This window comes from Nocardia sp. NBC_00508, assembly GCF_036346875.1.
Classification (GTDB): domain Bacteria; phylum Actinomycetota; class Actinomycetes; order Mycobacteriales; family Mycobacteriaceae; genus Nocardia.
Genome location: NZ_CP107852.1, coordinates 917958 through 1032952, shown reverse-complemented (window position 1 = coordinate 1032952; position 114995 = coordinate 917958). Strand labels below are relative to the sequence as shown.

At 67.0% G+C, this 114995-nt stretch carries 104 protein-coding genes, 3 rRNA genes and 2 pseudogenes (1 of these 109 only partly in view); 74 read left to right on the top strand and 35 right to left on the bottom strand.

All coding sequences use genetic code 11. The features are described 5' to 3' along the window. Positions 1-18: 18 nt before the first annotated feature. Both rffA and OHA40_RS04480 read right to left on the bottom strand, forming a co-directional pair. Entirely contained in the window at positions 19-1158 is a 1140-nt protein-coding gene (gene rffA, locus OHA40_RS04485; RefSeq protein ID WP_330231801.1) for a dTDP-4-amino-4,6-dideoxygalactose transaminase, read from the bottom strand. Continuing rightward, positions 1148-2248 (bottom strand): glycosyltransferase family 2 protein, encoded by a 1101-nt coding sequence (locus OHA40_RS04480; protein WP_330231800.1) that lies wholly within the window; start codon positions 2246-2248, stop codon positions 1148-1150. Before OHA40_RS04480 ends, rffA begins: the two co-directional genes overlap by 11 nt. Positions 2249-2517: 269 nt before the next feature. On the opposite strand from OHA40_RS04480, the gene OHA40_RS04475 reads away from it, so the two are divergent. The 6 genes from OHA40_RS04475 to OHA40_RS04450 all read left to right on the top strand — a co-directional run bounded on the left by OHA40_RS04475 (position 2518) and on the right by OHA40_RS04450 (position 9115). Next, entirely contained in the window at positions 2518-4689 is a 2172-nt protein-coding gene (locus OHA40_RS04475; RefSeq protein WP_330234041.1) for a hypothetical protein, read from the top strand. After that, positions 4686-5183, top strand: a complete 498-nt coding sequence (locus OHA40_RS04470; RefSeq protein WP_330231799.1) for a GtrA family protein — start codon at positions 4686-4688, stop codon at positions 5181-5183. The genes OHA40_RS04475 and OHA40_RS04470 overlap by 4 nt, the downstream gene beginning before the upstream one ends. A 121-nt stretch (positions 5184-5304) precedes the next feature. Next, positions 5305-7560: a hypothetical protein gene (locus tag OHA40_RS04465; protein ID WP_330231798.1), complete on the top strand. Its 2256-nt coding sequence runs from the start codon at positions 5305-5307 to the stop codon at positions 7558-7560. Next, positions 7557-8138, top strand: coding sequence for a GtrA family protein (locus tag OHA40_RS04460; protein ID WP_330231797.1), 582 nt, complete (start codon positions 7557-7559; stop codon positions 8136-8138). The genes OHA40_RS04465 and OHA40_RS04460 overlap by 4 nt, the downstream gene beginning before the upstream one ends. Before the next feature lie 10 nt (positions 8139-8148). Next, complete coding sequence (locus OHA40_RS04455) at positions 8149-8382, top strand: Trm112 family protein (RefSeq protein WP_330231796.1); 234 nt, start codon at positions 8149-8151, stop codon at positions 8380-8382. 298 nt (positions 8383-8680) lie between these two features. Beyond that, the gene (locus tag OHA40_RS04450; protein ID WP_330231795.1) at positions 8681-9115 is read left to right on the top strand and encodes a L,D-transpeptidase; all 435 of its coding nucleotides are present in this window, start codon (positions 8681-8683) and stop codon (positions 9113-9115) included. 22 nt (positions 9116-9137) lie between these two features. On the opposite strand, the gene OHA40_RS04445 is transcribed toward OHA40_RS04450, so the two are convergent. The 4 genes from OHA40_RS04445 to OHA40_RS04430 all read right to left on the bottom strand — a co-directional run bounded on the left by OHA40_RS04445 (position 9138) and on the right by OHA40_RS04430 (position 12908). Continuing rightward, entirely contained in the window at positions 9138-9776 is a 639-nt protein-coding gene (locus OHA40_RS04445; protein WP_330231794.1) for a TetR/AcrR family transcriptional regulator, read from the bottom strand. Next, positions 9773-10567, bottom strand: coding sequence for an ABC transporter permease (locus OHA40_RS04440; RefSeq protein WP_330231793.1), 795 nt, complete (start codon positions 10565-10567; stop codon positions 9773-9775). Before OHA40_RS04440 ends, OHA40_RS04445 begins: the two co-directional genes overlap by 4 nt. After that, a complete protein-coding gene (locus OHA40_RS04435) occupies positions 10564-11295 on the bottom strand; it encodes an ABC transporter ATP-binding protein (RefSeq protein ID WP_330231792.1) in 732 nt (243 codons plus the stop codon). Before OHA40_RS04435 ends, OHA40_RS04440 begins: the two co-directional genes overlap by 4 nt. A gap of 89 nt (positions 11296-11384) precedes the next feature. Beyond that, a complete protein-coding gene (locus OHA40_RS04430) occupies positions 11385-12908 on the bottom strand; it encodes a multicopper oxidase family protein (protein WP_330231791.1) in 1524 nt (507 codons plus the stop codon). Positions 12909-13331: 423 nt separating this feature from the next. Between OHA40_RS04430 and OHA40_RS04425 the strand changes: the two genes are divergently transcribed. The 12 genes and pseudogenes from OHA40_RS04425 (at position 13332) to recN (ending at position 28505) form a co-directional block, all read left to right on the top strand. After that, the gene (locus OHA40_RS04425) at positions 13332-13508 is read left to right on the top strand and encodes a low temperature requirement protein A (protein ID WP_330231790.1); all 177 of its coding nucleotides are present in this window, start codon (positions 13332-13334) and stop codon (positions 13506-13508) included. 122 nt (positions 13509-13630) lie between these two features. Further along, complete coding sequence (locus tag OHA40_RS04420) at positions 13631-14263, top strand: DNA-3-methyladenine glycosylase (protein ID WP_330231789.1); 633 nt, start codon at positions 13631-13633, stop codon at positions 14261-14263. A gap of 112 nt (positions 14264-14375) precedes the next feature. Next, on the top strand, positions 14376-15665 hold the full coding sequence (gene tyrS / locus OHA40_RS04415) for a tyrosine--tRNA ligase (protein ID WP_330231788.1): 1290 nt from the start codon (positions 14376-14378) through the stop codon (positions 15663-15665). A 532-nt stretch (positions 15666-16197) separates the two neighbouring features. After that, positions 16198-17716 (top strand): 16S ribosomal RNA (locus tag OHA40_RS04410). A 331-nt stretch (positions 17717-18047) separates the two neighbouring features. Beyond that, positions 18048-21163: ribosomal RNA gene (locus tag OHA40_RS04405) — 23S ribosomal RNA — on the top strand. Positions 21164-21311: 148 nt separating this feature from the next. Next, positions 21312-21428: ribosomal RNA gene (rrf, locus tag OHA40_RS04400) — 5S ribosomal RNA — on the top strand. The 16S, 23S and 5S rRNA genes sit together here, the layout of an rRNA operon. A 934-nt stretch (positions 21429-22362) precedes the next feature. Further along, positions 22363-23157 (top strand): annotated as a pseudogene (locus OHA40_RS04395) (tetratricopeptide repeat protein); the annotation flags it as partial. Between the two features lie 594 nt (positions 23158-23751). Further along, complete coding sequence (locus tag OHA40_RS04390; RefSeq protein WP_330231787.1) at positions 23752-24642, top strand: HAD-IIA family hydrolase; 891 nt, start codon at positions 23752-23754, stop codon at positions 24640-24642. 13 nt (positions 24643-24655) lie between these two features. After that, the gene (locus OHA40_RS04385; RefSeq protein WP_330231786.1) at positions 24656-24964 is read left to right on the top strand and encodes a hypothetical protein; all 309 of its coding nucleotides are present in this window, start codon (positions 24656-24658) and stop codon (positions 24962-24964) included. Between the two features lies 1 nt (position 24965). Continuing rightward, the gene (locus OHA40_RS04380; protein ID WP_330231785.1) at positions 24966-25787 is read left to right on the top strand and encodes a TlyA family RNA methyltransferase; all 822 of its coding nucleotides are present in this window, start codon (positions 24966-24968) and stop codon (positions 25785-25787) included. Beyond that, a complete protein-coding gene (locus OHA40_RS04375; RefSeq protein WP_330231784.1) occupies positions 25784-26743 on the top strand; it encodes an NAD kinase in 960 nt (319 codons plus the stop codon). The genes OHA40_RS04380 and OHA40_RS04375 overlap by 4 nt, the downstream gene beginning before the upstream one ends. Continuing rightward, positions 26721-28505 (top strand): DNA repair protein RecN, encoded by a 1785-nt coding sequence (gene recN / locus OHA40_RS04370; RefSeq protein ID WP_330231783.1) that lies wholly within the window; start codon positions 26721-26723, stop codon positions 28503-28505. Before OHA40_RS04375 ends, recN begins: the two co-directional genes overlap by 23 nt. Positions 28506-28514: 9 nt before the next feature. On the opposite strand, the gene OHA40_RS04365 is transcribed toward recN, so the two are convergent. After that, positions 28515-28937 (bottom strand): SRPBCC family protein, encoded by a 423-nt coding sequence (locus OHA40_RS04365; protein ID WP_330231782.1) that lies wholly within the window; start codon positions 28935-28937, stop codon positions 28515-28517. A 481-nt stretch (positions 28938-29418) separates the two neighbouring features. Between OHA40_RS04365 and steA the strand changes: the two genes are divergently transcribed. From steA to OHA40_RS04295, 14 genes are all read left to right on the top strand, one after another. Then, positions 29419-30630 (top strand): putative cytokinetic ring protein SteA, encoded by a 1212-nt coding sequence (gene steA / locus OHA40_RS04360; protein ID WP_330231781.1) that lies wholly within the window; start codon positions 29419-29421, stop codon positions 30628-30630. Positions 30631-30643: 13 nt separating this feature from the next. Beyond that, positions 30644-31588 carry a copper transporter gene (locus tag OHA40_RS04355; RefSeq protein WP_330231780.1) on the top strand — a complete coding sequence of 315 codons (945 nt, stop codon included), beginning with the start codon at positions 30644-30646 and terminating at the stop codon, positions 31586-31588. A 220-nt stretch (positions 31589-31808) separates the two neighbouring features. After that, positions 31809-33530: a CTP synthase gene (locus OHA40_RS04350; RefSeq protein ID WP_330231779.1), complete on the top strand. Its 1722-nt coding sequence runs from the start codon at positions 31809-31811 to the stop codon at positions 33528-33530. A gap of 75 nt (positions 33531-33605) precedes the next feature. Beyond that, a complete protein-coding gene (locus OHA40_RS04345; RefSeq protein ID WP_330231778.1) occupies positions 33606-34319 on the top strand; it encodes an NUDIX hydrolase in 714 nt (237 codons plus the stop codon). A 6-nt stretch (positions 34320-34325) separates the two neighbouring features. Continuing rightward, entirely contained in the window at positions 34326-35279 is a 954-nt protein-coding gene (xerD, locus tag OHA40_RS04340) for a site-specific tyrosine recombinase XerD (RefSeq protein WP_330231777.1), read from the top strand. A 514-nt stretch (positions 35280-35793) separates the two neighbouring features. Next, entirely contained in the window at positions 35794-36714 is a 921-nt protein-coding gene (locus tag OHA40_RS04335) for a ParA family protein (RefSeq protein WP_442944025.1), read from the top strand. Between the two features lie 665 nt (positions 36715-37379). Then, complete coding sequence (locus OHA40_RS04330; protein ID WP_330234039.1) at positions 37380-38246, top strand: segregation and condensation protein A; 867 nt, start codon at positions 37380-37382, stop codon at positions 38244-38246. Between the two features lie 37 nt (positions 38247-38283). Further along, positions 38284-38940, top strand: coding sequence for an SMC-Scp complex subunit ScpB (gene scpB / locus OHA40_RS04325; protein ID WP_330231776.1), 657 nt, complete (start codon positions 38284-38286; stop codon positions 38938-38940). Positions 38941-38949: 9 nt separating this feature from the next. Beyond that, the gene (locus tag OHA40_RS04320; RefSeq protein WP_330231775.1) at positions 38950-40023 is read left to right on the top strand and encodes a pseudouridine synthase; all 1074 of its coding nucleotides are present in this window, start codon (positions 38950-38952) and stop codon (positions 40021-40023) included. Positions 40024-40058: 35 nt separating this feature from the next. Beyond that, positions 40059-40766, top strand: a complete 708-nt coding sequence (gene cmk, locus OHA40_RS04315) for a (d)CMP kinase (RefSeq protein WP_330234038.1) — start codon at positions 40059-40061, stop codon at positions 40764-40766. Further along, positions 40763-42181, top strand: coding sequence for a ribosome biogenesis GTPase Der (der, locus tag OHA40_RS04310; protein ID WP_330231774.1), 1419 nt, complete (start codon positions 40763-40765; stop codon positions 42179-42181). The genes cmk and der overlap by 4 nt, the downstream gene beginning before the upstream one ends. 48 nt (positions 42182-42229) lie before the next feature. Then, positions 42230-42532, top strand: a complete 303-nt coding sequence (locus OHA40_RS04305) for a helix-turn-helix domain-containing protein (protein ID WP_330231773.1) — start codon at positions 42230-42232, stop codon at positions 42530-42532. Between the two features lie 17 nt (positions 42533-42549). Next, on the top strand, positions 42550-42903 hold the full coding sequence (locus OHA40_RS04300) for a DUF3703 domain-containing protein (RefSeq protein WP_330231772.1): 354 nt from the start codon (positions 42550-42552) through the stop codon (positions 42901-42903). A gap of 175 nt (positions 42904-43078) precedes the next feature. Beyond that, positions 43079-43837: an acyl-[acyl-carrier-protein] thioesterase gene (locus OHA40_RS04295; RefSeq protein WP_330231771.1), complete on the top strand. Its 759-nt coding sequence runs from the start codon at positions 43079-43081 to the stop codon at positions 43835-43837. Between the two features lie 72 nt (positions 43838-43909). Here OHA40_RS04295 and OHA40_RS04290 read toward each other — a convergent pair whose 3' ends face one another. Then, complete coding sequence (locus OHA40_RS04290; protein ID WP_442943921.1) at positions 43910-45397, bottom strand: mannitol dehydrogenase family protein; 1488 nt, start codon at positions 45395-45397, stop codon at positions 43910-43912. A gap of 331 nt (positions 45398-45728) precedes the next feature. Here OHA40_RS04290 and OHA40_RS04285 point away from each other — a divergent pair, with 331 nt between their 5' ends. The 3 genes from OHA40_RS04285 to OHA40_RS04275 are packed head-to-tail and all read left to right on the top strand — an operon-like array spanning position 45729 to position 47468. Then, on the top strand, positions 45729-46208 hold the full coding sequence (locus OHA40_RS04285) for a Dps family protein (protein WP_330231770.1): 480 nt from the start codon (positions 45729-45731) through the stop codon (positions 46206-46208). Further along, positions 46208-46648 carry an anti-sigma factor gene (locus OHA40_RS04280; RefSeq protein WP_330231769.1) on the top strand — a complete coding sequence of 147 codons (441 nt, stop codon included), beginning with the start codon at positions 46208-46210 and terminating at the stop codon, positions 46646-46648. Before OHA40_RS04285 ends, OHA40_RS04280 begins: the two co-directional genes overlap by 1 nt. Further along, on the top strand, positions 46638-47468 hold the full coding sequence (locus OHA40_RS04275) for an RNA polymerase sigma factor SigF (protein WP_330231768.1): 831 nt from the start codon (positions 46638-46640) through the stop codon (positions 47466-47468). Before OHA40_RS04280 ends, OHA40_RS04275 begins: the two co-directional genes overlap by 11 nt. Before the next feature lie 7 nt (positions 47469-47475). Here OHA40_RS04275 and OHA40_RS04270 read toward each other — a convergent pair whose 3' ends face one another. Further along, positions 47476-47709 carry a hypothetical protein gene (locus tag OHA40_RS04270; protein ID WP_330231767.1) on the bottom strand — a complete coding sequence of 78 codons (234 nt, stop codon included), beginning with the start codon at positions 47707-47709 and terminating at the stop codon, positions 47476-47478. 294 nt (positions 47710-48003) lie between these two features. On the opposite strand from OHA40_RS04270, the gene OHA40_RS04265 reads away from it, so the two are divergent. Continuing rightward, positions 48004-50118, top strand: a complete 2115-nt coding sequence (locus OHA40_RS04265; RefSeq protein WP_442944024.1) for an AMP-binding protein — start codon at positions 48004-48006, stop codon at positions 50116-50118. An 85-nt stretch (positions 50119-50203) separates the two neighbouring features. Here OHA40_RS04265 and OHA40_RS04260 read toward each other — a convergent pair whose 3' ends face one another. Both OHA40_RS04260 and OHA40_RS04255 read right to left on the bottom strand, forming a co-directional pair. Further along, entirely contained in the window at positions 50204-51571 is a 1368-nt protein-coding gene (locus OHA40_RS04260; protein ID WP_330231766.1) for a WS/DGAT/MGAT family O-acyltransferase, read from the bottom strand. Positions 51572-51765: 194 nt separating this feature from the next. Then, entirely contained in the window at positions 51766-52416 is a 651-nt protein-coding gene (locus OHA40_RS04255; protein WP_330231765.1) for a DUF6968 family protein, read from the bottom strand. Positions 52417-52655: 239 nt separating this feature from the next. Here OHA40_RS04255 and OHA40_RS04250 point away from each other — a divergent pair, with 239 nt between their 5' ends. Continuing rightward, positions 52656-53168, top strand: a complete 513-nt coding sequence (locus OHA40_RS04250; RefSeq protein ID WP_330231764.1) for a hypothetical protein — start codon at positions 52656-52658, stop codon at positions 53166-53168. 51 nt (positions 53169-53219) lie between these two features. On the opposite strand, the gene OHA40_RS04245 is transcribed toward OHA40_RS04250, so the two are convergent. From OHA40_RS04245 to aztA, 3 genes are all read right to left on the bottom strand, one after another. Further along, complete coding sequence (locus OHA40_RS04245; RefSeq protein ID WP_330231763.1) at positions 53220-53981, bottom strand: hypothetical protein; 762 nt, start codon at positions 53979-53981, stop codon at positions 53220-53222. A 257-nt stretch (positions 53982-54238) separates the two neighbouring features. Further along, positions 54239-54610 (bottom strand): helix-turn-helix domain-containing protein, encoded by a 372-nt coding sequence (locus tag OHA40_RS04240; RefSeq protein ID WP_330234035.1) that lies wholly within the window; start codon positions 54608-54610, stop codon positions 54239-54241. Between the two features lie 192 nt (positions 54611-54802). Further along, a complete protein-coding gene (aztA, locus tag OHA40_RS04235; RefSeq protein WP_330231762.1) occupies positions 54803-55489 on the bottom strand; it encodes a zinc ABC transporter ATP-binding protein AztA in 687 nt (228 codons plus the stop codon). Positions 55490-55546: 57 nt separating this feature from the next. Between aztA and aztB the strand changes: the two genes are divergently transcribed. The 4 genes from aztB (at position 55547) to OHA40_RS04215 (ending at position 61727) form a co-directional block, all read left to right on the top strand. Continuing rightward, complete coding sequence (aztB, locus tag OHA40_RS04230; RefSeq protein WP_330231761.1) at positions 55547-57556, top strand: zinc ABC transporter permease AztB; 2010 nt, start codon at positions 55547-55549, stop codon at positions 57554-57556. Next, positions 57553-58470 carry a zinc ABC transporter substrate-binding protein AztC gene (aztC, locus tag OHA40_RS04225; protein WP_330231760.1) on the top strand — a complete coding sequence of 306 codons (918 nt, stop codon included), beginning with the start codon at positions 57553-57555 and terminating at the stop codon, positions 58468-58470. The genes aztB and aztC overlap by 4 nt, the downstream gene beginning before the upstream one ends. Before the next feature lie 24 nt (positions 58471-58494). Next, on the top strand, positions 58495-59667 hold the full coding sequence (aztD, locus tag OHA40_RS04220) for a zinc metallochaperone AztD (RefSeq protein WP_330231759.1): 1173 nt from the start codon (positions 58495-58497) through the stop codon (positions 59665-59667). Positions 59668-59876: 209 nt separating this feature from the next. After that, entirely contained in the window at positions 59877-61727 is a 1851-nt protein-coding gene (locus tag OHA40_RS04215) for a hypothetical protein (protein ID WP_330231758.1), read from the top strand. A gap of 63 nt (positions 61728-61790) precedes the next feature. Here OHA40_RS04215 and OHA40_RS04210 read toward each other — a convergent pair whose 3' ends face one another. Continuing rightward, positions 61791-62738, bottom strand: coding sequence for a hypothetical protein (locus tag OHA40_RS04210; RefSeq protein ID WP_330231757.1), 948 nt, complete (start codon positions 62736-62738; stop codon positions 61791-61793). 605 nt (positions 62739-63343) lie between these two features. Here OHA40_RS04210 and OHA40_RS04205 point away from each other — a divergent pair. Both OHA40_RS04205 and OHA40_RS04200 read left to right on the top strand, forming a co-directional pair. After that, positions 63344-64651: a Dyp-type peroxidase gene (locus OHA40_RS04205; protein WP_330231756.1), complete on the top strand. Its 1308-nt coding sequence runs from the start codon at positions 63344-63346 to the stop codon at positions 64649-64651. 407 nt (positions 64652-65058) lie between these two features. Next, positions 65059-65587, top strand: a pseudogene (locus OHA40_RS04200) (4-hydroxy-2-oxovalerate aldolase); the annotation flags it as partial. 53 nt (positions 65588-65640) lie between these two features. Here OHA40_RS04200 and OHA40_RS04195 read toward each other — a convergent pair. After that, the gene (locus OHA40_RS04195; protein WP_330231755.1) at positions 65641-66276 is read right to left on the bottom strand and encodes a TetR/AcrR family transcriptional regulator; all 636 of its coding nucleotides are present in this window, start codon (positions 66274-66276) and stop codon (positions 65641-65643) included. Positions 66277-66371: 95 nt separating this feature from the next. Here OHA40_RS04195 and OHA40_RS04190 point away from each other — a divergent pair, with 95 nt between their 5' ends. Both OHA40_RS04190 and OHA40_RS04185 read left to right on the top strand, forming a co-directional pair. Next, entirely contained in the window at positions 66372-67511 is a 1140-nt protein-coding gene (locus tag OHA40_RS04190; RefSeq protein WP_330231754.1) for an amidohydrolase family protein, read from the top strand. A gap of 87 nt (positions 67512-67598) precedes the next feature. Then, positions 67599-68495, top strand: a complete 897-nt coding sequence (locus tag OHA40_RS04185) for a cation diffusion facilitator family transporter (protein ID WP_330231753.1) — start codon at positions 67599-67601, stop codon at positions 68493-68495. Positions 68496-68531: 36 nt separating this feature from the next. Here the strand turns inward: OHA40_RS04185 and OHA40_RS04180 are convergent, their stop codons facing one another. The 5 genes from OHA40_RS04180 to OHA40_RS04160 all read right to left on the bottom strand — a co-directional run bounded on the left by OHA40_RS04180 (position 68532) and on the right by OHA40_RS04160 (position 72974). Further along, entirely contained in the window at positions 68532-69806 is a 1275-nt protein-coding gene (locus tag OHA40_RS04180; protein ID WP_330234034.1) for an extracellular solute-binding protein, read from the bottom strand. Next, complete coding sequence (locus tag OHA40_RS04175; RefSeq protein WP_330231752.1) at positions 69803-70624, bottom strand: carbohydrate ABC transporter permease; 822 nt, start codon at positions 70622-70624, stop codon at positions 69803-69805. Before OHA40_RS04175 ends, OHA40_RS04180 begins: the two co-directional genes overlap by 4 nt. After that, entirely contained in the window at positions 70614-71477 is an 864-nt protein-coding gene (locus tag OHA40_RS04170) for a carbohydrate ABC transporter permease (protein WP_330231751.1), read from the bottom strand. The genes OHA40_RS04175 and OHA40_RS04170 overlap by 11 nt, the downstream gene beginning before the upstream one ends. A 45-nt stretch (positions 71478-71522) precedes the next feature. Then, positions 71523-72275, bottom strand: coding sequence for a 3-oxoacyl-ACP reductase FabG (gene fabG, locus OHA40_RS04165; RefSeq protein WP_330231750.1), 753 nt, complete (start codon positions 72273-72275; stop codon positions 71523-71525). A gap of 87 nt (positions 72276-72362) precedes the next feature. Then, entirely contained in the window at positions 72363-72974 is a 612-nt protein-coding gene (locus tag OHA40_RS04160) for a TetR/AcrR family transcriptional regulator (RefSeq protein WP_330231749.1), read from the bottom strand. Positions 72975-73055: 81 nt separating this feature from the next. Here OHA40_RS04160 and OHA40_RS04155 point away from each other — a divergent pair, with 81 nt between their 5' ends. The 5 genes from OHA40_RS04155 to OHA40_RS04135 all read left to right on the top strand — a co-directional run bounded on the left by OHA40_RS04155 (position 73056) and on the right by OHA40_RS04135 (position 76452). Then, complete coding sequence (locus tag OHA40_RS04155; RefSeq protein ID WP_330231748.1) at positions 73056-73961, top strand: TIGR03620 family F420-dependent LLM class oxidoreductase; 906 nt, start codon at positions 73056-73058, stop codon at positions 73959-73961. 96 nt (positions 73962-74057) lie between these two features. Beyond that, positions 74058-74534: an SRPBCC family protein gene (locus OHA40_RS04150; protein ID WP_330231747.1), complete on the top strand. Its 477-nt coding sequence runs from the start codon at positions 74058-74060 to the stop codon at positions 74532-74534. A 131-nt stretch (positions 74535-74665) separates the two neighbouring features. Next, positions 74666-75286, top strand: coding sequence for a TetR family transcriptional regulator (locus OHA40_RS04145; RefSeq protein WP_330231746.1), 621 nt, complete (start codon positions 74666-74668; stop codon positions 75284-75286). After that, complete coding sequence (locus OHA40_RS04140) at positions 75283-76086, top strand: SDR family oxidoreductase (protein WP_330231745.1); 804 nt, start codon at positions 75283-75285, stop codon at positions 76084-76086. The genes OHA40_RS04145 and OHA40_RS04140 overlap by 4 nt, the downstream gene beginning before the upstream one ends. 138 nt (positions 76087-76224) lie before the next feature. Then, positions 76225-76452 carry a hypothetical protein gene (locus OHA40_RS04135; protein ID WP_330231744.1) on the top strand — a complete coding sequence of 76 codons (228 nt, stop codon included), beginning with the start codon at positions 76225-76227 and terminating at the stop codon, positions 76450-76452. Positions 76453-76480: 28 nt separating this feature from the next. Here OHA40_RS04135 and OHA40_RS04130 read toward each other — a convergent pair whose 3' ends face one another. Both OHA40_RS04130 and OHA40_RS04125 read right to left on the bottom strand, forming a co-directional pair. Continuing rightward, positions 76481-77041, bottom strand: a complete 561-nt coding sequence (locus OHA40_RS04130) for a helix-turn-helix domain-containing protein (RefSeq protein ID WP_330231743.1) — start codon at positions 77039-77041, stop codon at positions 76481-76483. Next, positions 77014-77571, bottom strand: coding sequence for a helix-turn-helix domain-containing protein (locus OHA40_RS04125; protein WP_330231742.1), 558 nt, complete (start codon positions 77569-77571; stop codon positions 77014-77016). Before OHA40_RS04125 ends, OHA40_RS04130 begins: the two co-directional genes overlap by 28 nt. 497 nt (positions 77572-78068) lie before the next feature. On the opposite strand from OHA40_RS04125, the gene OHA40_RS04120 reads away from it, so the two are divergent. The 10 genes from OHA40_RS04120 to OHA40_RS04075 all read left to right on the top strand — a co-directional run bounded on the left by OHA40_RS04120 (position 78069) and on the right by OHA40_RS04075 (position 89165). Next, complete coding sequence (locus OHA40_RS04120; RefSeq protein ID WP_330231741.1) at positions 78069-78605, top strand: MaoC family dehydratase; 537 nt, start codon at positions 78069-78071, stop codon at positions 78603-78605. Then, a complete protein-coding gene (locus OHA40_RS04115) occupies positions 78602-79450 on the top strand; it encodes an HpcH/HpaI aldolase/citrate lyase family protein (protein WP_330231740.1) in 849 nt (282 codons plus the stop codon). Before OHA40_RS04120 ends, OHA40_RS04115 begins: the two co-directional genes overlap by 4 nt. A gap of 56 nt (positions 79451-79506) precedes the next feature. Next, a complete protein-coding gene (locus tag OHA40_RS04110; protein WP_330231739.1) occupies positions 79507-80439 on the top strand; it encodes a hypothetical protein in 933 nt (310 codons plus the stop codon). 103 nt (positions 80440-80542) lie between these two features. After that, positions 80543-81811, top strand: coding sequence for an aminotransferase class I/II-fold pyridoxal phosphate-dependent enzyme (locus tag OHA40_RS04105; RefSeq protein WP_330231738.1), 1269 nt, complete (start codon positions 80543-80545; stop codon positions 81809-81811). Continuing rightward, positions 81808-83046, top strand: a complete 1239-nt coding sequence (locus tag OHA40_RS04100) for an ornithine cyclodeaminase family protein (RefSeq protein ID WP_330231737.1) — start codon at positions 81808-81810, stop codon at positions 83044-83046. The genes OHA40_RS04105 and OHA40_RS04100 overlap by 4 nt, the downstream gene beginning before the upstream one ends. Beyond that, the gene (locus OHA40_RS04095) at positions 83039-84493 is read left to right on the top strand and encodes an amidase (RefSeq protein WP_330231736.1); all 1455 of its coding nucleotides are present in this window, start codon (positions 83039-83041) and stop codon (positions 84491-84493) included. Before OHA40_RS04100 ends, OHA40_RS04095 begins: the two co-directional genes overlap by 8 nt. After that, on the top strand, positions 84490-85458 hold the full coding sequence (locus tag OHA40_RS04090) for a TIGR03621 family F420-dependent LLM class oxidoreductase (protein ID WP_330231735.1): 969 nt from the start codon (positions 84490-84492) through the stop codon (positions 85456-85458). The genes OHA40_RS04095 and OHA40_RS04090 overlap by 4 nt, the downstream gene beginning before the upstream one ends. Before the next feature lie 24 nt (positions 85459-85482). Further along, complete coding sequence (locus tag OHA40_RS04085; protein ID WP_330231734.1) at positions 85483-86763, top strand: MFS transporter; 1281 nt, start codon at positions 85483-85485, stop codon at positions 86761-86763. Positions 86764-87789: 1026 nt separating this feature from the next. Then, positions 87790-88317, top strand: coding sequence for a DUF6879 family protein (locus OHA40_RS04080; RefSeq protein ID WP_330231733.1), 528 nt, complete (start codon positions 87790-87792; stop codon positions 88315-88317). 38 nt (positions 88318-88355) lie between these two features. Next, the gene (locus tag OHA40_RS04075) at positions 88356-89165 is read left to right on the top strand and encodes a helix-turn-helix domain-containing protein (protein WP_330231732.1); all 810 of its coding nucleotides are present in this window, start codon (positions 88356-88358) and stop codon (positions 89163-89165) included. Positions 89166-89512: 347 nt separating this feature from the next. Here OHA40_RS04075 and OHA40_RS04070 read toward each other — a convergent pair whose 3' ends face one another. Continuing rightward, positions 89513-89641, bottom strand: a complete 129-nt coding sequence (locus tag OHA40_RS04070) for a hypothetical protein (protein WP_330231731.1) — start codon at positions 89639-89641, stop codon at positions 89513-89515. Positions 89642-89700: 59 nt separating this feature from the next. Beyond that, positions 89701-90165 (bottom strand): NUDIX hydrolase, encoded by a 465-nt coding sequence (locus OHA40_RS04065; RefSeq protein WP_330231730.1) that lies wholly within the window; start codon positions 90163-90165, stop codon positions 89701-89703. Positions 90166-90901: 736 nt separating this feature from the next. Here OHA40_RS04065 and OHA40_RS04060 point away from each other — a divergent pair. From OHA40_RS04060 to OHA40_RS04020, 9 genes are all read left to right on the top strand, one after another. After that, the gene (locus tag OHA40_RS04060) at positions 90902-92434 is read left to right on the top strand and encodes an esterase-like activity of phytase family protein (protein ID WP_330234033.1); all 1533 of its coding nucleotides are present in this window, start codon (positions 90902-90904) and stop codon (positions 92432-92434) included. 430 nt (positions 92435-92864) lie between these two features. After that, on the top strand, positions 92865-93806 hold the full coding sequence (locus tag OHA40_RS04055) for an NAD-dependent epimerase/dehydratase family protein (RefSeq protein WP_330231729.1): 942 nt from the start codon (positions 92865-92867) through the stop codon (positions 93804-93806). Positions 93807-94252: 446 nt separating this feature from the next. Further along, positions 94253-96028 carry a hypothetical protein gene (locus tag OHA40_RS04050; protein ID WP_330234032.1) on the top strand — a complete coding sequence of 592 codons (1776 nt, stop codon included), beginning with the start codon at positions 94253-94255 and terminating at the stop codon, positions 96026-96028. After that, positions 96025-96213 carry a hypothetical protein gene (locus OHA40_RS04045; RefSeq protein WP_330231728.1) on the top strand — a complete coding sequence of 63 codons (189 nt, stop codon included), beginning with the start codon at positions 96025-96027 and terminating at the stop codon, positions 96211-96213. Before OHA40_RS04050 ends, OHA40_RS04045 begins: the two co-directional genes overlap by 4 nt. Beyond that, a complete protein-coding gene (locus OHA40_RS04040) occupies positions 96213-96587 on the top strand; it encodes a hypothetical protein (protein WP_330231727.1) in 375 nt (124 codons plus the stop codon). Before OHA40_RS04045 ends, OHA40_RS04040 begins: the two co-directional genes overlap by 1 nt. Beyond that, positions 96584-97921: a hypothetical protein gene (locus OHA40_RS04035; RefSeq protein WP_330231726.1), complete on the top strand. Its 1338-nt coding sequence runs from the start codon at positions 96584-96586 to the stop codon at positions 97919-97921. Before OHA40_RS04040 ends, OHA40_RS04035 begins: the two co-directional genes overlap by 4 nt. Before the next feature lie 327 nt (positions 97922-98248). Beyond that, on the top strand, positions 98249-98791 hold the full coding sequence (locus OHA40_RS04030; protein WP_330231725.1) for a hypothetical protein: 543 nt from the start codon (positions 98249-98251) through the stop codon (positions 98789-98791). Further along, a complete protein-coding gene (locus OHA40_RS04025) occupies positions 98788-100590 on the top strand; it encodes an alpha/beta fold hydrolase (RefSeq protein ID WP_330231724.1) in 1803 nt (600 codons plus the stop codon). Before OHA40_RS04030 ends, OHA40_RS04025 begins: the two co-directional genes overlap by 4 nt. Positions 100591-100618: 28 nt before the next feature. Beyond that, positions 100619-100747, top strand: a complete 129-nt coding sequence (locus OHA40_RS04020) for a hypothetical protein (RefSeq protein ID WP_330231723.1) — start codon at positions 100619-100621, stop codon at positions 100745-100747. Between the two features lie 2 nt (positions 100748-100749). Here the strand turns inward: OHA40_RS04020 and OHA40_RS04015 are convergent, their stop codons facing one another. Both OHA40_RS04015 and OHA40_RS04010 read right to left on the bottom strand, forming a co-directional pair. Continuing rightward, entirely contained in the window at positions 100750-101283 is a 534-nt protein-coding gene (locus tag OHA40_RS04015; protein WP_330234031.1) for a 3-hydroxyacyl-CoA dehydrogenase family protein, read from the bottom strand. Between the two features lie 171 nt (positions 101284-101454). Then, complete coding sequence (locus tag OHA40_RS04010) at positions 101455-101853, bottom strand: hypothetical protein (RefSeq protein ID WP_330231722.1); 399 nt, start codon at positions 101851-101853, stop codon at positions 101455-101457. 525 nt (positions 101854-102378) lie between these two features. Here OHA40_RS04010 and OHA40_RS04005 point away from each other — a divergent pair. From OHA40_RS04005 to OHA40_RS03995, 3 genes are all read left to right on the top strand, one after another. After that, positions 102379-102657 (top strand): acyl carrier protein, encoded by a 279-nt coding sequence (locus tag OHA40_RS04005; protein WP_330231721.1) that lies wholly within the window; start codon positions 102379-102381, stop codon positions 102655-102657. Beyond that, positions 102657-104270: a long-chain-fatty acid--ACP ligase MbtM gene (gene mbtM, locus OHA40_RS04000; protein WP_330231720.1), complete on the top strand. Its 1614-nt coding sequence runs from the start codon at positions 102657-102659 to the stop codon at positions 104268-104270. The genes OHA40_RS04005 and mbtM overlap by 1 nt, the downstream gene beginning before the upstream one ends. A gap of 359 nt (positions 104271-104629) precedes the next feature. Next, the gene (locus tag OHA40_RS03995; RefSeq protein WP_330231719.1) at positions 104630-105076 is read left to right on the top strand and encodes a MepB family protein; all 447 of its coding nucleotides are present in this window, start codon (positions 104630-104632) and stop codon (positions 105074-105076) included. Between the two features lie 165 nt (positions 105077-105241). Here the strand turns inward: OHA40_RS03995 and OHA40_RS03990 are convergent, their stop codons facing one another. Both OHA40_RS03990 and OHA40_RS03985 read right to left on the bottom strand, forming a co-directional pair. Continuing rightward, the gene (locus OHA40_RS03990) at positions 105242-106312 is read right to left on the bottom strand and encodes a fatty acid desaturase family protein (protein WP_330231718.1); all 1071 of its coding nucleotides are present in this window, start codon (positions 106310-106312) and stop codon (positions 105242-105244) included. A 213-nt stretch (positions 106313-106525) separates the two neighbouring features. After that, positions 106526-107293 (bottom strand): Rieske (2Fe-2S) protein, encoded by a 768-nt coding sequence (locus OHA40_RS03985; RefSeq protein ID WP_330231717.1) that lies wholly within the window; start codon positions 107291-107293, stop codon positions 106526-106528. A 506-nt stretch (positions 107294-107799) separates the two neighbouring features. Here OHA40_RS03985 and OHA40_RS03980 point away from each other — a divergent pair. Beyond that, entirely contained in the window at positions 107800-108504 is a 705-nt protein-coding gene (locus OHA40_RS03980; protein WP_330231716.1) for a hypothetical protein, read from the top strand. On the opposite strand, the gene OHA40_RS03975 is transcribed toward OHA40_RS03980, so the two are convergent. From OHA40_RS03975 to OHA40_RS03960, 4 genes are all read right to left on the bottom strand, one after another. Then, positions 108487-109599, bottom strand: coding sequence for an IS630 family transposase (locus OHA40_RS03975; RefSeq protein WP_330234030.1), 1113 nt, complete (start codon positions 109597-109599; stop codon positions 108487-108489). The two genes, OHA40_RS03980 and OHA40_RS03975, sit on opposite strands and share 18 nt — an antisense overlap. A 389-nt stretch (positions 109600-109988) precedes the next feature. Then, entirely contained in the window at positions 109989-111221 is a 1233-nt protein-coding gene (locus tag OHA40_RS03970; RefSeq protein WP_330230232.1) for an IS256 family transposase, read from the bottom strand. Positions 111222-111743: 522 nt separating this feature from the next. Then, positions 111744-112208 (bottom strand): PPOX class F420-dependent oxidoreductase, encoded by a 465-nt coding sequence (locus OHA40_RS03965; RefSeq protein ID WP_330231715.1) that lies wholly within the window; start codon positions 112206-112208, stop codon positions 111744-111746. Between the two features lie 138 nt (positions 112209-112346). Further along, on the bottom strand, positions 112347-112688 hold the full coding sequence (locus OHA40_RS03960) for a VOC family protein (protein WP_330231714.1): 342 nt from the start codon (positions 112686-112688) through the stop codon (positions 112347-112349). A 58-nt stretch (positions 112689-112746) separates the two neighbouring features. On the opposite strand from OHA40_RS03960, the gene OHA40_RS03955 reads away from it, so the two are divergent. Continuing rightward, positions 112747-113205, top strand: coding sequence for a MarR family winged helix-turn-helix transcriptional regulator (locus OHA40_RS03955; RefSeq protein WP_330231713.1), 459 nt, complete (start codon positions 112747-112749; stop codon positions 113203-113205). A gap of 78 nt (positions 113206-113283) precedes the next feature. On the opposite strand, the gene OHA40_RS03950 is transcribed toward OHA40_RS03955, so the two are convergent. After that, on the bottom strand, positions 113284-114219 hold the full coding sequence (locus OHA40_RS03950) for an ADP-ribosylglycohydrolase family protein (RefSeq protein ID WP_330231712.1): 936 nt from the start codon (positions 114217-114219) through the stop codon (positions 113284-113286). Positions 114220-114434: 215 nt separating this feature from the next. After that, positions 114435-114995, bottom strand: the 3' portion of a protein-coding gene (locus OHA40_RS03945) for an ArsR/SmtB family transcription factor (RefSeq protein ID WP_330231711.1). The gene runs 150 nt beyond the window's last position; only the last 561 of its 711 coding nucleotides appear in the window; the start codon falls outside the window, past its right edge — the gene reads right to left on this strand; its stop codon occupies positions 114435-114437.

Below are 114995 nucleotides of genomic sequence, written 5' to 3'. Positions count from 1 at the left end.
CGGACCGGACCCAGGCTGTCACACGGTGAAAGCGGTGACCGCGTCGATGACGCGGGCGACCTGCGCGTCGGTCAGGTCCGGCCAGAGCGGCAGACGCACCACGGTCGCGGAGAACTCCGCGCTCTGCACGCAGGCCCGCGGCGTGCGGCCGAGTTTGAAGCCCGCGGGGCTGGAGTCCAGCGGGATGTAGTGGAACGGCGCCGAGATGCCCTGCGCCGCGAGGTGGGCGATGAGGCCGTCGCGGCGGCGTTCGGTCGGGGTGCGCAGGTAGTACAGGTGCGCGGTGTGCCCGCTGTCGGCAGGCACCGACATGAGGCGCACGTCGTTGCGCCGGGCCCAGTCGGGGAGGGCGGCGGCGTATGTGTCCCACACGCGGTGCCGCCCGGCCTGGATCGTGTCGAACTCGTCCAGTTGCGCGTCCAGCACGGCGGCGTTCAGTTCGCTCGGCAGGTAGCTGGAGCCGATGTCCTGCCAGGAGTATTTGTCCACGGCGCCGCGCAGGAATCGCGCCCGGTCGGTGCCCTTCTCCCGGATGATCTCGGCCCTGGCCATCAGGATCTCGTCGGTGAGCAGCAGCGCGCCGCCCTCGCCGCAGTGCACGTTCTTGGTGTCGTGGAAGCTGAGCGTGCCCATCGTGCCGATGGTGCCGAGCAGGCGGCCCCGCCAGGTGCCGCCGAGCCCGTGCGCGTTGTCCTCCACGACGGCGAAGCCGTGCGTGTTCGCCAGCTCCAGCAGCCCGGCCATGTCGGCGGCGACGCCACCGTAGTGGATGACCACCACGGCCTTGGTCCGCTCGCTGATCACGGCGGCAACCGCAGCGGGGTCCAGGTTCCCGGTGGCCGGGTCGATATCGGCGAAGACGCAGGTGGCGCCGCGCAACGCCATGGCGGTGGCGGTGGAGGTGAACGCGAAGCTCGGCACGATCACTTCGTCGTCGGGGCCCAGTTCCAGCAGCAGACCCGACATCTCCAGCGCGGAGGTGCAGGAGGTGGTCAGCAGGGCGTGCGGCGCGCCGGTGATGGTCTTCAGCTTCGCGGTGGCCGAAGCGGTGAACTGCCCGTCACCGTGGCTGTGGTCGGAGGCCAGCACCGCCTCCAGATTGGCTAGTTCCCTGCGCGCCCGGAACGGGCGGCTGAAGATGACGCGGTCAGTGTTCAACCCGGTCGGTCCCCCTGCTGGCGGTGGTCGCGGTCAGTTCCGAAGTAGCGGCCGGACGCGGCGTCGGCGTCTCGACGGTGAGATAGAGCGGTTTGCCCACCAGGATGTGCAGGGCGACGCCGAGGTACTCGGCGATGAGTCCGAGCGAGAAGAGCACGGCGCCGGAACACAGCAGCAGCACGACGATGGTCGAGGCCCAGCCCTCGGGCGCCCAGTGATCGGTGGTCAGCGCCTCGAACACGACCACGGCGGCCATCACGCCACCCGCGAGAGCCAGCGTCACACCGAGCATGCTGACCAGCCGCAGGCCGCGAGTTCCACTGCACAGCACCATCTTCCAGAACAGCGAGAACAGCCGACGGTAGTTGTAGCCGGAATCCTCGCGCCCCTCGGCGCGCAGTACCACCGGCGCCTGCGCGACGGCGCCGACCACCCAGGTCAACGCGACGTCGAGGTAGACGCCATTGGAGGCGACCTCGGCGAGCTGCCTGCCGATATCGCCGCGGATCAGCCGGTAGCTTTCGAACCGGGTGGAATCGGGGAACGCGAACAGCGTCGCGAGCACCAGTTTGGCCCCGCGTGAGGTCAGATTGCGCAGGAAGCCGTGCGGTCTGGTGTTGGTCGGTTTGGAGTACACCAGGTCGGCCCGCTCGGCCAAGGCCGTGTCCAGGAACGCGCTGATGAAGCGGGGGTCGTGCTGACCGTCCTCGTCCATGGTGACGATCCAGTCGCCACCCGCCGCCGACATCCCGGCGATCGTCGCGGCGTCCTGCCCGAAGTTGCGGCTCAGCCAGACGACGCGCACCTCGGCGTAGGTCTGTTCCAGTTCCTGGAGCACCATGTCGGAGCGGTCGGGGCCGTGGTCGTGCACCAGGATGATCTCGCCGACGGTGAACGTGATGCCGCCGGGAGTTTCGACGGTGCGGGTCAGACCGTGCAATTCGGCGACCAGTCCCGCGATGGTGTCCTCGCCCCGGTACACCGGCACGACCACCGATACCGTGTGCGGCCGGTCCAGGCCGGGCCGAGCCGGATCACCGTTCGTGGCGGGGGCGCCGGAACGGCGTGTACGGGCGGGGGGAATCGGCATCAGCTGGATCGACTTTCGAGGACGGTGCGTGCCGGTACTCGTTGCAGGACTGCAGAGCCCGAACCGGTGTGGACTCTAGCACGGTGCGGGTTCCGGCTACCGGAGCAGCTGATCATGCCCTCATCATGGTGGCGTCGCCGACCGATGCCAAGCGGAGGGCGGCCCTGTAGGGTTTGGAACTCGTGACGGACAGTGCAGTGCTCGGCTCGCGGCAGGATGTCTATTCGCGGCGAGATGTCTACCGATGGGGGGCCATCACCGCGCTCGGAGTGGTCGCGGGTTACGTCGCAGTCCTGCTCGCCAACGTCCGGCATTTCTTCACCGACGACACCGAATCCCAGTACACCTCGCTGTGGGTCGGTCTGGGCCGTGCGCTGCGTGAGGGTACGTTTCCGGTGATGGTGCCCGAGCAGTGGATGTCGGGCAACAACACGATGGACGACGCGGGCCTGTTCAACCCGCCGCAGCTGCTGATCGATCTGATCGCGCCCTCGGTGGACAACGTCGCCCTGTACGCCACCGTCGTGAAGCTGATCTTCTCCATCATCGCCGCGCTCGGCGTATACCGCGTCTGCCTCGCCTACGGCGGGCGTCCGGCGTGGTCGGCGGTGGCGGGCATCGCGCTGCCGCTGTCGGGCTTCTTCCTGTTCTTCGACGAAGCCAGCTGGATGACCGCGCTCACCGGCACCGCCTGGCTGGTGCACGCGTGGGCCGCATCGGTGCGGTACACGCGCGGTCTGGGCGGGCCGATCCCGGTTTTCGTGTACCTGTACCTGACCATCTCGACGCAGTACATCTTCCCTGCGGTCGAGGCGGTGCTGATGTTGGTCGCCGTGGCGGTCGGTGAGCTGGTGTACCAGCGCAAGTGGCGGCCCGTGCTGCGGCTGACGGTCGCGGCGGGCTGTGCCGGGCTCGCGGGTCTGCTGACCTTCTTGCCCTCCATGCTCTCGGCGAAGGTGACCTGGCGCGGCACCGCGCAGATCAACAACGACCAGTTCCTCACGGTGCCGTGGTCGGAGTCGCTGAATGCCAGCCTGCCCAGCTCGCTGCCCGCGTTCAGCTCGTGGTGGGGTTACGTCCAGCCGCTTCCGGTCACCTATATCGCCTGGTTCCTGATTCCGGCGCTGGCGTTCGTCGACTGGCGCCGCGCCCGGGAGGCGTGGCAGGAGCTCAGCGCGGTCGCGATCTTCGCGATCATGATGTTGATGTGGACCGCGGGCCCGGGTTCGGTCGGTCCGCTGCGCTGGCCCGCTCGTGTGCTCCCGATGCTGGCCATCGGTCTGCTCGTGCTGGTGTGCGTGCTGCTCGGTCGCTACGGGACGGTGCGCGATGCGAAGAATCGCGGGATCGCGGCGGGCGTGCTGATCCTGGCGCTGTGGGTGCGATCCTTCTCCGCCGATCCGCACGATTGGGTCTGGCACGTGGTCGCGGCGGTCGCGCTCCTCGCGCTGGTGGCCGCGGCGGTGTGGTTGGGCCGCACCAAGGGCACGGCGGCGGCGTGCGCCCTGACCATCGTCGCGATGTTCCCGATCGCCTACTTCCAGGTCAGCGCCGCGCAACCCACCCCGATGTCGTGGAATCTGCCCGTGAAGCGTTCCGAGGCGAAGGCGGCGTTCCCGGATTTCGCGGGCAACACCATCCAGCTGGGCGATCGTGGTCTGTTGCAGCCGCAGGACAAGAGCATCGAAGGCGCCTATGGGTCGCTGGTCTTCGGCAACTACGCCCGGGGGCTCGAGCTCGACTACGTCAACGGCTATACCCCGAGCGGGCATTTCTATTTCGGCGAGATGCTGTGCATGCGCTGGGATGGCAGCGTCTGCCCGGACGCCTACCGGCGGATGTTCGCGCCGGAACCGTCCACCGGGCGTCCGCTGGTCGACCTGATGAAGCTGGACCGGGTCGTGCTGCAACGCGCGCTGTTCCCGGACGCGCCGAATCAACCGGCGCCGGAGGGCTGGAAGTGGGTCGACTATCCCGGTCATGAGCGCTACATCGGCGTGCTGGAGCGAGTGGGCGGTCCGATCTCGACGACGAACGGCCGCGTCGCCGACGCCAAGGGCGTAACCGCGACCTCGATCTCGGAGACCGACACCACCAGCCGGGTGCGGGTGTCCTCGGCCGAGGGCGGCCGGGTCGTATTCTCACGGCTGGGCTGGCCGGGGTACCGGGTCACCGTGAACGGCACGTCGATTCCCATGACGACGGTCGCCAAGTCCTTCGTCGCCGTCGACGTTCCGGCGGGCACCCAGAACGCCGAGCTGGTGCTGACCTGGCGTCCGCCCGGCTGGAAGATCGGCATCGCCACCGCGGTGGCGGGCGTGCTCGGCATCTGCGTCCTGCAGTGGCTCCACTTGCGGTCGCGGCGTCGCGAGGAGCCGGAGCCGGCCGATGATGCGACGCCCACCGAGCCGGACCGCGAGTTGGCGGACGTCGTTTCGTGACGGCGAACGCACGTCCCGCCGCCGCTGCGAACTCGAGCGCGGCGGCGGCCGATGAGCCTCCTGCGGGACTGCTGGCGCGTGTCGTGCGCCGGCAGGAGGTTGCGTTTGCCCTGGTGGGCGTGTGCAACACCCTGCTGGGTATCGGCTTGACCGTGGCGTGGCTCGCCGTGCTGGGTGACGCGTGGCCACCCGCCGTCTCGGTCGTGCTGGCCTATTGCCTCGGCATCGTCATCGCTTTCATCCTGCACCGGACCCTGGTGTTCCGCGTGCGTGGCCGTGTGCTGCGCGATTTCGCCGGGTTCGTGGTGGTGAATTCCGGTGGGCTGCTGATGAATACGGTGCTGCTCTCGCTGGCGGTCGCGGTACTGCACCTGCCGCGGATCCCGTCCGCGGTGGTGGTGATGGGCCTGGTCGCGGTCGCCAGTTTCTTCGGCCACCGCTACATCTCGTTCCGCCGTCGCCCGGAGGCGCGGTCCTCTGGAGTGGCGGGCTAGTTCGCCGGCTGGGTGTAGCGAGGTCGCGGAGCCTACGGAGACAACGTCATTGCGCCGTCGGACGCGTTCCCGGCAGTGGCTCGACTGGGTTGCGGGGAGTTGCCTGTAGGGTCTGTGACTCGTGGCCGAACGTAGAACCTTCGTTTCGCGAGAAGTCTTCACCTGGGGAATCGTCACCACGCTCGGCGTGGTCGCGGGATACGGTGCGGTGCTACTCGCCAACGTCCGGCATTTCTATACCGACGACACCGAGTCGCAGTACGCGCCGCTCTGGGTGATGCTCGGCCGGCACCTGCGCGAGGGACGGTTTCCCGCGCTCGTGCCCGAGCACTGGATGGCGGGCAACTACACCATCGAAGAGGCGGGCCTGCTCAATCCGCCGCAGCTGCTGATCGATCTGATCGCGCCCTCGGTCGGCAATCTCGCGCTGTATGCCACGGTGGTGAAGCTGGTCTTCGCGATCATCCTCGGGCTCGGCGTCTATCGGATCTGCCTGGCCTACGCGGCGAAGGCGCCGTGGGCGGCGGTGGCCGGCGTCGCCATGCCGTTCACCGGATGGCTGCTGTTCTTCGACGAATCCAGCTGGATGACCGCGTTCACCGGCACCGCCTGGCTGGCGCACGCGTGGGCTTCGGGCGTGTGGTACGCCCGTGGGCGCACCGGGCCGATCCCGACGTTCGTCTTTCTGTATCTGGCCATCTCGGTGCAGTACATCTTCCCCGCGGTCGAGGCCGGTCTGATGATCGGCGCCGTCGCGGTCGGTGAACTCGTCTACCAGAAGGCGTGGCGGCCGTCGCTGCGTTTGCTCACTGTGGCCGCCTGCGCGGCGCTGGCCGGTCTGGCGACCTACCTGCCGAGCATGCTGTCGGCGAAGGTGACCTGGCGAGGCACCGCGCAGATCAACAACGATCAGCTCTTCACCGTGCCGTGGTCGGAGTCGCTGAACGCGAGCCTGCCCAGTACGTTGCCCGCGTTCAACTCGTGGTGGGGCTACGTGCAGCCGATGCCGGTGGTCTACATCGCGTGGTTCCTGATTCCGGCGCTGGCCTTCGTGGACTGGCGCAAAGCGCTCGACTCGGCGCGCGAACTGGTCGCGCCCGCGCTGTTCGCGGCGATGGCGCTGATGTGGACCGCGGGGCCCGGCGCGATCGGTCCGCTGCGCTGGCCCGCCCGCGTGCTGCCGATGGTCGCGCTGGGCCTGCTGGTGCTGGTCTGCGTGCTGTTGGGCCGTTTCGCGACCTTCGCCGATCGGCGGCGGCGCGGCATCGCCGCCGCGGTGCTCATCGGTCTGTTGTGGACGCGGTCGTCCTCGGCGGCGCCGCACGAGGTGCTCGGGCACGTCGTCGCGGCGCTGGGCGTCGCCGCGCTCGGGGCGGCCGTGGTCCGGCTCGGCCGCGGTCGCGGCGTGGCCGCCGCGTGCGCGCTGGTGATCGTGTCGGTGTCCCCGATCGCCTATCTGCAGGTGTGGGCGGCTCAGCCGACGCCGATGGGCTGGAATCTGCCGGAGAACCGGTCGGAGATGAAGGCCGCGTTCCCCGATTTCCCCGGGACCACGCTGCAACTCGGCGACCGCATGCTCATCCCGCGGGACGAGCGGAGCCTGCGCGGCGCGTACGGGTCGCTGGTATTCGGCAACTACGCCAAGGATCTCGAACTGACCTATGTCAGTGGATACACCCCGAACGGGCACTTCTGGTTCGGCGAGATGCTGTGCATGCGCTGGGACACCAGCGTCTGCCCCGACGCGTACCGGCGAGCTTTCGCGCCCGAACCGACCACCGGCAAGACCATCGTCGACCTGATGAAGATCGACCGGGTCGTGCTGCATCGCGCCCTGCACCCGGACGCACGCGACCAGCCCGCGCCGCCGGGCTGGACTTGGGTCGACTACCCGGGACACGAACAGTACATCTCGGTGCTGGAACGCGGCGACGGCGTGATCTCGACCCGGAACGGCCGAATCTCGGCCGTACAGGGCGGGACCGCGACCTCGGTCGCCGAATCGGATACGACCAGCCGGGTGCGGGTGGGTTCCCCGGATGGTGGACGGGTCGTGTTCGCGCGGCTCGGCTGGCCGGGCTACCGCGCGACCCTCGACGGTCACGAAATCCCCTCCACGCTCGTAGCGAAAACCTTTGTGGCCGTGGATATTCCGCCTGGTACATCGGATGGTGAGCTGGTGCTGACCTGGCGGCCGCCCGGCTGGCAGCTGGGCGTGGCCGCGGCGCTGCTCGGCTTGGTGGGCGTCGGGCTCTTGGAGTGGGCGTACCTGCGCGGCAGGCGCCGGACGGACCGTGCGGCCGCCGCGACCGACGAGCCCGCGCCACGGGACGTGGCTGCTTCTCCGGAGCCCGATCCGGCGGAAGCCGTCCGATGAGCGCGGGCGCAGCGCCGCGGGCGAGGGACATGCGCCCCGACACCACGAACGCGACGTCGCTCGACGCGCTGGCGATGAACGCCGGGCCCTGCGGCACCGCGAAGCCGGACCGTGAGGACGTCGCTGCGGACCCGGGCCCCTTACTGCGACTGGTGCGGCGCCAGGAGATCGCGTTCGCGATCGTGGGCATGGTGAACACCGGTCTGGGCATGTCACTGACAGTGATGTGGCTGGTCCTGCTCGGTCATCGGGTACCAGCCGCCGTCGCGCCCGCCGCGGCCTACGCCGTCAGCGTGGTCATCGCGTTCGTCCTGCACCGGAGCCTGGTATTCCGCGTGCGGGGTCGGCTGATCCGCGATTTCGTCGCGTTCGTAGCGGTGAACTCCGGCGGGTTGCTGATGAACATGGTGCTGCTCCAGGTGGGGGTCTCGGTCCTGCATCTGCCGAGCATCCCGTCGGCGGTCGCGGTCATGGCCTTGGTGGCGGTCGCCAGCTTCTTCGGGCACCGCCACGTCTCGTTCCGGCGCACGTCCGCGCTCGGCACGGACGGTTCCCGATCCGTTCCGGCCGGAAGGTAGGTTTTCCCGTATGCCTGAGCATCCCACCCTGGACGCCACATTGCTGAGCCTGCTGGCCTGCCCGCAGGACAAGGGCCCGCTGCGGCTGGTCCATGCCGCCGACGGCAGCACGCTGCTCTACAACCCGCGTCTGCGCCGGGCATACCCCGTCGAGAACGGCATTCCGGTACTGCTCGTCGACGAGGCCAGGAACGTCACCGACGCCGAACACGAAGCGTTCACGGCACCGCAGGCCGACGTCTGACCCTGCGGACGTTCTGCTGACCCCCTCTCTGCCCGCTCCCAGGTGCGCGAGGGCGGCGCTCGGCAACGGATGAGTCACGTTCGTTTAGGACCGTTGACCCTCCGAAGCCGGGTCCGCCATGATCATTTACACCTCGCGAAGGTCCGCACGCTCCGGCGTCGGGCGCTCGAACCGACCTGCTGAGCGTCACAGGTGGCGTAAGAGTAGAGAGGTCAGGAACGTAATGAGCACCTTGCGTTTACGTAACTGGACAGCTCGATGTGCGATCGCCTGCGGTGTGGTGTCAGCGGGGCTTGCTATGGCTTCGCCCGCATCGGCCGAACCGCTCTGGCCGGGTGGCCCGGACATCCCCGGACTGCCGGCGCTGATTCCACCGCCACCGCCCGTGGCGCCCTGTTCCACCGCCGCCCGCGCCTGCATGCGGCTGTCGACCGACGAAGCCTGGCTGATGGACGAGGGCCGGGTGGTCTACGGTCCGACGCCGATTTCGCACGGGATGGCGGGATACGAGACCCCGCCCGGGGTGTTCCGCGTGTCGTTCAAGAAGGAGTTCCACTGGAGCACGATGCACAACGCTCCGATGCCGTACGCGGTCTTCTTCAACGGCGACATCGCCTTCCACGTCGGCCCGATCGAGAAGGAGTCGCATGGCTGCGTCCGCATGACGCACGAAGGCGCCAAGGAGTTCTACGAGTACCTGTGGCCCGGTGACGTTGTCGAAGTCGTGGAGTGACCGGCCGCGGTGATCGCGGGGGTCATGCCCGTTCCTGCCCGATGTCCCCGGTCAGGTAGCGCTGCAGTGTCGGGCCCACCACGGCGACGAGGTCGGCCGCGGGCATGGCGGCCAGCGGTTGGACTCCGATGATCTTGCGCCCCACCAGCACGCCGATCATCTGCGACGCGACCAGCGCGACCCGGGTGCGGCCGTCGTCCTCGGGGGTGGCGATGCGCTTGCGGACACGTTCCAACACGATGTCCAACAGGAACGTTCTGGCCAGCGCCGGGTCGTCGCTCCCGGCCAAGATGCTGCGCACTACCGCGACGACACCAGGCCCCGCGGGGGAGTCCCACACCCCGAGTGCCGCGCGAATGATGGTCTCGCCCAAGTGATTCAGCGGCGCCGAATCGATGTTCCGCAGTATCATCTCCGGATCCACCGGCAGTTCCACTACCGCGGCGAAGAGCTGTTGTTTGGTGCCGAAGTAGTGGTGCACCAGGGCCGGATCGACCCCGGCGTCGGTGGCGACCGCGCGCACGGAGGTCTTGTCGAAGCCGGCGTCGGCGAACCGCGCGCGGGCGGCCGCGAGGATGGCCTCGCGGGCGCCCGACTGCCCCGGTCGGCGGCCGGAGCGGCTGGGCCGCTCGGCCCCGCCGGAACCGTTGCCTGCTGTCACACGGTCCGCCGTCGTAGCGTCGCCGCGCCCAGGACCAGCGCGACGATCGCGAATCCGGCGACGATGGCCAGGTCGCCCCACATCTGTCCGGTGACCTCCGGATGCGTCGACACCTCTTGCAGCGCGTCCACCGCGTAGCTCAACGGCATCACGTTGCTGATCACCTCCAGCCAATCGGGCAGCTGGTCGCGGGGAACGAGTAGGCCGCACAGGAAGATCTGCGGCGCCACCACGACCGGCATGAACTGTACGGCCTGGAATTCGGTACGCGCGAACGCGCTTGCCAGCAGACCCAGCGCCACGCCGCAGACTGCGTCGACCACCGCGATCAACACGATCCAGGCGGGGCTGCCCGCCGCGTCGAGCCCGAGCAGGCCGAAGGAGACCAGGCAGGCGATGGTGGCCTGCGCCGCGGCGGCCAGTGAGAAGGCGGTGCCGTATCCGGCGAGCAGGTCGAGCTTCGACAGCGGTGTGGACAGCAATCGCTCCAGCGTGCCCGAGGTGCGTTCGCGCTGCATGGCGATGGCGGTGATCAGGAACATCACGATGAACGGCAGGATGCCGAGCATGCTGATGCCGACTCGGTCGAACAGCGAAACCGGGTTCAACGGATTGGTCGGGGTGTCTTTGTAGATGAAGTACAACAGCGTCATCAGCAGGGCCGGAACCACCAGGATCATGGCGACCGTGCGGTGGTCGTTGCGCAGCTGCCGCAGGATGCGACCGGTGGTCGCGGCGTACGGGCGCAGCGTCGGCATGCGGCGCGGTCCGGCGTCGAGGGTGGCGGTCATGCGTTCAGTCCCATCGTGATCAGGGTGAGGAAGGCGGTCTCCAAGTTCTGTTCGCCGGTCCGAGCGCGCAGTTCGTCGGGGCTGAGCTGGGCGAGCAGCCGTCCTTCGCGCAGCAGCAGTAGCTGGTCGCAGTGCTCGGCCTCGTCCATGACGTGGCTGGAGACCAGTAGCGTCGTCCCGTTCGCCGCCAATTCGCGGAATTGCTTCCAGAGCTCGACCCGCAGGACCGGGTCCAGGCCGACGGTCGGTTCGTCGAGCACCAGCAGATCGGGCTGGGCGACCAGCGAGCACGCGAGCGAGGCGCGGGTCTGCTGGCCGCCGGACAACTCGTCGCCGCGCTGGTGGGCATTCTCGCCCAGGCCGACCGCGGTGATCGCGTCGTCGACGTCGGCGCGGTCACGGCCGTAGAGCGCGGCGAAGTACGCGACGTTGTCGCGGACGCTGATGTCGGGGTAGATGCTCGGCGCCTGGGTGACATAGCCGATCCGGTGGCGCAACGCCGCCGAACCCGCGGGTAGACCGAGCGCGGAGACGTCCCCCGATTCGACGATCTGGGTGCCGACCACGCAGCGCATCAGCGTGGTCTTGCCGCAGCCCGACGGGCCGAGCAGCCCGGTGATCGAGCCGCGCGGGATGGTCAGCGAGACATCGTGCAGTACTTCGCGGCCGCCGCGGCGGACCCGCAGGCCCCGGACTTCGACGGCGGGAGATGGAGTGGATTGCGCCACGGTCGCCTCAATTCATCGAGCGTTGAATTCACTATGTGATGAATTTAGCGCGGCCGCAGCGGACCAGCAAGGGGTTGCCCGATGGAGATTCAGTGGCCGTGGTGGCGCGGCGGCGTCCCGGCTGTCTGCCCTGGGTTCACGACCACGAACTGGCCCATCATGCCGAGGTCCTCATGCCAGAGCAGGTGGCAGTGGTACATGTACGGCGAGTCCGGATCGGCCGGGCCGTCGAACCGCATGGCCAGCCGCATCGTGCCGTTCGGCGGCAGGAAGACGGTGTCCTTGGGGCCGGTCAGCGCGGCGGGCGGGGGCCCGTCGTCGACCGCGAGCACCCGGAATTGCACGTCGTGGATGTGGAAGTTGTGCGGCATACCGTCGATGTTGCGCACCACCCAGGTCTCGGCGGTCCCGCGAGTGACCGCGAAATCGATGCGATCCATCGCCATCGGCATGCCGTTGATCCCGGCGAGGTTCATATCGAAATGTCGTTCGCGCACCGAATCGGTGCCGTCCGGCGTGGCGGGGAGCGCAAGCGTCGCGGGGAGTTCCGGTGACGGCCGCAACGTGTCGGCCGCACGCAGTTCGAGGATGTCGAAGGTGTCGTCGCCGCCGGAGAACCGCTGTGTCCAGAAGTCCAGTCCGGCATCGAGTTCGCCGCTGCGCAGCACCGTTCGCTCGCCGGGCCGCATCCGCACGACGATTTCGCCGCGCTCGCCCGGCGACAGCCGCAGCCGATCCAGGGTGATCGGTCGTTCCACCAGTCCGCCGTCGGTGCCGACGAGCGCGAAGGGGCGCTGGTCGGAGAGTTCGAACGTGTACGTGCGCGCGGTCGAGGCATTGAGCAGGCGCAGGCGGACGAGTTCGTCGCCGACGTTCCGGTATGGCGTCAGGGTCCCGTTGACCATGGTCCGATCGCCGAGGAATCCGACATCGCGGAACATCGCGTGGGCGGAGTCGAACGCGGCGCCCTTGAACTTCACGTCCTGGACGATCACGGGCAGGTCGTCGACGCCGTAGGTCGCCGGAAGGGGCACGGAGGTGGAGACGTCGTCGTCGAGCAGGAACATGCCCGCGAGGCCGCGCCGGACGTGGTCTTCGGTCGCGCCATGCGGATGCGGGTGGTACCACAGGGTGGCCGCGGGTTGATCGACGCTCCAGTTCGGTGTCCAGCTAGCGCCCGGCGCCACCATTTGGTGCGGACCCCCGTCCATCGCGGCGGGCACGTGCATCCCATGCCAGTGCACGGTCGAGGCCTCCGTCAGGTTGTTGCGGACGGTGACCGCCACCTTCTCCCCGCGTCGCGCCCGCAACGTCGGCCCGAGATAGTCGCCGTTGAATCCCCAGGTTTGCGTAACCTGCCCGGACTGGAATTCTCTTCGCCCCGACTTCATTTCGAGATCGAAGGTGCGGGTTCCGTCGGCTTCGATCCGCGACGGCGCCAGCGGGGGAATGATGAGTTCGTTACGGAATTCCGTGCTGCCGACAGTGGATACGGCCGCATCGACGTATATCCAGGCGACGCCACCGGCGATCGCGAGAACCAGCGACGTCACGACCGATACGAGAACCACGAGCAACCGCCGCCATCTGCGCGGCCGGGAATCCGAAGACATGGCAAGACAGTAGAAATCGGCAGTGCCACTCCACATCCGGGAGCGTCCCCATTTCCTCCCCGGTCCGGCCCTGATGCCCGCGCCGCAGCGGTCAGGGTGTGCGGCGCCCCGCGGGACGTGACTCAGGACACATTCGCGAGTGTCACGTCCCGGCCGGTCGTTTGTCCCATGGTCGTCACCATCCCGCGAACCCTGTCTCGGTGACCCGACCATTGGAGTACCAGCCATGAATACCGAACATCGCGTTCACCTACGACATCGGACGGATCCAGAATCTGCGGTTCCAAGTGAACCCGTACAAGCTGAAGGGCCTCTCATGGGCACCGAAACCCTCGGGTGACGCAGCACGATCGGGCCGGTTGGCGCATCGCCGCCCGCTCTGGGCTCCTGCCGTGATCAACCAGAGCGCGGAACTGTCTGCCGATGGCGGGCAGCTGCGGGCTCTACACCCATCACCCCGGGTGGCAGGCGCTCGCCCAGGTGGCGCTGCTGTTCGGGGTGGTCTGGTGGATGTACTCCGGCGACGTCTGGCTCACCAACGAGGTCGCGCCGAACAGCACGGCCCGGCGGACCTGGCTGATGGTCGGCCCGCGGCGGTGATCGCCGACGACCTGGTCACGCTGCGCGCAGGCGAGCTCGGTACGTACTACTGAGCGTGTGGCGCAGATCGGACGCCGGTCCGGCTTCGAGCGGCTGCGCGCCGGTCGCGCCCGTCGAGGAGAATGGCGGTCGTGTCCGCTGAAGAACTCGCTGTCCAACCGCCCGCCGCCGCCCGGCGTCTGCTCGGCGCAACTCTGCGGTCGGGGCCGGTCGGGGTGCGCATCGTCGAGGTCGAGGCCTATGGGGGAGACCCGGCGGGGCCGTGGCCGGACCCGGCCTCGCATTCCGGGCGCGGGCGTACCAAGCGCAACGGCGTGATGTTCGGGCCCGCCGGAGTGCTGTACGTCTACCTCAGCTATGGAATGCACACCTGCGTGAACGTGACCAGCGGACCGGACGGGACGGCCAGCGCCGTGCTGATCCGCTCGGGCGAGGTGATCGACGGGCTGGAGACGGTGCGAGCCCGGCGTCCGGGCGCCCGTTCCGATCTCGTCTTGGCCCGTGGCCCAGGCAATCTCGGTACCGCGCTGGGAATCGCGTTGAGCGACTACGGAACCGCGCTGTTCGATCCCTCGTCCCCGATCCAGCTGGAGTTGAACGGCCCGGTCGAGTCCGCCGCGATCGCCAGTGGTCCCCGAGTGGGTGTCAGCAGCGCGGCGGATGTGCCGTGGCGGTTCTGGCTACCCGATTCCCGGGCAGTATCGGTCTACCGGCGCAGTCCGCGTGCGCCGCTGTCGGTCGCGAAGTCGGTATGACCACCGCGCGAAGGAGCGATGCACGCGGAAAATCGCTCGACCTGCGGCGCGTCGCGTGACGACACTGAGGCGCACACGGGACCGCAGACCTCATGCGGAAAGATAGGACAGCGTGAGCGGCGACATCATCGACGAACTGACCTGGCGCGGGTTGATCGCGCAGTCCACCGACCTGGATGCCTTGCGTGCGGCGGCGGCTGCCGGGCCGCTGACCCTGTATGCCGGCTTCGATCCCACCGCCGCCAGCCTGCACGCGGGCCATCTGGTTCCGTTGCTCGCGTTGACGCGTTTCCAGCGCGCGGGCCATCGCCCCATCGTGCTGGCGGGCGGCGCCACCGGGCTGATCGGCGACCCGCGCGACGTCGGCGAGCGGACCATGAACTCGACCGACACCGTGGCGGAGTGGGCCGAGCGGATCCGCTCCCAGCTGGAGCGCTTCGTGGACCTCGACGATTCGCGGACCGGAGCGGTGATCGTCGACAACATGGAGTGGACCGGCCCGCTGACCGTCGTCGACTTCCTGCGCGACATCGGCAAGCACTTCTCGGTGAACGTCATGCTGGCTCGCGACACCATCAAGCGGCGCCTCGACGGCGAGGGCATTTCCTACACCGAGTTCAGCTACATGCTGCTGCAGGCCAACGACTACCTGCAGCTGCGCCGCAATTACGGCTGCACGCTGCAGGTCGGCGGCTCCGACCAGTGGGGCAACATCATCGCGGGCGTCGAACTCAACCGCCGCGTCGACGCCGCGTCCGTGCACGCGCTGACCGTCCCGTTGGTGACCTCGGCCGACGGCAAGAAATTCGGCAAGTCCACCGGCGGCGGCAGCCTGTGGCTCGACCCGGAGATGACCAGTCCCTACGCCTGGTACCAGTACTTCGTGAACACGGCCGACGCCGACGTGGTGCGCTACCTGCGCTGGTTCACCTTCCTGTCCCGCGAGGAACTCGACGAGCTGGAGAAGGCGACCGCCGAGCGCCCGCACGCCAGGGAGGCGCAGCGCAGGCTCGCCGCGGAGATGACGACCCTGGTGCACGGCGAGGCGAACACCCGTGCGGTACAGCTGGCCAGTCAGGCACTGTTCGGCCGCGGCGAGCTGCGCGACCTCGACGATGCCACGCTCGGCGCCGCGCTGCGCGAGGCCGCTATCGACGGAGAGGTCGCGCGGCTCGAGCCCGGCGAGCCGGACACCATCGTGGATCTGCTCGTCGCGACCGGCCTCTGCGAGAGCCGCGGCGCCGCGCGGCGCACGGTGAACGAAGGCGGGGCTTCGGTCAACAACGCCAAGATCTCCGACCTCGAGTGGACTCCCGCCGACACCGACTACCTGCACGGGCGCTGGCTCGTGCTGCGGCGCGGCAAGAAGAACCTCGCCGGGGTTCTGCGGGCAGGTGCGTGAAGATGGCGGTGGCTTGAATCACATCAATGTGATTCAAGCTGGCCGTCACCATGGGTGCGTGGCTCTGACCTGCGGAAACACCCTGGTGTTCAGGCGATTTGACGTAGCGTTTTCCGCCGCGTAACTTATTCCAGGTCAGAGCGACACGGACACCAACCCGGAGCCGAGAAGCGAGGCGGAAGCCGAGCGGAGGGACCGGGAAACGAGGTCGGACGAGGGCGCCTGACAAGCCAGCGCAATCGGATAGACCGATCGGACTTGACTTCGCTCGGGATCGTGGTTAGGCTGGGAAAGTTGCCCCAGAGGAGATCCGGATAGCCCGGATCGAATCTTTGTGCGTGTGTTCTTTGAGAACTCAATAGTGTGTCGATGAATGTCAGTGCCAAATGTTTTTGGTTCCGGCTCTTCACCCCCCGTGTGGAGGGTCGGGCATTTTTGTCAGCTATTTTTGCTGGCGATTGTTTTGCTGGGTTTTCGGACTCTAGTTTAGATACTTTTGATTGCACCCTTTTGGGGGTGTGGTTGTGAGTCTTCAACGGAGAGTTTGATCCTGGCTCAGGACGAACGCTGGCGGCGTGCTTAACACATGCAAGTCGAGCGGTAAGGCCCTTCGGGGTACACGAGCGGCGAACGGGTGAGTAACACGTGGGTGATCTGCCTCGTACTTCGGGATAAGCCTGGGAAACTGGGTCTAATACCGGATATGACCTGCCGGTGCATGCTGGTGGGTGGAAAGATTTATCGGTGCGAGATGGGCCCGCGGCCTATCAGCTTGTTGGTGGGGTAATGGCCTACCAAGGCGACGACGGGTAGCCGGCCTGAGAGGGCGACCGGCCACACTGGGACTGAGACACGGCCCAGACTCCTACGGGAGGCAGCAGTGGGGAATATTGCACAATGGGCGAAAGCCTGATGCAGCGACGCCGCGTGAGGGATGACGGCCTTCGGGTTGTAAACCTCTTTCGACAGGGACGAAGCGTGAGTGACGGTACCTGTAGAAGAAGCACCGGCCAACTACGTGCCAGCAGCCGCGGTAATACGTAGGGTGCGAGCGTTGTCCGGAATTACTGGGCGTAAAGAGCTTGTAGGCGGTTTGTCGCGTCGTCTGTGAAAACTCACAGCTCAACTGTGAGCTTGCAGGCGATACGGGCAGACTTGAGTACTGCAGGGGAGACTGGAATTCCTGGTGTAGCGGTGAAATGCGCAGATATCAGGAGGAACACCGGTGGCGAAGGCGGGTCTCTGGGCAGTAACTGACGCTGAGAAGCGAAAGCGTGGGTAGCGAACAGGATTAGATACCCTGGTAGTCCACGCCGTAAACGGTGGGCGCTAGGTGTGGGTTTCCTTCCACGGGATCCGTGCCGTAGCTAACGCATTAAGCGCCCCGCCTGGGGAGTACGGCCGCAAGGCTAAAACTCAAAGGAATTGACGGGGGCCCGCACAAGCGGCGGAGCATGTGGATTAATTCGATGCAACGCGAAGAACCTTACCTGGGTTTGACATACACCAGACAGCCTCAGAGATGGGGTTTCCCTTGTGGTTGGTGTACAGGTGGTGCATGGCTGTCGTCAGCTCGTGTCGTGAGATGTTGGGTTAAGTCCCGCAACGAGCGCAACCCTTGTCCTGTGTTGCCAGCGCGTAATGGCGGGGACTCGCAGGAGACTGCCGGGGTCAACTCGGAGGAAGGTGGGGACGACGTCAAGTCATCATGCCCCTTATGTCCAGGGCTTCACACATGCTACAATGGCCGGTACAGAGGGCTGCGATACCGTGAGGTGGAGCGAATCCCTTAAAGCCGGTCTCAGTTCGGATCGGGGTCTGCAACTCGACCCCGTGAAGTTGGAGTCGCTAGTAATCGCAGATCAGCAACGCTGCGGTGAATACGTTCCCGGGCCTTGTACACACCGCCCGTCACGTCATGAAAGTCGGTAACACCCGAAGCCGGTGGCCTAACCCCTTGTGGGAGGGAGCCGTCGAAGGTGGGATCGGCGATTGGGACGAAGTCGTAACAAGGTAGCCGTACCGGAAGGTGCGGCTGGATCACCTCCTTTCTAAGGAGCATTCTCCACCGGCACCCACACAGGTGGGATGGTAAACGCTGGGTGGCAGAGACCGTTTCGGAAGCAGTCGTCTTCCGGCGGGAGCTCATGGGTGGAACGCTGACATGTGCCTCGGAATGATCGGAAGCTTCGGTGTTTCCGGTTCGGGGATGTAGTCGACACACTGTTGGGTCCTGAGAGAACAGACGTTCTTTCTAGGCAAATAGACGACGAGGCTGGATCTTCAGTCATACCGCGGGATTTTTGGTTCCGGCTGGTGCTGAGTCAGGGTTTGGTCTTGTGTGTTGTTTGAGAACTGCACAGTGGACGCGAGCATCTTTGTTAGTAAGTGTTTAAGAGCGTACGGTGGATGCCTTGGCACCAGGAGCCGATGAAGGACGTAGGAGGCTGCGATAAGCCTCGGGGAGCTGTCAACCGAGCTGAGATCCGAGGATGTCCGAATGGGGAAACCCAGCACGAGTGATGTCGTGTTACCCGCATCTGAATATATAGGGTGTGTGGAGGGAACGTGGGGAAGTGAAACATCTCAGTACCCACAGGAAGAGAAAACAATTGTGATTCCGTGAGTAGTGGCGAGCGAAAGCGGATGAGGCTAAACCAGGTAGATGTGATAGACGGCAGTCGTTGTCTGTCTGGGGTAGTGGGGCTCACTTTCCTATCACTGCCGTGGTGGGCAACAGTCAGAAAAGTGCGTGTTAGTTGAAGTGGTCTGGAACGGCCTGTCGTAGAGGGTGAGAATCCCGTAGACGAAAATGCGTGCTCTGTTGTAGTGGGTGCCCGAGTAGCAGCGGGCCCGTGAAATCTGCTGTGAATCTGCCGGGACCACCCGGTAAGCCTGAATACTCCCTGGTGACCGATAGCGGACTAGTACCGTGAGGGAAAGGTGAAAAGTACCCCGGGAGGGGAGTGAAATAGTACCTGAAACCGTGCGCTTACAATCCGTCAGAGCCTTCCCTTCGGGGTGGGGTGATGGCGTGCCTTTTGAAGAATGAGCCTGCGAGTCATCGGTGTGTGGCGAGGTTAACCCGTGTGGGGTAGCCGTAGCGAAAGCGAGTCCGAATAGGGCGTTCTGAGTCGCACATCATGGACCCGAAGCGGAGTGATCTACCCATGGCCAGGGTGAAGCAGCAGTAAGATGTTGTGGAGGCCCGAACCCACTTAGGTTGAAAACTGAGGGGATGAGCTGTGGGTAGGGGTGAAAGGCCAATCAAACTCCGTGATAGCTGGTTCTCCCCGAAATGCATTTAGGTGCAGCGTCACGTGTTTCACGCCGGAGGTAGAGCTACTGGATGGCCTAGGGGGCCTACAAGCTTACCGAAGTCAGCCAAACTCCGAATGCCGGTGTGTGAGAGCGTGGCAGTGAGACTGCGGGGGATAAGCTTCGTAGTCGAGAGGGAAACAGCCCAGATCGCCGGCTAAGGCCCCTAAGCGTGTACTAAGTGGAAAAGGATGTGGGGTCGCTGAGACAACCAGGAGGTTGGCTTAGAAGCAGCCACCCTTGAAAGAGTGCGTAATAGCTCACTGGTCAAGTGATCCTGCGCCGACAATGTAGCGGGGCTCAAGTACACCGCCGAAGCCGCGGCACTCCAACGTTCGGTTCCCTTCGGGGCAGCTGTTGGGGTGGGTAGGGGAGCGTCGTGCAGCCAGGGAAGTCACAGGGTGACCTAGTGGTGGAGGCTGTGCGAGTGAGAATGCAGGCATGAGTAGCGAAAGACGAGTGAGAAACTCGTCCGCCGAATGACCAAGGGTTCCTGGGCCAGGTTAATCCGCCCAGGGTGAGTCGGGACCTAAGGCGAGGCCGACAGGCGTAGTCGATGGACAACGGGTTGATATTCCCGTACCCGTGTATCCGCGCCCAATGGCGAATCATCTGTGCTAACCATCCAAAACCGGACGGATCTCCTTCGGGAGACCTGAGGGGGCTGCATGGGATCCTGGGTGTAGTAGTCAAGCGATGGGGTGACGCAGGAAGGTAGCTGGGCCAGGTGATGGAATACCTGGTGTAAGCCGGTAGGGCGTTGTGTAGGTAAATCCGCACAGCATGTGCCTGAGAGGTGATGCGTAGCCGATTGAGGCGAATTCAGTGATCCTATGCTGCCGAGAAAAGCCTCTAGTGAGTTGGTACACGGCCCGTACCCCAAACCGACACAGGTGGTCAGGTAGAGAATACCGAGGCGATCGAGAGAACTGTGGTTAAGGAACTCGGCAAAATGCCCCCGTAACTTCGGGAGAAGGGGGACCAGGCCTGGTGATGGATCTTGCATCCGGAGCTGGGTGTGGTCGCAGAGACCAGAGAGAAGCGACTGTTTACTAAAAACACAGGTCCGTGCGAAGTCGTAAGACGATGTATACGGACTGACGCCTGCCCGGTGCCGGAAGGTTAAGAGGACCGGTTAGCGCCCTTCGGGGTGCGAAGCTGAGAATTTAAGCCCCGGTAAACGGCGGTGGTAACTATAACCATCCTAAGGTAGCGAAATTCCTTGTCGGGTAAGTTCCGACCTGCACGAATGGCGTAACGACTTCTCTGCTGTCTCAACCACAGACTCGGCGAAATTGCATTACGAGTAAAGATGCTCGTTACGCGCGGCAGGACGAAAAGACCCCGGGACCTTCACTATAGCTTGGTATTGGTGTTCGGTACGGTTTGTGTAGGATAGGTGGGAGACTGTGAAGCGGGCACGCCAGTGTTCGTGGAGTCGTCGTTGAAATACCACTCTGGTCGTATTGGACTTCTAACCTCGGGCCATGATCTGGTTCAGGGACAGTGCCTGGTGGGTAGTTTAACTGGGGCGGTTGCCTCCTAAAATGTAACGGAGGCGCCCAAAGGTTCCCTCAGCCTGGTTGGCAATCAGGTGTCGAGTGCAAGTGCACAAGGGAGCTTGACTGTGAGACTGACAGGTCGAGCAGGGACGAAAGTCGGGACTAGTGATCCGGCACCGGCATGTGGAAGCGGTGTCGCTCAACGGATAAAAGGTACCCCGGGGATAACAGGCTGATCTTCCCCAAGAGTCCATATCGACGGGATGGTTTGGCACCTCGATGTCGGCTCGTCGCATCCTGGGGCTGGAGTAGGTCCCAAGGGTTGGGCTGTTCGCCCATTAAAGCGGCACGCGAGCTGGGTTTAGAACGTCGTGAGACAGTTCGGTCTCTATCCGCCGCGCGCGTCAGAAACTTGAGGAAGGCTGTCCCTAGTACGAGAGGACCGGGACGGACGAACCTCTGGTGTGCCAGTTGTCCCGCCAGGGGCATGGCTGGTTGGCTACGTTCGGAAGGGATAACCGCTGAAAGCATCTAAGCGGGAAGCCTGTTCCAAGATGAGGTTTCTCACCACCTTCGAGTGGTTAAGGCCCCCTACAGACCATGGGGTTGATAGGCCGGAACTGGAAGCACGGTAACGTGTGGAGGTGACCGGTACTAATAGGCCGAGGACTTACCAACAAAGATTTGCTACGCGTCCACTGTGCGGTATCTGAAACAACACACAGACACCGCTGCCGGACCCCACCCGGGTCGACCCCCACACATTGGGGGAGGATATTTCCGGGTGTGTGGTCGGGGTTGTGTGGTGTGGATAGTTTCATAGAGTTACGGCGGCCATAGCGGCAGGGAAACGCCCGGTCCCATTCCGAACCCGGAAGCTAAGCCTGCCAGCGCCGATGGTACTGCACTCGACAGGGTGTGGGAGAGTAGGACACCGCCGGAACATCCTTCACGATAGGGGACCCAGAATCTGGGTCCCCTATCTGCGTTTGAGCACCGAGTAGTGCTCGGGCGAAATTGCCGTGCCCGCGCCCCACCGCGGGTACGTGATTGAATCTGTGGGTCCAACCGATTTTCTCGAAATCCAGAAAGGGAGCACCGTGCCGGAACAAAACGACGATCGGAAGCCCTTCCGGCGTGGCGCTCCCGACTCCGGGTCCGGCCGGCGCGGCGACAACCGAGACACGAGCCGACGTGGCGGCGGACACGACCGCCGGGACGATTCCGGGGAGCGGGGCGGCGCACGACGCGGCGAATCGGGCGGCCACGGCCGACGCGACGATTCCTCGGAACGTGGTGGATTCCAGCGGCGCGACACCCAGGGCGGGTTCGACCGCCGCGGTGACGCCGGTGAGCGCGGCCGCTCTGACCAGCGAGGTGGCTCGTCCGGTGGATTCGGACGCCAGGAATCCGGTGACCGAGGCGGTGCCGCTGGTGGCTTCCGCCGCGGAGGCGAGGGGCCGAGGCGAGGCGGATCCGAGCGCCGGGACGATTCCGGTGCGCGGGGCGCTGGCGGGGGAGATCGGGGTGGGTTCAAACGCTCCGAGGATTCCGGAGAGCGTGGCGGCTTCAAGCGCCGGGGCGATTCCGGGGAGCGGAGCGACGAGTCGCGCGGCGGCTTCCGCGGTAGTGAAAAGTCCGGTGGCCGCGGTGGTTTCGATCGCGGTGAATCCCGTGGCGGATTCGGCCGTCGGCGCGACGACAGCGGCGAGCGGAGCGATGCCCGCCGTGGCGAGCCGGGCGGTCGCGGCGGTTTCACGCGCCGCCGCGACGCCGATGATCGCGGCGATGCCGCAGCGCGGGGCGAGTCCGGTTTCCGTCGGCGCGATGACTCGGGCGATCGGCGCCGCACCGGCTCGGATGCCGGTGCGCGGCATGGTGGGGCGGATCGTGACGAGCGGGCACCGCGCGGTGACGCGGCGCAGGATCGTCGTCGTGGCGGCGAAGGCGCCCGTGTGGGCGGCGGTCGCCCGCTCGACCGGCGTCCACCGCGGCCGGAGGAGCCGGATCTGCCGGACGACGTGCAAGCCACCGACCTCGATCCTGTCGTGCGGCGTGACCTGCTCAGCTTGGACAAAGGCAATGCGGAGACGGTTGCGCGCCACCTTGTGATGGCCGTGCAGCTCGTCGATGACGATCCTGCTCTGGCACTCGCGCATGCTCGGGCCGCTCGGCAGCGTGCGGGGCGGATTGCCGTGGTGCGCGAGACCGCGGGTGTCGTGGCCTACCACGCCGGTGAATGGGCGGAGGCGCTGTCGGAGTTGCGCACCGCGCGCCGGATGTCCGGTGGTTCCGGTCTCCTGGCCGTGATGGCCGACTGCGAGCGTGGTCTCGGCCGCCCCGAACGCGCGATCGAGCTCGGCCGCAGCGAGGAGGGCCGTGCACTGCGCGGGGACGAGGCCACCGAATTGCGCATCGTCGTCGCGGGTGCGCGGATGGACCTCGGCCAATACGACCAAGCCGTCGTGACCCTGCAAACCTCGGATCTCGACCCGTCCCGCACCGGTTCGGCAGCGGCCCGCCTCTTCTACGCCTACGCCGACGCCTTGGTCGCCGCCGGACGCACCGACGAGGGCCTCACCTGGTTCCTCAACGCCGCGTCGGCCGACTTGGACGGCGAAACCGACGCAGAAGAGCGCGCCGCCGAACTGACCGGCGACATCGACCACTGACCGCTGGGCAGCGCGGTCGCGCCCAGCGGGGGCGTCGCGTGCCCGTTGGCGGGACGGCACTGATCATGAGGCACTCTGTCGAGTCGGCCCTTTCGAGCGTGCTGTGCGGGTGCCATCTCTACGGAAGCGCTCTTCTGACCGCTGGGCAGCACGCTCGCGCCCACCGGGGCATGGCGTGCCTGCTGGTGGGACAGCACTGATTACGAGCTGCTCTGTCGAGTCGGCCTCGGCCCCTCGCGAGGGTTGCTGCCGCGCCGGTGCCATCCCTACGAAAGCTCTCTTTGACCGCCGGGCAGCACGGTCGCGCCCAGCGGGGGTGTCGCGTGCCTGCTGGTGGGACGGCACTGATTACGAGGCACTCTGTCGAGCCGGCCCCTCGCGAGCGTTGATGCTGCCGCGCCGGTGCCGTCCCTACGGAAGCGTTCTGTCGCCCTTGCGATCCCGGCTGTCGGAGTGGTTGATCCCACGTCTTACCGGTCTGTCATCTGGCGTAATGTTCGAGTGTCTCGGACTCGCCGGGCGGTTGTGCTGCCGGAGAGCCCGGCGGTATGCGAGTCGGCACAGCGCCGATCGGTGACACGGAGTGAGAGTGGTGTGAAGCGACTACGGGATCGCTACCGGGCCCTACTGCTGGATCTGGACGGCACGCTGTATCGCGGGCACGAGGTGATCGAGGGCGCGCCGAAGGCCTTGACCGCGACGGGGGAGGCGGCCCAACGACTGGTGTACGTCACGAACAATGCCAGCAGGGGACCGGCGGTCGTGGCCGCCCATTTGGCCGAGCTCGGCTTTCCCGCGTCCGCCGATGACGTGGTGACCAGCGCCCAGGCAGCCGCGCGGCTGCTGGCCGAGCGACTCGACCAGGGTGCGCAGGTGCTGGTCGTCGGCACCGATGATCTGGCCGCCGAGGTGGACGCGGTCGGGCTGCGCTCGATCCGCCGCTTCAACGGCGACGCGCCCGCCGCGGTGGTGCAGGGCCATTCACCCCATACCGCCTGGCCGGATCTGGCCGAAGCCGCCTACGCGTTGCGCGCGGACGCGCTGTGGGTCGCCGCGAACACCGACAAGACTCTGCCGAACGAACGTGGCCTCGCGCCGGGCAACGGTGCGATGGTCGCCGCCCTGCGCGCCGCCTCCGATCGGGAGCCGGTCGTTGCGGGCAAGCCGTACCCGCCCCTGCTGGAGGACGCGCTGGTCCGGGCGAACTCCCGCAGCGCGCTGGTGGTCGGCGACCGCCTCGACACCGACATCGAGGGCGCCAACCGCGTCGGCCTCGACTCGCTGCTGGTGCTGACCGGTGTCAGCACCCTGGACGAGCTGCGCGAGGCTCCGGACGAGCGGATCCCGACCTATCTTTCCGACTCGCTCGACGCTCTCAATCACACACCCGTCGACGCCGGGCCGGATGCCCACCTCGCCGAGGCCCTTCGGCGTCACCCGGGACGAGCTGTGACGGTCCGCGCGTCCGGTTCGGAAATCCGATAGCGTTGACTCCACGATGACTACTCCTACGCCCCGTCCGAACGGTCCCGGAACTCCCGCTGGTGGGCATGGTCCCCGCCCGGGCGCCCCGGTGCCCGGGCAGCATCTGCCGGGTGCGCAAGGACCCCCGGAGCCGGCCGATCCGGATCGGATCCGCGACGACGTGGACAGTCTGCTCGCCGAACTCGACCGACCCGGCTGGAGTGCGGCCGCGCCCGCGCCCGACAGCGCCGAAGCCGGGGTCGACATCACCCGGCGCGCTCGCATCCTGGAGCAGGCGCATGACGTGCTCGTACAGGCACTGGCCACGGTGGACAAGATCTGAGGTGGCCAGACGCACGCGGGTGGACGCGGAACTGGTTCGCCGCGGATTGGCGCGATCGCGAGAGCACGCGGTCGAGCTGATCGGCTCGGGCCGCGTCCTGATTGCGGGTTCGGTCGCGGTCAAGGCGGCGACCGCCGTCGAGGCGCGCACGCCGCTGGTGGTGCGCGAGGAGCCCGACGAGGTGTCCTGGGCCTCGCGCGGGGCACACAAACTGCTCGGCGCACTGGAGCGGTTCGAGCCGGAGGGGTTGTCCGTCGCGGGCAAGCGTTGCCTGGACGCGGGCGCGTCGACCGGTGGTTTCACCGACGTGCTGCTGACGCGGGAGGCGCGGGAGGTGGTGGCGGTGGATGTCGGTTACGGGCAGCTGGTCTGGCGCCTGCGCAACGACGAGCGCGTGCGGGTAATCGACCGCACCAACGTGCGCAATCTGACGCCCGAAACGATCGGCGGCACGGTCGAACTCGTGGTGGGGGACCTGTCCTTCATCTCGTTGGGCCTGGTGCTGCCCGCGTTGGCGGCCTGCTCGGCCCCGGGCGCGGACCTGCTGCCGATGGTGAAACCACAGTTCGAGGTCGGCAAGGAGCGGGTCGGTTCCGGTGGCGTCGTGCGCGATCCCGCGCTGCGTGCCGAAGCGGTGGGCACGGTCGCGGCGGCTGCCGCGGGCTTCGGCCTGCGAACCGTCGGCGTGGTGGCGAGCCCGCTGCCGGGTCCGTCCGGCAATGTCGAATACTTCTTGTGGCTGCGCAACGACGGGCAGTTCGAATACGACCGCGAGCTGGTGGCGACGCTGGTCGAGCGTGCGGTTGAGGAGGGTCCACAGTGAACGCGCCGGCCCAGCCCTGCGGCCGGGAGATCTTGCTGGTGTCGCATCCGGGGCGGGCGGAGATCATCGAGACCGCCCACCGAGTGGCCAAGATCTTCGCGGACGCGGGCATCTGCTTGCGAGTGCTCGCCGACGAGGCGGACAGCACTCGATTCGAGGCCGAGCCGGGCGGCTACCCGGTGCGCGTGGTCGAGCACGGCCCGCAGGCGGCGGTCGGCTGTGAGATGGTGCTCGTGCTCGGTGGCGACGGGACCTTCCTGCGCGCCGCCGAGCTGGCGCGTCCCGCGGCGGTGCCGGTGCTCGGAATCAACCTGGGCCGCATCGGGTTTCTCACCGAAGCCGAGGCCGAGCATCTGGACGAGGCACTCGCACACGTGGTCCGGCGCGACTACCGGATCGAGCATCGGATGACCATCGACCTCACCGTCCGGGTCGACGACGAAGTGGTCGAGAGCGGCTGGGCATTGAACGAGGCGAGCATCGAGAATGCCTCCCGCATGGGCGTGTTGGAAGTGGTGCTCGAGGTCGACGGACGGCCGGTGTCGGCATTCGGCTGTGACGGCATTCTGCTCGCCACACCGACCGGATCGACCGCCTACGCCTTCTCCGCGGGCGGGCCGGTGGTGTGGCCGGAACTCGAAGCGTTGCTGGTGATTCCGAGCAACGCCCATGCCCTGTTCGCGCGGCCGCTGGTGACCAGCCCGGATTCCCGAATCGCGGTCGAATCGGTGGCCACCGGACACGATGCGATAGTTTTCCTGGACGGCAGGCGCACGCTCGCACTGCCCAGCGGCGGACGAGTGGAGGCGGTACGCGGCGCCGAACCGGTGCGCTGGGTGCGGCTGGACTCCGCACCGTTCGCCGACCGGATGGTGCGCAAGTTCCAATTGCCCGTGACCGGCTGGCGTGGCCGACGGCGAACGGAGAGCACAAGTGCTGACAGAGATCAGGATTGACGGTCTTGGCGTCATTTCCACGGCGACCGCGCAGTTCCATGCCGGACTGACCTGCCTGACCGGCGAGACCGGCGCGGGCAAGACCATGGTGGTGACCAGTCTGCATCTGCTCAGCGGTGCGCGCGCGGACGCGGGCCGGGTCCGCCTCGGCGCCGCCCGTGCCGTCGTGGAGGGCCGGTTCACCGTCGAGGACGTCAATGACGCCGCCCGCACCGAAGTCGCGCAGGTGCTCGAAGCGGCCGCGGCCGAGCAGGACGACGACGGCAGCATCATCGCGATCCGCACGGTCGGCAGTGACGGACGTTCTCGCGCGCATCTGGGCGGACGCGGCGTGCCCGCCTCGGTGCTCGCCGATTTCACCACGCCGCTGCTGACCGTGCACGGCCAGAACGACCAGCTGCGTTTGCAGCGCCCGGACCAGCAGTTGTCCGCGCTGGACCAGTTCGCCGCCGACGCGGTGGGCCCGCTGCTGCGCAAGTACCGGGCGCAGCGCCGATCGTTGCTCGACGCCCGCGCCGAACTGGTCGAACGCACCGCGCGCAGTAGGGAATTGGCGCTCGAGGCCGAACGGCTCGAGCATTCCCTGAAGGAAATCGATGCCATCGCACCCGAACCCGGCGAGGACGTGCGCATCGTCGACGAGGTCCGCAGGCTCAGCGACCTGGACTCGTTGCGCGAGGCGGCGGCCACCGCACATGACGCGCTGGCCGGACCGGCCGACGCGCCCGAAGACGCCTCCGGCGCACTGGAATCGCTCGGCGCCGCGCGCGCCCGCATCGAAGCGGCCGACGATCCCGCGCTGACCGCCCTCACACCGCGCCTGGCCGATGCCATCGCCGTGGTGGTGGATGTGGCCGCCGAGCTGAGCGGTTATCTCTCGGATCTGCCTTCCGACCCGGGAGCCTTGGATTCGCTGCTCACCAGGCAGGCCGAACTGAAGACGCTGACCCGCAAGTACGCACCCGACATCGACGGCGTCCTGGCCTGGGCGGACGAGGCACGCACCCGGCGCGGCTCACTCGACGTCTCCGAGGAGGCGCTGGCCAAGCTGGCCGCCGAGGTGGACACCGCCGCCGAGCGGGTGCGCGAGACGGCGAAGAAGCTGAGCGCGGCGCGAACCAAAGCGGCGGGCAAACTGGCGGCCGCGGTGAGCGCCGAGCTGGGTGGTCTCGCGATGGGTAAAGCGCGTCTCGAGGTCGAGGTGCGGCCGCTGCCGGCGGGACCCCAGGACGCGGCGCCGCTCACCGTCGACGGGCAGGAGTTGCACGCTGGTCCGTCGGGCATCGACGAGGTCGAACTCCGCCTGTCGGCGCATTCGGGTGCGCAGTCGCTGCCGTTGAGCAAGAGCGCGTCCGGCGGTGAGTTGTCCCGGGTGATGTTGGCGCTCGAGGTGGTGCTCGCCAGCTCCGATCATGGGGCGACCATGGTGTTCGACGAGGTCGACGCAGGCGTCGGGGGCCGGGCCGCAGTCGAGATCGGTCGCAGGCTGGCTCGGCTGGCGCGGACCCACCAGGTGATCGTGGTGACCCACCTTCCGCAGGTCGCGGCGTTCGCCGATACCCACCTGGTGGTCGACAAGTCCGATGACGGGAAGGGCACGGTCAACAGCGGCGTTCGCGCGCTGACCAACGACGAGCGGGTGATCGAGCTGGCCCGCATGCTGGCCGGTCTCGACGACACCGAGACCGGCCGGGCGCACGCGGAGGAACTGCTGGCGACGGCACGCGCCGAGAAAGCGGGCGCCGAGGCGGTGACGCGCTGACCACCTCGATCAGCGCACCGCTTTCTGCGCGCCCTTGATGAGCACATCGATCAGGTTCTTCAGACCGAACTCCACCACCTTGGACGGCACGGGAAGCTTGGGGTCGGATTCCATCGTGTAGGAGACCAGGGTCCCGTTGTCGGCGTCGGCGAAGGTGACGATGCCGACGTGCCGCTTCACCGGCGCGCCCTTGACGACCTTGTATTCCATCCGCTCGCCCGGCACCAGCTCGGTGATCTCCTCGGTGACGCCGACCGGGCCGATACCGACCAGATGCTGGGCGCCGACGCCTTCCCGTTCGGTCAGGCCGGGCTTGGTCAGCTTGATCTGCACCGGCAGCAGGTGCGCGTTGAGGCTCTCGCGGTCGGCGAAGAGCCGGTACACGACCTCGCGCGGGGCGGGAATGACGGCGTCGACAGTGGTGCTGGCCATGGTTCTCCTCTGCGAGTTACCTGTGACCGGCAGCATATAGGTACACCGCGCGGCGCTCGGTGATCGAGTTGTCCGCATCACAATCGCGGGCGATCGTTATCGGTCTGCCTGGCGGATGCGCGTCGGAATCTCGAGCTGCCCCAGATGGGTAGCGGCCTGTTCGCTGCGTGTCGAACTCGGGCCGGAGATGTTCGTGGGCGAGAACAAAGGGAGGTGCTTTCGTCGCTTGTCGCAAACGGCGGTTGTGTCGGCACGATATACGGCCGGCGTTCCGGGTGATACAACGTACTCTGCCGGGCTATACGTCCTGAACAGGCAAGAGTGTGCGCACTGCGGAAGTGGGCACCGGTTTCGGAACCTGTGTCGCGTCGTGAAACACGCCTGCGAGACGCATTGCCGGGACGCCGCACGATGCGGAATGCGATGCAGGAAACGGCGCGCCTCCACCAAAGGTTGAGAGTTTGCCGCCATTATCGGCGCCATGAAGATGCTGGCGCTGTTGTCGAGGAACACCGAAACGCTGCCCGGTCTGATCGGGACAGCCCGGGTGGATCGCAACACCCGGCGACTGCTGGGGCGGATCGGCCCGGGTGACGTCGTCGTGCTCGACGAGATGGACCTCGACCGGATGACCGCCGACCGGTTGGTCGAAGCCCGCGTGGCCGCGGTGATCAACACCTCGCCGTCCATTTCCGGCCGCTATCCCAATCTGGGCCCGGAAGCGCTGGCGGCCAACGGAATTCTGCTGCTGGACACGGTGAGTTCGGATGCGTTCAGCAAGATCAAGGACGGCGTGCGGGTCCGGATCGACGAGGGTGTCGTCTACGCCGACAAGCTGATCAAGAAGGAGCCGGAGGTCCTCGTCGAGGGCATCGAGCTCACCGAGTCCGCCATCGCGGAGCGGATGGTCGAGGCGCGCAACGGTCTGGCCGATCATCTGGAGGCGTTCGCGGGAAACACCATCGAGTTCATCCGCACCGAGAGCGCGCTGCTCATCGACGGCTTCGGCGTGCCGGAGCTGCAGCTGGTGATGAAGCAGCGGCACGTGGTGGTCGTCGCCGACGGCCCGGACCACGCCGAGGACCTGCAGCGGCTCAAGCCGTTCATCAAGGAGTACGTCCCCATCCTGATCGGCGTCGGCCGTGGCGCGGACACGCTCAGGAGGCGGGGGTACCGGCCCGACGTCATCGTCGGCGACCCGGACGAGATCACCTCCGCGACTATGAAGTGCGGCGCCGAGGTGATCCTGCCCGCCGACACCGACGGCCACGCCAAAGGCCTGGAACGCATCCAGGATCTCGGCATCGGTGCGACGACCTTTCCTTCTTCGGGCTCGGCGGCCGATCTGGCGCTGCTGCTCGCCGACCACCACGGCGCGGCGCTGATCGTCGTCGCGGGCGCTGCGGCCTCGCTCGACGACTTCTTCGATCGCGGCCGTCGCGGCAGCGCTCCGGCCACGTTCCTGACCCGGCTCAAGGTCGGGACCAAGCTGATGGACGCGAAGGGTGTCGCCACGCTGTATCGCAACCGGGTGTCCGGTATCGCCGTTGCGCTGGTGGTGCTCGCCGCGCTGGTCGCGGTGATCGTCGTACTGCTGGCGTCCAACCGCGGCGCGGATGTCATGGACTGGGCCGTCGACAGCTGGAATCGCTTCGCCCTCTGGGCGCAGGCACGCGTCGGTTCGTGGGAATAGCCGAGGGAGAACGATGATTTCGCTGCGCCAGCATGCCACCTCGATCGCCGCGATCTTTCTCGCCCTCGCCATCGGCGTGGTGCTCGGCTCGCAGACGCTCGCCGCCGATTGGCTGTCCGGATTGCGGGCGGACAAGACCGATCTGCGGCAGCAGGTCGACACACTCACCGAACAGAACCGGCGGCTCGCGGATCAGGCCATGTCCGCCGACCGGTTCATCGCCGGGTCGTCGGACCGCATCCTCGGCGGCGCCCTCGCCGACCGTGGCGTTGTCGTGTTCACGACCCCGGACGCCGATCCCGGCGATGTCGACGCGGTGACGACAGCGCTCGAGACCTCCGGTGCGAGCGTGACCGGCCGGATCGCGTTCACCGACGCTTTCGTCGACGCGACCGAGGGGGACCGGATGCGCACCGCCCTCACGAATGTGATCCCGGCGGGGGCGCAGCTGCGGACCGGCGCGGTCGATCAGGGCAGCATGGCCGGCGATCTGCTCGGCCTGGTCCTGCTGCTCGACCCGGCCAACGGGCAGCCGCGGAGCACCCCGGACGAACTCGGGCTGGTGCTGGAGACCCTGCGCGGCGGCGGGTTCCTCGCCTACGGCGAGACGCCGGTCCGTCCGGCGCAGCTCGCCGTGGTGGTCACCGGAGACGGCGCCGACGCGGCCAGGGACAGCAGGGGCGCGAATACCGCGCGCTTCGCGGGCGCCCTGCGCGGACGCGGTTCCGGCGTGGTCTTGGCCGGCCGCGCCGGCGCCGCGGAGGGAGCGGGGCCGATCGCCGTCGTGCGCGCCGACGCCGCGCTCGCCGCCCAGGTCAGCACCGTCGACAATCTCGAACGTGACATCGCCCGCGTCACCACGGTCCTCGCGCTCGGCGAACAGCTCAACGGCGGTGCGGGCCGCTACGGCACCGGCGCCAAAGCCACCTCGCTCACCCTGGCCGCCCTGCCGGGCTGAGTAGCCGTCGCGTGCGCGGCGGTCGAGGTCCTACCGCGGGATTCCGCTCGATGGATTGTTTCGGTGCCAGGGCGGCACCGCACGACAATGCGTCTGCGGGCCCTGTGGCGACCCGCTTCACAGTCGGGGTCCGTGTGCTCTGAACTACCGTCCGGCGATCGGCGGGCAAACGTGCGTGGCATTCGAACGGACGGGCGGATTCGTGTTACCGTGAAGACCCGTGGGTCAAACACGGATTCAGGCGCGAACGGCCACGAAGCACATCTTCGTCAGCGGTGGTGTCGCCTCCTCATTGGGTAAAGGTCTTACCGCCTCCAGCCTCGGGCAGCTGCTGACGGCGCGTGGGCTGCGCGTCACGATGCAGAAACTCGACCCGTATCTGAACGTCGATCCCGGCACCATGAACCCCTTCCAGCACGGCGAGGTGTTCGTGACGGAAGACGGCGCGGAGACCGATCTGGACGTCGGCCACTACGAGCGCTTCCTCGACCGGGACCTGTCCCGGGACGCGAATGTGACCACCGGGCAAATCTATTCGTCGGTCATCGCCAAGGAGCGCCGCGGCGAATATCTCGGCGACACGGTGCAGGTGATCCCGCACATCACCGACGAGATCAAGAACCGCATCCTCGCGATGCGCGGTCCGGATCTGCAGGGGCAGACGCCCGATGTGGTGATCACCGAGATCGGCGGCACCGTCGGCGACATCGAGTCGCAGCCGTTCCTGGAGGCCGCCCGGCAGATCCGCCACGATGTCGGCCGGGACAACGTCTTCTTCCTGCACGTGTCGCTGGTGCCCTACCTCGCCCCCTCCGGCGAGCTGAAGACCAAGCCGACCCAGCACTCGGTGGCCGCGCTGCGCAATATCGGTATCCAGCCCGACGCGCTGATCCTGCGCTGCGACCGGGAGGTCCCGCAGTCGCTGAAGAGCAAGATCGCCCTGATGTGCGACGTCGAGGTCGACGCCTGCATCTCCACCCCGGACGCGCGATCCATCTATGACATTCCGCGCGTGCTGCACCGGGAGGGCCTGGACGCCTACGTGGTGCGCCGGCTCGGGCTGCCGTTCCGCGATGTGGACTGGACCGTGTGGGGCGACCTGCTCGATCGGGTGCACTCGCCGCGCGAGACGGTGGAGGTCGCGCTGGTCGGCAAGTATGTCGACCTGCCCGACGCCTACCTCTCGGTCACCGAGGCCCTGCGCGCGGGCGGGTTCGCCTCGCGGGCGAAGGTGAACATCCGCTGGGTGCCCTCCGACGAGTGCGAGAGCCCTTCGGGCGCGCAGCAGGCGCTGCGTGACGTCGACGCCGTGCTGATTCCCGGCGGATTCGGCATCCGCGGCATCGAGGGCAAGGTCGGCGCGATCCACTACGCGCGCACCCGCGGGATCCCGCTGCTCGGCTTGTGCCTCGGCCTGCAGTGCGTGGTGATCGAGGCGGCGCGCTCGGTGGGCCTGACGGAGGCCAATTCCGCCGAATTCGAGCCCGACACACCGCATCCCGTCATCTCCACGATGGCCGACCAGGAACAGGCCGTGGCCGGTGAGGCCGATCTCGGCGGCACCATGCGCCTCGGCGCCTACCCCGCGACCCTGGCGAAGGGCTCGGTCGTCGCCCAGGCCTACGGCAGCGAGCACGTCTCGGAACGGCACCGTCATCGCTACGAGGTGAACAACGCCTACCGCGACAAGATCGCCGAGAGTGGTTTGGCGTTCAGCGGCATCTCGCCGGACGGACATCTGGTCGAGTTCGTCGAGCTGCCCGCCGACCTGCATCCGTTCTTCGTCGCCACGCAGGCACACCCCGAGCTGAAGAGCCGCCCGACCCGGCCGCACCCGCTGTTCGCGGCGCTGATCTCGGCCGCGCTGAAATACAAGGCGGCAGAACGGCTTCCGGTGGACATTCCCGGCGAAGAACTCGCAGGTGCGACGGAAAAGGCGTAGCGGCATGTGGGGCGGGCCCGCGGGCGGAACTCCTCGTCAGCGGGGAGTGTCCGCTCCTGCCGATAGGGTCGCAGCATGACCGACGACCGGGCCACGCTGTCCGACCAGGCCACGCCTGCCGACCAGGCCGCGGCTGCCGGGGGCGCTGCCGAGCCGGGCAGCCACGAATTCGAGGTCGTATCCAGCGAGACCGTCTACAGCGGCGCCATCCTGGCGTTGCGGCTCGACCAGGTGTCGATGCCGGGTGGGCGGGTGGTCGAGCGCGAGGTGATCGAGCATCACGGCGCCGTCGCCGTCGCCGCGATCGATCACGACGACAACGTGGTGCTGATCAACCAGTACCGCCACCCGATCGGGGCACGGCTGCTCGAGCTGCCGGCCGGTCTGCTCGATCTGCCCGACGAGGACCCGCTCCTGGCCGCGCAGCGCGAGCTGGCCGAGGAAACCGGGCTGGCCGCACGGGAGTGGTCGGTGCTGGTGGATGTGGTGCTTTCGCCGGGTTTCACCGACGAAGCGTTGCGGGTGTACCTGGCGCGGGATCTGTTCGAGACCGAGCGGCCGGAGCCGGAATTGGAAGAGGCCGACCTCGAAGTGGTCCGGATGCCGGTGGACGCGGCCGTGCGGGCGGCGCTGGCCGGCGAGATCGTCAACGCCACCGCGGTCGCGGGCGTGCTCGCGCTGGCGGCCGCGCGGGCGGGCGGCGCGCAGCTGCGTCCGCCGGACGTGCCGTGGCCGGGACAGCCCACCGCGCTGCTCCGCCGCCAGGCGGAGCGGAAGTCCGAAGACTGAGCGGTTGTGCTCGCCCGCGAGCTCGACACCTATCTCGACCACCTCGCCGTCGAGCGTGGCCTCGCGCCCAACACCCTCGCCGCCTATCGGCGCGACCTCGGTCGCTACCTCGACTTCCTGAACGGGCGCGGCATCGGCTCGCTCGACCAGGTCGGTGAGTCCGATGTCGCCGAGTTCACCGTGAGGCTGCGCTCGGGCGAAGGCCCGCACCCTCCGCTCGCGGCGAGTTCGGTGGCCCGCGCGTTGATCGCGGTGCGCGGATGGCATCGTTTCGCGGCGGCCGAGGGGCTGACCGGAACCGACGTCGCGCACGCCGTCAAGCCGCCTACGCCAGGTCGCAGGCTGCCCAAAGCGCTGCCCTACGACCAGGTACTGCGGTTGCTGGAAGCGTCGGGTGGTGGAGCCGCGGATGACCGGGACGCCGCGGCGGGTGCGGACGGTGGGCCGCGTGGCCTGCGCGATCGGGCGCTGCTGGAAATGCTCTACTCCACCGGCGCCCGGATTTCCGAGATGGTCGGGTTGGACGTCGACGATCTGGACACCGGCGAACGGGCGGTCGTGCTGCGCGGCAAGGGCGGCAAGCACCGCGTGGTGCCGATCGGGCGCCCCGCCCTCGCCGCCGTGGACGCCTACCTGGTGCGGGGGAGGCCGATGCTCGTTTCGCGTGGAAAGGGCAACGCCGGAGCGCTGTTCTTGAACGCCCGTGGCGCCCGCCTGTCCCGGCAGAGCGCGTGGCAGGTATTGCGCACCGCCGCCGAACGCGCGGGTATCGCGGCAGCGGTGTCGCCGCACACGCTGCGCCACTCTTTCGCCACCCACCTGCTCGACGGCGGGGCCGATGTCCGTGTCGTGCAAGAACTGCTCGGGCACGCCTCGGTGACCACGACCCAGATCTATACCCTGGTCACGGTCAACACCCTGCGGGAAGTCTGGGCCACCGCGCATCCTCGCGCTCGTTGACGGGTACGTTGCGGTTGTCCCGAACTCGAAGAGCTGTCCGCAGACCGCATTCGCCCAGCGGCGAGAACGGTGCGTTCTGCTGGCCGCAGGTGTGGGAGTGTTTCGCCGGTGACTCCGGATTCCGGTGCCGGACAATGCCGCTCCAGTGTTCCCGGCCGCCCGCACACCGGGTATCGTCCGCTTCGAATACTTCCGGCGACTCGGCCGGATCGCGCGCGGGGAGGCGGACTGGGAACAGCATGAACGACGTGCACCACCGGTTCGACGTTCATTTCGACGGTGGCCCGCAATGGCGCTGACCAGCGCGGCGCGAACACGCCGCGCGCAGGCGCGGCACTCGAGTGCCGTCAAGCGGTAGCGTCTATCGAGAGCTGGACCGTACGAAAGCGAGGTCGGGCACTGATCGGCCTCGCTACGCTCGGCGAGGCAACCGGCAGGAACGTATAAGGAGCAGCGGATCGTGACGACAGCCGGCGCGGCAGAGCCGCCGATGGGTGCTGGGGCGGAGCCGCTTATGGGCCCGCGACCGGGTCCGTACTCGGACGCCGCGGCGGAAACGCTGTGGGGCACCGGGGTGGAGCCGGTCCCGGAGGACGCGACGCTCGGCCCGACGGGCCGACCGTTGCGGCTGGTGCCGGACCCGCCGCCGGTGGGTCAGCACGGTAGCGCCCTGATCGTCGCCATGTGCAACCAGAAGGGCGGGGTGGGCAAGACCACCTCCACCATCAATCTCGGCGCCGCACTGGCCGAATACGGCCGCCGCGTGCTGCTGGTGGACCTGGACCCGCAGGGCGCGCTGTCGGCGGGACTCGGCGTTGCCCACCACGATCTCGACTCGACCGTGCACAACCTGCTCATCGGCTCCAAGGTGTCCATCGACGACGTGCTGATGCCGACCCGCGTCGCGAACCTGGATCTGCTGCCGAGCAATATCGATCTGTCCGCCGCGGAGATCCAGCTCGTGAACGAGGTGGGCAGGGAACAGTCGCTCGGACGCGCGCTGGAGCCGGTGCGCAACCGCTACGACTACATCCTCATCGACTGCCAGCCCTCGCTCGGCCTGCTCACCGTCAACGCACTGGCCTGCTCGGACGGCGTGATCATCCCGATGGAATGCGAGTATTTCTCGCTACGCGGACTCGCGCTGCTCAACGACACGGTGGAGAAAGTGCGGGACCGGCTGAACCCGAGGCTGAGCCTGTACGGAATAGTGGTCACCATGTTCGACGCTCGACTGCTGCATTCCCGCCAGGTCATGGCGCGTGTGGTCGAGGTGTTCGGTGACCTGGTCTACGACACCGCGATCTCGCGCACCGTCCGTTTCCCGGACGCCAGCGTCGCAGGCGAGCCCATCACCACGTGGGCGCCGAAATCCGGTGGAGCCGAAGCGTATCGGTCGATGGCACGGGAAGTCATCCACCGGTCGGGCCGGTGATCGGCCGCTCCGGCCCCTCGTCTGAATCCACCGACAACTCATCCGGCCAGGGGTCTTCCGCGGCCGGTGCCACGCCCTCGCCCGACGACCGTGCAGGTGATGCCGGTACTCCGGGCGTCGGCGACGAACCCACGCGCCCGCGACCCGCTGCTGCCGGGAACCCTCCCGCGCTCGGGAACGCCGCCGCCGCGTATATCGCGGCGGGCCGCGGTGCGGTCGCACGACGCTCGGATCCGGCCGGTATCCCCTCCAGCGCGGAGGCGGAGGCGTCTGCAGCGCCCCTGCAGACCGGTACAGGCGCTTCTCCGGACGAATCGCCTCTGACCACACCCGCACCGTACACCCCGGCCGCTCCTGATATCCCTGCGGAACAAGGCAATTCGTCCGCTTTCGCGCCGGACGAACCCGAGGTTCCCGCGCGCGGCGCGCGGGAGAATCGCCCGCAGGCCGCCGAGAACGTCACACCGAATGACTCGGCGCAAGTGCCCGACCGAGGTGAGGCTGCGGTGGGTGCCGGGCTGGGTGATCCGGCGCAAGCGGCTGACCGGGCAGAGGTTGCGGTGGCTGCCGGGCTGGGTGATCCGGTGCAAGCTGACGAACCGGAGGGTCCGGCGAGCGACGCACCGGCCGATCGGCGGCGAGCGGCCGAGCGACCCGAGGTTCCGGTGAGTGACCCACCGGGGGACTCTCCACAAGAGGCGGAGGCGCAGCCGTCCGGATTCCGATTGCGCCTGAGCAACTTCGAGGGTCCTTTCGATCTGCTGCTCACCCTGATCAGCTCGCGCAAACTGGACGTCACCGAGGTGGCGCTGCACAAGGTCACCGACGAGTTCATCGCCTACACGAAGGCGATGACCGCGAACATGGCGCGGCAGAACACCTTGCGCGCGGACAAGATCCTGGACCAGACCACGGAATTCCTGGTCGTCGCCGCCACGCTGCTGGATCTCAAGGCGGCGCGCCTGCTGCCGTCCGGCGAGATGACCGACGCCGAAGACCTCGAACTGCTGGAGGCTCGCGACCTGCTGTTCGCCCGGCTGCTGCAGTATCGCGCCTTCAAGCAGGTGGCCGAACTGCTCAGCGAGCTGGAAGCCGCCGCGCTGCGCCGCTACCCTCGCGCGGTCGGCTTGGAGGAGCGTTACGCCGATCTGCTGCCCGAGGTTACGCTGGGTGTCGGGGCGGCAGAGTTCGCCGCGATCGCCGCGGCGGCCTTCCGGCCCCGCCCGGTGCCGAAGGTCGGGCTCGACCATCTGCACACGCACGCGATCTCGGTGGCCGAGCAAGCGGCGCTGGTGCTGGAACAGCTCAAACAGCGCGGCGCGGGTGCGTGGACCTCGTTCGGCGAGTTGGTCGCCGACTGCGAGGTCCCCGTCCAGATCGTCGCCCGCTTCCTGGCGCTGCTCGAGCTGTACCGCGGCAAGACGATCGAGTTCGACCAGCCCGATCCACTCGGTCCGCTGTCGGTCAGCTGGATCGGCGACGAGGCCGCGGAACAGGCGGACACCGTGACTATCGAGGAGGACTACGGGTGAGCCAGCGCAGCGCGCGGACCCGCGGCGAGGTGCGGTCGTGACCGAGGCAGTGGCGGATCTCACTCCGGAGCCGCTCGACGACGCCGAATTCCGCTCGGCGCTGGAAGCCATGCTCCTCGTGGTCGACGTTCCGGCCCCGGTGGACCAGCTGGCGGCCGCCCTCGGCGATACCGCGGAGCGGGTGGAGAGCACAGTGCGTGCGATGTCAGCCGAACTGGCCGCACGGTCCAGCGGCATCGATCTGCGTTTCGTGGGTGACGGTTGGCGCTTCTATACTCGCAGCGAGTACGCGCCGTATGTGGAGCGGATGCTGCTCGATGGCACCCGATCGAAACTGACCCGGGCGGCTTTGGAAACGCTGGCGGTGGTGGCATACCGTCAGCCGGTGACCAGGACCAGGGTCAGCGCGGTGCGCGGCGTGAACGTCGACGGGGTGATGCGCACGCTGCTGGCCAGGGGACTCATCGCCGAGGCAGGCGTCGATCCGGAAACCAACGGGACGCTGTACTGCACGACCGAGCTGTTCCTGGAACGGATCGGCCTTGCGTCGCTGAGCGACCTGCCGCCGCTGGCGCCCCTGCTTCCGGGCGTCGACCTGATCGACGAGATCAACGAGAGCCTGGAGACGGACCCGCGTTACACCAGGTTGAAAAAACCCGCCGAGGCCGATTTGGACCTCGGCACCGAAGAGTGACAGGACACGATGAATACGCCCGCTCGCCGAGATGGCACACCGGATCGTAGGAAACGCGGCGCCCAGCCCGAACGGGGCGCGAGCCGCAACACGAACTCACGCGACGCACGTTCGGCCCAACGAGGGGGCACCGCCCGTGGCGCCCAGCAGGGTGGCGCCGGCCGCGGCGCGGCTCAACGCGCGGCAGCGCAGACCCCGAGCCCGCAGCGGCAGGCGAACCAGGGCGGCAAGAAGAAGCCCAAGCCGCAACGGCAGGCCGCGCAGCCGCCGCTGCTGAGCAACGCCAAGCCCGCGCGCCACCAGAACGTGGCGCCGCCAACCGAAAGTCACACCAAACTGCCCTCGGGCGAGGGTGAGCGGCTACAGAAGGTCCTCGCCAAGGCGGGTGTCGCCTCGCGCCGCGCAGCCGAGGAGATGATCGCGCAGGGCCGCGTCGAAGTCGACGGCATGATCGTGCGCGAGCAGGGGCTGCGCATCGACCCGCAGCACGCGGTGGTGCGCGTCGACGGCACCCGCGTGGTGGTGCGCGAGGAACTGGTGCACGTCGCGCTGAACAAGCCCAAGGGCTGGCAGTCCACCATGTCCGACGATCTGGGGCGTCCCTGCGTCGGCGACATCGTGGCCGAGCGGATCGCCGCCGGTCAGCGCCTCTTCCACGTCGGCAGGCTGGACGCCGACACCGAGGGCTTGCTGTTGCTCACGAACGACGGCGATCTCGCGCACCGGCTCATGCACCCGTCCTTCGAGGTCTCCAAGACCTACCTGGCGACGGTGCACGGTGAGGTCAACAACCGTGCGGTCGGCAAGCGGCTGCGGGAGGGCGTCGAGTTGGAGGACGGTCCCGCCAAGGTCGACCGCTTCCAGGTACTCGAACTGGGGGAGGGACGTTCCCTGGTGAAGATCGTGTTGCACGAAGGGCGGAAGCACATCGTGCGCCGCCTGCTCGACGCGGTCGGCCACCCGGTCATCCGGCTGGTGCGCACGAATATCGGTCCGGTCGCACTGGGCGACCAACGGCCCGGCACCCTGCGCGTGCTCGGCCGCGATGAAATCGGCAAACTCTACGAGGCGGTGTCGTTGTGAACGGTCTGGAGATCCCGGTGCAGGCGCCGGCGCGGATGTCCGGTACGAGCCCGCTGGTGGTCGCCATGGACGGGCCGTCGGGCACCGGTAAGTCGAGCGTTTCGCGGCGCCTGGCCACCCGGCTCGGCGCGCAGTACCTCGACACCGGCGCCATGTACCGGGCGGCGACGCTGCGTGTGCTGCGCGCGGGCATCGAACTCACCGACACCGCGGCCATCGCCGCCGCGGTCAAGGAACTGCCGCTGTCCATCGGCACCGAGCCCAGCCGCGAGGTGATCGAGCTCGACGGCGAGGACGTCGCGTCGGAGATTCGCGGCGATGCCGTCACCAAGGCCGTTTCGGCGGTCTCGGCGGTGGCCGAGGTGCGCGAGTTGCTGGTCGCGATGCAGCGGGAGACCACCGCGGTCGCGCGACGGATCGTGGTGGAGGGCCGCGACATCGGCACCGTCGTGCTGCCCGCGGCGGACGCCAAGATCTACCTCACCGCCTCCGCGGAGGCGCGCGCCCACCGGCGCAACCAGCAGAACATCGCCGAAGGCCGGGGCGACGACTACGCGGGCGTGCTCGCCGATGTGCAGCGCCGCGACACCCTCGACTCCACCCGCAAGGTGTCGCCGCTGCGTCCCGCCGCGGACGCGGTGCTGGTCGACACCAGCGACCTGTCCATGGACGAGGTCATCGACGAGCTGTATCGCGTTGTGGCACAGCAGCTTTCGGCGTTCCATTCCGGAGGTGACCGGTGAGCGAGGACGTGCTGGCCGGTGACGGCGTCTGGAGCGATGAAGCCGACTGGGATCTGGCCGATCTCGAGGGCGAGTTCGAGGACCAGGCGCACGTCGCGATGCCGACGCTCGCGGTGGTCGGCCGCCCGAACGTGGGCAAGTCGACGCTGGTGAACCGGATCCTGGGCCGCCGCGAGGCGGTCGTGGAGGACATTCCCGGGGTGACCCGCGACCGCGTGTCCTACGAGGCGAACTGGGCGGGTCGCCGCTTCCTCGTCCAGGACACCGGCGGCTGGGAGCCGGACGCGAAGGGGCTGCAGCAAGCGGTGGCCAGGCAGGCCGAACTGGCGATGCAGACCGCCGACGCGATCCTGCTCGTGGTCGACGCCGTGGTCGGCGCCACCGCCACCGACGAGGCGGCGGTGAAGAAGCTGCGCCGCTCCTCGGTTCCGGTCATCCTGGTCGCCAACAAGGTCGACGACGAGCGGGTGGAAGCCGAGGCGGCGGCGCTGTGGTCGCTCGGTCTCGGCGAGCCGCGCCTGGTCAGCGCCGCGCACGGCCGCGGCACCGGCGACCTGCTCGACGACGTGCTCGCGGTGCTGCCGGAGACCCCGCGGGAAGGGACCGGCGGCACCGGTCCGCGCCGCGTCGCTCTGGTCGGCAAGCCCAATGTGGGCAAATCGAGTCTGCTGAACAAGCTGGCCGGCGACGAGCGTTCGGTGGTGCACGATGTCGCGGGCACCACGGTCGACCCGGTCGACTCCCTGGTCGAATTGGGTGGCAAGGTCTGGAAGTTCGTCGATACCGCCGGCTTGCGCCGCAAGGTCGCCAATGCCAGCGGCACCGAGTTCTACGCGTCGCTGCGCACCAAGTCCGCGCTGGAAGCCTCGGAGGTGGCGATCATGCTGATCGACGCCGCCCAGCCGATCACCGAACAGGACCTGCGCGTGATCAGCATGATCGCCGACTCGGGGCGCGCGCTGGTGCTGGCGTTCAACAAGTGGGACCTGGTCGATGAGGACCGTCGCCTGCAACTGGAGCGCGAGGTCGACCGGGACCTGGTCCGGGTGCCGTGGGCGCAGCGGGTGAACATCTCCGCGCACACCGGCCGCGCGGTGCAGAAGCTGGTGCCCGCTATGGAGACCGCACTCGAGTCGTGGGACAAGCGAATCTCGACGGGCAGGCTGAACACCTGGCTGAAGGAAGTGATCGCCGCGACCCCGCCGCCGATGCGCGGTGGCCGGTTGCCCCGTGTGCTGTTCGCGACCCAGGCGACCACACGGCCGCCCACGTTCGTGCTGTTCACCACCGGTTTCCTGGAGGCGGGCTATCGTCGCTTCCTGGAGCGCCGATTGCGCGAGGAGTTCGGCTTCGACGGCTCGCCGGTGCGCATCTCGGTGCGGGTGCGCGAGAAGCGGGATCGTTCCAAGAAGTAGACGTGCCACGAGGTCTCGGGCCCGCTCGCTCCGAGACCTCGTGCCTGCATGGATCTTCGCGGCGAGACCGGGGTGCATGGACGACCAACGCGTGCGGCCGCAGTGGCGCCGGGCCGCTTTGCTCAGACCGGTCAGGTCGGACTGCCGTTGCGGCCCTACGCCCGGTGGCTGCGCTTCCAGCGGGCCGTCGAGCTGATCGCGACCCGCCGATCGGTGACGGCCGCGGCGCACGGTGCGGGTTTCGCCGACAGCGCCCACCTGACCCGCACCTGCCGCGGCATGTTCGGCGGACCGCCGTCGGACTTCGGGGCGATCCGCTGGGTGCGGGACGTGCGCGAATTCCCGCACTGAGAAGGGGGACAGCGGGTTTGTTCACCGCCCGCCATCCGCGCCGCGAGTCGGAGCTCGAATACGCCTGGGCGACCGACGATCTCGATGCGCGATGGCGTTCGCTCGAACGCGCCCCACTCTTCTCCCAGCCCTGGGCGTTGCCGCATACCCGAACGCACTGGCACATGCTGCGGCTGGCCGTGCGCTGCCGCGATCGTCGCGAGATCCTCGGCCGGCTCGTCCGGCTGCTGGTCGCCGGGCCGGGTTCATCGGTCGGGCGAGTACCACTGGGCAACCCGGGGCGTGCGACGGTCGGACTGATGGCCAGCATTCCCGTCCCCGAGGACCTGGCCCGCATCCTCGCCGATGGGGCGGCGCGCTCGCCGTGGTGAGGTCGGCCGCGAGCGGTGCGCACGCCGCCCGGCGACGGTATGGCGAATACTCAGCGATCGTTAATGAATGTCCGAACTGGTATGGAAGCCCGTGATGTAGCCGCATATTTGTTGCATGCGTGTTACCTAGCGAGTATGTCTGCGCGCAATAGCAAACATCTGGCATTATCCGATCATGGTCATTCCCAGCGTCCTGCCGGAAAGCTCGGCCATGGTGACTCCGTTCGAGACGGGATGGCCGGTGCGTCTCGACGACACCGGGGGCGACCAGCGCCTGCGGCTCGACGGGGTCGCACGGTATCTGCAAGATGTCGGCTACGACCACCTCGGGGTCCTCGACGACGGCGACATCCATCGCCTGTGGGTGGTCCGCAGAACGGTGATCGATGCGCTCAAACCCATCGAGTTCGGCGACTGGGTCACGCTGCGGCGCTGGCCGTCGGCGACATCCTCCCGTTGGTGCGCGATGCGCGTCCAGATCTGCGGCAGCGGGGGTGGCCTGGTGGAGACCGAGGGCTTCCTGATCCACTTCGGAACCGAATCCGGCGTCCCGGCCCGGATGAGCGACCGTTTCTTGGCGCCCATGCTGGCCTGCACGACCGAACACCGGCTCCGCTGGAAGGCGGAACTCACCGACCCGATGCCGCAGGCCGACGAACCCGACGTGGGTAGCAGGCTGTTCCCGCTGCGCGTCACCGATATAGACCTGCTCGATCATATGAACAACGCGATCTACCTCACGGCGCTCGAGGAAGTGCTCGCCGACCACGCCGAACTGAAGTCCAATCCGCACCGAGTGGTGATCGAGTACGGGAAGCCGGTGCGGTCCGGGGAGGATCTCCGCCTCGTCTCCCGCCGCACCGGTTCGTGTCTCGACGTCTGGTTCGCCGTCGGCTCCGACTCGCGCGCGGTCGCCCGCGTCACGCCGCGCTGACGGGGGCCGCCGGACAGGGCCCGTACCGGGTCGAGGCAAAGGTGGAGTGCGGCAAATGGGCTCTGGAGGCCCCTAACGCGCTAAATCCTCCACCGTGGCATGGGCGCCCTTGGTGCGCAGTGAGTGCAGGGCTGCCAGGTATGCGGTCACGAACCGAGGCCGGTCGATCAGATCGCCGAATACCGAGCGTTCGCCGAGGAAGGCGGTGGGCTGCTCGCGTTGCCGCCGCGCGAGGGGGATCAATTGGTCGCGCAGGCGGTCCACGACCTCGATCGGCGCGCCGTGCTCGTCCACACCCTCGGCATAGCGCGCCCAACTCGCGACAACCGCCGCGGCGCAGTCGATCTCGCCGCCGGAAGCGAGCTGCGAGCGGATCACCGGCAGCAGCCACTTCGGGATCCGGTCGGAGGACTCCGCACAGAGCCGGGCGATGGTGTCGCCGATCGCGGGGTTGGCGAACCGCTCGATCAGGGTGTGCTTGTAGCGATCCAGGTCGACGCCGGGGACCGCGCGCAGGGTCGGCGTCGCCTCCGCGTCCATGTAGCGCAGCAGGAATCGCCGGAAGACCGGGTCCTGCGCTGCCTCGTGCACCAGCCGATAGCCGCTCAGATAACCGAAGTAGCACAGCGCTTGGTGGCTCGCGTTGAGCAGGCGCAGTTTCATCAGCTCATAGGGGGTGACGTCATCGACGAGCTGGACGCCGACCTCGTCGAAGGCGGGGCGGCCGAGTCCGAAAGAATCCTCCAGCACCCACTGCACGAAGGGTTCGGTCAGGACCGGCCAGCGGTCGGTGAGCCCGTAGCGTCGCTCGATCTCGCCGGTCGCGGCGGGCGGCGTCACGGGGGTGATCCGGTCCACCATCGAATTCGGGAAACGAACCTGTTCGCCCACCCAGGTTCCGAGCTCGGGATCGCGCAGTGCGGCGAACGCGCCGAACATCCGGCGCGCGACGTGCCCATTGCCCTCGATGTTGTCGCATGACAGCACGGTGAACGGCGCGATACCGCGCATCCTGCGCCGCGCCATGGCCTCGGTGACGAATCCGAATACCGTGGTGAGCGGCGCGTTCCCGGCGAGATCGGCGCGGATGTCGGGATCGTCGGCGTCGAACTGCCCGGTGGCGGCCGCGATGCGGTACCCGCCCTCGGTGATGGTGAGCGAGACGATCCTGGTGGCCGGATCGGCGAGCTTCTCCACCACGGCCTCGGGATCGTCCGGCGCGTAGCGGTACTCGACGATCGAGCCGATGATCCGGGTGGCCCAGGTGCCGTCCGGCGCGACTGTCGACAGCGTGTACAAGCCGTCCTGCGCCGCGAGAGCGTCGCGCATCCTGCGATCGCCGGGTAGCACACCGACTCCGCAGATGCCCCAGTCGTGCGCCAGGCTGCGTTCGAGCAATCGATCGACATACATCGCCTGATGCGCGCGATGGAAACCGCCGACACCGAAATGCACTATGCCGGTGGAGATCCGCGATCGGTCGTAGGTCGGTGCCGCGATGCGACCGGTGAGTTCCGGCATTGTCGCCGCCCGCAAGGGCGTCGCCGAATCCTCTAGCATCCCGCCACCTCCGGATGTTGTGGAGATCACATTCTAGTGCGCACGATGCGATGAGGAGGCGCACTCGGACCGGGGACGCTGTGTGGTCGCGCCCAGCGCCGGTGCCGGGCCCGTGCGGCGGATGTCGGCCATGGTCTGCCTGCCCAGTCGCTCGGGCTCGTGCCGGGCGACGGCGACTCCGCGGCCGAGACCGAAACGGACCAGGCGCGCGGCAGGCGACCCGCCAGCGGCCCACGGCCCGGCTGGGGCCGCCGAACCTACCAGGAGGTTTAGCGCAGCGCAGCTGGGTAGACCGTCGATAACCAGGATCAACGGCAGAGAGGTAGGAGCGATGTCCGAACCCATCACGAGCACCTTGGATCCCGAGCAGCAGCGCATCGCGGGCGAGACGCTGCGCGGGACCGTCATCGACCTGATAGATCTGTCGCTGATCGCCAAGCAGGCGCACTGGAACGTCGTCGGCGCCAATTTCCGGTCGGTTCACCTGGCATTGGACGAATTGGTCACGGCGGCAAGGGAGTTCACCGACGCCGCCGCGGAACGCGCCGCCGCGGTCGGTGTCAGCCCGGACGGGCGCGCCTCGACGGTGGCCAGGGATTCCGGCGCGCTCGGCATCGGCGAAGGCTGGCAGCAGGACACCGACGTCATCGACGCGATTGTCGGCAACCTCGCCGCCGTGATCAAGCGGCTACGCGAGCGGATCGCCGCGACCGAGAAGGCCGACCCGGTGACCCAGGATCTGTTCCTGGACGTCGCCGCGCGCCTGGAGCAGTTGCACTGGATGTGGCAAGCGCAGCTCGCCACCGTCTGATGCGGGTGATCACCTGCGCCTTCGGCGCGCGTGCCACCAAGACCAGCACGGTCGCGGTGCGGATTCCCGCCGACGAGCGCCACTTGCCGCTGATCCGCGGGATGTCCGACACCGTGTGCCTGATCGCCGATCTGCCCCTCGGCGCGGCCGCGGACATCCGGCTCGCGATCAACGAGATCGCCGCGATTCTGGCGGTGGGCTCGGTGCCCGGCTCGATGCTCGGCTGCGAGTTCACCTACAGCGCCGATCGAATGAGCGTGCGCGCGGACGTGATCGCCGCGTCCGATGCGGAGCTCGGGGGCGATCCGCTGAGCTGGGAGCTGGTCCGGATGCTCACCAGTTCCCTGTCGATTTCCCGGAACCCTTTTGACTCGGACGTTCGTGGGTATCCGACCGTCATCGAATTCAGTTGGGAACGAGGACCATTTGATGACACGTGAGTTCACGACCGACCGGAACGACCACGCTGGGCGCACCCGCGAAGGCGACAGTTACGACAACATCGAGCCCTGGTTCGAGAAACTGGCCGCGGTGGCGGAGACCGACCCGCACCATGCGGAGCTGCGCGAAGAGATAGTGCGGCGGTGTCTTCCGCTCGCGGAACACATCGCACGCAAGTTCGCCGGCCGCGGCGAGTCTTTCGACGACCTGCTACAGATCGCGCGTGTCGGCTTGGTGCTGGCGGTGGACCGTTTCGACATCACCCGCGGCAGCCCGTTCCTCGGGTTCGCGGTTCCCACCATCATGGGCGAGGTGCGCAGGCACTTCCGGGACAACACGTGGTCGCTGCGGGTGCCGCGGCGGCTCAAGGAGATCCAGTTGCGTATCGGCCCGGCCACCGAGACAGTGTCGCACCGCCTGGGACGGATGCCGACGGCCAGGGAGATCGCCGCGGAGCTGGAGGTCGAGTTGGGCGAGGTCACCCAGGCGCTCATCGCGGGCAACGCCTACCAGACCAACTCGCTGGATTCCGCCAGTCGCGACGACGACGGGGCGGCCCAACCGCTCGCGGATACCCTCGGCACCGAGGAACCGTGCTACAGCCTGCTGGAGCAGTCGATGGCGGTGCGTCCGCTGATCGCCCAGTTGCCGCCACGCGACCGCCAGGTGCTGATCCTGCGCTTCTTCGAATCCCGGACCCAGGCCCAGATCGCGGAACGGTTGGGCGTTTCCCAGATGCAGGTGTCCCGGATCCTGGCCCGGATTCTCGGCGAACTGCGCGAGCGCGCGCTCGGCACCGAGGTGTCCCGGGCCGCTTGAGCGCGGGTCACGTGCGCCGGTGGGTGCCCGAGTCGGTCATCGGGGTGGACGAGACTTCGTCCGTCCAGCCGCACGGCAGGGCACAGCTGGCGATCACTTTGGTCTCCATGTCGCCGTTGTCGTAGCGCAGCGTCGTGGTCGCCGCGTAGGCGGGATAGCCGCACGCGCGGCATTTGCCGAAGAAATCGAGGATCTCCTCCGCGCGGGAGTGCGCGAGTCGTCGGGTGCGCTTGTGGTCCATCACCTCTCCAGCCAGCGTGTGGTCCTGCCGAGCGGGCGCCTGAGACGCTAGGACCGGTTGCCGGAGGGGCGCCGGGATTCCGGCGATCATTGGGTGGATTCACAGGTGTCGCCCAACTGGATTGGGCGCGGTCCCAGGCTCAGGTGAATGCTGGGCAATCGCAAGCGAGTTCGCGCGATTTGCTGGTAGCGGCGATGAGTCCGGAGATACTTGACCTCGTCTGTGACTGACGTTACAAAGGAGCTACCCGCCGACCCGAAGTTGTTCGAACCGGCCGATCAGAAGTGCGCGAAGTTGGTTACCGACGTCATCGATATAGTCGCGGAGTTCGCGATCGCCCGCAAGACCATCTGGGATCTGCTGCTCGAACCGCAGACCTATCCGCGAATGTTCACCGGTATCGGCGAGTGTGAGCAGATCCAATCGGCCGACGGCGCCGTCGTGTGGCAGATGCGTGTCGGCACCTACGACACCGGTATCCGCACGCATCAGATCCGGCTGAGCGTGGGTCGCTGGTACGAGAGTTTCGAAATGCAGTACGCCGCGCTGGGCAGCTTCGCGTCGGTGCGGCTGCACGGTGAAGAGGAGCGCACCAGGGTCACGATCACCTACTTCGCGCCGAGCCGGGTGCACCCGCGCGTCGCGGAGTTGTCCAACGTGGCCATCGCGGACTGGACCAAGAGCGGACTGCGCCGGGTGGCCGACGTCGCCAAGGGCGCGCGGACGTCGCTGATCGTCAACGGCGAGGATTCGCCGATCCGGCGGAACGCGGGCGTCGCACGCCAGATGGTGGCCTCTGGCGTCGTAGTGCTGCCCGCTCGTCTCGATCGCAGCTTCAAACAGTTCCGCTCGCTGGCGAAGTGGGGGTTCAACCTGGCCGGTGGGTACGCGGCGGGCGCGGCGTTTTCGCCGGAGCGGACCGCGATCATCGACGACCGCGGCACCCGGTCCTTCGCCGACATGCACGAGCGGACCAACGCGCTGGCCGCGGCGCTCGCCGCGCTCGATCTCGGCCCGGGCGACGCCATCGGACTGCTGTCCCGCAACCACGCGGGCATGGTCGAATGCATGGTCGCCGCGGGCAAACTCGGCGTGGACGTCGCCCTGCTCAACTCGGGCCTGGCGGGCCGCACCATCGAGGAGATCGTGCAGCGCGACCGGCTGTCGGCGCTGTTCGTCGACGGCGACCTCGAGCCGTTGGTGCAGTATCTGCACGCCGACATACCGCGCTACAACACCGACGAGCGACCGCCGGTACCCGACCGGACGACCGTGAACGACCTGGTGGCGCAGGGACACAGCACGTTTCGCACACCGGCGCAGCCGGGACGGCTGGTCGTTCTCACCTCCGGGACCAGCGGGACCCCCAAGGGTGCGCGCAGGCCGCATCCGAAGGGCTTCGGGTCCATCGCGGCGCTGCTGTCGCGCATCCCGATGCAGATGAACGAGACCATGTTGATTCCGGCTCCGCTGTTCCACACCTGGGGCCTGGCCGGGCTGCAACTGAGCACCGCGTTGCGCGCGACCGTGGTGCTCGCGGAACGGTTCGACGCGGAGGACTGCCTGCGTCGCATCGCCGAGCACCGGGTCGGCACGGTGATCGTCGTGCCGACCATGGTGCAGCGCATCCTCGATCTGCCCGCGCACGTGCGCGCACGCTACGACACCTCCAGCCTGCGCCACGTGATCAGCTGTGGGGCACCGCTCGCGGGTGCGACCGTCGAGCGTTTCATGGACGCCTATGGCGACGTCCTGTACAACGTCTACGGTTCCACCGAGGTCTCGTGGGCGACCGTCGCCACCCCGGAAGATCTGCACTCCTCGCCGACCACGGCGGGCCGCCCGCCACTGGGCACCAAGATCGCTGTGCTCGGGCCGGACCATCGCAGGCTGCCGATCGGCGCCACCGGGCACATCTTCGTCGGCAATCACATGCTGTTCGACGGTTACGTCAACGCGGCGCCGCCGGACGAGGCGCACGGCATGCTCGACACAGGTGACCTCGGCTACCTCGACGCCGCGGGCCGGTTGTTCATCGCGGGCCGCGATGACGAGATGATCATCTCGGGTGGCGAGAACGTCTTCCCGCGCCCGGTCGAGGAGGCGCTCGCGCACCTGCCACAGGTCAGTGAGGTCGCGGTGGTAGGGGTACCGGACCACGAATTCGGCCAGCGGCTGGTGGCGTTCGTGGTCAAACGCGAAGGGGCCGGGCTCGATTCGGACATGGTCCGCACTTACATCCGAAATCGCTTGAGCCGCTTCTCCGTTCCTCGTGATGTCACGTTCCTCGCGGCACTTCCGCGCGGTGACACCGGCAAGATCCTCAAACGCCTGCTCGCCGGTCCCGGCGCGACGCCACCGCCGCTGCCGCCATCGATCAACGGACTCGGAACGGCAGGTTCGACGTGATCGCGGAGCCGAGGCGCGTCGGCCTTTGATTCGAGCGGCGGGCCGCCCCGTCCGGTAGCCGACCCGACCGTGACGCGCCCGGCGGTCAGTAGGCGGCGTCTTCCAGCTCGGACAACGCGGTCTCGAGGTGGTCGAGCAGCGTGGCCACGTCCGGCACGCTGCGGCGGCAGGCGACAATGCCGATGTCGAGGTTGTCGGCGTTGGTGGTGAGCGTGATGTTCACCGCTTGGCCGTCGAACGGGATGGACAGCGGGTAGCTGGCATCGAGGCGGGCGCCGTTCCAGTACCGGGGTTCGCGCGGGCCGGGAATGTTGGAGATGACGATGTTGAACGGCGGGTTGGCCAGGGCGACCGTGGCGGGGACCAGCAGCGATAGCGCCAGCGGGCTCAGCGTCAGCGCCGACAGCGAGACCGCCTGCCCGGGGGAGAGCTCGCGATAGATCTCCTTACTGCGGCGCATCGAGGAGTTGATCGACGCGAGCCGCTGCGCCGGATCGGCGATATCGGTGGCAAGACCGCACAGCAGCGCGGCCACGGCGTTGCCGCCGGTGTGGGCCTCGTCGGACTCCGGCCGCAGCGATACCGGCACCATCGCGACCAGCGGTTTGTCCGGCAGGGCGTGATGGGCGATCAGGTAGGCGCGCAGCGCGCCCGCCGCCATGGCCAGCACCACGTCGTTGAGGGTGGTGCCGGTCATCTTCTTGAGCTGGCGGATTCGATCCAGCGGCCACGAGCGGGCCGCGCAGCGGCGTGCCCCGCCGATCGGGACGTTGAACAAGGTGCGCGGCGCGGCGAAGGGCAGCGTCAACTGCTGTTCCACGAGCGCGGTGCGGGCCAGGCGCAAGGCGGCGGGTGCGGAGCCCGCCGCTTGTGCGAACATCGCCCGCGCCGTCGCCCCGAGTGCGCGCGGCCGCGACGGGTTCTCGTTGTGCCGGTCCGACGGAGGCAGATGCCAGGGCGCCAGCGCTTCGCCGGCGTCCGGGTCGCTGGTGAGCATGCGCTGCATCAGGCGCTGGGCGGCGACACCGTCCATGAGGGCGTGGTGCACTTTCGCGTACAGCCCGACCCGGTCGCCGGCGAGCCCTTCGATCAGGTGTGTCTCCCACAGCGGCCGATGGCGGTCGAGCAGGGTGCTGTGCAGTCCGGCGGCCACCTCGACCAGCGCGTCCAGGCCGCCGGATTCCGGTAGCGCCCAGCGCTGCAGGTGGTAGTCGAGTTCGACGGTGCTTTCCACTGTCCACGCCAGCTGCGGAGTGCCGAACAGCCGGGCAGGGCGCTTGCGGAAGGTGGGGTGGAATTTCTCCCCCGCTGCCAGCGTCGCGTACGCGCGCCGGGCGAACTCCGGCCCGGTGCTGTCCATCGGGTCGAAGATCTGCAGTGCTCCGACGTGCATCGGATGCTCGCGCGATTCGGCGATGAGGAACAGGGCATCCAGCGGCGAGATGAATTCCATGGGCAGTCCCTCCTGGCGTCGCCGCGGCGTCGCGACGGTCTGTGTTCCGGCGGGGGAATGTCGGCGACGGGCGTGCCGTACTGCGCATGGCGCCGGAGGGGAACTGCGCCGGTCGAACGACAATCCACCAACCGATGATTCGATGCCGAATCCGGACCGGCTGGGCGGTTCGGCGTGGATTGTTGCGCGCAGCCTCAGGACAGGCGGCTGACCGGCCAATCGGGCGGCAGCTCGAGACGCTCGCTGATCAGGTGGATCGCGGTGTGCAGCGCCTGGATTTCGTCGACGCCGCTGGCGACGGAGGCGCCTTGCTCGCTGATGTGGAACCGGCACAGGTGGTTACGCCGGTCGGCCGCCAGATACGGCCTGCCGATGATGATCGACAGCGAGCTGTCGGCATCGCGCAGTGTGCGCGCGGCAATAAGGGCCTGCGGCTCATGCGCGGCCGTTGTCGCGGCGCGCGAGGGCCGGGTCGGGGTGACGGGAAACCGCGGATCGGACGGCTCGGTCACCTCGAAGTGCGCCCCCAGGTTGTTGGCCTGCCGCAGCTCGGCGGCGATCTCCTGGAACGCGCGGTACAGCGCCGCGATGGAATCGGCGCCGTGCGCCCATCGCTCGCCGATGCCCTGGATGCGGAATCCGCACACCACGCCGGTGTCACCCGGCGCCATCTGCGGTTTGCCGACCTCGATCGACACTTCCCGCGCGGCGTCGGCGACGGTGCGGGTGGCGATCACCTCCCTGATGCGACGCCATTTCGTGTTCGCGATCGCACCGCCGTCTTCGGACTCGCGTACTGCGGGCGTGGTCGTTTCCCCAGTGACCCGCGCCGGTATCGCTCTCATAGCGAATGGAGTACCCAACTCTCTCGCCGGTTATCCTGCGGATCGAGGTGACCTGGACCGCAGGACTATCGGCTGCACCGGCGCGGTTGGGTGGGGTGAGTTGCCCCGCCGAGGTCGAAGTGTGACGGGAGACACGCCGAAGCGGAAAATGGCTACCCGGTAGTTAACGTGCTGTGGGTTTGGCAGGCTATCGCCCAGATGTGATGGTGGGCGCGCAACGACGAGGAGGGGCGGACGAATTGGTAACGATTGCGCAGTTACGAGCGGTTCTGTCGATTCTCCGGGTCGACCCGGACGAGGTCGGCACGTGGCTGGGAGAGACCGGTCTGCGTGGTCCGGACGCGGAGCGTGTCCTGTTGGTCGGTTTGCTACACCGCGTCGCGAGCAGCGAACTGCGGCAGGTCATCACCACGACCATGGACGACGAGGGAGCCGCCCGCGCCGCCGCGGTGAGCACCCGGCCGGTGGACGGCGAGAATCCTGCCGAGCAGGTACGTTTCGACGCGCACTGGCTGCACGATCGCATCGGCGCGTTAGCGGCGGGCACCACCGTGGACCCGGTTCCCGTCCTGCTGGACGCTGCGGCTCGTTCGACGGATGCGGCCGAGGCCCTGCTGCTACTCAGCCACAACCCGCGCGGCTACGAAGCGGAGATCAGATGGGAGCGGGCACTCGACGACCTGGGTCGCGCCTACCACTTGATCAACGACGAGCGCGTGGGACGCTCGAACACGACGACCGCGCCGCTGTAGCCCGCGATCGAGGCGTTCGTCCCGGCGTCGCGTGCGCCGCCGGGACGGAAGTCATTTGGGTTGTGCCGGTAGGGATTGCGCGGGCTTGTCGGCGAAACGTGTGCTGCCGTCGGCCGCCTGCAACGTGGTGAGCAGGTCGACGCCTGCCACGACCAGGGCCGGGCCGCCGATCGCGATGGTTCCGAGGATGCCGCCCAGGCTCGCGCCGGTCAGCAGGCCGGCCACGCAACCGACGGCGATGGTGACCAGACAGCCGATCGTGGCGCCGATGGCGGTGCCGACGAAACCGCCGACAGCGGTGGCGAGTCCGAACTGGCTGGCGAATTCGTCTCGGGCGCGGCGGTTCTCGGTCATCGACGCGATCGGCGTCGCGACGAGCGTTTCGGCGGTCGCGACGCCCTCCGGGCGGGCCGGCGTCAGCTCCAGCACCGTGCTGTCCTTCTTCAACTCCGGCCGCACCGGGATCGCTGTGCCCGCGACCCGGAAGTCCAGCGGCAAGGTCATGGCGACGCGGCCGTCGCGGTCACGGACATCGACCACGTCGATCACCTGCGCGACGTCGGCGCGGGCGCCGTTCCGGTCGACGAGCACGCCATCGCGCTCGGTCAGTCGGGCGTCGGCGTCGGTTGCCCGGTCGCGGGGAGCCCTGGACAACTCGAACGTTCCGTCTCTGAGCGCGGCGACTACCGTGCGATCGACGAGCTTGGCCGAGTAGGTGATGTCGGGTGCCGGTTCGGCGTGTGCCACGCCGGTGGCGATGATCAGTGAACCGATGGCCGGTATCGCTGCCGCAGGGATGCCGCGGAGTTGCATGAGCTGTCCATTCCTTCGTCAGGATTCACCTGTGTCCCGTCCGGCCGGACCCGCGCACTCCGGCGGCGCAAGCGCAGTCGCTGAGGGTCGCAAGCAGCATAACGAGTGCCTTAGCACGAGGTCCGTCCGCAACCCGCGCTGGGCCGAGCGACGGCGTGGCAGCCGCGTGGCAGCGCAGGCAGCAACCCATGATTGTTCCGGCGGGCCGGTCGGAGATGTCGAAAGATGCTCCGACCGGCCGTCTTTCGAACAGCTGATCAGCGTGCCACCGCGAGTTCGCCCGCCACATCATCGTGCAGGATCGTCGCGCTGGTACCTGGCGGCCAGCCGAGACCGGCGTCCAGCTTGTCCAGCACCTCGGGGCTGGGGCGCGGATTGCGGGACCGCTCGATCTCGCTGAGGGTTTTGGCCGGCGGGCCGCCGTTGCTCGCCACGTCCGCCTGGGTCCATTTCATCTCGCGCCGCCGCGCGCGCACTCGCGTGGCGAGCGCGTCGAGGTCGAGCGCGGCGGCGGCCTCGACGGTGTCCGCGAGTTCCGGCGCCGGATCCGGATCGCCGAGCTGCCTCGTTTGCTGCTTTTCACGCAGGATCCCGCTGGTGATCAGCCTGGACCGTTTGCGCCTACCCATTTTCGCCACACGCTCTCCCATCCTCGGTCGAGTCGATCTATTGCGGCGCACGGCGTCGGCGCCGAGCGGCGCCCACCGCGCCGATGAACGCTGAACATCATGGGGGAGCGTGGTTGCCGACCCGTTGCGACGCGCCGGGCGCTGCCCGGTCGGCGGCGAAGGATCGACTGTGCGGGATTGTCCGGCGACAGCTCAGGCCGGTTCGGCGGCTGGTTCGCGGTGCAGGACGGTGCGCGGGTCGCCCTGCGCGGCTATCCGTCCGTCGCGCAGGAGGACGCAGTGGTCGGCGCGTAGGGCGTCCTCGTGGCTGTGGGTAGCGTGCACGACCGTAACGCCGTCGTCGCAGACCCGGCGGATCGCCTCGGAAATCTCCTGCTGCGCAGCGGAATCCAGACCAGTCGTTGGCTCGTCGAGCAGCAGGAGACCGGATTCCTGGGCGAGTGCCTGGGCGAGCAGCGCGCGCTGGCGCTGGCCGCCGGAGAGGGTGTCGAGTCGGCGGTCGGCAAGGTGGGCGATATCCATCCGGTCGAGGTATTCCTGCACGACCGTCCGATCCCGCCGGGTGAGGCGGCGCCATGCCCCGCGGTGCGCCCAGCGGCCCATGGCGACGGTTTCGCGGACCGTGATCGGCAGGGTCGCGGGGACGCTGCTGTGTTGCACGACGAATGCCGGTGGTCGGGTATGTCCCCGTCGAACTGCTCCTGTCGTGGGCGTGATGACACCGGCGAGGATGCCGAGCAGGGTGGATTTGCCGGAGCCGTTGGGTCCGACGAGCGCCGTTACCCGGCCGCCGGGAATCGTGACGCTGAACTCGTGCAACACCGCACGCCCTCGGTAACCCGCCGTCACCTCGGTGACCTGGATATCTGGCGGCGGCATGGCGACTCCGTTCCACTGCATTGAAATGAAAATCGTTATCATTGTAATCTGCTTCTCATGGAGTGGTTGTTCGTCCCGTTCGAGGTCTCTTTCGTCCAGCGGGCCTTGTTCGGCGGGCTGCTCGTGTCGTGCTTGTGCGCCATCGCGGGGACCTGGGTCGTGGTGCGCGGCATGGCGTTCCTGAGCGACGCGATGGCACACGGAATGCTGCCGGGTGTCGCGGTGGCCGCCTTGCTGGGCGGAAACCTGTTGCTCGGCGCGGCATTCAGCGCGGCGGCGATGGCGGTCGGGGTCTCGGTGCTCGGCCGCAGCGCCAGGTTCGCGCCGGACACCGGCATCGGGCTGCTGTTCGTCGGAATGCTGTCGGCGGGTGTGATCGTCGTGTCGCGTTCATCGTCGTTCGCGGTCGACCTGACCGGGTTCCTCTTCGGTGACGTGCTGGCCGTCGAGGATCGTGACCTGTGGTACTTGGCGGCCGCGGTGGTTCTCGCGGCCATAGTCTCGGTGCTGGGCCACCGGGCGTTCGTCGCGCTCACCTTCGATCCGCGGAAAGCGCACACCCTCGGGCTGCGACCCCGTTGGGCGCACGTAGCGCTGATCGGTCTGGTCACCCTGGCGATCGTCGCGTCGTTCCATATCGTCGGCACACTGCTGGTCTTCGGCCTGCTCATCGCGCCGCCCGCGGCCGCGGTCTACTGGGCACATCGCATTCCGTCGATCATGTTCACCGCCGCGGTGTTCGGTGCGCTGGCCACGGTTGCCGGACTGGTGATTTCCTGGCACGCGGGCACCGCGGCGGGCGCGACCATCGCCGCGACCGCCGTCGCCTTGTTCTTCCTCTCCACGCTCTCGGCCTGGCTGCGTGATCGGGTTCGCTCCACAGGTCCGGCGCCGAAACCGCTGGCACTGGTGCTGATCCTCGCTGCGATCACGCCGCTGCTCGGCTGCGGGGCGGACGCGCCGTCCCAGCCGGTGGAGCCGACACCGCACGGCTATGTGGCGGGTGCCGAGGAGACCGCGGAAGCGCAACCACGTCTCGTCGTGGCCGACAAGGGGACCGGCGGCCTGCGGGTGGTCGATCTCATCACCGAAGACGTCATCGACCTCGGCCGGACGGAAGGCGTCGACAGTATCGGCGGCGACGGGCGCTTCGCATTCCTGTCCGCCCGTGGCCGGGTGCGAGTCGTCGACGCGGGTGCGTGGACGGTAGACCACGGCGACCATGTGCACTACTACCGTGCACCCGCCCGGGATCTCGGTGCGTTCGCCGGTGGTCCGGTGGCGGCCGCGCACGGCGAGGGCGCTGTCACGGCGATCGCTTTCGAAACAGGTGGCACGACTGTGCTGGACCGGTCCGCCCTCGGCACCGGCTCGCTGCACGAGCGCGGCGTGATCGCGGACGGGCCGGCGGTGCCCTACGCCGAGCACTTGCTCGTTGCCGTGCCCAGGCGCGGAGCCGTCGAGGTCCGCACCCGAGACGGCGTACCGGCCGCCGTCGTCGCGGAGCCGTGCCCGGCTCCGAGCGGCTCGGCGGTGACTCGCCGTGGCGTCGTCTTCGGTTGCGCCGATGGGGCGTTGGTGGTGACCGCGCGAGACGCGGTGTTCACCGGCGAGAAGATCCCGTATCCGCACGGTGTCGCCGAAAGCGACCGCGCGGCCGAGTTCTTCCATCGTCCAGGCAGCACGACGCTGGTGGCGAGGGCAGGGCCGCGCGGAGTGTGGCTGCTCGACATCAGGCGCAAGACATGGAGTTTGCTGGAGACGGGTCCGGTGGTCGCGGTGAACACGGCGGGGGAGGGGGCCCCGGTGCTGACCCTCACCCGAGACGGCCTGCTGCACGGCTACGACGCGGCGTCCGGCCACGAGTCCACTGCGGCGCGCCCGCTGACGGCTCCGGTAGCCGCCGATGGGGAACTACCGGTGATCCTCGTCGACAACCACCGTGCCTATGTCAACGATCCCGGGGCACGGGTGATCCACGAGATCGATTACCTGGACAACCTGCGCGGTGCACGAAGATTCGCCCTCGACATCAGCCCGACGGTCATGGTGGAGGTCGGCCGATGAAGCCCGCGATCCGGCTGTGCGCACTGGTCGCCGCCGCGGTGCTCGCGCTGACCGCATGCCTGAATTCCGGTGCCGACCGCGACGGAATCATGGTCACCACCAATATTCTCGGTGACCTCACCCGCACCGTCGCAGGCGATGCGGTCGAGGTGACCGTGCTGATGCCGCCGGACGCGGATCCGCACTTCTTCGCGATATCCGCCCAGCAGGCCGCCCAGCTCGAACGCGCGAACCTGATCGTCTACAACGGTCTCGGCCTCGAAGAGAACGTCTTGCGCAACGTCGAGGCAGCTGAGAGGTCCGGAGTCCCCGCCGTAGCGCTCGGCACGGAGATCGATCCGATCAGCTTTTCCGCCGACGACGCGAACGGTCGGCCGGATCCGCACTTCTGGACCGACCCGCACCGGGTGCGCAGGGCGGTCGAGGTCGTCCGTGACCGGATCATCGACCACGTCGACGGCGTCGATGCCGCGGCGATCCGCGCCGGGGCCGACCGCTATCTCGCCGAACTCGATCGGCTCGACCGCTGGATGACCGAGCGGTTCGCCACGATCCCCGCCGAGCGCCGCAAATTGGTCACCAACCACCACGTCTTCGGCTACCTCGCACAGCGATTCGGCTTCACGGTGGTCGGTGCCGTGCTTCCGGGCGGCACCACGCTCGCCTCGCCGAGTCCGTCGGATCTGGCGGCGCTCGCCGGGACGATCAGGGCTGCCGGGGTCAGCGCGATCTTCGCCGACTCCTCGCAGCCCGATCGCTTGGCCCGGGTGCTCGCCGAACAGGCCGGGCTGCACGTGCAGGTGATCCCGCTGTATTCGGAGTCGCTCACCGAACCGGGCGGCGGCGCAGGCACCTACCTGGAAATGATGCGCGCCAACACCGAGGCCATCGTGCGCGGCCTCACTGCCGGTTAGCGCCCGACCAACAGAAGGAAACCCATGCATACGCGATCGCGAACCACCAAATCGGCGGCCTTGGCCGGCCTGATGACCGCCGTTCTCACCGTCGCCGGTTGCGGCACCGACACCACCCACGCGGACCACGACTCCAAGCGAAGACACATCGCCGATCCCATCGCGATCACGCATGACCGTGGCATCTACGTGCTCGATGGAACCACGCTCGAGCTCGCGGGTACGGTCGACCTCGACGGCTTCAACCGGCTCAACCCGGCGGGCGACGACCGGCACCTGCTCGTCTCGACCAAGGACGGATTCCGCGTCTTCGACGCGACCGCCGCCGAATTCACCGGCACCGACTTCCCCGGCCCCGAGCCCGGCCACGTGGTGCGCCATGCCGGGCGAACGGTCCTTTTCAGCGACGGCACCGGTGACGTCGTCGTGTTCGACCCCGCCGAACTCGCGGAGGGCTCGCCGAAGACCTCCACCTACCGCGCTGCCGCACCGCACCACGGCGTAGCGATCGAACTCGGCAACGGCGATCTCGTCGTCACGCTGGGCACCGAGGAAAAGCGGACCGGAATCGCGGTGCTCGACAAGAACCGCACCGAGAAAGCGCGCAACGAGGACTGCCCCGGCGTGCACGGCGAGGCGACCGCCGCGGGTGAGGCCGTCGTGATCGGCTGCCAGAACGGCGTGCTCGTCTACCGCAACGGCACGATCAGCAAGGTGGCAAGCCCCACCGAGTACGGCCGGATCGGCAACCAGGCGGGCAGCGAGACCTCGCCGATCGTGCTCGGCGACTACAAGCGGGACAAGGACGCCGAACTGGAACGGCCACAGCAGGTCTCGCTGATCGATACGGTCACCGGCACGCTGCGGCTGGTCGATCTCGGGACCAGCTACACCTTCCGTTCACTGGCTCGCGGTCCGCACGATGAGGCCCTCGTTCTCGGCACGGACGGCCGGATCCACGTCATCGATCCGATCGCGGGTGCCGTGGTACGCACCATTCCGGTCACCGGACCTTGGCAAGAACCGCTGCAGTGGCAGCAGCCGCGACCGGCGCTGTTCGTCCGCGGCAGCACGGCCTACGTCTCGGTTCCGGCCACGAAAGAGGTGCACCGGATCGATCTGGAGTCGGGAGCGAAGACAGCGACCGGCACGCTGCCCGGTACGCCGAATGAAGTGAGCGGCGTGGTCGGCCACTGACGGGACCGAGTTACGTGCGTCGCGCTCATGGGCACCGTCCTTGGCGCGCAGAAGAAGCGTCCGGCGATGTCGCGTCGTGCGTATCCGGTGCTCCAGGGTTCGGATCGGGATCTCGGAGCACCGGCCGCGCCCGGAACTGAGCGCAGGGGAAACGCCGTGGCGGTAGGGGGGATGGGTTCCGGAGCACACCGGCGCTACCGTGGGATGGCATGGACACTGCCGCGCTCGTCTTGCCGGAGCCCGTGCGCGTCCCTCGGCCGCCATCGGTGAAGTTCGGTTTTCTCCGGGGGATCGGCAATGCGCGACCGGTGGTCGTCGCGGCGGGGTGTCTCATCGTGTTGCAGCTGGCAATCCGCTGGTGGGTAGCGGACAGCGGCTATTTCTATTGGGACGATCTCATCCTGGTCGGCCGGGCGGCCCAGTATTCGCTGTGGTCCACCGATCTGCTGCTGTACGACCATGACGGGCATTTCATGCCGTTGGCCTTCGCCACCGCATGGGCGGTGACCGCGGTGGCGCCGCTGTCCTGGGCCGGGCCGGTGGTTGTGCTGCTGGTTCTCCAGCTCGCGGCATCGCTGGCCGTCCTGCGGATGCTGATGGTTTTGGTGGGCGTGCGGTGGATGATCCTGGCCCCGCTGGCCTTCTATCTGTTCTGCCCGCTGACGCTTCCGGCGTTCGCGTGGTGGGCGGCCGCCTTGAACGCGCTGCCGCTGCAAATCGCCGTCGCATGGGTGATCGGTGACGCGATGCTGCTGGTCCAGAGCGGTCGGCGCCGGTATGCCCTCTCGGGGATCGCGGTGTTCGCGGTGGCTCTGCTGTTCTTCGAGAAGTCGGTGATCGTGCCGTTCGTCGCGTTCGCGGTGGCGGCCCTCGCTCGATACGTCGAGGGTGGCGAGTCCCCGCTTCGCGCGGTCGCACGACGTGGCGCGGCGCTGTGGGCTGGATCCGGTTCGGTGCTGGCCTGCTGGCTGATCGGCTATCTGGCGGTAGTCGGCGGCCCCGTCCCGCCCGACAGCATGCGCGAACTGCGGGATCTGCTGCCCGGCGCGGCATCACTCGGGATCGTTCCCGCATTGTTCGGCGGACCCTGGGTCTGGGAGCGGTGGCTACCATCCACGCCGTGGGCGGATCCGCCCGCCTGGGCAGTGGTGTCCGCCTGGCTCGCGCTGGTTGTGCTGGTGGCCTTATCGATGCGTGCGCGTCTCCGGGTAGGGCCGGTCTGGCTGACGGCCGCGGCCTACATTCTGGTCGTCCAGCTGTCGGTGGCGCTGGCCCGCGGCGGACCGAACACCGCGGCGGAGCTGATGCAGTCCCTGCGCTACTTCGCCGACGTGGCGGTGGTGCTGGCCGCCGCGGGTGCGCTGATGCTGCGTGCCCGGCCGAAACCGTCGTTCGAGCGCAGCCCAGCGTCTTTTCCGGCCCGCCGCGTGGCGGTCGCGGTCATGGCGGTGTTCCTCGTGAGCAGTCTCTGGTCCACCTACACCTTCGTGCAATCGTGGCGTGCCGGCCCGACCAGAACCTATGTCACGAACGTCGAGTCGGCGCTGAACGAGTGGGACGGCACACCCCTGCTGGAACAGGAAGTGCCGTGGAATGTGCTGAATCCGCTGGCATATCCGCAGAACCTGACCAGTCGGGTGCTCGCACCCATCGCCGCTCCGGGCGCCTTCGCCGACTCGACGCCGCACCTGCGGATGATCACCGATAGCGGCGAGATCGTCGAAGCGTCGGTCTGGTGGAACAGAATCATCCTCCCCGGACCGCAGCCGGAGTGCGGGTATCGGATCCATGGCACCGAGCCGGTCCAGCTGCTCCTCGACGGACCCATGTTCGAGCACGAATGGACCGCGCAACTCAACTACTTCGCCGATCAGGACGGGCGGATCACCGTCGGCTTCGAGCACGGCAGAGCCGTGGCGGCTCCGGTCAGGAAGGGGGCGAATACCGTGTTCGTTCGTATTGTCGGCAGCGGATCGGCGCTCCGGATTGCTTCTCGCACAACAGGTCTGGATTTGTGCGTGGGAGTCGGACCGGTCGGCGTCGCGTCGTATGACAACTGAGACTTCCTGGTGCGGGTTTCGGTTGCAAAGGTGCGCGGCGGCGGAGCAATTCACTCGCAGCGATCACGGGTGACGCGCGATGTCGATTCGGATGTTGTCGCTCGTACCGATGATGAATACTCGGTCCCGCTTGGCTTTCCAGTCGTAGGGGATCAAGAAGTAGCGATCCGGGGTCCGGGACAGCAGGGTCAGGCCGCTGTAGACGTAGCGAAACTTCTCGTCGGGCACTGTGATCGGGTCGACGCGGGAGGCGCCGCCCTCGATGGCGAGCCGGTCGACGCTGAACAACAGCACCAGCGGGCGGTCGGCGAAGTGCGTGAGCTCCGCGGTCCGGGCATCTTGGTCCGCTTGGTCGGCGGCATAGCCACCGACCGACCACATCGTTCCGAGCACGCCGATGGCCAGCAACGCCAGCAGGGTCACCCAGGGCAAGTCCGTCGAGCGATCGCGTCGTCGGTGCCGTCGCGGCCCGAGCTGGACGGGATACCACATCCGGAGCGCGATCGCGTAGCCGAGCAAGGCCGCGCCGCTGATCAGCATGAGCGGCAGGTAGCGACTCATCGCCGCGGGCAAGAACGCACGCAGCACGATTCCGGCCGCGACTGCGGCGAGCAAGCTCGCACCGAGCGTGACAACGGAGACGAACCACCGGCGCAACGTTTGTCGTGGCCGCCGAGTTCTGGCCGCGACGAGTATCGGTATCGGTCGCAGCCCGGCCAGCGCCACCGCGGCCAGCAACGCCAGCAACGCGGGCCAGTAGGCGCCGTTGACGCTGCGCACGACGTAGTCGGGGATCGAATAGCCGAGCATGCCCACGTCGATCCCGAAGTGCGCGAACCATGTTCGCGTGTACACCTGTCCGAAGTAGTACAGCATCGCGGTCACGACCAGCGCTTGCGAGGTGATCGCGCCCGCCGCCGACAACACGAGGCGAAGCCCGCGCGGTAGATCCGAGTGCTGCCCCTCGGCGTGGCTCGCTTCGTCGGTCTGCACAAGGGTGGTGGCGATCACCGGTTCGGCTCCGGTGCGGAAGTCGTCGTGCGGGGCGCGACCGTGGTCGTCGACTGCGTCGGTGTCCCGCTTTCGATTCCCGCGCCTGCTCGGGTAGGGCCGGGGTCCACCCGCGGCGTCGTAGGTATGACAGCTGAGACTTTGTCGCCCGGGGTGGGCGACCCCGGCGGCATTGTCGGCCCGACCGCCCCGCCGTTGTTCTGCTGCGTTGGTGAAGGCGCCGCGGTTGGGGGAAGGATCCGGCTCCCGACGGAAGACGGCGAGGAGGCCTCAGAGGGTGTCCCACCGGGGGTTGCGGGCAGGCTCGATGTGCTGGCCTGGACGGTGTTCGCGGGCGGAACGCCTGGCAGTTCCGGATGCTCTGGGCTGCAACCGCACACGAGACCGAAACTCACAGCGCCGACCCCGACGACCCTTGCGGTGAAACGCATCAGACCCCCTCGTAGACCACCCGGTGCAAGAAATGGTTCCACAAATCTCAAGTGGCACAAGATATCCCATCACAGGACCACATACCGGTCAGTCGGCCGCTTGATGTCGTCGACTGGAACTCGGCGGTCGGGCCCTGCGGTGTAGATTGCGCCGCTCCGCTACGCTCGGCAGGCATGGGTGAATCTACTACCGAGCGTAGTAAGAATGGTGACTCGACGTGGCGCCTGTCGCGCCGGGGCCTTTTCGGATCGGCGCTCGCCGCTGCCGGTGCCGCGACGGCCGGTGCCGCGGCGGGCCGGATGATCGACGGGGAATCCACCGCCGACTCGGGCATCGAGGCATTTCACGGGCCTCGGCAAGCGGGTATCGCGACTCCGGCGCAGTCGCATGCTTTGTTCTTGTCCTGCGACATCGCCCGGCCGGATCGCGCGGCGCTGCGGGATCTGCTGGCCGGATGGACGGCAACGGCGGCCGCGCTCGCCGCGGGCGATCCTGCTCCCGAAAAGGATGACACGCCAGCGGGATTCAGTGCCCATACCGACTTCGCCACGGGTCTCGATCCGGCGCGTCTGACCGTCACGTTCGGTCTCGGCCCGAGCGTCTTCGACGGACGGTTCGGCTTGGCGGACCGTCGGCCGGAACACCTGCATCCGCTGCCCGAATTCGCCGGGGATGTCCTGAATCCCGCGTGGAGCGGCGGCGACGTGCTGGTGCAGATCTGCGCCGACGACATGCAGATCGTGAGCCACACCTTTCGCGCCCTGCGTGCGCGCATGCCCGGTCTCGCGCGCATGCGGTGGACGCAGCACGGCTTCCTCAGTCGGCCCGGTGGCGGAACGCCACGAAATATGTTCGGGCACAAGGACGGTACGGCCAACCCCCACCCCGGAACGCCGGAGTTCGATCGCGCTGTATGGGTCGCGTCTCCCGACGAGCCGGATTGGTTTCATGGCGGAACCTACCTGGTGTTCCGCAAGATCCGGATGAAGACCGCCGAATGGGACCAGCTGCCGATCGCCGAGCAGAACCGAATCATCGGCCGCCGCCGCGACGACGGTGCCCCGCTCGGCGGGCACACCGAATTCGACCCGATCGATGTGTCGGCACGGTCGGCGAACGGCGATCTCGAAGTTCCCGCGGACGCCCACGTGCGACTTGTTCACGGCATCCCGATGCTGCGCCGCGGCTACAACTACGACTACGGCATCCTGCTCGCCAACGCCTCCGAGTCCACGCACCCGCACGAACACCCGGCGGGCACCGATCCGAACCACACCCACGGCGGACATAATCAACTCGACGCCGGCCTGTTGTTCGCGGCCTACATGAACAACCCGCCGGACCAATTCATCAGAGCCCAGCACGCCCTTGCCGCAACAGACCGCCTCAACGGCCTCATCCAACACACCGGCAGCGGGATCTTCGCCATACCACCCGGCGCCGACCCTGGTGAGCCAGTCGCAGTGGCCCTCGGCGCCTGATCGTGCAAGTGGGCGCGGTGGGCGGCTCGCCGTGCCGCGCAGGCCTTGTGGAGCGAGTTCGCACCGGAATTCGTATGCTCCGCCATCACCGGCCGCAGTGTCGCGCACTTCCATCAGCATGTGTTCGCCCGGCCAGAGGGCATGCCGGAATCGGCGCACTGGTTCGATGCGACTCGTGGTCCGACGGACCGCGAATCGACGCAGCAGGACTTGTCGTGTTGTCCGGGCGTCTGGCGACCTACTTCCGCGAACCTCCCGCGCACGGATAGCAGGACGTGGCACCGGGCCTGGTGACGGTAGCCACGGTTCTGACAATTTCATCATTTTTGCTTGACAGATACTTTCCTCGTAGCTGATGATTTCATCAGTAACGGACGTGGAGGTAGCTGTGACAAGCATCGACAAGGGTGTCGGCACCGGGCGGACGGTCCGGGTCGGAGAGCACGAGATCTTCTTCACCGAGGCTGGGTCCGGCCCAGGACCCGGCCACCGAGATCGGCATCCACGCCCACCAGAACCTGTCCCTGTCGGTCGCCAACAGCGTCGTCGCCGTCGAAGCAGGCGCGACCCGCGTCGACGCGTCGCTGGCCGGACTCGGCGCGGGCGCGGGCAACACACCGCTGGAAGCGTTCGTCGCCGTCGCCGACCTGCACGACTGGGAGCATGGTGCGGACCTGAACTCGCTCACCGACGCCGCCGACGACCTGATCCGGCCCTTGATGGACCGGCCCGTGCAAGTCGACCGCGACACCCTCACCCTGCGGCTACGCAGGCGTGTACTCCAGCTTCCTACGCCACGCCGAAAAAGCCTCCACCACCTACGGAATCGACGTCCGGACCCTGCTCACCGAAGCCGGACAACGCGGCCTCATCGGCGGACAAGAAGACATGATCACCGACATCGCACTCGACCTCATCGGCGGCCGCGCCCGGTGAAGGTGATCAGCAGCGGGACATCGGGCCTGCCGCCGACGGCGGCAGCCCGTCCGCTACAGCTGCGGCTGCGGCGGAAGCGGCGTGGAGGTCAGCTTCTGCGCCGACCGCTTGGTCATGCCGAACATGCGCAGCACATGAAAGGTCATCTCGTCGGTGCGGGCCCCCGCGTCGGCATCCGGTCGCGCATCCAGCAGCTGCAGCAGACCCAGCAGGGCCCCACCGGCGGCCATCACCGCCATGTCCGGATCCATCGGCTCGAACCGGCCCACCTCCTGCGCCTCGATGATGTCGCGACGCGCGCGCGGCGCCAGCCCCTCGTCGCGCAGCAGCACCGACATGCCGGAATTCAGCAGCACCCGGACCATCTCCGGCACCTGCCGCTGCAAACGGCCGGTCATGCGGAAACTCACCGCGAACACCTCGGCCGGATCGTCGTACAACGCCACGATCCCGTCGCGCATCTCGCTGTAGACCTGCAGCACCGAGCGCACCGCTTCGTCGAACAACTGCTCCTTCGACTGGAAGTGGTTGTAGAAGGTGCCGAAACCGACGTCGGCGGCATCGGTGATCTCCTGAATGCTCACCGCGGAACGACCCTCCGACAAGAATTTCCGCGCCGCGCCGAGCAACGCGTTGCGGGTACGTTCCCGGCGCCGGTCGACGCGGTTGCGCACTGCGGGTTCTGCCATCGGTCCTTCTCTCCCTCGATATCGTTACGAGAATCGTATCTGAGGAAACCATCAGATTCGCCGCTGCTCCTCGATCAAAGAAATGGAGAACCTCTGTGACCAACTCCCGCTGGCAAGCCCGTATGCAGATGACTCGCCGCCGGGTGCTGGGTGGAGCGGTCGCGGGAACGTTCGGTGTCGCCGCGTCGGCCGCGACGGCGCCGCTCGCCCAGGCCGCCCCCGGCCGCCCCCAGCAGCCCGCGCCGTCGGGCACCTACCGAATCGACCTGCATGCGCATTTCCTGCCACCGGACTACCGCGCGGCGCTGCTCGACCATGGTCACTTCACCATCGGTGGATATCCGACACCGGACTGGTCGCCGGAGCAGGCGCTGGCGTTCATGGATTACTACGGGATTCAGGCCCAGGCGCTGTCGGTGTCCGACCCGGGTGTGTCGTTCCTGCGTGGCAAGGAAGCCACCGACATGGCGCGCTACTGCAACACCTACGCCGCGGACCTGTGCACAACCCACTCCCAGCGTTTCGGCGCCTTCGCGGTGCTGCCGATGCCCGATATCCCGGCTTCCATTGCCGAAGCGATCTACGCGATGGACGAACTACACCTCGACGGCGTGGTCCTGCTGTCGGCTTACGACGGCGTCTACCTCGGCGACCCGCGCTTCGAACCGTTGATGATCGCGTTGAATCAGCGCAAAGCCTTCGTCTTCGTCCATCCGGCCGCGATCCCGGCCGGCGCCAAGCCGGAACTCCCGTTGCCGGACTTCCTGGAGGAATTCACCTTCGACACCACCCGCGCCGCGACGTTGATGATGGCCACCGGCATGACCCAGCGCTACCCGAACATCCGTTTCCAGCTGGCCCATGCGGGCGGCACTCTGCCGTTCCTGTCCCACCGCATCAGCGTCGCTTCGCAAACCGTGCTCGGCGAACTGTGGCCCGAGGATCTGCCGCGGCCGTCGATTCTCGACACGCGACGCCAGATCGCGAACTTCTACTACGACACCGCCCTCAGCGGATCGGCCGCCGCGATGGCAAGCGTGCTCGCGGTCAGCCCGCGCGAGCACGTCGTCTTCGGTTCGGACTGGCCCTTCAGCGCCCTCACCCTCCCACAGACCGGCACCCACGATCCGGCGCCCGGGCTCAGCGATATCTTCGACGCCGACCAGCGCATGGAAGTCGAACGGCACAATCCGCTGCGGCAACTGCCCCGGCTGGCCGAGGCAGTCGGCGCGTGAGCCGTGGGCCGGGTACCGGCACCTATGCCATAGCCGTCGCTACGACAGCTTTGCCGAGAATTCGCTGCGTTACCGTAGCCTGGCCACGTGCGCGCACTTGTGTTCTCGATGTGGGCTTCGGTGTGCTTCGTCGTGGTGTCCCTGGTGTGGGGAATCGCGGCGGGATCGCAGATGATCGTCTTCGACGGTCTCTATTCGCTGGTCAGTATCGGGCTTTCGGCGCTCGCCATCATGGCGCACCGGACCGCCGCGAAGGGCGCCGACGCGATCTACCCATGGGGTCGTGAGACTTGGGAGCCGGTCGCGATCGTCGTCAAAGCGACTGCCCTCGGCGGGCTGTGTCTCTACGGGTCGGCGAATGCGGTACGGGAGATCGTGCACGGCGGTCGCGCGATATCGGCCGGCTCCGCGTTGGCCTATGCGGTGACCGCGTCGCTGGCGAGTATCGCCGTGGCGGTGGTGCTGTTTCGGGCGGCCCGCTCCGACACGGGATTGGTCCGTGCGGAGGCGGCGGAATGGGTCGGCGACGCGGCGCTGAGCCTGGTCACACTCGGCGGATTCCTGGGCGCGGTCATTCTGCAGGAAACCGGGCACGCCGACACCGCGCGGTTGGTCGACCCGAGCCTGGTGATCGTGGTGTCGGTGGTGTACCTGTGGGTTCCGGTCCGGTTGTTCCGGGAGGCGTTCCGGGAAATCCTGACCATGGCCGCCGCAGAGCCGGTCGGCTCTGTGGTTCAGGAGGTCTGCGACGACATTCGGGCAGCGCACGGATTCGACGAATCATTCGTGCGGGCATCCAAGGTAGGAAGCCGGCTCGACGTAGAACTGGCCTTCGTCGTGGGGCCTGGCACCTCGGGCCGCGACGTCGATTTCTTCGACCAGGTGCGCGCGGAGGTCCAACAGCGCCTTCACTCGCTTGGATACCGCCATTCGACATCCGTCCTGTTCACCGCGCAGCGCGAATGGGTGGATTGGTCACACTGATCATTCGGGCCGGGGCTGTTCGCGCGCGGGCAACGCTCAGTTCTGCGCGACGGCGGCTTCGGCTGCGGCGCGGGCACGGGACAGGGCCTCGGGCACCGGAATTCGGCCCGCATACATCTCGGCGAAGATCGGGTCGATGGCACGAAGCGCGGCGGGAAAGCCAGGGCCGCCGCCGGAAGGGATACGTGGTCCACGCAGCACGTCGAAGAAGGGCGAGACGTCGACGCCTTTCCTCGCCCAGTAGTCGCGGTAGGCCTGCTGCTCGGAGACGACAGCGGGAATGGTGGCGCCGTCGCCGGCCAGATACCGGTTGCCCGAACCACTGCCCAGCCAGGCGAGCACCCGCTGCACCGCGTCGGAGTGCCGGGTGGCGGCGTTTGCGGCGACGCCGACCGCATTGTTGGTGCTCACCCGCCCGGACGGCCCGTGCGGCAGCAGCGCGACGCCCCACCCGAAGCGGGCCTGCTGGGCGATCTGCGCGAGAGTGAACGTCCCTGACTGGAGTAGCGCCAGTTTGCCCTGCAAGAAGGCATTCTTCGCGAAATCGGGGTTGGTGTTGGTGTCGGCGGGTGCGGGCGCGAGCCGGTCGGCGATCAACCGGATCAGGTAGTCGAACGCCGCGATTCCCTGCGGGCTGTCGAAGACGAAGTGATCGCGGTCGTCCTGGAACTGTGCCCCGGCCGAGCCCAGATACGGCAGCTCGATGGACTGGAAGTCATGGCCTGCGTTGTAGGACCAGGGTGCGACCGCGGCCAGACGGCGCAGTAGCAGGCGGAAGGTGTCGTCGCCACCGGGGCTCCATTGCACCGCATTCAGCTCGGCGGGATCGATGTGTGCCGCCGCGAGCAAGTCGCGGTTGTAGTACACCGCCGTGCCGCCATCGACGAATTGCGGTACGGCCCAAAGAGTTCCGTTGCGGGTGTACTGCGCGACCGCCGACGGGTCCCAGGCCGCCGCGGCGTCGGGACCAAGTGCCGCCCCGACGTCGATCAGCCGTCCGGCATCGGCATAGTCCTCGTACAGGGTGGTCCAGAACAGGTCATCGGCGGTGCCGCCTGCCACGTCCAGCCGCAGCTTCTGCTGATACGACGACCACGGCACCACGGTGATCCGCACCTCGACGTCCGGATTCGCGCGCTGGAACTCCTCCAACGAGGCGCGGTAGACAGGCACGAACTTCTCGTCCCAGATCCGCAATCCGATCACGGTGCGGCCGGACCCGTCACCGCCACGGCCGAGCCACAACACGGCCGCGACGAGCAGAACCATTGCGATCCCCACCGCGAGCACCACGCGGGTCGAGGTCTTCATTTCCCACCCGTCCATGCGATCGAGCGCAGCACCTGCTTCTGGAAGATCACGAACAGCACCACCAGCGGGGCGATGGCCAGGGTCGTCGCCGCCATCACCAGGGTCCACTGCGCGTTGTACCGGGTCTGCAGATTCGCCGTCGCGACGGTCAGCACCTGCCACCGCTCGCCACTGCTCGCGACCAGCGGCCACATGAAATTGTTCCACTGCGAGACGATCGTGATGACCGTCAGCGTCGCCAGCACCGGTCGGCTCATCGGCACCATCACGTGCACGATGACGTCCAGGGTGTTGGCGCCGTCGAGCCGCGCCGCGCCGATCAGCTCTTCGGGAATCGCCCGAAAGTACTGGCGCAGCAAAAAGATCGCGTACGGAGAGCCGAACACGAACGGCAGCGCCAGCGCCCAGAAGGTATTGAGCCACCCCAGTTTCGCGAACATCAGATACAGCGGGATCAGCGTCACCATCGGCGGCACCATCATGGTGCCCAGATAGACCCAGAACAGCGCATCCCGGCCGGGAAAGTCGGTGCGCGCGAACGCATACGCCGCCAGCACCGAGGTGATCAGCTGACCGCCGGTGACGAACACCGTCAGCAGCGCGGTCACCAGCACCGCTCGGCCGAGCCCGTGGTCCAGCACGGTCCGGACATTGTCCGCGGTCACCGGATGCGGCAGGGCCAGCGGCGATCCGGTGGCGAACTGGCCGGGCGTCTTCACCGCGGTGAGCGCGCTGAGCACCAGTGGCGCCACGGTCAGCACCGCCCCGGCCAGCAGCACCGCGTAGGCCGCGACCGAACGCAGGCGATCAGAACTCATAGGTGGTTCGCTTCCGGAAGTAGCGCTGCTGCGCGATCGTGATCGCGACCATCACCGCGAACACCACGAGCGCCATCACGGCGGCGCGGCCCGGCCGTGCCGCGTCGAATGCCTCGGAGAACATCCGCATCGCAACCACATCCGTGCGATCGCCCGGCCCGCCCTTGGTCAACGCGTACACGGTGTCGAAGGTCTGGAAGGCGGTCAGCACGCCGGTGACGAGGACGAAGAACATGGTCGGCCGCAGCAGCGGCAGCACCAGCCACCGGATCCGGCGCCAGCCGGTGGCGCCGTCCAGTGCGCCGGCGTCCAGGATCTCGCACGGAATCGCGCGGATCCCGGCCACGAAGAACAGCGCCACGTACCCGAAATTCGCCCACACGCTCACGGCGGCCACCGACGGCAGCGCCAGCGCCGGATCGGACAGCCATTCGATGCGGCGGTCGAGCGCGGCGTTCAGCGCACCGCCGGTCGGGGCGAACATCCATTGCCACACGACACCCACCGCCACCGGCGCACACATCCACGGCAGCGCGTACATCACCCGCAGACCCGTCGCGCCGCGCCGAGCCAGTAGCGCCGCGACCGCGAAGCCGAGCACGGTCTGCACCGGCACGACGATCGCCGTCAACGCCGACGTCACCAGCAGGGCATGCCCGAACGCCGGATCCGCCAGCACCGAGCGCCAGTTCCGCAGCCCCACGAACTCCATGGGGCCCAAGAGATTCCAGCTGTGCAGACTGAGCCAGGCGACCACCAGGATCGGCAACAGCAGGAACGCCCCGACTCCGACCAGGCTCGGCAGCAGCAGTACGTAACTCGTCACGGCACGACGAGCATCAGGCCGTCTCATGTCCTGCGACGCTACCGTCCACCAGGGGACGGGCGCGCTGCGTGGTCAGTTGGTAGGGCCGCCCGCGACGTAGATCACCTGTCCGGAAACGAATCCCGCGCCCTCGCTCACCAGGAAGGACGCGGTGTGTGCGATGTCCTCGGGGCGGCCGACGCGCTGCACCGGAATCTGCGCGGCGGCGGCCTTCTGGAAGTCCTCGAAGGAGACGCCGACGCGGGCGGCGGTGGCCGCGGTCATGTCGGTGACGATGAATCCGGGGGCGATGGCATTGGCGGTGACGCCGAACTTGCCCAGCTCGAACGCCAAGGTCTTGGTGAAGCCCTGTAGGCCCGCCTTGGCCGCGGAGTAGTTGACCTGGCCGCGGTTGCCGAGCGCCGAGGTGCTCGACATATTGACGATGCGCCCCCACTGCTGCTCGACCATGTACTTCTGCACCGCGCGGGTGAGCAGGAAAGAGCCGCGCAGGTGCACGTTCAGCACCGAGTCCCAGTCCTCGACGCTCATCTTGAACAGCAGGTTGTCGCGCAGGATGCCGGCGTTGTTGACCACCACGGTCGGCGCGCCGAGTTCGTTCTCCAGCTGCTGGACGGCAGTGGCGACCGATTCCTCGTTCGACACGTCGGCGCCGAGCGCGACGGCCCGCCCGCCTGCCGCGGTGATCGCTTGTACGGTGTCCGCGCAGGCGGCCCCGTTGAGATCCAGCACGCCGACTCGGAGACCGTCCGCCGCCAAGCGCTTGGCGATCGCCGCGCCGATTCCCCGCGCGGCGCCGGACACTACTGCTACTCGCTCGCCCATGAGCCATCCCTTCGTCGATCGGGTGTCGGGTTCAGTCATACCGCACCGGGTCGCCTTGCGGTGGCGAGGATTGGTTGGCGACCAGCCTCAGACCCGAGGAGATGGGTGGTCGCCCTCCGCCGGGCGGACGATGCCGTGGAACAGCAGATCCAGCAGACGTTCGCTGGTGTCGCGGGTGGGTGCGGACTGGTTGTCGGCCCACGCGATGGCGGTGGCCAGTTCGATGATGTCGTCGGTGGTCACGTCGGGACGTGCGCGCCCCGCTCGCTTGGCACGGGTGAGCAAGGAGTCGGCCGCGGTCAAGGCCGCGGCGCAGTATGGGGCAAGCGCACTGTCGGGCGCCTCGAGTGCTCGCACGATCTCGTCGGAGAGCCCGCGCACGCGATGGATGTGCGAGACGAGTTCGGCGACCCATCGCTGGAGCGCGGTGGCCGGATCGTCCTCGACGCCGAGGACGCCGGCCAGGGTAGTGACCTCGGCGAGGCTGTCGCCGACCACGGCGGCGATGAGGTCTTCCCGCCGCGGGAAATGCCGGTACAGCGTGGCAGGGCCGACGCCCGCGCTGCGTGCGATCTCGTTGAACGAGACCTCGACCCCACCCTCGGCGAACGCGGCGCGCGCCGCGGCGAGCAGGCGCGCGCGGCTGCGCCGGGCATCCGCTCGGGTACCGCCTGGTGGCAGCGATTCGGCACGATCCACAGCCGGACTCCTTGCATATTCGGAATGCCGTTCCATATATTCGGAACGGTATTCCGAATTGTAGTCGATGGAGGATCGTCCATGAGGTTGCACTCGCACTTGCCACGCACGGGCATCTGGGTGAACGGGCTCGATTTGCAGCCGCCGTCCGCGGCCGCGGAGTCGGCCGCCGAGCTGGAGGAGCTGGGCCTCGGCGCGATATGGCTCAGCGAAGGGCTCGCGTACGACCCGTTCGTCACTGCCGCGGGATTGCTTTCCGCGACACGGTCGCTGGTGGTCGGAACGGGTATCGCGGTGATCTACGGTCGTCATCCGCACTGGATGCGGGCTTCGGCCCGAGCGGTGCTCGATGCGCACCCGGATCGGTTCGTGTTCGGACTGGGGACCTCCAACCCGCGTGTGGTCGAAGAGGTGCTCGGGCTCGAATACCGCGCGCCGCTGGCGACATTGCGCGGCTACCTCGACGATCTCGACGCGCCGGACGGCCTGCAGGCGCAGCTCGGCCTCCCGCAATCGGGCAGGCTGCCTCGGGTGCTCGCGGCGCTCGGTCCGCGCGCATTGGACCTCGCCCGCGCTCGGGCGGACGGCGCCATCACCTATCTGGTCTCTCCCGAGCACACCGCGCAGGCCCGCGCCGTTCTCGGGCCGGATCGGTTGCTGGTCGTCGAGCAGGCGGTTGTCGTCGGGGCCGATGACGACGACGCCCGCGCGAGGGCCCATGCGCACGTCGGCGCGTACCTCGCCAACCCGGGGTATCGCGCGAGCTGGCAGCGGCTCGGCTTCTCCGACGCCGATCTGGCCGAACCCGGCAGTGCCAGGTTGGTCGACGCCCTGGTCACCATCGGCGAGAACCAGGTGGCCGAACGAATCGCCGCCCATCTCGCCGCCGGTGCCGATCACGTCTGCCTGCAGGCGCTACCGCAGGAGCCGTTCACCATTCCGGCCCAGCAGTGGAAGTTGTTGGCGGCCATCGGTTCCGCTTCGTGACGCTCGGCTGCGAAGGCCGGCGTCGATGCCGAGTGAATTCGCGCAATCCCGAGCGGAAGGCTTGCTCCGCGGTCGGCTCGGTGCTTCGATCGGCACGTGACCGACCAGACCGAGGTTCCCCGCATCGTCAGCGCCAGCCGTGAAATCGCCGCGGGCGCGGCAGAAATCTTCGAGCTCATCGCCGATCCGGCCCAGCAGCCACGCTGGGACGGCAACGACAACCTGTCGGAGGCCGCGTCGGGGCAACGGGTGCGGGTGGTGGGGGAGGTGTTCAGCACGACCCTGACCAATGGGGCCGTGCGCGAGAACCACGTAGTGGAGTTCGCGGAGGGCAGCCGCATCGCTTGGCGTCCATCCGAACCGGGAAAAGAGCCGCCCGGCCACCTGTGGCGCTGGGAACTGGAACCGGTCGGCGAGGGCCGCACCCGGGTCACCCACACCTATGACTGGACTCTGCTGACGGACGAGAAGCGTCAGGTTCGCGCCCGCGCAACCACTGCCGACAAACTATTGGCTTCCATCGTCCGCCTCGCCGAACTCGCTGAAAATCAAGCGGATTCAACGCAGCGGTAACCCAGCGATGACCTCCTCAGCTGGAAGAACGGCGCTGTTCACACAGTAAGCGGGCATGGCGAATTCGCCGCAGGTCATCCATTGATCTAAATCAATTACCCGGTTGTAAAATTATGGGGTACTGTGCGCTTGTGCCCGCACACCGCGCCCCCGAACCCGACAACCGCGTCCGCGATGCCGAACGCACCAAACGCTGCCTGCTGGAGGCCGCCTTGGAGGAGTTCGCCGCACGGGGTTACGCAGGCGCTCGGGTCGGCGACATCGCCGAGCGCGCCGGCGTCAACAAGCAGCTGATCACCTACTACTTCGGCGGCAAAGAAGGCCTTTACCAGGCGATGCCGCAACGCTGGCTGGAGCGGGAGTCCACCATCGGTGATCCGGCGTTGCCGCTGACGGAGGTGGTCACCAACTACCTGCGCGACGTGCTGCACGACCCGCGCGGCGTTCGATTGCTCATGTGGCGGGGACTATCCGATCCGAGCCCGCACGTCGACCACCCGATCACAGCGGAGGATGTCGCCGACACCGAGCGACGCCAAGAGCTCGGCGAGATCGCGGCCGACCTCGACCCGGCCGCCTTCCGTCTCGCGGTGCTGGGGATGGTCGTCGTGCCGGTGCTGCTGTCCGCGCAGGTCCGCGAGTTGTTCGGCATGGATGCGCGGTCGGAGGACTTCGAGCGGCACTACGGCGAACAGTTGCGCCGCATTCTCGCCCATCTCACCGATTCCCGTTCCGAAAGAGAGATCTCATGACCTACCTCGTCACCGGTGTCCGCGGCATTGTCGGTCGCGCTGTCGTCGATCAGCTGCGCGCCGCCGGAAAGCCGGTACGGGCGGCCAGTGCTCAACCCGACCTCGCCACCGCGCCCGCGGGTGTCGAACTGGTCGGACTCGACCCGGCCGATCCGCGCTCGGTCGCCGCCGCGCTCGACGGGGTGGACAAAGTCTTCTACTACGCTGCGCGCGAGGGCGTGGACACCTTCATCGACGCCGCGAAGTCCGCCGGTGTCGCGCACATCGTGTTGCTGTCCTCCATCGCGACGGAGGGTGACCACAACCCCATCGGCGCAATGCATCTCGCGGTAGAAGATCCGCTGCGCGAATCGGGGCTGCCGCTGACCATCCTGCGGCCGGGCGCCTTCGCGGCCAATGCCCGCGCTTGGTTCTCCAGCATCAAAGCCGAACGTGTTGTCCGCCAGCCCTTCCCGGACGTGCAGCTGACCCCGATCCACGAAGCCGACCTGGCCGCGGCGGCCATCACAGCACTCGACGATCCCGCCCGCGCGGGCAAGATCTACCCGCTCACCGGACCGGAATCCCTCTCGCACCGGCAGCAGGTCGACGCCATCGCCGTGGCCCTCGGCGAGCCGATCGAACTGATCGAACTGAGCTACGAGGAGGCGGTCGAGTCCTACTACCGTCCGGTGCTGGACCTCTGGGCCGAAGCCGGAACCGCCCCGAGCCCGGTCGGCCCCACCGCCGAATCGGTGACCGGCACCCCCGCCCGCACCTTCGCCCAGTGGGCCATCGACCACGTGGACGACTACCGCTGACGGTGCCGAGCCGCTGAGGCGCCTGGACCGCGATAAAGCTGCGCGTGCGACGCTGCTCGGCGGGTATTCCGCGGCACAGCGCCTCGGCGGATGGCGCCGGTTTCGCTACTTCGTCCAGGACGACCGAAGGGGAGCTCCATGTCAGCGCTACACCGCAGATACCTCATCCTTCTGGATCCAGGCGCTACCGCCGGCAGCGCCACTCCGACGGCCATTCGGAGGAGGTTCTTCGAGTGGCTGGAGAGTACCGACGCCCGAGTGGATCAGGACGGCGGCGCCAATCGGCTGGTCATCACCGCTTCCCTGGAAGTCGCCGAACGTATCAGAGACCTCGAGTACGTCCTCGGTATCGAGCCATACGGGTAGCGCAGCCCGGGTCGACGTAGTGCAGGGGTCATGCACTCGGGCACGAAGCCCAGACCACGGTAGACGCGCCGGCACTGTGCCAGGTCACGTCCTGCGGTCTCGTCGCGTCCAGCGCGTCTCCTGCGTCGAGTGTGTACTCCGCGCCGTCGACACGGATGACGGTCGTACCGGCGATGACATAGAGAAACAGCGTGCGGTTGTCCAAGTCGATCGGGCACCTGCCGTACTCGCCGGGCAAGGCGGTGACGACGTGGCCGCGCAGATCGAGCTGCGGGTGCGAGATGTCGACCGTCCCCGGCGTCTGCTCGGGCAGCCGTGCCTGCCGGATCGGCGCCTGTCCCTCGTGGACGAGCACCTCCGGGATGCTGGCGCCGAGCGCCTCGGTGATCGCAGCCAACGTGTGCAGCGAAGGCTGGTTGATTCCCTTCTCGACGGCGGACAGGTACGACACCGATACCCCGCAGAACTGCGACAGCACCGCGAGAGTGAACCCGCGCTCCCGCCGTATCTGCCGCAGTCGCGCGCCGACGCGCACGGCGAGTGCGTTCTTGTCGAGTCCGGTCACAGCACCGAGGGCGTCACGATCCACAGGATCACCGCGGGTTCGGTCGAGGTCACCTTCAGCAGATGCTGGGGATGCGCGGAGTAGTGCAGGGTCTCACCGGGCGCGAGCCGAAAGTTCCTGGCGCCGATCTGCATCTCGATCTCCCCCTCGAGCACCACCAGGAGACGTTCACCGAAACGCGCGTAGCCCGTGGCGGATTCCGACGGGCTGATCCGGCTGAGCAGGCCGGTGAAGCTCGGATCGATGGACCGGGCGGACAGGATCGTGTGGGTTTCCGCGCTGCTGCTGTTCACCCATGCGTGCTTGCCGCCGTGCGCACGGTGGACGTGCACCGTCGAATGCCTTGTCGGCGGGAAGAACGCCGACATGTCCGCGCCGAGTACCGTCGCGAGGGTCGCGAGAGTGCTGAGGCTCGGTGCGGTGACCCCGTTCTCCACATTGGAGAGGTAGCCGTCGGTGAGACCGGTTCGTTCGGCGAGTGCCGCCAGCGTCATATTTCGCGCGCGGCGCAGGTGTCGCAGTCCTCCACTCACTCCTTCCACGACCGCATCCATGGTGTACTCCTCGACCAACTATCCCGCGAAGCTACAGGGTCACCCCTTCTTTGCTAGAGGTGCACTCGTGCATAGTGTTGCACGCCGCACTGCCCGAGCAGTCTCGGTGCGCCGCGAGTCTCAATCGCGATCGTCGGCTCCGTGAGCAGTTGCTCGGTGCCGCGGAGTCCGCTTTTGCGCCTGGGGATCACGTGCCGGAGCCGGTCGGCGACCGCCGGGTCGCCGGGTGATTGCGCCCCGATTCCCGACCACCAGATGCCTTGACGCTCGGAAACCACGTGAGTAGCTTCCTGTGTTGGCAGGAAATTCCTCCTATGACAGGAATTCGGATGATCCACCAACCACGGCCATCGCCGATGACAACGAGCTCATTCAGCACATCTCTGCATGACGGTCCGTCGACCAGGAGCGCCCTTTCCGCGCCATGCCACAGCGGGCCGGGACAGCGCGACAACGAGGCCCATGGCGTCTGGGACCGGGGCCGAGGAGGAAGCCAGATGAAGGATCCGACGCTGCCGGCCTACATCGAACTGGAGCCAGGGCGGTTTCGCGAGGAAGTGGGCCTGCGCTATGAGGATTACGTCGTGGGCCACGTCTTCGAACACCGTCCCGGTCGCACGATCACGACCACGGACAACATCTGGAGCTCGCTGCTGTGCCTGAACCAGCACCCGCTCCACATCGACGCGGTCTACGCCGCCGAGACACAGTTCGACCAACTGCTGGTCTCCAGCCTGGTGACGTTCGGGATCGTGAACGGAATGACGGTCAAGACCATCAGCCAGCGGGCCGTCGCAAACTTGGGCTGGGACAAGGTCCGGCTCAGCGCGCCGGTGTTCGTGGGGGACACGCTGTATGCCGAAACCACGATCGTGGCCAAGCGTCCGTCTGCCACCCGGCCGGGAGAAGGCATCGTCTCCGTCCATACGACGGGCCGTAACCAGGACGGTGTACAGGTCATCGAGTTCGATCGCACCGTCCTCGCGTCCATGCGAGATCCGACCGGAGATCGGCTGCCTGGGGCTGGATCATGAATGTCGACCCGTGCATGTTCTATGTCCCGGCATCCCGAGCCGACACGTTGCTCGACACAGTGCCCGAGCACTCGATCGCGCTGGTGCTCGACCTCGAGGACTCGGTCCCGGCGCACGCGAAGCCGACCGCTCGCGCGCGGCTGCGCGACATCGACCTGACGGGTACGGACCTCGCCGGAGTCACCGTGCGAATCAACAGCATCGAGACGCCGGACGGGCTGCTCGACATCCAGACCATCCTCGCGCTGGGCGGGGAGATCGGCGGGCTGCCGGTGCAGACGGTGCTGGTGCCGAAGGTCGTCACCGGACGAGATGTCGCGGTCTACCGCTCGCTGCTGTCCGGGCTGGCCGATCCCCCCGAGATCGGCAGCATCATCGAGACGGTCGACGCGGTCGAGAACGCCTTCGACATCGCCGCAGCGAGCAGTGGGCTCTGCTTCGGGCCCGCCGATCTGGTGGCGGAGATGTGGGCACCGGACGAGTCCTATCTGGCCCACGCGCGGGCCAGGCTGTGCACCGCCGCGTCTCGTTACGGCCTGCCTGCCGTAGACGGGAACTCCTTCGAACTCTGGGACACGGACGCGATCCGCGCCCAGTGCGAAGCCGCCAAACGGTGCGGTTTCACCGGTAAGGCGGCCATCCACCCGAGGCAGGTCGGCCCGATCCTGGAGACGTTCACCGTCGATCCGGAAGAACTGGACTCCTACCGCCAGACGATCAAGGACTACGAAGCCGACGACGCGGGCTTCACCGTCACCAAGGACCGCGTCGTCGCTCCGCCCTTTGTCTTGAAGGCGCGGCGCATGCTCGCGCTGTACGAGGGGAACCCGCGCCCGGTCCGCTGACCCGCCGAAACGCGACAGCGTCACCCGATAACAGCACACACTGTGGAGGAATAACCATGAGCATCTCGATGACGGACGTTGTGCGGCAGGCGATGGTCGACGTCTCCGAGTACGACGTACAGGTAACCGATGGCCGGTTCGGCGCCGTGCCCGCCGAACTGACGGCGCGCCTCGTGTCCCTGGTCGCCGATGGCGCCGGTCTGGCCGTCTGCGGCGGCGCGAGCGCGTTGCTCGCCGAGCACGGCATGGACGTCCACCGGCCGGACCACGCCGCGGCCGTGCGCGACTACTTCGAGGAGATCTTCCGATCGTTCGTGGCGGCGGTCGACCTCGCGGCGTATACCCCGGTGGCGATGGGCTATGAGAAGGTCGCAAGCGTGGATCTGGACGGGTTCAACAAGAACGTCAGCTTTACGGTGAACGCCGCTCACACCGAGTCGCGGGAATTCCTGACCACCAAATGCGTCCACTTCGACTCCGCGACGACATTCATCGGGAACGTCTACGGCCCGAACACGAACCTCATCGGCGGTCTGCCGATCATCTGCGACACCCGTGCGTACTGCCGCACGAAGGGCCTGGACCCGGCGGATCTGGTCGAGTTGATGCCGCACAGCTACAACGTCGCGGTCAAACAGGAGTACACCGAGGAGATCCTGGCCGGACACGCGGCCATCGTGGACGCCGACCTGGCCGACGACATGATCATGGTCGTGCTCAACAACGAGGTCACCGGCGGGCTCGCGCACGCGGGCTCCGCGCCGCGGCTGATCGACCCGGCCGAACCGGGCAAGCGCCCGATGCGGCACATCGAGCTGCAGTTCTCCGACTCGCAGAATCTGACCAACTGGTACACCCACTACCGCCTCGCGATGCCGGAGGTCGAAGTCGAGGCGCCGGAAGCGAACACGCCGGACCACGATCGCTACCACGCGGGCGTCGGCACTCCGGTCGGTGCTGCTCAGCGCCCGGCCTCTTCCGGCGCCTGAGCAGCATCGACAACGAGCCCGGAGGCCGAACCGAGGCGCACTGAGGTCGCGGCGGCGCCACACGACGCCGCCGCGACCCGGCGCGCGCGAAAGAGGGAATCAGATGCACGTCAGAGACAAGGCGGTCGACGCGGACCGGGCGATCGACACCGGCACCGTCATGGGACCGCACCGGTTCCGGAACAACCAGCGAATGGTCCCGGCCAGTGAGGCGGCCTGGCAGCTCGCCACGGACAACGGAATGCTCGGAATCCGCGTCGACGCCAGGAAGGGCCAGAACCGGTTGCGCGACACCCGGACCGGGCACGAGTTCCTCAATCTGGCGTCGTGCTCCTACCTCGGGCTGAACAATCACCCGACCGTCATCGAGTCCGGCATCGCGGCTCTGCGGGAGGAGAACGTCACGGGATTGGCCATGGCCGAGTGCCGAATTCGGTTGGAGGTCGTGCATCGGCTGGAGGAGGAGCTGTCCGAGCTGTTCGGCGCGCGCGTGGTGCCGTCGATCTCCTGCGGTGTGCTGAGTGCCGCCGTCTTGCCGCTGCTGGCGTCGGGGCATCTGACCGACACCGATCCGCTGGTCGTCGTCTTCGATCGGTTCGCGCACTTCTCGCTGAACTTCGTCAAACCGATCGTGGCCGACGAAGCGCTGGTACTGACGTGTCCGCACAACGACATCCAGTTTCTCGAGGACGTGTGCAAGAAGTATCCCCGCGTGGCCTATGTGTGCGAAGGCGTCTATTCCACCGGCGGCCACGCCGATCTGGCGGGCATCAAGTTCCTCCAGGAACGGTATGGGATGTACGTCTACCTCGACGATTCACACGGACTGTCCACCCAGGGCCCGAACGGTGCGGGGTACGCGCGGTCGGTGTTCCGGGAACTCGATGACCGGACCATGATCGTGGCCTCGCTCGCCAAGGCGTTCGGCAGCACAGGCGGCATCGCGATGATCGGTTCGTCCGGAAAGTTCGACTTCCTTTATCGCACCGGTCCGATGGGCTGGTCGCAGGGGCTGCGCACCGCCGCCGTGGGGACGACACGGGGCAGCATCGCCGTCCATCACACGCCCGAACTCGGCGCGCGCCAGCGTCAGCTGGCGGAGAACATCGGCATATTCGACCGGCGGATGAAGGACCGCGACGTCCGCGGCACCGGATCGCACATCAAGTTCGTCACCGTCGGCGACAACGACCGCGCCGTGCGGCTGTCCACCGAGCTGTACCGGCGCGGTTACTACTGTTCGGCGATGTTCTTCCCGATTGTGGCGCGTGGACGGGCCGGTGTCCGGATGATGCTGCGCGGCGATATGACCAAGACGATGACGGAGGACTTCGTCACCGTTCTCGAGGACGTCCTGGAAGAGTTCACATGACGGTGGCAACCGCGGCCTCGTCGGTGCGGCTGGTCCGATCGGTTGCCGAGTCGATGCGCGACGCGCTGTGCGGCGGTGCGGTCGGCCGCATGCTGGTTCCACCACGAGAGACGGTCGAGGACGCCACGGGAACGAAGTTCATCTCGATGCCCGCCGTGTCGCCCGACCACGACCTCTACATCAACAAAGTCGCGACGATCATGCCCGCGCCCGAACGACACGGGATACCGCAAGCGTCGCACGCAGCCACCGTGACCTCGGTTGTACCAATATTCTCCGTTTCCACGGGGCGGTTCCTCGGTGTGCTGGACGGTGCTGCCGTCACCAATCTGAAATGCGCTGCGGTGACGGCTCTGGTGACCGACCGCTGCGCCGCGCCGGACAGCCGGGTCCTCGGCATCATCGGATCGGGGGTCCAGGCCCGCCAGCAGCTGCTCGGCGCGTCCGCGGTGCGCGACCTCGCCGAGGTCCGCATCTGGTCTCGCGACCCGCGCCGCGCCGCGGCGTTCGCCCGCGATGCGTCGGCGATGGTCGCCGCGACCGTGAACGTCGTCGTCTGCGCGTCCGCTGTGGAGGCCAGCCGAGGCGTCGATGTCCTGTCGACCGCCACGACTTCGGTGTCTCCGCTTCCGCTTGCGGTGGATCTGCCTGCTCATCTGCACGTCAACTGCATGGGCGCGCACACCACCGAGTCACGCGAGCTGTCTGTCGAGCTGCTCCGCTCCAGCGTCCTGATCGTCGAGGACTTGCGCACGGCGATCGCCGAGGCCGGTCCGAGCCACGCGGGCGCTCTGGAACTCGATGCCCTGGTGTCGGCGGATGCCTCCGAGTTCGCGTGTCGGCGGACGATCTTCGCCTCCACCGGGTGCGCGTACCTGGATTTGATCACCTGCGCCCATCTGGCAGACCGGCACGGGGACGGACCGCTGTCCGTCACCAGTACATCGACCCTGGCAAAGGAGGATTTCGCGGTGGACACCCTCGGACACGACGAGGTTGCGGGCGCTTCCGTCCGCGGGAACGGAGCGCCGATCGACGGGACTCCGTCCGACGCGGCGATCGAGGCGGAGTTCGACGTCTGCACCCGAAGGCTGGGCATCGACGTGCCCACGGACCTGAAAAGCGGTGTGGTGCGCGGATATCGAGGCCTGCGGGAGATGGCCGCGGCGCTGCGGGAGGTTCAGGACCGGCACCAGGGAGGGGCGGACAGGGGAAAGGCGACATCTAATGGCTGACGGGATCGGGGCGCTGCACGAGCTGTCGGTTCCGGAGGCGGGGCAGTTGCTCCGGGCGGGTGAGCTCACCTCGGTCGAGCTCACCATTGATGCCCTGGAGCGGATCGCCCGGCTAGACCCCGCGCTGCACGCGTTCATCCAGGTGACCGAAGAGACCGCGCTGCACCGTGCCCGCGCCGCCGATCGGGACCTGCGGGCCGGGCTCGATCACGGTCCGATGCACGGGATTCCGTACGCCTTGAAGGACATCTTCGACGCGGAGGGGGTGCCGACCACCAATGCCTCCTGGCTGTGCGCCGAGCACGTTGCGGATGCGGACAGCACGGTCGAAAGCCGTCTGCGTGCCGGGGGTGCGGTGGGGCTGGGCAAGCTGACCACCTTCGAGTTCGCGCTCGGCGGCCCGAGCTTCGAACTACCCGTCCCGCCCGCGCGCAACCCGTGGAGCGACGCCCATGTGCCGAGCGGCTCGTCGTCGGGTGCGGGCGCCGCGGTCGGCGCGGGTCTGGTTCGTGTCGCGGTCGCGTCCGACACGACCGGCTCCATCCGAGGCCCGGCGTTCCACTGCGGCGTGGTGGGCCTCAAACCGACGTACGGGCTGGTCCCCGGGCACGGCGCCAGCACGCTGTCGCAGACTCTGGACCATTTCGGCACGCTGAGCTGGACCGTCGGTGACACGGCCGCGCTGTTGCAGGTGATCGCGGGGGCGGATCCGGCCGATCCACGCACCGCCGAGTCCCCGCGGCCGGACTACACCTCAGCGCTCGACCGCGGCGTCGCCGGGTTGCGTGTGGCCAGCGCGCCGGGGTGGTACGCGGACGACCCGGCGACGTTTCCCGAAATCCTCGCCGGCATCCAGCAGGCGCTCGGCCTGCTCGGCGGGCTCGGCGCGACCGTCGAGGAAGTTACGTTGCCGCCCTACGACGTATTCAACGGGTGCGGTCGCGTCATCTTCGCCGCGGAGGCGTTCGCGAACTACGAGGACCTGCTGCGTCGGCACCCACACTCGTTCGCGCGCTACACCTATCAGCGCATGATGCCCGGCGCCGGGATCGGGGCGGCCGATCTGCTGCGGGCCTACGACGTCCGGCGGTGGCTGACGCGGCAGCTCGACGAGATCGTCTTCGACCGCTGCGACGTCCTGGTCCTCGCGTCCGGCCAGACCACCGCCGCCCGGTGGAGCGATTTTCCGGTCGACTGGCCGCCGCCCCGGTTCGTCAACGACATGCTGGCCATCCCGTTCAACGTCACCGGTCATCCGGCGCTGTCGCTGCCGATCGGGTTCGCCGCGAACGGGCTGCCCATCGGCCTGCACATCATCGGGCGGGCCTTCGAGGAGGCGATCGTGTTCCGGGTGGCGACCGCGCTGGAGGCCGAACTCGGACAGCGCCACCGGCGTCCACCGGAACCCCGCACCGAGGTGGCGCATTCCTCGGGTGAACCCGCATGAAACCGTTTCGCTTCGCAGCGCGTGCTGCCTCCGGTGTGGTGGGCGTGCAGGACATCCAGGAGACCGCGCGATTCGCCGAGTCGGTGGGATTCGACGCAATCGTCTTTCCGGATCATCTGATCGCCCAGCACGCACCGATTCCGCTGCTGACGGCGGCGGCGTTGGCCACAGAGCACATCCAGGTCTGCCCCTACGTGCTGAATGTCGACCTCCGGCATCCTGCGGTGATCGCACAGGAACTCGCCACCCTGGACGTGTTGTCCGAGGGACGACTGGAAATCGGTCTGGGTGCCGGATGGAACAGAGCCGAATACGTGGCCACCGGAATTCCGTTCGAACCGGTAGGGGTCCGTGTTTCCCGAGTGCGCGAAGCTGTCACGGTGCTCAAAGGGTGCTTCGGCGGCGAGCCGTTCTCGTTCGCCGGGAAGCATTACACGATCACCGATCACGACGGTCAGCCCAAACCCTTTCGACGGCAGGGGCCGCCGATATTGCTGGGCGGCGGAGGAAGGAAGATGCTGGCGTTGGCGGCCGAACTGGCCGACACCGTCGGGTTGGCTCCCCGCGTGCCCGTCGGCGGCGGCGGTGTCTTCTTCGAGCCTTCCAGCATCACTTTCGCCGCGACGTCCGAGAAAGTCGCGTGGGTTCGCGAGTCGGCGGGCGAACGGTTCGACCGGCTCGAGTTGTCCACCTATGCTTCGGCGACCCATCCTTCCGCCGCGCCCGTGACCGTGACCGACAACGCGCTCGCGGTAGCTCGGCGCTGGGTCGACGACATCCGTTCTCGCACTGGCACGGACTTGACCGTCGACGAGTATCTGGACTCCCCGCACGTGTGGATCGGCACGATCGACCAGTTGTCCGACAAGTGCCTGTCGCTGCGCGAACGCCTGGGTATCAGTCATTTCATGCTGGGTCCTCCGCACGTGTGTGCCGAACTGGTCGAGCGGTTGGCCGGTGAATGAACGCGAATCACCGAGCGTGCCGGGATGAGCGACGTCCGGTATACGGAGAAGAACAAGCGGCAGAACGGTCCCCGGACAGACCGTAAGAGATCCAGCGCGGGCCTACAGTGCCTCGTCCTGTATGTCCTCTTCTTCGTCATGGGCACCGAGGGCTACCTCATGCCCCCGGTCCTTCCGACACTCGCTGCGGATCTCCACATCTCGGTGCCGCTGGCCGCGGCGGCGTCCACCGCATACGTGGTGGCGTATGCGGTATTCGGGCCGCCGCTCGGCGTGCTGTCGGACGTGTGGCCCAAGCGGCGGCCGATCATCGCCGGAATGGCGCTGTTCGCGGTCAGCAATATCGGCGTCGGTCTGGCGCAGGACTTTCCCCAGTTGATCGTCGCCCGAGTGCTGATGGGATTCGGCGCCGCGGTCACCCTCCCGGCGGCGTGGGCGCACCTGTCCGATGCCTGTCCTCCGCACCAGCGCGGACGTGCGATCGCCCGCGGTTTCGCGGCGTACGGGCTCGGTCAGGTGATCGGCGTTCCGCTGGGGGCGTTCGGCACCCTCAGCTTCGGTTGGCGCCTGCCATACATCGGCATCGGCATCGGCTTCGCGCTGGTTGTGCTGTGGGCCTGGCGGGCAGTCGACACGATCCACCCTCGCGACACCACCGTGCGCTGGTCGAACATGATGCGGCCCTTGCTATCTCCCGTGGTACTGGCGGCTTTGGCCGCTACGTTCGCTGTTCAAGCAGGACGGCTCGGCGCTTTCACCTATGTCGGTGCCCTGCTGGAGATGCGGTTCGGATTCGACGTGGTCACCAATGGTCTCGTCGGCGTCCTGGTCGGCGTCGCGGTCATCGCGGGTTCCTTGCTGAGCGGATCGTTGATCGACCGACAACGCCGAAGCAAAGGCGGCGAAGGTTGGGTGACCGTAGTGAGCGCGCTGGTCTTCGCGGCAGCAGTGGCGATTGCGGCGACCAGTGCCACAATCGCGACTTTCCTTGTCTCCCTCGTAGTTTGGTGCCTCGCGGGAAGCATCTGCTACTCGGCGCAGCAGGCGTTCCTGGTAGAGGTGCGGCCCGATGCCCGAGCCACGCTGGTTTCGTGGCACAGCACTGTCATGAACATCGGAAATGCGTCCGGAAACACGATTCTCGGCAGCGTCCCGATCGGCGGTGGCGCTTTCGCCGCCATCGCCGCCGGGCTCGGGGTCCTCGGCGCGGCAATGGCGTTGTCGGTCATGCTGATACAGCGGGTGTCCACGGGAAACCGTCGTGCCTCGGCACGCTGGATCCGTCCTTGTGTCCGAGCGCAGTAGGGACGGTTGGCACATTGGACCGTGCCGGATAGCTTCCCCGGAGAGTAGCCACAGACCGTGCACCCCTTCACCACTCCAGAGCCGGGAGTGACACGGCGGCGACCGACACTGGTGCCGGATCGAGTATGTCCACCGCCGTTGCCAACAGCAAACCAATTGCGCCCGATCCGGCGGGTCGGAGAAGATTGGGTTCAGATGGTCACGCCGTTACGCCGTTCCACCGCCGCAGAACAGTCGCCGCAGCCGCATACTCGCCGAGGGCTCCCGTCCGCACGCGCCGCGCTGAGATCAACGCCGAACGAATCCGATGCCACACCCGTGATGTCGGCGATCATCGTGCGGGCGGTGGACTCGATGGCGCGCTTGTCATCAACCGGGGTCCAATAGTCGATCGCTGGCACATGGACCAGCCAGCGGCTACCGCAGCAATGCACTCGTGCCAAATACTGCACTGTTCCACTCGCTTTCCCGGTTGGTGGGTAAGCGCCCGGCACCAGGGATCGTCGAAGCGTGGGGCGATTACATCGGGACGAGTATCCGCCTGGTGCCGGGGCTCGAACTCGACGCTACGAACGCCTGACGGGCGGCAGCAACGAGCTTGCGTGGACTTGCTCGAGATCGGTTGAGGCATTGACCTGCTGCCGATGCCGTGGTGAGGATAGATCTGCTCAGCAAGCAAGCTGACGCACATCAAATGGCAGGGGTCTCCATCATGTGTTTACGTTTCCTCGGCAAGAACACCGGTTCCCACCAGTCGCCCACGCTGTATGCCAGCGATCGGGGCACCTACGTGGTGCAGGGAGCACTGGCGAGTATCGGGTCACCCAGAATTGATCGAAATACCGCACCCCCTCCTCGGGTTCCTCGAGCCCGGAACCTGTTTGGGCGCAATACTTCACGACACCGGACACGGGACGTTCACCCTGACAGGAAGTTTCGTTACCGATGCGGAATCGTTGGCGCAGATGGATATTCCGCCGCATGAAACGTGTGTGGAGGTGCCGATGGGAAAGGAGATCCGCCGCGATGTACTCGCTGACCGGTAATGAACTCGATGAACTGTTCCGGTCCCCGTGGCAACGCGCCTTCCATCTCGAACTACAGGACACGTATGCCGTATCCGGGGAGTTCGAACCGCTGCGGCAGTTCCTGGCTGGGGAATCCGAAGACGCCGCCTGGCAGCAGCCCTGGCTTGATCTCGTCCGCGAAATTACCGATACCGGCCAGGAGGTGCAACGCGTACGGGTGGTGACCGAACCACATACCGACTACACGAGGTGGGCGCTAACGGTGTCGCAGCGCAACATCGCGGCCGGTGAGCAAATCCGCTGGCTGCCGCGACATTCCATCGCACTGTCCGATTTGACCGGTGACGACTACTGGCTGTTCGATGACCACTTGGCCGCGTTCAGCGTGTTCACCCAGACCGGGGAGGGTGCCGGCTTCGCCGTGACCACCGATCCGGTGATCGCGGCGCATTTCCGCACTGTCCGTGACCGTGTCTGGCCGGTGGCGGTTCCGCACGACGAATACGTGCACGCACTGTATCAGTGAACAATCTGCGGGAAGCCCGCGAGGCGCTCGGACAGCGATTGCGCGAGATCCGTAAGGGAGCCGGTCTGACCGGTCGCGCCCTGGCGGACCTCGAGGGGTGGCACGAGTCGAAGGTCTCGAAAATCGAATATGGCAAGCAGGCACCCTCCGAGAAGGATCTTCGGGCGTGGTGTCTGCATTGTCACGCCGCCAACCAGTTGCCCGACCTGATCGCCACCCTGCACAACGTCGAAGCCGCCTACCTCGAAGTCCGGCGGATGCGTATCCCGCAGTGGCAGCGGGTGATCGCCAAAATGGAAGCCGATGCCGAGTTGGTCCGCTGGTACGAGCCCGGCCTCGTGCCCGGCCTGTTGCAGACGCCGCGCTACATTCGCGGTGTCCTGGAAACCGTCGAAGCCCTCTATGGCGGCCCCAATGTCATCGAAGCGTCGCTGGCGGCCCGGTTGGAGCGGCAGACCGTCCTGTACCGGGGTCGGCACCGCTTCCACTTTCTCATCGGCGAACAAGCCTTACGCACGGTCGTCGGCGGCCCGGAAGTGATGATCGAACAATTGGACCGGCTCCTGGTAGCCATGACACTGCCGCGCGTCGTACTCGGCGTGATTCCTCTGGATGCCGCCTACCGGATACCGCTGATGAACTTCACCATCTTCGACCGGAAGATGGTGCAGGCCGAGACGATCACCGCGCAGTTGACAGTCACTCAGCCGCGCGAAGTTGTGTTGTACGAGAAGGCATTCACGGCGTTGATCGAACAAGCAGCGATCGGCACCACTGTCCGCGAACTGATCCGGACCGCCATGCACCGGTATAGCAGCGGGGCGGAGGATGCCGATCCTGCGTCTTGATCGGTATCGTCCGAAGACACGGGCGGCTCTAGACCGCCTCGGCCCGCATCTCAAGAACTCCCGAACTTCAGGCACCGCAGTATGGGGGTAGGTGTCCCCTACGGTGCGGTCGAGGGGTGGATTGCAACCGCGTCGACACCGGAGTTGTCGAAATCCCGCATCTGCTCCTGGGTTTCCTGGCATACTGCACCGCCTGCCGAGTACCAGCAGGCGTGCCGCCGTTCCATTCGGTCAATAGGGAACTAGCGTTGCCGAGGGCATGCGCCACGGCGATGCCATCATCGACCGCGGTGGCCGCCTGGGCGGCATCGGCATCGTAGCGCCGCGCATCCTCCAGGCGTCCAGCGTCATAGTACCCATCCCGCGGCGGTCATCATCTTAGCGGCGGCACTGGTCAAGGCTCGGCCTACGTCGTTGGTGTAGGTGCCGTTGTCCAGCAGCTGCTTGACGTAGCGGACGCCACCGCTTACGGCCACCCGGCACAATCGGTCACCGCCGACGATCAGGCCCGCTTGTGCTTGCCGCAGTCACGGATCTACCAGTCGTAGATCGAGAAGGACTTGCCCTCGGCGATATCCTCCATCGCCGCTCGGCAGTAGCCGATCATGTGGTCAGGCAGCGCATCCGCCGCGAACCACTCCAGGCCGCTGCACTTATCCGGCTCGCGGTTGGTGGGTTCACCCTGCCAGGACCGCACCGTGAAGAAGAACGCCATCCGGCCACCCGACGATGAGTTGTGCATGATGTGGCTGAAGTGCACATCTTTCGCCTCGATCGCCACGCCGATCTCTTCGTCGGCTTCGCGGATCAGAGCCTCGATGATGGACTCGCCGGCCTCGAGGTGGCCCGAGGGCAGATGCCATGCACCATCCTCGAATCCAGTGTTCTGACGCTCACCGAACAGCACTTCGTTGCCGCGGCGCAACAGCAGATGAACATCCCCCGTGACCTTGTGACGCTGAGGCTTTGCTTGCTGACTGGATTCAGTCGTGACGCTCATGCAGGCGCGTTCCTTTCACCTTGAATTATACCGATGACCTGGGGTTTTTCGAACCTCGGGTGAATCAAGCCGAGCCTAATCCCTTCGTGGCGACCGGACTATACGCCGGACGCATAACGCGGCCAATCAACCCGGTATAGCCTTTGACCAGGGCAAACGCGAACCTGGGACCCCGCCCGGCGGGAAACCGGTCAAACTGCAAGGGAGGCAACCGGAATGCACCCCAGGCCGCGTCATATCCACATCGAAAGCGGTGCGCTGAAGCTCGACTACCAAGCCAGTGCCGAACTGGCCCAAAGCGTGGCAGATGAGATGACCGCGGCGGCTACGACCTCCCACGCGGGCGACGCCGATTCGACGGCCGCTGTGAGTTTAGATGAAGTGGCAGCTCGTGCACGGGCGTTCATAGCGTGTGGCCCCATTTCCCCAGGCGTCAGTCGGATCCAGAGCTGTCGGCCGTCGACTGTACGGTGTTCCGATGACGGACAAGGGAACACCGGCAAGCGGTACGGCTGAGTGCTGTCGGAGCCCCGCATCCAACACCGAGAGCGCGGTAACCACGCAGCTCCACGCTCAGGTGCCGCGCGTCGGCGCGGTGAGGCCGTTACCGCAGCAGACTGATCGGTTGGTTTTGGGCATCGACGGCGGCCGTTCAGCTCGACGTCAACTGGTGGTCGAGCTCGGACGGTACGCATCGCTGGTGAGAACTCGCTGCGGCGCCCGAAGCGCGCTCGTCATGGTTGCCGTGTGTGCGACCGCTGTTCTGTCCGCCTGCTCGTCGTCGAGCTCGGGTGGAGACTTCACCGCCACCAAGGATCAGCCGCTGGTGATCTCGCTGGACGATCTGCTGGCCGAGACCGGCGGCAGCGCCGCGGTGGGGATCGCTGACCCGCAGCACGGCACGATCACGCGGCGCGCCGACGGCGCGGTTGTGTACACGCCGACGGCCGGGTACACCGGGTCCGACAGCATCACCGTGACAACCACTGACGCCGTGAAGCTGTTCACCACCGATATTCCGCCGCTCGGCGACTTCGGCGGGGTGAGCCTGCCCGGCAGTGGGTACGGGTCGGCGTTCACGCCGGTGCCCGGATCGACCGACGAGTTCTACGGTCTCACCGACCGCGGTCCGAACGTGGACGGCAAGGGCAAGAACGAGAAGCTCGCGCCTGTACCGACGTTCACCCCCAGCATCGCGAAGTTCAAGATTGTCGGCGCCAAGGCCGTGCTGGAATCCACCATCCCCCTGAAGAATCCGGCTGGCCAGCCGTTCAACGGCCAGGTCGACATCTCCGCCTCCACCGGCGAGACCATCCGCGACCTCAACGGAAACATCCTTCCGCCCACCGATCATGGCATCGACAGCGAGGGCCTGGTCGCGATGCCCGACGGCAGCTTCTGGGTCTCCGACGAATATGGTCCGTTCCTCGTGCACTTCGACGCCAATGGCACCGAGCTGGAGCGGCTGGCGCCGGGACGCGTTCTGCCCAAGGAACTTTCGCTGCGCACGCCGAACCAGGGCATGGAGGGGCTCACCATCACGCCGGATGGCAGCACGCTGGTCGGCATCATCCAGAGCGCACTGAACGCTCCGGGTGTCACGTCGGCACGTGAGGTGCCGATGACCCGGATCGTCACGGTGGATCTGAAGACCAGGGACGTCAAGGAATTCGTGTATCCGCTGGAGGATCCGAAGCAGAAGCTCGCGATCTCCGAGATCACAGCGCTGAGCACCACCACCTTCCTGGTCGACGAGCGTGACGGCAACAAGACGCCCAAGGCCGATAAGAAGCTGTGGACCATCGATATCACCGGCGCCACCGATGTCGGCCCGCAGGCGAAGGTCCAGGGCGCGCAATACGATCCGGAGAGGGGCCTGCTGGTCGACGGTAAGCCGCTGGAGCTCCTCGTCGGCGCCGGGTCCACCGCCGACGGCGTCGCCACGCTGCAGAAGGCGGGCATCACCCCCGTCACCAAGAAGTCCAACCTGGACCTCGGCGGCCTGCTGGACGGTCTGAACACCGACGGCGAGTTCTTCGGCCACGACAAGATCGAGGGTGTCGCCACCCGTGACGGCGGCAAGACCCTCTACATCACCAACGACAGCGACTTCGGCATCGAGGCCGCCGCCGGTGACCAGCCGCCGTTCGGACTGAAGCCGAAGATCCTCGCCAACGGCGTGCAGGACTCGGGTGAGGTGCTGATGGTCGACACCGCCAAGCTGCCCGCCAGGACGCAGACGAAGACGATCACGGTCACCGTGAAGTAGGCAGCACCAGGCGGCAGGAACGTAGGGCAAAGGTCGGGGCCCACCACGCAGAAGCGTGGGCCCGACCGGTTCTCAGCCGAACACGATCGACCCGAGGTAGATCCCGCAGCTTGGGATCGACGAGGAACGTGTGCGTGGCGGTGCGCCGACATCGTGTGCGCGACAGCCTCTTCCCGCCGTCCAACGGGCTCGGCTCGGTCCGAGTCCAGCGAGCTCTCGGGCTCTGGCCGACCCGCGGGCGGATCACCGCCCACCGCTGTCCCCCGGCTGAGCAAATGCCGCACCAGGTGTTCCCATTCGTGTTGCGGATTCTATTTGGCTAGAGCGTAGCTATAGTGAACAGTCATGATAGTGACGCTCTAACGAAAGGGGGCATCATGGCGGGCGAGGCTTTTGGGATGCCAAGACGGTTCAGGGTGGATGGATACGTGTGAGAAACGTGCTGGTCTTAGGTGGGTATGGCGCTGTCGGCGTCCATCTGGTGGCCGAGTTGCGGGCTACCGGCGTCAACGTGATCGCGGCCGGACGCGACGCCGCTCGCGCCGACCTTGTGATGGACCTGACCGATCCAGGTCTCGAGGCCTACACTGCCGCACTTTCCGGTACGGACGTGGTGGTGAACGCGTCGGGCGCGGAGAATCCTCGACTCGCAGCACTCGCGGGCGCGCACGGCGTCGCCTTCGTCGACGTGACTGCCACAACGGACTATGTCGCCGAGCTGGAGCGGTTGACGCCGGCAGCCGCGGTGATCGTCAACGTCGGCCTCGCGCCCGGCCTGACGAACCTGCTTGCCGCCGCCGTTCATCGCGTCTCGCCTGGACCGATCGATCTGGCGGTACTGCTCGGGGTCGGAGAGCAACATGGTGCGGCCGCGACGGAATGGACATATCACTTGCTGGGCAAGCGCTTTCACGATGGCACGCAAGTGACCCGCAATTTCACGAGGCCGAAGACATTCGACCTCCCCGGCGAAGGTCGACGGCGGCTGTATCGAGTAGATTTCTCCGACCAGCGCGCGCTGTGCCGCGACCTGGGGGTGCAAGTCAGAACGTACTTCGGTGTCGACTCGACCATTGCGACCCGAGCTTTGGCAACTCTGACCTGGATCCCTGGAGCGTCCCGTGCGCCACGCGGGCTGCACCTGCCGGGCACGGAAGACTGGCTCGTCCTCGCCCGCGGCCACAACGGCGCAACACGGTGGGCGCGCGGACGAGCTCAATCCCGCGCCACGGCCGTCGTCGCGGTTATCGCAGTCCGGGCGGCGGCCCATCTACCCCCGGGAATCCATCACCTGCACCAAGTACTCGACATCAATGATGTGCCGCCATTGCGCGGAATCGACCTGGCATCAAGTGGTTGTTCCGCGGGTTGACCCAGCCGGGGGGAATTGTTCCAGCCTGCCTGCTGATCTGATGACCTCGCCCGCTCGGGGAGGGCGAGGTCGCTACAGGCTGTGTGAGTGCTGCAGAAGGTCCGAGCAACACGGCGGCGCCGGAACCCCGACCGGTCCACCAACCGCGGCGCGTGCGCCGAGCGCAGCGCATGGCTATGGAATGCGGCCGGGGCCCCGAGCCTTCGCTGGGATCGTGCACCACACGCTGACCAGGCTGGGGGCACTCCTGCCGATCGTCGCCCGATCGGAGCCACGTGCGCAATTTCGACCTGCCGATGCGGACCCCATTTATGGTACCGTTAGTTACATATACATATTCCGCGTGATGGAGGTCTCCTGTGCGCGACGTCGCGCATGAAAGGATCGGATGGTTCGCCGCACCCGGTACCGAGGGCGGAGGCGCGGCGCTGGACCAGGTAGCCGCCATGACCGGGGCCGCGGGGCTGGTCGCCCTGGTTCTGCTGTGGATCGGGTTTCTCCACCGCACCCGCCGAATCACTTGGCTACAGCGGCTCGCCGACCGTCTCGGGCGACTGTTCAACCGGCCCGGCTGGGTCGCCCTCCCGCTCGGGATGTTCCTCGCAACTATTCTGACCGCCCTGTTGGGGTTCATCTGGGATGTCAGCCTGCACGTGGGCAACGGTCGCGATGACGGGCCGTTGGCGAATCCGGCGCACTACTTCATCCTGGCCGGATTGTTCTTCCTGTTCACCGCCGGGATGTCGGCGATCGTGTTGCCTCTGGACGAAAAGCCCGGCGCCGCGGCGGTGCGGATCACCCGTACCTGGTACGCGCCCGTCGGCGGCCTCCTCATCGCGGGTGCCGGTCTCTACGCGCTGATCGGGTTCCCCCTCGACGACGTCTGGCATCGGCTGTTCGGGCAGGACGTCACGCTGTGGGGGCCGACGCACCTGATGCTCATCGGCGGCGCCGGATTGTCGCTGGTCGGTGTGCTGCTGCTCGAGTTCGAGGGCAGGCACAGCCGGCCCGACCCCGACCGCGCCGACGGGCGGCTGATGTGGCTGCTGCGCTGCTTCGCTTTCGGTGGTCTGCTCATCGGGCTCTCGGTGTTCCAGGTCGAATTCGACTTCGGAGTGCAGCAGTTCCGGCTCGTGCTGCAGCCGATGCTCATCGTCGCCGCGGCCGCCATCTCCCTCGTCGCTGCCCGTGCGAGCCTGGGTCCGTTCAGCACCCTGATTGTGGTCGGCTTCGCCGCCCTGGTCCGTGCTGTCGTAGCCGTGCTGGTCGGCGGGCCGGTCATCGACGCGCCACGCAACGTCTTCCCGCTCTATCTCGGCTGCGCCGTCGTGGTGGAACTGCTCGCACTGCTGGCGCTGATCCGGCGGCCGATCTGGTGGGGCGCGATGTGCGGGCTCGCCATCGCGACGGTCGGGCTGTGGCTCGAATCCCTCTGGGTCCGTGCGATGTTCGTCGATCCATGGCCGATCCGGATGTGGCCGGAACTGCTGGCGATGGCCGTGCCCACCGGCATCGCGGGCGGTATCGTCGGCGCGCTGCTGGCCATGACGCTGCGGGGCGAAGCGCTGCCACGCCCACCGGTGCGACGCGGCCTGATGGTGGCCGCGGTCGTGATCGTGGCGGCCGCGACCGCCAACGGGCTGCTCATCGAGGTGCCGGAGCAGGCGGGCGCCACGGTCACACTGCGCGATGCCGAATCGGACTCGGGCAGGAGGATGGTGCTCGCGGATGTGCGCCTCGAACCCACCGATCTCGTCGGCTCCGACCCCGAGTGGATCCAGATTCTGGCCTGGCAGGGCGGGATCGGCGGCGAGAGTCCCGGCCGCGGTCTGGTCGTCGACCAACTCCAGCGAGTGGGCGCCGGCCACTACGTGTCGACCAAACCTGTTCCGGCGCATGGGACGTGGAAGACCGTCCTACGTTTGCAGGACGGGCGCGTACTGACCGCCTTGCCGATCTTCATGGCGGCCGACCCCGGCATCGGCGCCGAAGAGGTCCCGGCGCTCACCTCGTTCACCCGGCCGTTCATCGCCGAGATCACCGTGCTGCAGCGGGAGCGGTCGTTCGACCACCCCTCCTGGTTGTTCGCCGCGGCGTCGCTGGTCGTGCTGGTGTGCAGCCTCGTCCTCGTCGGGGCGCTGTCCTGGGGTGCGGCTCGAATCAACGACCGGTATCCGCACGCGAGCCGAACGATGGTGGCGGAGCCGGTGGTTTCTCGATGACTCGTGGCTACGACGGTGTGGACGTGCTGGCCGATCATTCGATCCTGCTGGCGATACCGGCGTTCCTGCCTGCCTTGCTGGTGGTCGCCGTCGTAGTGCTCGTCGCCCTGCGAGACCGTCGTGCGGAAGATCGCGATCGGACGCCGAGTTCGCCGTCCGAGCACGGCCCGGACAAGGAGGACTGATGGCAACCGTGCGCGCGCTGGTCCTTCTCGGTGTTCTCCTCATGACCGGCTGCGCGTCGTCCGATCCCGCCACCGCACCGTCCACTGCGGTGGCGAGGGACTCGGACAGTCTCGTTGTCGCCGTGCGGATTGCCGCGGGCTCGGTGAGCCCGGCCGACGTCCGCCTGGAGACCCGGGTGGGACGACCGATCGAGATCGTGGTCGACAGCGACACCGACGACGAACTGCACGTCCATGCCACGCCCGAGCACACCTTCCCGATCACCCCGGGCAATGGCCAGCGGTTCCGCTTCACCGTAGACGTGCCGGGACGTGTGGAGATCGAACTGCACTACGCCCGACGCACGGTGGCGACGCTGCTCGTGCGCGGATGACAGTGCTGGCGCACGGCCTCGGCGGTGCCACCGACCTGCCGATTCCGCTGTCGTACGCGCTCGTCGGGGCCGCCTGGGCCTTGACGTTCTCGTTCGCGGTACTGGTGCTCGTCTGGCGCGAACCGCGCCTGGAACCACGATCACCGGGAGTCGCGCTCCCCTCGTTCGTGGGAGCCGTCGTGGACTCCAGGGCGGTTCGGGCCGCGATTTCGGTGCTGAGCGTGGCCGTCACCGTCGCCGTCCTCGCGATCGGCCTACTCGGAACTTCCGATCCGGCACGCAATCCCGTCCCCGGTGTCGTCTACGTCTTCCTGTGGGTCGGTGTCATGGTCGCCTCGCTGGTTGCCGGACCCGTCTGGAAGATCCTGTCCCCGGCGCGTGCGGTGCATCGCGCCGTCTGCCTGGTGTCGCGCCGTCAGCCCACCCGCGGTCTGGTCCGCTATCCCGGCTCCTGGGGACAGTGGCCCGCGGCGCTGGGCCTGTTCTCCTTCGTGTGGCTCGAACTGGCTTACCCGCAACCGGGTTCGGTGACTGCGGTGACCACCTGGCTCGTGGCATACCTCGTCGTGACCACGATCGGACTGATCATGTTCGGCACCACGTGGGCCCGGCATGCCGACCCGCTCGAGGTGTACAGCAGCCTGCTGGGCAGACTGAGCCCGTTCGGCCGCCGCGATGCCGGTGAACTCGTGCTGCGCTCGCCGTTGAACAACCTGGCGGGCACTCCGGCGCGGATCGGTGGGGTGGCCGTGGCCGCCACCCTGCTCGGCTCGACCGCGTTCGACAGCTTCACCACATTTCCTTCGTGGCGCGGGCTGCTGGCCGACGCCGGTAGCAGCGGATCCGAAGTCCCGCCGACCGTACTGAACACGATGGGGCTGCTCGGCTTCATCGCTGTCGTCGGCTTCGCGTTCCGGACCTCCGCCCGGGCGACCGGAGGCCTGACCGAGGCCGAGCGGAGACTGCTTCCGGCTCGCCTCGCACACAGCCTGACCCCGATCGTCGCAGGCTATCTGGTGGCCCACTACCTCACGTTCCTGGTGGAGAAAGGACAGGCGACGGTGCTCTTGTTCGCGGATCCCTTCGAACGAGGATGGAATCTCGCCGGGCTCGCCGACCGCGACGTCGCCTTTATCCTCTCCACCCACCCTGCGGCGCTGGGTACAACCAAGGTGCTGGCCGTGGTGATCGGCCACATCCTCGGTGTCGCCGCCGCTCACGACCGCTGCCTGCGACTGCTGCCGCAAGCACACCGGCTTACCGGTCAACTGGCTCTGATGCTGACCATGGTCGGCTTCACCTTCACCGGCCTCTACCTTCTGTTCGAGTCCTGACGCAGACTTCCGAATCTGCTGAGCCACCGCGCACGACGTCTGTACGACATGCGGACTCGGCGTACACCTGGATCGCGGTGGCATCGAGGTGCGGGTCGACGCTCACCGTGAACTCGTACCGGTCGATCAGAAACCCATGGTGTAACAGAGAGGCTTGGATCGACACTGGTCGGCGGCCCCAAACCTGAGACAGTTCAACCCGATTCCCCGGGCCGAAGACTGCGAAGCCCTGACCGGCGTCCCTACCGCGACCTGGCGGTAGCAGTGACCTTGCGCCCCGCGCTCTATGGATATAGATTTCACTCTACGAACATAGAGGAGCTTGAGATGGCGACCCTGAACAACCGCTTCCTCGCGGAGGCGGATTTCGCGGAACAGCACGAGATCGAGATTGCGGCGCCAAGGGAAGCCGTATGGGCCGCGTGGCAGGGGATGTCGATCAGCGATTCGCCTCCGCCGGTGCGGATGCTGATCGCCATTCGCAACATGCTCGCGCGAGTGCGCACTGGCCACGCACAACTCGACATGCCGGACATGTTCATCCCGCTCATCGACGATCGGCCGGTCGAGTGCGTCGGAGGTCTGGTGGGTAGATGGTGGAGCTTCGGGATGCACGGGAACCGGTCGGAGATCAACGGGCCGGGGGAGTTCCTCGCCTTCGCCGAGCCGGGCTACGGCAAGGCCACATTCCACATGCGTTTCGAGGAGATCGGCCATGAGCGGACCCATGTCATCACCGAGACGCGGGTGAAGTGCTCCGATGAGGCGTCTCGCCGTGCGATGGCACGCTACTGGCGCCTGATCAGCCCGTTCAGCGGCTTCGTCCGGATCATGCTGCTGCGCACCCTCCGAACCAGGGCGACGCGGTGACCAAGTCCTTTCGGGCCACGACATTGCTGGACGCGGCCATTCGTGTGACGGCCGCGGGTGGGCTGCGCGGCCTGACCTACAAGGCAGTGGACACCGAGGCGGCCGTACCGCCCGGCTCCACGAGCTTCTACTTCCGCACCCGCCAGGCGCTCTTGCAGGGTCTCATAGAACGCATCGCCGAGCGCGAACTGGACGACATAGACCAGGCGGACCTCGCACCGGAGTACGCGACCGAGTCCGCCCTCCGGCAGGCCGCCGACCGCATGGCCGGCGTACTCGTGCGATGGATCGGGCCCGAGCGGGGTCGGACAAAGGCAAGGCTGGAGCTCTGGCTCGCCTTTGCCGAGATGCCACAGATGCGCGCCGCCCTCGCGGCGGTACGCGAACGATTCCAGCACCAATGCCGCACGGTGCTGCAGATGTTGGGAAATTCGAGGCCAGCGGAGAATGCCGAACTCATCGTCGCCATGGTGGAAGGACTGACCTACGACCACGTCGCTCGGTCAGCCGCCGAACCACCCGACCGGGCTGCGCTCCGGTGCTCGGTGGAGACGATCCTGCAAGCTGTCGTCGCGGCAGCTCCCACCACCGAACACACCGAGCAAGGAGCCACGATGACCGACACGGCCCTTCGTCCATTCCGGATCGAGGTCCCGCAGGCCGAACTCGATGACCTGCGGGACCGGCTCGCCCGAACCCGATGGCCGGCCCACTTGCCCGGCGACGGTTGGACGGCCGGCGTTCCTCTCGACTACCTCCGAGACTTGGCCGAGTACTGGCGGACCAGCTACGACTGGCGCGCACATGAGGCAAAGCTCAACGAGTTTCCGCAGTTCACCACGACTATCGACGGCACGAACGTGCATTTCCTGCATGTGCGTTCGCCCGAACCGGATGCGCTGCCGCTGATCATTACCCACGGCTGGCCCGGATCGGTCGCGGAGTTCATGAAAGTCATTGGTCCGCTGACCGATCCTCGCGCCCACGGCGGTGACCCCGCCGACGCGTTCCACGTGGTCGCTCCCTCGATTCCCGGTTTCGGCTTCTCCGGTCCGACAGGTGAGGCCGGGTGGACTGTTCGCCGCGTCGCCAGCGCGTTCGCCGAGCTGATGCGCCGCCTCGGCTACGTCCGCTACGGAGCCCAAGGTGGTGATTTCGGCTACGTGATCTCCCACGACCTCGGCGTGGTCGACTCCGAGAGCGTCGTCGGCGTACACGTCAACATGCTGATGGCGATGCCGCCGCAAAACCCTGCCGAGATCGCCGGCCTCACCGACGACGACAAGGCGCGGCTGGAGAAGCTCAGCCGTTTCACGACCGATTTCGCAGGCTATCGGGTGCTACAGAGCACCCGCCCCCAGACGGCGGCCTACGCGTTCACCGACTCACCGGCCGGCCAGCTCGCCTGGATAGTGGACCTGTTCCGGGAGGCGACCGACTGTACGGAACGACCCGAGGAGGCAGTCGATCGTGACCACATGCTCACCAACGTGATGCTGTACTGGCTCACCGCGACGGCTGGATCCTCGGCGCGACTGTACAAGGAAGAGGGTGGCTGGTCACCCCTGGCACGCTCCACCGTGCCGATGGGCGTGGCATTGTTCCCTGGCGACGCCATTCCGGTACGACGCTTCGCCGAGCGCCATTATCGCAACATCGTCAGATGGACCGAGTTCGACCGAGGCGGCCACTTCGCCGCAATGGAGCAACCCGACCTGCTCGTTGGCGACGTTCGCGCATTCTTCCACACTCTTCGAGAAGCGGGATCTGACGCCGCCCGGACTCTCGACGCATTGTGACTCTCGATGCCTCGAAGGGCAGGCAACGGTGCTCTTGTTCGCGGATCCCTTCGAACGAGGATGGAATCTCGCCGGGCTTGCCGACCGCGACGTCGCCTACCTCCTCTCCACCCACCCTGCGGCGCTGGGGACAACCAAGGTTCTGTTCGAGTCCTGACGCTACGTGAGCATTGCGCGTGCCGCGATGTCGGAAGCGCTCGATATCTGTGGTGCGGAAAGGAAGTCGGGATCGGCGTAGGAGGGCTCCGGATAGCTGTAGTAGCCGTGCCCGGACTGCAGCCCGAGCTTGCCCTGGTCGAGGAAGTTCTCCTTCAGATAGGCGGCGTTGGCGAGCATCTGCTGGTCGTCGTGGTGTTCTCCCCAGTAGGCGAACACGTCGTAGGCGGTCTTCATGCCGATCACGTCGAGCGTGCCCATGGGTCCGCGTGGGGCTCCCCGGTTGACGATCATGTAGGTGCGGTCGACGTCCTCCGGTGTGGAGACACCATTGGTGACGAGTGATTGGGCGGCGTTCAAGAGCGGGACCACCCAGGCATTGAGGACGTATCCATTCTGCTCCCGGTGCACCGGAACGGGAACCATGCCGATCTCGATGGCGAATTCCGTGATCTGCGTCAGGGTGTCGGCGGCCGTACCGGGATGAGCCATGACCTCGGCGACGTTCAACGCCCAGATCAGGTTCGCGAAGTGCAGCGCGCAGTACTTGTCCGGACGGCCGGTGGCCTCGGCGAACCTACATCCGGACCTGGAGGCGCTGCGCGACGACGGGAGCAGGCTGCCACAGCACCTACGGGCGACGAAGTGGTCGGGATCGCGTCGTCCTCATCTTCTCGAGCCCGGACAGCCGGAGCCTCAGGATCAATGTCAGGAGCTGCGCGACGGCCGTTCAGGGTCAGCCCCTTGCTGCGTTTCACCTGACTTCGAGTCCGGATCGACCCTATCCGCGCGCTCCCACTCCTTGTCCAACTCGGTTCGCGAATCCGCGACTTCGCTTTGATGCATGTGCGCTTGCTGGGCAAGCTGCTCGGCTTGCGCCGCCTTGGCCTCGCCTTCCGCCTTTGCCGCCCGGCTCCTGGCGGCAGTCTCCTCCGCCCGCGCCTCCCGCTGAGCGACCTCGACTTGCCGTTCCGCCGCACGGTCACGGATACCCTGAGCTTCGACCCGCTGGTGTTCGCGCCGTTTGCGCGTCAACACCCATACGCCGGCCAGCAAGATAACCACAGCGGCGACGACAATGATCACGATCAGAATGGTGGTGCTCATCTTTCGACTCCTCGCACTCTCCCCCCTTTTACCCTAACGCCACTCGATCGCCCCCTAACTGCGAAAATGAACAGATCCGCCGCCCACTGCCGGTTGCTCGACCGCCATGCCCGTTCAGGCAATTTCCTCCTCCAGGCTGTTAGTTCGGCATGCGAAAATGATGACGAGCACCGAGGCTGTCAGCCCTCGATTAGCAATCGACTCACCCGTTCCGGGTGAAATTCGCGCGACGCCGCTCGGACGGTCTCAGTAGATCTGGGCGGGATTCTTTTCCGTTCCTGGGTGCGCCGCGCGGACGTTCGATCCAGTTTCATTGATCCCCAGGAATTTCCAGCGTTTACCCGACGGGCAGGAATTCAGCGACTATCTTTCCTGAGAGTTGACCAAAGTTGCTGTCCCGGTCGGTCCAGACGAGCTCGCGATGATCTCCGGTGAGCTGGCAGGTCGTCACAGGACCGAGACCTGTTGAGTTGCCAACCCGCCAGTCGGTGTGCGGATGTGAAGTGTTCACAGGAGAGGCATGACATGTCAGTAATCATCAGCGCGGCTCTCGAGGAGATTTTCCGGAACGAGCTGAAGGTGCGAACCGAGGGCCTCACCAGGAGTTCCCGCCTGATCAACGACGTCGGCTTCGACTCGGTCAAATTCGCGCGAGGTATGGTCGCGATCGCGGATCGATTGGACGTATATCTCGACGAGGAGGATCTCCTCGACTGCGACACGTTCGGTGATCTCGAGGACCTCATCGCGTCGAAGTCGGACCAGGTTCCGCAGGGTGCGGGAGTCGGCATGGAGATGTGCTGATGACGTCGACGTCGACGAAAGACGTTCTCGCCGAGACCGTCACGGCCGCGCTGCGAGACTCGACTCGAGAACTCGTCATCTGGGACAGCCCCGGCAGACAATGGCGGCGGTCCACGTGGTCGCAGATCTACCGGATGGGCGAGAGCATCGCCGCGGACTTTGCCGACCGCGGGGAAACCGGCCCGATCGGCCTGATCGGTGATCCCAGTGCCGAACTGGTTTCCTCCGTTGTCGGCGCATGGCTCGCCGGGAAGAGCATCACCATCGTCCCCGGTCCTATGCGAGGACTGGAGGGGCGGGAGTGGGCCGCGCACACCGCGGACCGGCTGTGCTCGGTGGGCGTCACGGTGATTGTCGGTGCCGCGGACGCGGCTGCGGAACTGGCCGCGGCCGCGGGGACGATGCGCATTGTGGATGCTGCTGCGGCGGCGTCCAACGGCAGGGTGGCGCCGCAAGGAGTGGTGGACGACTGTTCGCCCGCGGTATTACAGAGCACTGCGGGTTCGACCGGAGTACCGAAGACCGCGGTTGTCTCGCGGGCGGCGGTGGTCGCGAACACCGGAGCGATCCAGCAACGGCTGGGTTTGGACCCGCAGGCGGAGGTGATGTGCAGCTGGCTGCCGCTGTATCACGACATGGGACTGATCGTGCTGATGAATGGGCTCACGAGCGGGGCCGAAACCTGGCTCGTGCCGAACAAGACCTTCGCGGCGGCGCCCTACCGATGGCTGAGCTGGCTCAGCGAGAGCCGTGCCACGTTGACCGCGGGTCCCAATTTCGGCTACGACATCCTGGGTCGTTGCGCGGCGAAGGCCGGGTCGGTCGACCTGTCGTCGCTGCGTATCGCCGTCAGCGGTGGTGAGCCGATCGACCCGGTCGGGTTCGATCGCTTTCTGCGGGAGGCGGCGCCGTTCGGGTTCGACCCCGCGGCCGCGGTCCCGGCCTACGGTCTGGCCGAATCGGTCTGCGCGGTGACCATGCCTGCCGTTGGAACGGGACCACAGTACGACGAGGTCGATGTCGAGACGGAGAGCGGATCAGCCATCGTGCGACGGCGTTACGCGATCCTCGGGCACCCGGTACCCGGCACCGAATTGCGGATCGTCCCATCGTCGGCGGAGGTGCCTGCGGTTGTCGGACGGACCGTGGGGGAGATCGAGATCCGCGGTGACTCGATGATGACCGGGTATCTCGGGGAACCGGCGCGGGATCCGGAGGAGTGGTTTGCCACCGGTGACCTCGGCTACCTCACCGACGACGGGCTCGTCGTGTGTGGGCGAGCCAAGGAACTCGTCATCGTGGCCGGCCGCAATATCTTTCCGATCGAGATCGAGCGGGCGGCAGCGACCGTGCCGGGTGTCCGGGGCGGGGGAGTCGTCGCGGTCGGTATCGAGGACGGGCCCCATCCAGGGCTGGTGCTGGCAGTCGAATATCGAGGCAGTGATACCGACAACGCGCGCAAGGAGATCGCCCGGGCCGTCCGGGTTAGCTCGGGTGTGACGCCGGTTGCCACGCACTTCGTTCCGCCGGGTGCACTGCCCCGCACGACATCCGGGAAACTACGCAGGCTGCAAGTGCGACAGTACGTGGAGCAGCAGGGAGTTGGGCAATGACAGCAGCCGAGCATGTACAGCCGCGATCTCTCGAAGACTATCGGAGCGGACGTGTACGCGGCAATGTCGACCTGTCGGGGGTTACCGATACGTTCTGGGCATGAGAATCAGCCACGCCACGTACCGCTGGAGCACGGGGCAACCAAAAGTGACACCGATGACGGGTCTTGAAAATGACCTGTCCGTGCGGCAAGCCGAGGATCGGTCCTGCGCCCAGATGTCTTGATCAGAAGCTTGTCCACTGACACCGTTCAGTGAGGAGGAGTTGGTTGGGTTCTGTTGGTGTGCATCCTGATGTGGCGGCGGCGCGGCATCTTTTCAACCGTCTGGGTTTGGAGTATTCGGCTGCGGTTCCTGAGATGGCGAACGCTGAGTACGGTGCGTTCTTCTCCAGGGTGGGGCGTGGGTCGGTCAGGTACCGGGTGGGCAAGCTGACGCCGGCGAAAGTGGGTCTGTTCGTGACAGTGTGGCGACGTGCGGCGGATGGGTCGACGGAGCCGTTCGCTGCCGAGGACGGCGATGATCTGCTGGTGATCACAGCCCGGGAGGGGCTGCGCTTCGGTCAGTTCGTGTTCCCCAGGACCGCGTTGGTCGAGCACGGCATCGTTTCCTTGGCGGGTCGGGGCGGGAAGCGTGGGTTTCGCGTGTATCCGCCGTGGTCCGCGACCCAGAACAGTCAAGCGATGCGGTCCCAGAAGTGGCAGTGCGATTACTTTCTCGATCTTGACGACGCCCAAGAGGTTGATCTGCAGAAGGCGAGCAGGCTCTACGACATGGTGCGGCCGATGTCCGCACCGCAGCGGTGATGGCGCGCTTGGTGCACAATCCAGGGCGACAACCCAGCCATATGTCGAGGCCGCGCGAAAGCGATGGCGGCCGGCCCGGGAATCCGCCGAGCGGTTGCGGCGCGGCGGCTTCGACGGCCTTACGCACGTCGTCATTGTGTCGCCGCAGCCCGGCCGGGGAAGGGTTCATCCGGCATCCTGGTGTCGGTTGGTGGTGCGGAGGGGCGCGCCGACGTGGTGCAGGTGCTTCAGCGCCTCGCGGTACGAGGAGATCAGTCCGGTCTCGTGGTAGGGCACGCCGATTTCGGCGCAGTAGTCTCGGACGATCACCTGGGCGTGACGCAGATTCGGCGTCGGCATGCTCGGGAACAAATGATGCTCGATCTGATAGTTGAGCCCGCCGAGGGCGAGGTCGGTCAACACGCCACCCCGCACGTTGCGGGAGGTCAGCACCTGGCGACGGAGGTAGTCGGGGCGTTCGTCGCCGGTCAAGGTTGGCATGCCCTTGTGGTTCGGGGCGAAGATGCAGCCCATGTACAGGCCGAACAGCGCTTGGTGGACAGCGAGGAACGCGAAGGCTTTGTCGGCGGGCAGAACCGCGAACAGTGCGGCCAGATAGGCGACGAAGTGGCCGAAGAGCAGCGCGCCCTCCAATCCTCGGTGTTTGACCGATCGATTTCTGAGCGCACGTACGCCGGCCACATGGAGGTTCAGGCCCTCCAGCAACAGGAGGGGGAAGAACAGGAACGCCTGCGCCCTCCCGATGAGACGAGCCGGGCCACGGCTGGCCCGCGCCTGCCGTTGTGACCAGACCAGAATGTCGGGCGCGACATCGGGGTCGAGTTCCTCGTGGTTCGGGTTGGCGTGATGCCGGGTGTGCTTGTCCTGCCACCAGCCGTAGCCCAGGCCGATGCCGGCGTTGCCGACGAGTCGGCCCACGACCTCCGTCTGCCGCCGTAGCCGGAAGACTTGGCGGTGCGCGACATCGTGCATGACGAGTGCGATCTGAGCGCACGTCACGGCCATGAACGCCGCGACCACGAGCGTCCACCACGAGTCGCCGACGAGGACGAACCCCGCCCAGCCGGCCGCGAACGCGATCCCGACGAGGCTGAGCCGGACCGCGTAGTAGAGGGGACGCCGGTTCATCAGTCCCGCCTCGGAGATCCGGCGCAACAGACGGGCGTAATCACCGTCGGCGCCGCCGCGCCGCGATGATCGTGGAAATGACTCTGGGATCAAGGCCGGTGTCGTCATAGATCTTCCTGAGAGCTGGGGTCGGAGATGCCACCTTCGCCCGTCCTCGATGGCGGCCGGTCGATGTCGATCGGAGATTTGATTTCAGCGAGACTGCTCGGTGTCGGGGCGGACGTGACGATTCGAAGCTATCGGCCGGATTCTCGTTCGATGTAATCCCTTGGTATGACATGGAATCGGACTGCGGTGTGATAGCGGACGCTAGGAGGCACACTAACGCATAGTGGCTGCTGAGGTTCGGGGGCGCGCTGTGTCCGCAGGCGTTTCAGGCCGTACGGAGGTGGGGCGGCACCCGGAACGTCGGTGACCCATCAGGTCACCTCCTCGCGGTTCGATCACCAACGCGGTCGCAGCCCGCGGTCGCGGCGTCGTTTCTCCGCGCGCGGATGTACGGCGGGTTCGACGTGGCCTGTCAGGAGATGTGAAGCGCGGTGGTTGTCGCGGTGATCGGGCGGAGGTCAGTGGTTGCTGTGCGGGGCCATGGGTGACTGTGCCGTCGCTGATGTGGAATCGGCTGTCGTGGCAGGGGCAGATGATCGTGTCGTTCTCCACGGTCGCCACGGTGAGGCAGATCGCGGAGAGGACACGGAACTGCCCGGGTTGCGGCTGGGTCGCCACGGTAGCCGGGTCGGGAAAGACCGTGCCTCCTCCCACGGGGATCGCGGTGATGTCCACGGTGAACGGCTCAGCAGGGCGATCGTTGGCTTGCCCGGTGCCGCAACCGGTCGCTGCGGTGGTGGCCAGCGCGCCGAACCGTGCACAGGAAGGCGGCGAGGCCCGCACGAGCGTGTCGTAGAGCGCCGGGCGACCTGGATCAGGTCGTGGCCGTCGCAGCGGATGAGGTCCAAATCTGTATCCAGAGAGAAGAGTGAACCATGTCGAGTTCGTGCTCGGTGTGGCACCGGCACTGCTGCTGACCTGGCTAGCCGAATGGCCGCCGGCCGGACATCGAGTCGGGCGAGCGGGGCGAGACGAATACATCGACGGCGGTCGGGCCAGGATGTCGGCCTATGATCCGGCCGCGTTTTCGGGGTCGGGTTTGTCTGCCGCGCCCAGTGCGGGCCACCGACTCCACGGCGAATCCCGCCACCCGCAGGTATGGGACAGGATCACGGGCTAGCAAGCGGGTACCGGTGCGGACCTCATCAAGAATCCGATTTTAAGCCGCTGTTTGTTGTACCGTTACCTGACGGCATACCCTGCTCCGGGCAACCGCGACCCGATGGCTTCCAGGCAGAACGTGGCAGGCCAGGGAGGAAAGTGAAACGGTCCATGCATCGCGACGAGGCTTGCCGCGGCTATGGTTCCGGTTCGACATGGTCGCTTACGACGTTCTGTCCACCGCCATCGATGAGTGCCCGCAGCTTGTTCTCCAGCAAGCCGCGCGAGCAGCGATCGCGCCTGCGCCGGCTCGGCGAGCCCCGGGCCACAAGGAGAACCACTGATGCAGCGGCTCCTGCGCGCAACGCCGCTGAAAGCGGTTGTCGTTGAGTAGGGTTGGGCTTGCAGAAGCTCTCGAGCAAATAGCGTCGAGGGTTGCGACGGCGGCGGATGATGAAGCGAGCATCTTTCAACGGCATATCCGTGAGACGGTCGGCGAAATCCGGACTCACCTCGACAACATTGCGGCAACCGACGCCAGGCTGGGAGGATCGAACGGCCCGCTGTGGCTTCCAGGTTGGGACAGAGAGACCAAGGCACCGCTGTGGTTCCGCGCAGATGCTGTCCGCTATCACATGCTGCACGCGTTCGACGGTCGAGAGAACGGCATCTCGTTCGACGTAAACCCGGACGATCAAAAGCGTCGCTCGGCCTGGGCGAGCGCGAAGGATATGCGCGGTGACCGAGAGTACGAAATCGTCAAAAAAGAAGATCTGACCGTAGAAGAACGCGAATCGGGCAACATCCACTACGTGGACCGATCGAAGGCTCAGGTAGTGCCCGCCCCATGGCACGACCCAGACCATCCAGCCGTGCAGATTGCCGTGCATGCCACCGGAGAGGCCTTCGCCCTCAAGATCCCGGTGGGCTTCGACCAGTCCGGTAACCCGATCGAGCGGCGCGTTTCGACCGAAGGGACGCCGTTCGGCATCCTGACCGCCCATACCCCCGGCTTCCAGCGTCTGCTGGCCGACAACCCCCAAAGCAACGTGGCGTTCGGACCTAGTGCCCCGTCAAGCAACCTTCGGTAGGTAATCAGGGTGCCGGATCTTGGAGTTGACGGCGAAGTCGCGTTTGGGTCGGGCGTGCTGGTTGTACCAGCGGATGTAGGCGCCGATCGCGGCGTCCTGTTCGTCGTGGCTGCGGTGATCGGTGCCGTTCAAGGCGAAGTAGCGTAGAGCCGCGAATTCGGACTCGATCCAGTTCAACCACGATGAATAGGTCGGTAGGAAGACCAGTTCCACGTTGTTGGCCGCAGCCCAGGTGCGGACCTCGGCTCGTTTGTGCGGGGAGAAGTTGTCGGCGATGACGTAGAGCTTCTGTCCGGGCCAGCGCGCCCGCAGCGACTTCAGCAACGACAGGAACTCCTGCCACCGTTTACGATCCCGGATCCGGTAGTGGATCTTGCCGGTCGCCAGATCCAGAGCGCCGAGTAGGTGCCGCACGCCCTGGGTGCGCCGGTAGGTCGCCCGCAACCGTTTCGGGGTTCGTCGCCCGAACCAGCCACGACCAGCGCGGGGTTGCAAGTTCAGCGGCCCGAACTCGTCCACGCAGACCACCCGCCCATCGGTGGGTGGATGGTCATAGAGGTCCAGGACGCGGTTCATCTTCGCGGTGAACTCCGGGTCGGTGCCCGCTTTCCAGGTCTTGACCGCCTGCCACGACACCCCCTCGCCGTGGAGGATCTTGCGCAGAGTTTCGCGGCTGATCTCAGCGATTCCGTTGGTCAGCAACACTTCTCGCAGTTTCGACAGGCTCCACACCGAGAACGGCCAGCCCAGATCACGCGGGCAGCACCGGGCGATACAAGCGATGCGTTCACGCGTCGCCCGATCTACCTTCTTCGGCCTGCCCGCGCTCCATTTTGGGTCCAGAGCTTCGAACCCCCGCTCGTTGAACTCGTGGATCACCTGCCGCACATACGCCTCGCTGACCTGCATCAACCTCGCGATCGCGGGGGCCGGTTGCCGCTGCGCCGAGGCCATCACCACGATCGCTCGTCGCGTCCTGACCGGTTGTTTGCTCGTCTTGGTGATCTTCTGCAACCGGCGCCCCTCCTCCGGGGTCACCGCCCGCACAAACACTTCCGGCCTCCGGGCCACCGACACCACCTCCACTGGCAGCATCACCGGACACGCGTCCACGATCAACCCGACACCCGGTTACCAGGGCAACCTACCTGGACGAGGCACTAGCTGCGGGCCAGCTCAATACGGTGCGACATCGGGCCAACATGCGGCCGACGCAATGGTCAAGAACGGTGTGGAGCGGAGAATGTTCGCGGCCACCGGCCAGGAGGTTTTCGCGCATTCGTACAATGCCGATGGCACACGGGTGTGGGACTACAAGCCGGAGACGTCCACACTAGCTGTCACGGAAGGGCGGGACGCAAGTGGCAATCCGGTACCAGGCGGATATACGGAGCTTCGAACACCGTGGTCCGGTTCGTGAGACTGCGAAGGGTCAAGTCCAAGCGGGTGGTGTATCGGGGTGATTGCCGCGTGACCCTGTTCGGTCAGGCGGTCAGTGCTGGGGTGGTGTCCTCCTGTTCGGCGGGGTCGGTGAGGCCGCGGGAGCGGGCCAGCACGTCGAGGCCGAGGTAGCGGCGGCCTTCGATCCATTCGTCGTGTTGCTCGGCGAGCACGGCGCCGACGAGCCGGATGATGGCTTGACGGTCGGGGAAGATGCCGACGACGTCGGTGCGGCGGCGGATTTCCTTGTTCAGCCGCTCTTGGGGGTTGTTGCTCCAGATCTGGCGCCAGATCTGCTTGGGGAACGCGGTGAACGACAGCAGGTCAGCGCGTGCTGCGTCGAGGTGTCCGGCCACCTTCGGCAGTTTCTCGGTCAGTGCATCGAGCATCCGATCATATTGGGCAGCAACCGATTCGGCGTCTGCCTGGTCGAACGCCGAGTGCAACAGAGTCCGCACCCACGGCCACGACGATTTCGGGGTGATCGACATGAGGTTCACCGTGTAATGCGTACGACACCGCTGCCAGGCAGCTCCGGGCAGTGTCGCGCCGATCGCGGCGACCAGCCCGGCGTGGGCGTCGGACGTGACAAGGCTGACGCCGGACAGGCCGCGGGCGACCAGGTCGCGGAAGAATGCCAGCCAGCCCGCGCCGTCCTCGCCGCTGGTGACCTGGATGCCGAGGATCTCGCGGTAGCCATCGGCGTTGACACCGGTCGCGATCAGGGCATGCACGTTGACCACGCGGCCGTTCTCGCGGACTTTGAGCACCAGCGCGTCCGCGGCGAGAAACGTGTACGGGCCTTGGTCGAGTGGTCGGGTGCGGAACGCTTCGACCTGGGCGTCGAGGTCGGCGGCCATGATCGACACCTGGGACTTGGAAAGCTTTGTCACACCGAGTGATTCGACCAGTTTCTCCATGCGGCGGGTGGACACACCGAGCAGGTAGCAGGTCGCCACCACCGAGGTGAGCGCGCGTTCGGCGCGTTTGCGGCGCTCGAGCAACCAATCCGGGAAATAGGAGCCCGAGCGCAGCTTCGGGATCGCGATGTCGATCGTGCCGACACGAGTGTCGAAGTCGCGGTGGCGGTACCCGTTTCGTGAGTTCACCCGCTCGTCGGATCGTTCGCCGTAGCCGGCGCCACACACCGTGTCGGCTTCAGCGCTCATCAATGCCTGGATGAACGTGGACATCATGTTGCGCAGCAGATCCGGGCTCGCGACGGCGAGTTGGTCCGACAGCATCTTGGATGGGTCGATAGGCTGGACAGAGGTCATCGCGTGAAACTTTCTTCCTTCAGTGACTTGGTAGGTCTGTTGAAGGATCACGCGGTGACCACCCTCTACTCGGCTACGACACGCCCAGACTTTGCTGGTGTCCGGTCGTACACCATCCTGCTGGACTCAACCACTGCGAAGTCCAGTGGAACACAACACTCCGGGCGCAGCCGCGGTGCCGCGGCGGACCTGACAACGCCGGGAAGAAGCTCGTAGTTCCGACCAACAGCCGCCGACGACCAGCAGTATGTGGCCAACGGCGTGGGTTCATCCGCCGCCTCACGAGCGGTCGCCGCCGACTGAGCCGTTCTCGACCGGCGCGGACCTGCTGAACCCGGCTGACCCGGGACTCCTGAAGCTGTCCTGAGCCGCAAGCTGGCTAGCGAGTAGCCAACTCGGTGTGATCTGGGTACAGCGATCTTCGAGAGTGTCGGGTTCATGCAAATGGAATGGTCGGACCGCTGACCGGAACGAAGATTCAAGATTGTCCTTCGGAGTCGCGCGGTGGGTCTGGGCGCAAGATCAGGCTATGACGTGATCGGGCTGGATGTGGATGATCACCCGCTCGACATTCCGTCTCTGCTCGTAGGGGTAGGTGTCCTGATCTAGGTACTTGCGCGCCAACTGGTCCAGGAATGCCTTCTCGGGATCTGGCTCGATCTTGACGACACGGCCGCGGACTTCCAGGTAACGGTAGGGGTCGTCGGGATCGAGGATTGAGACCGACACCCGCGGGTCCCGCTGGATGTTGCGGTATTTTTGCCGGTCGGTTCCGGTTGAGACGAGGAGCTTACCGTGGGCGACGTCGAACCATACCGGGTGCGACTGCGGCTCACCGTCCGGTCCCAGAGACGCGAGGTGCGCGAAGCCTTTCTTGTCGAGTATGTCGGCGAGGCTGTCGGGGATCGTGCCAGACCGTGTCTTCCTGGTGCGCGTTCGCCGGTTGATGTCGTCGATATCGTCTGCCCTGTTGCGGATCTCAGCCATCGGTTTCTCCTTGCTGTCGTGAATATGGGTAACGCTGACTCGGATGCAAAGTCGGGCGACCGCACCCTTTCGTGAGGTACGGCCCGCCAGTACCGTTCAGCCCAGCACTGCAGGGTCGCCTCGTGGCCCGTGGGCGGACTACTGGCTGCGCGCGGCCTCGAACAGGCTGAACTGCACGCCCTGGTCATCGGTGCAGTTGGCGAACGCGCCAGTCGGAATCCTCACGGGCTCGTCTGCGCTGCCACCGAGTTCACGCACCCGCGTGGTCGCAGCCGCAATGTCATCGACGCTGAAGAAGATTCGCGGATGCTGGGAGGCGTCGCCGTGTGGAGTGCCGCCTATCGGGTTGGACCCGTGAATCATCGAATAGCCGGGGAAGTTGCCCACGCGAAAGGTCCAGTCGAACAGCGAGCCCCAGAACTGCTCCGTGGCCCGAGCGTCGTTGCCGGGCAACTCGAAGTACACGATCTCACCACTCATGATCACACCTCTGCCTTGTCAGCTAGTTGACATGCCCAGTCTGTGTCATGATGCTGACATGAGTCAAGAGGAGACCGTGGGCGAACTGGAGCAGTCGGTGGGCTACGTCCTCAAACAGGCCCAGGCCGCGCTGCACACCGCGATGGACGCGGTGCTGCGCCCGATGGAGCTGACCGTGGCGCAGTACGCCTGCCTCGAACTGCTCGGCCAGTACCCCGGGGGATCCAACTCCGAACTCGCCCGCGGCGCGTTTGTCACCCGCCAATCGATGAACCTCGTACTCCGCGGGTTACAAGACCGCGGCCTTCTCACCCGACCCGAGCAGGCGCCCCACGGCCGCGCGCTGCCCACCCAGCTCACGAGCGACGGGCAGAAAAAGCTGCACGCCGCCAGCGTGGCCGTGCGGGCCATCGAACGGCAAATGTTCTCTCCGCTGTCCGCGGAAGAACAATGTCGGCTGCGCAACGACCTTGCCATCTGTGTTGCCGCCATTTCCCCCGGCCAAAGCGAAGAGTGACAGCCCAGCCATTGCGTCCATCCGCAGGGGAACCCCTCCAGCGCGGTACCGGGACAGCCGCTACCTCCAGCTGATCCCTCACGACGCGCCGGACAACCATCTTCGAACGCGGGCGGATGCAGAATTTTCGCGTCGTGGTGTTCGGCGGATCGGGGTGAACCAGCCGGGCAATGGTTCTCGCGCGGCAAGCCAGGTCTGCGGCACTCCGACGAGCGGACCGCGGCGAGGGCCGGTGCCGGTGTAGGCGGCGACGATCCCGCCGACGATGGCGCTGGTAGTGTCGATATCTCCGTCTGCCGCAATACATGTGGTGATCGCGGCCGGGTAGTCGTCCAGATGCTTGGCAGCGACCCATATCGTGAACGGCACCGTGTTCTGCGCGGTGACCAGAGATCCGTTGCCGAGTTCGTCCGCAGCGTCCTGCGCGGAGGCTTCGAGCAGGGTGCGAGCACGGCGAATCAGTCGGCCCGTGTCACCGTCGTCGAGGCGGTCGAGGACGGCGGTAATGAACTCCCATGGTGTGGGCCGAGTCCCGAGCAGGCGGGCATGCGCGGCCCGACCGGCCGCGAGTGCCACCGCGACCGCGCCGAGGACGCCTTCGGGATGCAGATGCGTTACCTGCGCCGACCGGATCGCTTGGGTGGCAATTCTTTCCGGGTCGTCGGCGTAAAAGGCACCCAGCGGGGCGACCCGCATGGCCGCACCGTTGCCGCAGGAACCCTGGTGATCGAACACGGCTCCGGCCGCCTCCCGCCAGTGCACGCCGTCGCGGATTCGACGCAATGTGTCGACCGCTAGGAAGCCGTAGTCACGGCGCGGGTCGAACCGTCGCGCGAAGGCAGCGGCGAGCCGATCCTGGTCTATTCCACCGTGACTGGAGAGTTCGGCAACCACGGTGCAGGCCATTTCGGTGTCGTCGGTCCATCCCCACTGTCGGGCAGGGAGATTGCCTGCCCGAAGATCCGGAATCGACCGGCCCATGATCGGGAATTCCGCACCCAGCGCATCCCCCACAGACAGCCCATCAAGTCAACGTGCATTTCGTCCGATGGTAGTCATGCCGAAGTGGGCGGCGCCAACGACTGCGGCGGTTGGGCTGGACCTTGACTGGAGAGCGTCGACGCCCGCACCGACGAAGTGCTGGCCGGGGTGCTCGGCTGACGGGTTGGTGCGGAGCCACTCCACCCTTGTGGCTGCCGATCGGCGCGGTGCCCGGTTGTCGCGCTCGGTCAGGGGTCCAGGACGGTGAGCAGCCTTGTGCCGCGGTCGGTCAGCCGGTATATGACGGTGCGGCCCAGGCGAGCCCTGGACACGATATCGGCGGCACGGAGCACGGATAGGTGAGAGCTGATGGTGCCAAGCGAGACGTCCAGGACCGCAGCCAGTTGGCTGCTCGTAGCCGGACGCCCGAGTTCGCGGAGAACACGGGCGCGGCCCGCACCGAGCAGCACCGACAATGGGTCGTCCGATATGGGGTTGTCAACGGGCTCCGCCCTTCCGAATGCGGAGTAGATGAGGGCATAGCGTGGTGGTTGCTCGCAGATCCACCACCCGCCGCAGGTCGTGCGCGGCACGAACACCAAGCCGTCGTCGCCGATCCACCGGTCCGGCCCTGGCTGACGATTGCACACAATCGCGTTGTCTGCGCACCATTTGGGTCCGTCCATCATGGTGTCGACCACATGCCGCAGCCCGTGATCGGCGAGCAGGCTTGTGCGATAGGCGATATCGCGTTCGAGCACCGCGCGCCGCCGCTTCCAGTCAGCCGCGACGAACCGCTTCCACCCGGT

Bases quoted from the DNA above. Each gene is read 5' to 3' on its own strand.
- OHA40_RS04480 (WP_330231800.1), bottom strand. From the start codon at position 2,248: ATGCCGATTCCCCCCGCCCGTACACGCCGTTCCGGCGCCCCCGCCACG.
- OHA40_RS04460 (WP_330231797.1), top strand. From the start codon at position 7,557: ATGAGCGCGGGCGCAGCGCCGCGGGCGAGGGACATGCGCCCCGACACC.
- OHA40_RS04455 (WP_330231796.1), top strand. From the start codon at position 8,149: ATGCCTGAGCATCCCACCCTGGACGCCACATTGCTGAGCCTGCTGGCC.
- OHA40_RS04450 (WP_330231795.1), top strand. From the start codon at position 8,681: ATGGCTTCGCCCGCATCGGCCGAACCGCTCTGGCCGGGTGGCCCGGAC.
- OHA40_RS04440 (WP_330231793.1), bottom strand. From the start codon at position 10,567: ATGACCGCCACCCTCGACGCCGGACCGCGCCGCATGCCGACGCTGCGC.
- OHA40_RS04430 (WP_330231791.1), bottom strand. From the start codon at position 12,908: ATGTCTTCGGATTCCCGGCCGCGCAGATGGCGGCGGTTGCTCGTGGTT.
- OHA40_RS04425 (WP_330231790.1), top strand. From the start codon at position 13,332: ATGGCGGGCAGCTGCGGGCTCTACACCCATCACCCCGGGTGGCAGGCG.
- OHA40_RS04420 (WP_330231789.1), top strand. From the start codon at position 13,631: ATGGCGGTCGTGTCCGCTGAAGAACTCGCTGTCCAACCGCCCGCCGCC.
- OHA40_RS04385 (WP_330231786.1), top strand. From the start codon at position 24,656: ATGACTACTCCTACGCCCCGTCCGAACGGTCCCGGAACTCCCGCTGGT.
- OHA40_RS04365 (WP_330231782.1), bottom strand. From the start codon at position 28,937: ATGGCCAGCACCACTGTCGACGCCGTCATTCCCGCCCCGCGCGAGGTC.
- steA (WP_330231781.1), top strand. From the start codon at position 29,419: ATGAAGATGCTGGCGCTGTTGTCGAGGAACACCGAAACGCTGCCCGGT.
- OHA40_RS04355 (WP_330231780.1), top strand. From the start codon at position 30,644: ATGATTTCGCTGCGCCAGCATGCCACCTCGATCGCCGCGATCTTTCTC.
- OHA40_RS04345 (WP_330231778.1), top strand. From the start codon at position 33,606: ATGACCGACGACCGGGCCACGCTGTCCGACCAGGCCACGCCTGCCGAC.
- OHA40_RS04335 (WP_442944025.1), top strand. From the start codon at position 35,794: ATGGGCCCGCGACCGGGTCCGTACTCGGACGCCGCGGCGGAAACGCTG.
- OHA40_RS04320 (WP_330231775.1), top strand. From the start codon at position 38,950: ATGAATACGCCCGCTCGCCGAGATGGCACACCGGATCGTAGGAAACGC.
- cmk (WP_330234038.1), top strand. From the start codon at position 40,059: ATGTCCGGTACGAGCCCGCTGGTGGTCGCCATGGACGGGCCGTCGGGC.
- OHA40_RS04305 (WP_330231773.1), top strand. From the start codon at position 42,230: ATGGATCTTCGCGGCGAGACCGGGGTGCATGGACGACCAACGCGTGCG.
- OHA40_RS04295 (WP_330231771.1), top strand. From the start codon at position 43,079: ATGGTCATTCCCAGCGTCCTGCCGGAAAGCTCGGCCATGGTGACTCCG.
- OHA40_RS04290 (WP_442943921.1), bottom strand. From the start codon at position 45,397: ATGCTAGAGGATTCGGCGACGCCCTTGCGGGCGGCGACAATGCCGGAA.
- OHA40_RS04285 (WP_330231770.1), top strand. From the start codon at position 45,729: ATGTCCGAACCCATCACGAGCACCTTGGATCCCGAGCAGCAGCGCATC.
- OHA40_RS04280 (WP_330231769.1), top strand. From the start codon at position 46,208: ATGCGGGTGATCACCTGCGCCTTCGGCGCGCGTGCCACCAAGACCAGC.
- OHA40_RS04275 (WP_330231768.1), top strand. From the start codon at position 46,638: ATGACACGTGAGTTCACGACCGACCGGAACGACCACGCTGGGCGCACC.
- OHA40_RS04270 (WP_330231767.1), bottom strand. From the start codon at position 47,709: ATGGACCACAAGCGCACCCGACGACTCGCGCACTCCCGCGCGGAGGAG.
- OHA40_RS04260 (WP_330231766.1), bottom strand. From the start codon at position 51,571: ATGGAATTCATCTCGCCGCTGGATGCCCTGTTCCTCATCGCCGAATCG.
- OHA40_RS04255 (WP_330231765.1), bottom strand. From the start codon at position 52,416: ATGAGAGCGATACCGGCGCGGGTCACTGGGGAAACGACCACGCCCGCA.
- OHA40_RS04245 (WP_330231763.1), bottom strand. From the start codon at position 53,981: ATGCAACTCCGCGGCATCCCTGCGGCAGCGATACCGGCCATCGGTTCA.
- OHA40_RS04240 (WP_330234035.1), bottom strand. From the start codon at position 54,610: ATGGGTAGGCGCAAACGGTCCAGGCTGATCACCAGCGGGATCCTGCGT.
- aztA (WP_330231762.1), bottom strand. From the start codon at position 55,489: ATGCCGCCGCCAGATATCCAGGTCACCGAGGTGACGGCGGGTTACCGA.
- aztB (WP_330231761.1), top strand. From the start codon at position 55,547: ATGGAGTGGTTGTTCGTCCCGTTCGAGGTCTCTTTCGTCCAGCGGGCC.
- aztC (WP_330231760.1), top strand. From the start codon at position 57,553: ATGAAGCCCGCGATCCGGCTGTGCGCACTGGTCGCCGCCGCGGTGCTC.
- aztD (WP_330231759.1), top strand. From the start codon at position 58,495: ATGCATACGCGATCGCGAACCACCAAATCGGCGGCCTTGGCCGGCCTG.
- OHA40_RS04215 (WP_330231758.1), top strand. From the start codon at position 59,877: ATGGACACTGCCGCGCTCGTCTTGCCGGAGCCCGTGCGCGTCCCTCGG.
- OHA40_RS04205 (WP_330231756.1), top strand. From the start codon at position 63,344: ATGGGTGAATCTACTACCGAGCGTAGTAAGAATGGTGACTCGACGTGG.
- OHA40_RS04195 (WP_330231755.1), bottom strand. From the start codon at position 66,276: ATGGCAGAACCCGCAGTGCGCAACCGCGTCGACCGGCGCCGGGAACGT.
- OHA40_RS04180 (WP_330234034.1), bottom strand. From the start codon at position 69,806: ATGAAGACCTCGACCCGCGTGGTGCTCGCGGTGGGGATCGCAATGGTT.
- OHA40_RS04175 (WP_330231752.1), bottom strand. From the start codon at position 70,624: ATGAGTTCTGATCGCCTGCGTTCGGTCGCGGCCTACGCGGTGCTGCTG.
- OHA40_RS04170 (WP_330231751.1), bottom strand. From the start codon at position 71,477: ATGAGACGGCCTGATGCTCGTCGTGCCGTGACGAGTTACGTACTGCTG.
- fabG (WP_330231750.1), bottom strand. From the start codon at position 72,275: ATGGGCGAGCGAGTAGCAGTAGTGTCCGGCGCCGCGCGGGGAATCGGC.
- OHA40_RS04155 (WP_330231748.1), top strand. From the start codon at position 73,056: ATGAGGTTGCACTCGCACTTGCCACGCACGGGCATCTGGGTGAACGGG.
- OHA40_RS04140 (WP_330231745.1), top strand. From the start codon at position 75,283: ATGACCTACCTCGTCACCGGTGTCCGCGGCATTGTCGGTCGCGCTGTC.
- OHA40_RS04135 (WP_330231744.1), top strand. From the start codon at position 76,225: ATGTCAGCGCTACACCGCAGATACCTCATCCTTCTGGATCCAGGCGCT.
- OHA40_RS04125 (WP_330231742.1), bottom strand. From the start codon at position 77,571: ATGGATGCGGTCGTGGAAGGAGTGAGTGGAGGACTGCGACACCTGCGC.
- OHA40_RS04120 (WP_330231741.1), top strand. From the start codon at position 78,069: ATGAAGGATCCGACGCTGCCGGCCTACATCGAACTGGAGCCAGGGCGG.
- OHA40_RS04115 (WP_330231740.1), top strand. From the start codon at position 78,602: ATGAATGTCGACCCGTGCATGTTCTATGTCCCGGCATCCCGAGCCGAC.
- OHA40_RS04110 (WP_330231739.1), top strand. From the start codon at position 79,507: ATGAGCATCTCGATGACGGACGTTGTGCGGCAGGCGATGGTCGACGTC.
- OHA40_RS04105 (WP_330231738.1), top strand. From the start codon at position 80,543: ATGCACGTCAGAGACAAGGCGGTCGACGCGGACCGGGCGATCGACACC.
- OHA40_RS04100 (WP_330231737.1), top strand. From the start codon at position 81,808: ATGACGGTGGCAACCGCGGCCTCGTCGGTGCGGCTGGTCCGATCGGTT.
- OHA40_RS04095 (WP_330231736.1), top strand. From the start codon at position 83,039: ATGGCTGACGGGATCGGGGCGCTGCACGAGCTGTCGGTTCCGGAGGCG.
- OHA40_RS04090 (WP_330231735.1), top strand. From the start codon at position 84,490: ATGAAACCGTTTCGCTTCGCAGCGCGTGCTGCCTCCGGTGTGGTGGGC.
- OHA40_RS04085 (WP_330231734.1), top strand. From the start codon at position 85,483: ATGAGCGACGTCCGGTATACGGAGAAGAACAAGCGGCAGAACGGTCCC.
- OHA40_RS04080 (WP_330231733.1), top strand. From the start codon at position 87,790: ATGTACTCGCTGACCGGTAATGAACTCGATGAACTGTTCCGGTCCCCG.
- OHA40_RS04065 (WP_330231730.1), bottom strand. From the start codon at position 90,165: ATGAGCGTCACGACTGAATCCAGTCAGCAAGCAAAGCCTCAGCGTCAC.
- OHA40_RS04060 (WP_330234033.1), top strand. From the start codon at position 90,902: ATGGTTGCCGTGTGTGCGACCGCTGTTCTGTCCGCCTGCTCGTCGTCG.
- OHA40_RS04050 (WP_330234032.1), top strand. From the start codon at position 94,253: ATGACCGGGGCCGCGGGGCTGGTCGCCCTGGTTCTGCTGTGGATCGGG.
- OHA40_RS04045 (WP_330231728.1), top strand. From the start codon at position 96,025: ATGACTCGTGGCTACGACGGTGTGGACGTGCTGGCCGATCATTCGATC.
- OHA40_RS04040 (WP_330231727.1), top strand. From the start codon at position 96,213: ATGGCAACCGTGCGCGCGCTGGTCCTTCTCGGTGTTCTCCTCATGACC.
- OHA40_RS04035 (WP_330231726.1), top strand. From the start codon at position 96,584: ATGACAGTGCTGGCGCACGGCCTCGGCGGTGCCACCGACCTGCCGATT.
- OHA40_RS04030 (WP_330231725.1), top strand. From the start codon at position 98,249: ATGGCGACCCTGAACAACCGCTTCCTCGCGGAGGCGGATTTCGCGGAA.
- OHA40_RS04010 (WP_330231722.1), bottom strand. From the start codon at position 101,853: ATGAGCACCACCATTCTGATCGTGATCATTGTCGTCGCCGCTGTGGTT.
- OHA40_RS04005 (WP_330231721.1), top strand. From the start codon at position 102,379: ATGTCAGTAATCATCAGCGCGGCTCTCGAGGAGATTTTCCGGAACGAG.
- mbtM (WP_330231720.1), top strand. From the start codon at position 102,657: ATGACGTCGACGTCGACGAAAGACGTTCTCGCCGAGACCGTCACGGCC.
- OHA40_RS03995 (WP_330231719.1), top strand. From the start codon at position 104,630: ATGGCGAACGCTGAGTACGGTGCGTTCTTCTCCAGGGTGGGGCGTGGG.
- OHA40_RS03990 (WP_330231718.1), bottom strand. From the start codon at position 106,312: ATGACGACACCGGCCTTGATCCCAGAGTCATTTCCACGATCATCGCGG.
- OHA40_RS03985 (WP_330231717.1), bottom strand. From the start codon at position 107,293: ATGTATTCGTCTCGCCCCGCTCGCCCGACTCGATGTCCGGCCGGCGGC.
- OHA40_RS03975 (WP_330234030.1), bottom strand. From the start codon at position 109,599: ATGCTGCCAGTGGAGGTGGTGTCGGTGGCCCGGAGGCCGGAAGTGTTT.
- OHA40_RS03970 (WP_330230232.1), bottom strand. From the start codon at position 111,221: ATGACCTCTGTCCAGCCTATCGACCCATCCAAGATGCTGTCGGACCAA.
- OHA40_RS03965 (WP_330231715.1), bottom strand. From the start codon at position 112,208: ATGGCTGAGATCCGCAACAGGGCAGACGATATCGACGACATCAACCGG.
- OHA40_RS03960 (WP_330231714.1), bottom strand. From the start codon at position 112,688: ATGAGTGGTGAGATCGTGTACTTCGAGTTGCCCGGCAACGACGCTCGG.
- OHA40_RS03955 (WP_330231713.1), top strand. From the start codon at position 112,747: ATGAGTCAAGAGGAGACCGTGGGCGAACTGGAGCAGTCGGTGGGCTAC.